Source organism: Enhygromyxa salina (assembly GCF_002994635.1).
In the GTDB taxonomy this organism is placed as follows: Bacteria; Myxococcota_A; Polyangia; order Nannocystales; family Nannocystaceae; genus Plesiocystis; species Plesiocystis salina_B.
Window position 1 is genome coordinate 57,325 of record NZ_PVNL01000120.1, and the last position, 91,668, is coordinate 148,992.

Here is a 91,668-nt window from a genome sequence, read left to right on the forward strand (position 1 = left end):
TGGTCCGGCCAGCGTGCCCGAAGCGGCTCGAGCTGACGCTCGGCGGCCGCGAATTGTCCGGTCTCGATCTGCGCGTGGACCAGCGCCAGCTGCAGGGCCGGGTCGTCCGCGTGATGCTCGAGCGCCTCGACGAGCACCCGCCCGGCCTCGATCAGCTTGCCTTGTTGTTCGAGACACTCGGCCCACAGCTCCCAGCTGGCGCGATCGCTGGGATCGAGCCGCAGCCCGGCTGCGAACGCATCACTCGCTGCCGCGTAGTCGCGCTGCGCGAGCCGAGTACGTGCGTCCCGGAGCCGATCATGAGCCTTTCGCCGCCGAAATTCGGACACTCGCGGCAATGGTAGGTCGTCTGTGCCCGCCTGTCCTGCACCCTGCACGCGCCCGGTTGCGCCGCCGCGCGAACCACACGAACATGCGGCCCGATCCGCCCAACTGGGTATATCCGCGCGCCGGCTCGGCGCACGCGAGGCACCCGGTCCAACGAACGCCAATCAGGAACTCCCCCCATGTACGCAATCAAGCGATCCCTCACCGCCGCGCTGGCCCTGCCGCTGCTTTTGTCGATCTCAGCCTGTGGAAAGTCCGAGAGTGACAAGCCGGCCGAAGAGGCCAAGCCCAAGATCGAGAAGCTCGATCCCGCCACGCTGTTCACCGGAGACAAGGTCACGATGCCGTCGACCTACGGCGCGCTGAAGCTCGGCATGACCCAGGCCGAGGCCAAGACCGCGATGGCCGATCTGCCCGAAGACGGCACGATCAAGTCCGAGTCCTACCCCGACATCTGGTTCAACACCGGGTTCGACGACGAGACCACCAAGCTCACCCGCGTGTACTTCAACCTGCCCAAGGCCGACGCGATCAAGTTCGCGACCGAGAAGTGGGGCGCGCCGCAAGAGGGCACCGATCTCGACGCCAAGGTCCTGTGGTGGTTCAACCCCGCCGACAACCTGCGCGTGTCGATCGGCGACTCGTACAGCGACGGCGAGGCCCACATCGAGTTCACCCACTACTGGCCGATCACCCAGCTGATCGGTGAGGGCAAGGAGCTCGCGTTCGAGAAGGACGCGCCGCTGCTGGGCCTGACGCCCGCCGACCTCGACGCCAAGTACGCGACGTGGGTCAAGAAGGAGTCCGAGGAGGACGCCAAGAAGAGCCAAGAGGACATCGCCAAGCTCGCGGGCGAGGAGGCGAAGGCGCTGATGGGCAAGCCGACCGCCAGCATCGATCTCGAGTACCCGCCGACCGAGTGGGGCAAGTACTGGACGCCAGTGCACTTGAGCTGGACCGACGAGGGCAAGATCGACCGGTTCTGGTTCGGCCTCGACTTCGAGCCGCACCCGGCCGCCAAGGACCAGATCTTCGCGCTGTTCAAGCAAAAGTGGGGCGAGCCCAAGGAGGTCGAAGAGTACGGCGACAAGATCTTCGTGTTCTCCGAGGACCCGCGCATCGAGGTCGAAGAAGACACGATCTCGAACAAGTGGGACGTGACCGTCGAGGTCCCGGAGACGGAGTAGCGAGCGACGAGTCCCCGGCCGACTCGCTGAACCACGCGTCCACGCGTCCACGCGTCCACGCGCGCGTGGGTCAGCGCTCGGGTCGGAGGCTGGCGAAGCCGACCCGGCCGTAGTCGGCGAGCGCCTGCATTCGCTGGATCAGCTCGGCCTGACCCTCTGCGTGGTACGAGCTGCGGACCAGCGGCCCGGCCTCGACGTGCGCGACGCCCCGCGCACGCGCGAACGTGGCGAGCTCGGCGAACTCGTCGGGGTGGACGTAGCGGCTGATCGGCAGGTGCTTCTTGCTGGGCTGCAGGTACTGCCCGAGCGTCAGGATCGTCAGGCCGAGCTCACCGAGCTCGGTGATGACCTCGCGGACCTCGTCCAGGGTCTCGCCGAGCCCGAGCATCAGGCCGGTCTTGGTCAGCGCTCCGCGCCCACGGGCGTGGCGGAGCACCGCGTAGCTGCGATCGTAGCGGGCCTGGACCCGGACCTCGCGGCTGAGGCGGGGCACGGTCTCGAGGTTGTGGGCGAACACGTCGGGCGCGGCGTCGAGCACGGTGTCGACGTCGCCCAGGGCGCCCTTGAAGTCGGGGACCAGCACCTCGATCGTCATGTCGGGCGCGCGGCGGTGGCAAGCCTCCAGCGTCGCCGCCCAGATTCGCGCGCCGCCGTCTCGCAGGTCATCGCGGTCGACCGAGGTGATCACCGTGTGGTTGAGATCGAGCTCCGCGAGGATCGTGGCCACCCGCTCGGGCTCGCCCTCGTCGACGGCCAGCGGGCGGCCGGTGGCGACATCACAAAACCGGCACGAGCGGGTGCAGATGTCGCCCAGGATCATGATCGTGAGCGCCTTGTTGTTCCAGCACTCGCCGATGTTGGGGCACCCGGCGCTCTGGCAGACCGTGTGGAGCTGAAGCTCGCCCACGCGCCGACGCAGCTGCGTGTAGGCCTCGCCCGCGGGCATCGGGACCTTGAGCCAGGGCGGGTGCCGACGCCGTCCCGAAGACGGGGCGGCCGGCTGCGCGGGGGCGTCACGGACGATCGGCAGGTGCGTGGCCACGGTCGTACTTAGCACGGCCGGTCACGCGAGCGCTTCTTCGCGGCGCAGCGTGGTCTCGCCCTGCAGGCGCTCGAGCACGGCGAGCAGCTCGTCGTCGCCGCCCTCGGGCATCTGAATGTCGATCGTCACCAGCAGGTCGCCGCGCGGCTCGCCGCGGATCCGCACGCCGCGGTCGCGCAGGCGCAAGGTCTGGCCGTTTTGGGTCCCGGGCGGCAGCCGCATGGTCACCGGTCCCCACGGGGTCGGGACGTCGATCGGTCCGCCGCGGTAGGCCTCGAGCGCGGTCACCGGCAGCTTCATGCGCAAGTTGGTGCCGTCGCGCTCGAGGTTGCGGCCCGGCAGCACCCGCACGGTCAGGATGATGTCGCCTGGCGGGCTCCCGGGTCCGCCCTGCTCGCGCAGGCGCAGCTTGCCGCCGTCAGTCACGCCCTCGGGCACGCGCACGTCGAGGGTCCGGAGGTTGCCGCCGCGCTCTTCGACCCGCAGCGGCACGGTCACGCCCAGCAGCGAGTCCATGATCGTGACGCTGATCTCACCTTGGATGTCGGCGCCGCGGCGCGCCTGCGGGCCCGGTCGACCGCCGCGCCCAAACATGTCGCCGCCGTCGATCCGCCCGCCGCCGAACAGGCGTGAGAGCAGATCGTCGAAGCTGGTCTCGCGGGCGTCGCCGAAGTCCGAGAACGGGTAGCTCTGGGAGCCGCCGAAGCCCCCGCCCGGGCGCCCACCAAACCCGCCCGACCGCGCCCGCTGGTACGCCCGCGCGCGCTCGGGGTCGAAGCCCTGGGTCAGCGACATCTCGCCAAACTCGTCGTAGAGCTTGCGTTTGTGCTCGTCGCCGAGCACTTCATAGGCCTGCGAGACGTCCTTGAAGCGCTCCTCGGCGGCCTTGTCACCGGGGTTCTTGTCGGGGTGAAACTGGCGGGTCAGCGAGCGGTAGGTCTTCTTGATCTCGTCTTGTGACGCGGACCGGTCGACGCCAAGCGATTGGTAGAGGTCCTTCATCGTGGCTGCTCTGCTCCGGCCGAGGCCGCGAGCGAGCTTAAGGGGCGCCCGCAAAGACGCAACCCCTCGTCGGTGGTCGCGCACGGCCACGCGTGCGCGGATGGTCGGCAGCCCCGCAATGCGTGGCCGTGGTCGGCGCCCGCGCCTGGCCGCGATCGCGCCTCGTACTGCGTGGGTTCGCCCACGGATGGTGGGTTTCGCCAACGAGCGTGGTAACAACCGCCGCAATGGCGACTTCAGTGAACCTTGAGGAACTCCGCGATGACGCGCTTGCTGCGCACCCGTACGCGGCCTTCCTCGCCCGCATGAAGAAGCCCGGCCGCTACCTCGGCGGCGAAGAGCAGGCGATCGTCAAGTCGCACGCTGACCTGAGCTGTCGGTTCGTGCTCGCGTTCCCCGATCTCTACGAGATCGGCATGAGCCACCTCGGCACCCGGATCATCTACGACCTCGTCAACGCCGCCGATGATCTGTGCTGCGAGCGGGCGTTCTCGCCGTGGCGCGACATGGAGGCCGAGCTGCGCGAGCGCGAGCTGCCGTTGGTCTCGCTCGAGACCTACACGCCGCTGCGTGACTTCGACGTGGTCGGCGTCTCGTTGCAGTACGAGCTGAGCTACTCCAACGTGCTGCTCAACCTCGAGCTCGGCCGGGTTCCGCTGCGCTCGCGCGATCGCTCCGACGCCGATCCGATCGTGATCGCCGGCGGGCCCACGGCCACGCACCCCGAGCCGCTCGCCGACTTCATCGATCTGTTCTTGGTCGGCGAGGCCGAAGAATTGCTGCCCGAGCTGCTGCGCCTGATCGGTCAGATGCGCCAGCAGGGCCGACCCCGGCTCGAGATCCTCGCCGCCGCGGCGCAGCTGCCGGGCATCTACGTCCCGCGCTTCTTCGAGGTCGCCGTCGAGCCGCGGACCGAGCTGCAGGTCGTGGTCGGGCGCTCGCCCGAGGGTGAGGCCGCCGACGCGCCGACCGACATCCAGCGGGTGTTCGTCCGCAACCTCGACGACTTCAAATTCCCCACCCGGTTCCCGATCCCCTACGCGGAGGCGATCTTCGATCGGGCCAGCGTCGAGATCACCCGCGGCTGCACCGAGGGCTGCCGGTTCTGCCAGGCCGGCATGATCTATCGCCCGGTCCGCGAGCGAAAGCCCGAGGACATCGTCGCGGCCGTGCTCGAGGGCACCGACGCCGCCGGGTTCAACGAGGCCAGCCTCACGGCCCTGAGCACCGCCGACGTGTCGTGCATCGATCCGCTGATCAAGGCCCTGGTCCCCGAGCTGGCCAAGCGTCGGGTCTCGCTGGGTATCGCCTCGCTCCGCGCCTACGGGCTCAACGAGTCGATGATGGACGAGATCAAGAAGGTCGGGATCGACGGCCTGACCTTCGCGCCCGAGGCTGGGACCCAGCGCATGCGCGACGTGATCAACAAGAACGTCAGCGACGAGGACATCCTGGCCTCGGCCAGGCGGATGTTCGAGCGCGGCTACGAGCGCATGAAGATGTACTTCATCATGGGCTTGCCGACCGAGACCGACGAGGACCTCGCGGGGATCATCGAGACCGGCCGCATGGTCCGCGACGTCGCCCGCGAGCTGCAGCTCGCCCGGCCCCCGGCGATCACCTTGAGCGTCTCGCAGCACGTCCCGAAGCCGCACACGCCGTTTCAGTGGGCCGCGATGGACAGCATGGAGGACCTCGAGACCAAGGTCCGGCTGCTGCGCGACATGGCGACCCGCAACAAGCTCGCGATCAAGACCCACAACGTGCGCGAGAGCTGGCTCGAGTGCCTGTTCGCCCGCGGCGATCGGCGGCTCGGCGACGTGCTCGAGACCGCCTACAAAAACGGCGCGCGGTTCGACGGCTGGAAAGAGTACTTCTCGTTCGAGACCTGGCTCGACGCGCTCGAGACCCACGCGATCCGGCCCGAGGTCTACACTCGCACGCTGCCGGTCGGCGTGCCGCTGCCGTGGTCGCACCTCGACATGCAGCTCGAGCCGGGCTTCCTGGAGGGCGAGTATCGCAAGGCCCTGGCCAGCCGGGTCTCGCCGCCGTGTGGCAAGCCCGCCGGAGCCAAGGTCCATCACACCACGCTCGACGCGGCCCAGGCCGAGCAAAAGCGGCTGGTCTGCTACGACTGCGGCGTCGCGTGTGATCTGGGCGAGATGCGAGAGGAGCGGATCGTCGCGCTGCGCGGGCTGTCGAGCATGGCCACCGAGCGCGAGGCTGCGATCGCCAAACGAGAGGCCGCGATCGAAGCGGCTGAGCTCGCTCAGCAGGGCGACCAACAGCTGATCCCGCTCGAGCGCTTGCGCCGGGGCATGGCCGCCAGCAACCTCGCTGACGACAGCGCCTTCAAGCACAACGCCGAGGCGCCCTACAGCAAGGTCCGGCTGTTCTTCGCCAAGCGCGGGACCATTCGGTTCCTCAGTCAGCTCGATCTGGTGCGGATTATCCCCCGCATGTTCCGGCGCGCCGGGCTCGAGATCGGCTTCTCGCGCGGGTTCTCGCCGCTGCCACGCATGAGCTTTGGCCCCGCGCTGGCGCTGGGCATGGGCGCCGATGAAGACGTGCTCGACTGCGATCTGCTGCTCGAGCGCTCGGCCGAGGACATGCTCGGCCTGCTGAACTCCGCGCAGCGGAGCGAGATCGCGGCCGATCTGCTCGCGCGCCTGCAGGCCGTCCAGCCGCCCGGGTTTCACCTGCTCGACGCGCGGATCGTCCCGCCGGGCGAGAAGACCCTCGGCGAGCTGGTCGCCGGGGCCGACTTCGCCGTTCACCTCGCGCCCGAGCAGCTCTCGGGCCTGCGCGAGCGCGTCGACGCCATGCTCGCGGCCGGCAACCTGTGCGTGACCCGCCAGCAAAAGGTCAAGAAGAAGCACCGCGGCAAGCGGCGCGAGGTCGGGTCCAAGAGCGTCACGATCGATCTGGATCAGCGCCTGCTGTCTGCCGCCGTCGACGAGGATCTCGGGCTCCTGCGGTTTCGCCTGCGGACCGACGTCGAGGGCGCCAACGCCCGCCCGCGCGAGCTCGCGGCCCTGCTGCTCGGCGCGCCTGTGGAAGATCATCGGATGCGACGCGAGCGGCTGCTCGCCCGGCCCGAGCCGGAGTCGGAGCTGATCGGTCTGCGCGAGCTCGGCGGCGCGTGGCGGCCCGAACACCGCCGCCACGTCCCCGCGCTGTGAGCACGAACCAACGCGGCGGGCGGAGCTCGTCGACGAACGAGAGTCAGCGTGGCTCGGCCGCACAGGCTCCTCGCTCGAACTCCCTGCGTTGGCGCTCGATATCGTCGGATTCAGGCTCGAGCTGATCCATCCGCAACAGCTCGCCCGCGCCGATCAGGTGGTCCCGACCCGAGCCGCTACTGCGGATCGACGCAGAAGGTCTTGGGCCCCACCCAGGAGATCATGTTCTGCCAGAACACCTCGACCTCCGGGATCTGCTGCCACTCCGAGTCGAAGCTGATCCACTCGTCCGAGAACACGATCGCCGCGCCGTCGGACAGCTCGACCGCCGTACCCAGCGAGGTGTTGTTCTCGCCTTCGGGTCGCACGAACACCATGCCGGGCCCCACAACCTGCCAGCCGCCGTGGATCTGCACCCCTTCGGCCCCATCGGCGACCGGGTGGTTTTGCCAGACCTCGGTCGGGTCGATGTAGATCGGCGCGGCGTAGCTGAGACCGGTCGAGATGGACACCAGCGAGTTCTGCTGGGTGACATCGGCCGCGCTGTTCCCGTAGCCGGCCATGCTGATCAGGCCGTGCCCAGCCGCAATCCAGGTTTGCAGGATCGCGGCCTCTTGTGCCGAGTACTGATGGGTCAGTCGGTCGACGATCAAGATATCAAACTCAGCGAGATCGTCGGCGGTCAGCTGATGATTGCCCAACATCCCGAATCGGGTCGCCGTGGTGCCCTTTTCCTCGAGCCAGACCTCGAAATCGGAGGCGGGGTTGGAGCCCTTGTTGCCGATGATTCCGATCCGGTAGCAGTCGCAAAAGCCGTCCATGCCCTCGTCGAGGTCGTCGATGATGCCGTTGCAGTCTTCATCGATGCCGTCGCAGGCGATCTCGGCGACCTCGCACTGGTCGCCGTCGCCGTCGCCGTCGCCGTCGCCGTCGCCGTCGCCGTCGCCGTCGCCGTCGCCGTCGCCGTCGCCGGGATCGCCATCGCCGTCGCCCGGATCGCCATCGCCGTCCCCGGGATCGCCATCACCATCACCATCACCATCACCATCACCATCACCCATCGTCCCCGTCGAGCTCATGGTCCCCGACGCCTCGGAGCCACCGGCTGTCTCGCTCGCCGTGCCGCCGTCGTTCGCGTCGTCCTTGCCGCCGTCGGCCGTGCTGTCGGCGCACGCGAGCGAGGTGGCGGTCAGAGTCAGCAGGCAGGTCAACAGCGTTCCGTGGCGTAGCATGGGACGAGTGTACGCCTTCGCCGCCCGTCGTATCGACATAATCGAGCTGCGTCTGTGCGGGAATCCCGCGATCCCCGCTGGTGCGGGAATCCCGCGATCTCCGCCCGCGCGCTAGGGCCCAACCGCTCAGGCCAGCGGATTCTCAAACGCCGGCGGCTTGCCGCGCTGCATCGCCTTGACCCCGATCGCCGTGCTGCTCATCGTCAAGCTCTGCGCGGCAGCGCGCTCTTCGATCGCAGATCCCTCGGCAAACGGCAGCGCGTTTGCGCGCTCGATCGTGTTGGCGATCAGCTCGCGCAGGTCAGCGTCGAGCGGCACCCCAGCCTCGTTGCAGGGATCCACGTCACGGCTGACGGAGACCTCGGCCGGCCCCTCACGAAACGCCGGACGCTCGATCTTGCCAGCCGCGATCCCAGCCGCGAACGCCATGCTCTCGCCCGGCAGATCGCGGATCGGCACGACCTTGGACACATAGCCCCAGTCCGCGGCCTCTTCGGCCTTGAACGCGTGGCCCGTCAACAGCAGCTCGCTGATCCGCGCCCAGCTCTGCGGCTTGGACGCGCGGTGAATGTGGTGACACCCGCCGAGCCCCGGGAGCACGCCGACGGTCGGCTCGGGCTGGCCGATCACGGTCCCGGCCCCGGCGACGCGGGCCTGACAGCACGACGCAAACTCGTTGCTGCCGCCCAGCACCCGCCCGACCAAGGCCGCGACCGTGGGCTTGGCGCTGGTCTTGAACTTCATGAGCGTGCGCTTCCAGCCCTGGATCAACTCGAGCGCGCGGTCGTGGTCGCCGAGCACCGGGACGAAGCAATTCAGATCAGCGCCGTGGCCAAACTCGCGGCTGAGCGCGCCATCTGGGGCCACGACGATCGCCGCGACCGCGTCGTCATTGGCGAGCCGCTCGTACGCGGCGTCGAGCTCGGCGATGAAGCGGTGGTTGATCGTGCGCCGCCCGAGCGAGATCAGCCCGACGTTGCCGTGCACGGCGGTGCCGACGTAGATCGACGCGAGCGCGTCGTCGTCGAGCTCGGCGATCGGGGCGACCTCGTCGGCCTTGGTGATCGACTGATCGGCCACGAACGCGGCGACCAGCTGCTTGCTGGCCTCGAGCCCGCGCTCGGCGATCAGCGCGGGCGTCCCCATCGAGAACGCCAGCGCGTTCTCGCACAAGAAGTTGAGCGCGTCGGCCCGCGCGACCTCGTGCTTCAGCATGTAGGCCGTCAGCGAGAACAACATCCCGAGCATGCGCTGCTCGACCATGGCCACGTGCTCCGGTGGGCACTGCTGGCCGCGCTCGTAGGGCCACTTCTGGTGGGGGTCCTTCATGTAGGGCTGCCACTGCTCGGGGATCTGGTACAGCGTCGAGTCGACCTCTTCGCTGAGCAGCTGCATGCAGTGGGCGGACAGGTAGTTGGCGCCGGGGATCAGGTTGTGCACGAAGAACGGCGAGGTCCCGAGCAGCTTGCGGCACACGTCGTCGATCTGCGCGGGCGCGAGCCCGGTGCTGACGTGAATGCGCACGGCCTCGAGCATCATCCCGCAGAAGATCCGATCGGCCGCGAACGCGGGCGCGTCGGCGGTCTCGATCAGGTTCATCCCGAGCTTGCCCAGGAACTTGCGGATCACCTTCAGGGTCTCGGCTGACGTCGTGCAGCCCCGGGTCGGGACCTCCCACAGCTTGTTGGTGAGGTGCGGGAAGAAGGGGTGCATGACGCCGGAGCGGTCGGCCCCGGGCAAGCCCTCGAACAGGTGCTTGGTGGTCAACCCGGAGGTCGCCGAGAACACGTAGGCCTGCGGGTCGCGGGCCCGGATCGCCCGATAGAAGGGTTGCTTGATGTCGAGCCGCTCGGGGATTGCCTCGAACACGAAGCCGAGCTGCAGCGCCGCGGGCACGTCGGCGAGGGTGCCCTTGACGATCGTGATGTTGTCGAGCACGGCGTCGACCTCGGCCGCCGAGAACCGGCCGCCGAACGCCTCGCGCAGCTTGTCCTTGACCCCGTCGACCGCGTCCGAGAGATCTAGGGCGATGACTGGCACGCCGTGCTTCGCCAGCAGCCGCGCAAATTGTCCGAGCTTGCCGAACCCGACGTTGCCGCAGGCACCCGCGACCAGCAGCGCCTTCACGGGTTCGCTGGCATCGGGCTGGAAGATCGCGCTGACGGAGGGATCGCTGATCGGCATGCCCGGGATGGTAGGGAAGGGGACGCGGCTTTTGACGGCTCCGCAGAGGTCGTCGATTGAGCTTTTTCACGGCCCGTGCTGATAGACTCCCCGCGATGTCGACCTCACGCGCCCTCACCCTGGCCCTGTTGATTGTCTCGCTGTCCGCTTGCAAGGGCGCAGAGTCCGAGCAGAAGGCTGAGACCTCGGTCGCCGCGCCCACGCCCGCGCCCGAGCCTGCGCAGCCCGAGGCCAGCGCAGGCGAGCCAGGGGAGCCCGCGGGTGGTGTCGAAGCGGGCGGAACCGAGGCGGAGGACGAGACCGAGACTGGCGAAGAGGAACCGCAGGTGCCGCTTCCCGAGTCCTTCGAGCAGGTTGGGGTCGAGCTGTGCGACACCTACGTGAAGGACTACGTGGCCTGCATCGACGCCAAGGTGCCCGAGGCCGAGCGTGACGCGCTCCGGCGCCAGGTGTTCGTCAACATCGAGGCCTGGAAGCAGACCGCGGCGGGTGGGGCGTCCGCCAAGCGAGGGCTCGAGACCGGCTGTCGGATCGCCCGCGAGCAAGCCAAGCGCGCGACGCAGGAGTGGGGCTGCGAGTGGTGATCTCTCCCCGCAACCCCCGCGCTTGAGTCTTCGCACCCGCGAATTTCACTTCGCGTGACATTTTTGTCGGAGCGATGTCGATAGCTCCACAAGCTAGCTTTGTGCGTTTGGGTGACACGCGCAGTCTGTGCGCGGCCAGGCGGGTCGACGCCACGCATATCTTTCTTGGTCGGCCTTGATTCTACTCGTATTTCTCGGCGCTCGAAGCTCCGATCTGGGATCGAATGGCGCGATCTTCAGGTGGGCTAGACAGCGATTAATTGGGTTCGCAATCTGCTCGATCTCGCCCATTGGGCCGTAGGAACCTGGGTCTAAACTGGCTTGACCCTAGTACTGCACCGAATGTCGGGGCTGCGGTCGCCTCGGACACGTGGTAATGATCGCATCCCGGCGCACGCGCCGCTCGCTCCGCGCAAGCTCAGTCACACTAGTGCCTGGGTGCGGGGCTTCCAAACCGACTCGAATCGACACACGGAGAGACGCGAGAATGAAGTTCAACACCACCATCCTCGTCGCTGCCCTTACTGCTCTGACCTTCGCCGCCCCCGCTTGCGACAAGAAGGAAGAGAAGAAGGACGACAAGGCCGACAAGGCCGACGAAAAGAAGGCCGATGACAAGGCCGACGCCAAGAAGGCCGATGAGCCTGCACCCGAGGCCGCACCGGCCGAGGTTGCCGCCCCCGAAGCCGCGCCCCCCGAGGGCGAGGCTGCACCCGAGGGCGAAGCTGCACCCGAGGGCGACGCCGAAGCCGCCCCCGAGTAATCCACCCTCTATCGAAGGAAGACCGGAGCCAACGTGGCTCCGGTTTTTCTTTTGGTTCTTTTGGTTCATCGGCGTGCTGTTTCGTGCCGGTCCCGCGATGTACAGCGTGCGCGGACGTGGGTACTTTGCAGGTCGAGAGCCGAAGTTGTCGCACGCACCAACCCACCGTATTGATGAACGCACGCCCGCACAGCTGCGGAGCCTGAGCCTGCAGCCGGGCTTCACCGCTGCAGCCCCGGGCTCGGTCTTGATCGCGACCGGAGCGACACGGGTGCTGTGCACCGCCTCGCTCGAGCCGCGCACACCCTCGTGGCTGACACGCGGCGGCTGGATCACCGCCGAGTACGCGATGCTGCCCGGCGCGACCAGGCCTCGCGGCCGCCGTGATCCGGGCGGGCGCGGCAAGGAGATCCAGCGTCTGATCGGCCGCTCGCTGCGTGCCGCCGTCGATCTCAGCCAGCTCGTGGGTCCGGACGGCGGGCTCTCGATCGTCTGCGACTGCGACGTGATCGAGGCCGACGGCGGGACCCGGACCGCAGCTGTCACCGGCGCCTGGGTCGCCCTCGAGATATGTCTGCGCAAGCTCGTGGCCAGCGGGCAGCTCGGCCAGCACCCGGGCCTGGGTCAGGTCGCGGCGGTGTCGGTTGGCGTCGTCGAGCCGGAGGGCGCCGATCCTGGTCGAGACCCTGTCGCAATGCTGGACCTCTGCTACCACGAAGACAGCCGCGCCGTCGTCGACCTCAACGTGGTCATGCGCGGGATCATGCGGGGGGGCAGCACCGAGCTCGGCTTGGTCGAGGTCCAGGGAACCGGCGAGCGCGGCGACTTCAGCCGCGCACAGCTCGATCGAATGCTCGATCTAGCCGAGTCTGGGGTCGCCGAGCTGATGGCCGCTCAGCGAGCGGCGCTGATCGAAGCGGGAGTGTGAGTCGATGCCTCGACGAATCGTGGTCGCCACTACCAACCCCCACAAGCTCCAGGAGCTGACCTCGACGCTCGCTCGGGCCCGGTTCCCCGAGGTTCGCCAGCTCGAGATCGTGAGCGTGGCCGCGCTGCCGGAGTACGGCATGCCGCCCGAGATCGAGGAGACGGAGATCACCTTCGTGGGCAACGCCGTGCTCAAGGCCGCCGGGATCGCGCAGTGGTTGCGCACAGTCGGCGCTCCCCGCGACGAGCTGGTGCTCGCCGACGACTCTGGCCTGTGCGTCGACGCCTTCGACGGCAAGCCCGGGGTCTACTCCGCTCGCTTCGCTGGCCCCGACGCCACCGACGAGACCAACAACGCGAAGCTCGTGGCGGAGCTGGGCGCCCGGGGGATCGACGCGTCACCGGCCGACTACGTGTGCGTGCTGGCGATCCGCCAGGTTGGCACCCGCCCGTTCGACTTCACCCTGCCCGACGCTGGGGCGATCTTCATGCGCGAGAACTGCCTGTGCATCGAGGGGCGCTGTCGTGGCACGGTCCGGGTGGCCGCGCGCGGTGACGGCGGATTTGGCTACGACCCGCACTTTTGGATTGATGGGGACACGCGCACCTTCGCGGAGCTGAGCCGCGGCGAGAAGTCCCAGCGATCGCATCGAGGGGCGGCGTCTCGGCGTTTGGTCCAAGAGCTGCCCCTCATCCTCCAGTGAGCCCGCGCTGGCCCAAACTGGGACGCTCACGCTGCACGCGTGACCCTCTGGATTTCGCCGCCGCACTCGGCTAGGCTCCGCGTCGTTTCGGGGCGTGGCGCAGTCTGGTAGCGCGCCTGCTTTGGGAGCAGGAAGCCGAAGGTTCGAATCCTTTCGCCCCGATTTTTCTGCCCGCGCAGATGCGCGGCATCGCACCCATAGCTCAGCTGGATAGAGCATCGGCCTTCTAAGCCGAATGGCCCAGGTTCGAGCCCTGGTGGGTGCAAGGCTGCCCCAGGCTCAGAGCGAGAACTCATGGATCCACAGGTCCGCGTCGAGGCCATCCGCCCGGTGCTCACCAACGGCGACGCCGTAGCCAGCTGGAAACACCGCGACGTCGTGGAGCTCGCTGATGTCGGTGGACAGCTCGCCGGCCAGAGCATGCAGCTGGGCAGGTCTTGCCCGGACTCGACCCGCCGTCGTCACGGCGGCGCGCCGACGCTACCCAGCAGCTCGCCCGTGCTCGCGTCGCGCAGCTCGAGCACGTGGGCACGAACCACGATCACGTGGGTCGCGGACGCGCGCACCCCAACCAAGCGGTCGCCGACGCCGAGCTCGAGCGGCACCGACCACTCGGGCGCGCCAGCTTCAACGCCGATCGCGTCGACGTGATAGCGGCCGTCGCCGTCGACCCAGCCGATCACCGCTCGACCCGCGGCGAGGGTGCTGGCGATCGGCCACGGGGCCGCCGCGGTCGGCAGGGGCATGCGCCACGCGCTCTCGCTGATCGTCACGCGAAGCGCGGTGCCCCGGTCGATCCGCTTGGCTCGTCCGGCCTCGGTCTCCGGATCGAACGCGAAGCCGACGACGATCGGCTGGGCCTCGTCCGACTCGCCCGCCGCGGTGGTCTTGCCCAGCGCGACGCCCCGACCGGTCGCGGTGTCGACGTGAACCCGGTCGAGCTGGATCCCGTCGAGCTTCCCGCGAACGCTGGTGGCCAGCGCGACGCTGGGATCCAGCTCGCTCGCGCGCGCCTGTTCGCAGCCGAGCGGGGGTTGGCGCTGACGGGTGAGCGCGCCGGTCTCGAGGTCCAGCAGCTGGTGGCGCCGCTTGGCCACGTGCACGTAGACCACGGGCGCGGCCCCAGGCTCGGCTGCGGGCACGCTGCACAGGTACTCGACGCGGTCGCCGACGTCGTGGGTTCGCACGCGGGTGCCGGTCGCTAGCTCGTGCACGAACACCGACGAATTCGTGTCACTGACGACGACCCAGTGGCCGGCGACCGTGAACCGCAGGTGCTGGAGCTCGCGGTCGGACGTGCTCAGCGGGCCGATCCGCCACAGCCGCTCGCCGCTGGGGATCGCGTAGGCGTCGACGAACATGCGATCGGCAGCGTGGTCGCGCACGCGGGCCACGACGGCGGGCTGGCCGGCGATCTCGGTCAGCATCGGCGGACCCGCCCAGGGATCGACGCCGCTGATCTCGAGCGTGGCGTCGAGCTTGGCTTCGAGCTGATCGTACACGCCCGCGAGCCTGCGCAGCCCGGGGATGTCGTCGAGCGCGAGCACCCCTGCGGCGACCATTGCGAACGCGATGACGCTTGCCACGAACGCGAAGACCAGCGTCTGGAACAGCAGCCGGCCCATCCGGCCAAGGACGTGCTTGCGTCGGCTGCGCTGCTTGGCCTTGGCGTGCTTGGCCTCCGCTTCGCGTCGCTCGGCCTCGAGCTCGGCCCGGGCTTGCTCGGCGACCTCCAGCTGCTGGGCCGTCTTCGCCAGCTCTTCACCTGCGCGGCGAATGTGCTCATACAGCGCCTTGGTATCGAGGGTGACGCCGGCCATCGTCTTGGCCGTGCGCGCGCGCTCGGGGGCGAAGCGCGAGCCACAGTACTGACAGTTGACCTCGGTGGTCGGCGGCTCTGGGGGGAGCTCGGCCCCGCACGCTGGGCACTGGAAGCGAACGTACTCCACGACGTGAGCGCCTCAGCCGAGCCCGAGCGACGAAGGTGAGGAGGACGCGGGCATGGCTCATGGTCGGTCGAAGCGGGTGGGTGGCGCAAGCGCTGGGTCTGACGGGCCGGCGGCGTACTGCCGGGCGGCCCGCTCGCGCCAGCGCTTCACCGCGTCGTCGTCACCAAGCTTGGCGCTGGCCCGCTCCGCCCCCAACGCGGCGGCGGTGCACACCTCCGCGACACCTTCACACGCCGCGAACGCGGCCTCGAAGGCCAGCCCAGCTCGGCGCGCGTCGTCGGGGGCAGCCCGCGCGAGCAGGGCCTCGCCAAGATCGATCCGCGCCCGCTGTAGCAAGCCCTGCTCACCGGCCTCGAGCAGCTCGACGCCGCGCTCGAGCTGCTCGATCGCCAGCCCCGGCTCGCCACTGGCGAGATACGCCAGCCCGAGCTTCGAGTGGGTGTCTGCCAGCGCGACGTGCCCGGTCGGCAGCGCAGCGCGTTGAATCGCCAGCCCTTCGCTGTACTGCTGGCTCGCCGCCGCGAACCGCCCCCGCGCGAACGCGACGTGGCCCAGCAGCAGGTGGGGCTCGGCGCGCTCGAGGCTGTCAGGCGCCAACTCCCGCGCGTAGATGTCGATCGTGTGGGTCGCATGGGTCCCGGCCGCGTCGAGCTGTCCGGCCTGCAGCTCCATGCGCGCGCGCAGCAGCTCCGCGCGACCGACCTGACGGTGCCCCGGACCAAGCGCCTCGATGTAGACGCGCGACGCTTGCTCGAGCAATTCCCCGGCGGCCTCCCGCCGGCCCTGATCGAACTCGAACCGCGCCAGCTCGTAGTGGGCATCCCCCACGCGCGGGTGGGCGGGGCCGAAGGTCGTCGCGCTGGCCGCGAGCGCCTGCGTGAGCGCGACTCGTGCGTCGTCGAGCGCTCCCGCGGCCGTGAGCGCGCGCCCGAGATCCATGAGCATCGCCGGCTTGTCCGGGTGCGTCGGCGCGAGGTCCTCGAGCAACGCGAGCGCCGAGCGCAGGTCGTCCTCGGCGGAGCGGGGATCGTGCTCGGCCAGCGCGACCCGGCCCGCGATCCACAGCGCGCGGGCGCGGTCGAGGTCGCGCTTGCTCAGGCGATCGAGCCCGGCGGTGGCGCGGCGGACCCACACACGTGCGCGCACGGGGGGGTCGCCGCGCGCGAGTGAGACCCGCACCAGCTCGAGGGCGATCTCGGGGACCAGCGCGTCGGCGTCACCTCGCTCGGCTTCATCGAGCGCATCTTGGAGGCGGGTGATCGCGCGCTCGAGGGCGCCGGTCTTGGCCAGGAGTCGGCCGTGCACGTACATCGCCTCGGCCATGACTGGGCCGTGTCCGGTCTCGTGGGCGCGCTCGAGCGCGAGCTCGGCCAGGGGCAGGCTCGCGTCGGCGTCGGCCGACTCGATCCGCATGTCGAGCTCGGCGAGGTCGGACCGCAGCAGCTCGAGGGCGTCAGCCGCTGACCCATCGGGCGTGCTCGTCGACAGCAGCGCGTCGATGTCCCCACATTGATCGGGATCCGGGAGCGCCGCGGCGGCCTCGATCGCCCGCTCGATCACCCGCGGCGTGCCTGCGACGAGCTGCCCGAGCAGCGCCTCGTAGCCGCGGGCGACGCGATTCAGGCACGCCTCGCGCAGCGCGAGCACCTCGGCAGAGAACTCGTGACGGACCACGGTGGCCTCACAGGCGTTGACTCGCTGGGCGCCCCAGGCCTGGGCCCAAGCTTGCAGGCGGGGCTCGACCCGGGACCAGGTCGGATCGGCGTAGGGCAGCCGCGAGCGCGCGAACGCGTCGCGTAGCTCGACGCTTCGGGTTGGCGTCCAGCGCAGCGCGGCGCTGTCGGCCAGGGTCGGGCAGGGCGAGGCGCGCTCGGGGGCGAGCATGCCCACGGCGACCGCCAGCGCGCCGATCCCCGCGACGGCGAGCCCGGGCCACCAGCGCCGCTTGGGCACCTCGCGGTCCCGCTCCAGCGCGGCGATCAGCTCGTGCATCGACGCGAAGCGGTGGTTCGGGTCGGGGCTGAGGCCGCGCAACATGACCTCGCGCAGCCACACCGGGACTCGGGTGTGGGGCGGGGCCTCGACGATCTCGCCTGCTCCGGTTGCGATCCCCAGCTCCAGCGCGGACTTACCGACGAACGGGCGATGGCCGTAGAGCGCCTCATGCAGCGCGACGCAGAAGCTGAACTGATCCGAGGCCGCGTCGACGCTCCGGCCGACGAACTGCTCGGGCGACATGTACGCGGGCGTGCCCATCAGCGCCCCGGTGCGGGTGATGACGTCGTCCTCGCCCTCGTCCTCGCCTGCTCGTTCGCTTGGGTGCGGGTGCTTGCTGAGCGTGTCGTCGAACTCGCCGTCACGCTGGGCCGGCAGCACGATGTTCGAGTGGGTGAGGATCGCGTCTTGCGAGAGCTCGACGTCATCGCCGGGCGCGGGCGGGGCATGACCGTCGTCAGTAGCGTCAGCGGCGTAGCGACGCCGGGCGCTCGAGATGCTGCGCAGCTCGCCGTCGCCGAGCTCACCGGTGCGCAGCAGCTGATCGAGCGACGTGCCAAATTGGGCGGCCTCACCGTCGGTGTCGAGGCGGGCGCGGTCGATCTCGGCGAACGCGATCGGCTCGATCGGGCACGCGAGGCCGAAGTCGAGCACCCGCGGGCGATCGTCACGACCGACGAGCACGTTGTCGGGCTTGAAGTCGCGGTGGATGACACCTGCCTCGTGCGCGGCGGCGAGCCCCCGCCCGGCCTCGGCGAACATCGCAACGATCTCGTCGATCCCGCGCTCGCCCCGGATCCAGTCGCCGAGCGTCTCACCGTCGACGAACTCCATGGCCACGAACACGCGCCCCTCGAACTCGCCGACGTCGTAGACCTGCACGACGTTGGGGTGCGAGAGCTTGGCCAGGGCCCGCGCTTCGCGACGCAGGCGGGCCTCGAGATCCGCGCGGCGTGCCCGCTGCGGATTCAACAGCTTGATCGCCAGCTTGCGGTCGAGGCCCTCGTGGTAGGCCGCATAGACCACGCCGATCGCGCCCCGTCCGAGCTCGCGCAGCAGCGCGTAGCGGCCGACGTGGGTCGGTCCGTCCTGGTGATCGAGCCGCCTGCCCAAGACGCTGTCCTGGGGGCGGCTGCGGTGAACTCCTGGACGCTCGCGGACGTTCAGCTCGAGCTCGTCGATCGCGGTGACCGTCGCGTCCATGTCGTCTCTCGGGGGCCCGGGGCCCGCTCGCGGATCAGCCCTTGGGCTTGATCGTGATGACCGGACCGTACTTGATCTTGGCGTTGTCGTTGGTCTCGGCGGCGAACACGATGTTGACGATGTCGGACTTGACCGAACTGAACAGCTGCTGGGTCAGCCCGCTGCTCGTGTTGCGGCTCCAGCAGCTGGTGGCTTCGCCGCGGATCGGGACTTCGGTCCCGTAGAGGTACTGCCCGGAGATATCGTTGATGATGACGGTCGCGTCCTCGTCTCGAGGGGTCTCGATGACGCCGCCCTGCAGGTCGGGGCTCGACAGCTGCAGCGAGCCGTCAGCGGCGATCGACGCCGTGAGCACGTAGACATTGCCGGTGGAGGTGGTCGCAGCAGAGTTCGGTATCGGTCGTGATCGGGCCACGCGCGAGCTTCGCACGAGTTCACATCGAGCGGCCAGCGGGGGCGCCGATCTTGGCTCGGGTGACTGTAAGAGCCGCGCGGCAGGGTCTCGTTGGGCCCCGGAGTCGCCGCAGCGGCGACCGACCGAGGTCCCATGTACAACGCCGCCACGTTTGGTCTCCTCCTGCTCCCCCTTCTCGCCCTGACCCCTGGCTGCGCCAAGCAGGGCGACATGGCGGGTCCCCACGGCGGTGACGCGCTCGGGACCAGCTTTGGCGAGCGCGCCGAGGCCTCGCCCGCCAAGCAGCGCCGCAGTGATCGCCCGGCCAGTCCGCTCCCATCCGGGGCCGGCGCGTTCGAGTCCGAGGCGGCCCCGAGCGAGGCTGATCGCTGGAACGACGACGCCGACTTCAGCTCCGGCGCGATCGCCATCGAGGAGAGCAAGCCCGGACTCGGCACCGCCTACGGTGAGCATCGCCACTCCAGCGTCGAGACCGTCGGCTTTCGCCGGGCCGACCCGTCGACCCCCGACGTGGTCTTCAGCATTCGCTACAACGACGTCGGCGGGGTCCGGGCCGCCGCCAGCCACAAGCGCACGCGGGCGTTCTCCGACGACGCGCTGCAGCAGCACGCCGGCCTGTCGTTCGCGCTGCTCGACGACCGCGGGGACGTGTTGCCAGCCGCGTCAGTGGGCTCCGAGCTGTGGGCCGTCGGCCAGCCGGAGGCGCGCTACAGCCTGGCGATCGCCAACGACACCAGCAGCGCGTTCGAGGTCGTGACCTCCGTCGACGGGCTCGACGTGATCGACGGGGCCCCGGCGAGCTTCTCCAAGCGCGGCTACATCGTCGACCCGTTCAGCTCGGTGGTGATCGACGGCTGGCGGACCAGCGAGAGCAGCGTCGCCGCGTTTCGGTTCTCGAGCATCGAGGACAGCTACTCGGAGCGCATGGGTGACGGCCGCAACGTGGGGGTGATCGGCGCCGCGTTCTTCCGCGAGGCGCCGCGCCAGTGGGAAGAGTGGCGCGCGCCCGAAGAGACCTGGCGCCGCGATCGCGCCAACCCGTTCCCATTATGACCCCCACAGCCGGTTTCGCACTTCGGGTCACTCGCTTCGCTCGCTCCCAATTGGCCGTTTGTGCGCGGGGGCATGATTGGCCCCCTAGAAGGGGGCTTGGCCGCTTCGACCATCGGTTCGGAGTTCGCCGTTCACTCTGTGCGCGATGGCGTGATCGGGCCCTTCCTTCGCCCCCAGCGTTGCGGGTCAGAGCAGGCTAGCGAGGAACTGGCCCGTGTAGGAGGTCTCGTGCTTGGCGACCTGCTCGGGGGTGCCCTCGACGACCAGGCGGCCACCGCCCGCGCCGCCTTCGGGGCCGAGATCGATGATCCAGTCGGCGCACTTGATGACGTCGAGGTTGTGCTCGATCACCACGACCGTGTTGCCGCCGTCGACCAGCCGCTGCAAGACCCCGAGCAGGCGGGCGATGTCCTCGAAGTGCAGGCCGGTCGTGGGCTCGTCGAGCACGTAGAGCGTGCGCCCGGTCTGGACCTTGCCGAGCTCGCGCGAGAGCTTGACCCGCTGGGCCTCGCCGCCGGACATGGTGGGCGCGGTCTGGCCGATCTTCATATAGCCGAGCCCGACGTCGGTGAGCGTGGTCAGGATCCGCGCGAGCTTGCGGTGGTTGCTGAATAGCTCGGCGCACTCGTCGATGCTGAGCGCGAGCACGTCGGTGATCGAGTGCCCGCGATAGCGAACCGCCAGGGTCTGCTGGTTGTAGCGCCGACCGTTGCACACCTCGCAGGGCACGTAGACGTCGGCCAGGAAGTGCATCTCGACCTTGACGACCCCGTCGCCGGAGCAGGCCTCGCAGCGGCCGCCCTTGACGTTGAACGAGAACCGGCCGGCCTTCCAGCCGCGGGTCCGCGACTCGGGCAGCTGCGCGAACACGGAGCGGATCTCGTCGAACGCCTTGGTGTAGGTGCCCGGGTTGGACCGCGGGGTCCGGCCGATCGGCCGCTGATCGATCGCAATGACCTTGTCGAGCGCCTCGAGCCCGGTGATCTCGCGGTGCTCGCCGACCTTGTCGCTGGAGCCGTGCAGCATCCGGCCCAGGGCCGGCAGCAGGATGCCGTTGACCAGCGAGCTCTTGCCGGCCCCGCTGACCCCCGTGATCGCGCACAGGACCCCGAGCGGGAACCGGATGTCGATGTCGGCGAGGTTGTGCTCGGCCGCGCCGCGGACCCAGATCTCACCGCTTGGCTCGCGGCGCCCGGCCGGCACCTCGATCCGCTTCTTGCCGGACAGGTAGCCGCCCGTGATGCTGGCTTTGCAGCGCTCGAGCCCCTTGGCGGTGCCCGAGTAGACGACCTCGCCGCCGAGGTGACCGGCGCCCGGCCCAAAGTCCACGACGTGGTTGGCGGCGCGGATCGTGTCTTCGTCGTGCTCGACGACCAGCACGGTGTTGCCCAGATCCCGCAGCCGCTGCAGCGTGGCGATCAGCCGCTGGTTGTCGCGCTGGTGCAGCCCGATGCTGGGCTCGTCGAGCACATACATGACGCCCGAGAGCTCCGAGCCGAGCTGGCTCGCCAGCCGGATCCGCTGGGCCTCGCCGCCCGACAGGGTCGGGCCCGAGCGATCGAGGGTCAGGTAGTCGAGCCCGACGTTGAGCAGGAACCCGAGCCGCCCGACGATCTCGCGCAGGGCGCCCTCGGCGATGATCTTCTGCGCGCCGGTCAGCTCCAGGCTGCCGACCCACGCCTGCGCGTCGGCGACGGTCATCGACGTGAGCTCGGCGATGTTGTTGGCACGGATCCGCACCGCCAGGCTCTCGGAGCGCAGCCGCTTCGACCCACAGGTCTCGCAGTCGGCCTCGCGGAAGTACTTGCGGTAGTGCTCGCGGGCCGACTCCGACGCGGTCTGGCTGAACCGGCGCTCGAGGCTGTTGACCACGCCCTCGAAGCGCATGCCCCACTCACCGTGGCTGCTGCCCTCGCCCTCGGTGCCCCACTTGACCCGGATCCGCTTGCCCTCGGACCCGTACAGCACCAGGCCACGCTTGCGCTTGCCGAGCTTGTTCCAGGGCTTGTCGAGATCGATCGAGTAGGTGTTGGCGACGGCCTCGATGATGCGCCAGGTCCAGCCCGCCTCGCGGTCCGTCGCGTTGGACCACGGGCCGATCGCGCCGTCGCGGATCGAGAGCGTCTCGTCGGCGATGACCAGCTCGGGATCGACCTCCATGCGGGTGCCCAGGCCGTTGCAGTCGGGGCACATGCCGAGCGGCGAGTTGAACGAGAAGCTCTGCGGGCTCAGCTCGGGGAACGCCAGGCCGCAGCAGGATCGCTCTTGCGAGAACGCCATGCTCACGGTCTTGCCCTCGGCCTCACCGCTCGCGCCCGCGAGCTCGGCGAGCAGCTGCAGCTCGCCCTTGCCCTCGCGCAGCGCGAGCTCGACGCTCTCGGTGATTCGCATGCGATCTTGCTTGCGGATCTTGATGCGGTCGACGACCAGCTCGATCGAGTGCTTGAATTTCTTGTCGAGCGTGGGCGCCTGCTCGAGCCGGTGCAGCTCACCGTCGACCCGCACGCGCACGAACCCACGCCCGCGCAGCTCCTCGAACAGCTCGCGGAACTCACCCTTGCGGTGGACCACGAGCGGAGCCAAGAGCGTGGCCTTGCTGCCCTCGGGCAGGGCCAGCAGCTCGCCCACGATCTGCTCGGCGCTCTGCGAGGCGACAGGCTTGCCGCACTCGTGGCAGTACTGGGTACCAACCCGAGCGTAGAGCACCCGCAGGTAGTCGTAGATCTCGGTGATGGTCCCAACCGTGGAGCGGGGGTTGGACGACGCGGCCTTCTGCTCGATCGCGATCGTGGGTGAGAGCCCGCTGATGTGCTCGACCTTGGGTCGCTCGAGCTGGCCCAAGAACTGCCGCGCATAAGAGGAGAGGCTCTCGATGTAGCGGCGCTGGCCCTCGGCGTAGAGCGTGTCGAAGGCCAGGCTCGACTTGCCGGACCCGCTGACACCCGTGAACACGACCAGCTCGCGCTTGGGCACGCGCAGCTGATCGATCTTCAGGTTGTGCTCGGACGCGCCGCGGACCTCGATCCAGTCGGGCTCGCTGACGGAGCCCGAGCGTGGAGCCGCCCGCACGGCCGGGGTCTTCTTCGACCGCGCTGGCTTTTTCTTGGAGCGCCGCGCCTTCTTGCTGGGGCTGGCGGGGACGCGAGTGGGCAAGTGGCTTCCGTCTGCCTGGTCCGACATGGGGCGGGGACTGTAACTGATTCTCCGTTCAGTCCAAACTGTGGGTGGGGAGCTCCGGTCCGCGTCCGCTCGCGTGCTCTCCGCGGGGAGATCGCCGACCGTCAGAGCTGCGACAAACGCGGCTACGATCGCCGGCGAGATGTTCACGGACCGATATGACTGGCTGCTGGTTCAGCTCGATGAGGTGGGGGAGGCGGTCGGCAAGATCGCCGCGGCGCTGCTCGACATCGAGGTCGACCAAGAACAGCTGCTACCGCTCGACCAGCAGACCGACGCGCTGCTCGAAACCGCGTTCGACCACGCCCGCATGGCGCTCGTCGACGCCCGGACCGCCGCCTCGATCCTGCGGCCGCCCGCCCGTGTTCGGGCCTACGCGCAGCTGCTCGCCCAAAAGTCGCGGCTGCTGCACCAGCTCGGGCGCGCGGAGGCCAGCCACGCGCTCGCGTGCCGGGCCCTCGCGCTCCACCTCGAGGCCGCGGATCAGGAGACCGACCCGGACAAGATCGATCACGCCGGGATCGAGGCCCTGCTCGACCGGGATCCGCCGCTGCAGCTCGGCGCTCGCCACCAGCAGCTTCTGGACAACCTCGACGGCAGCAGGTGACACGTCGGACGCGGCTGAAGTTTGTGTGGGACAGCCCGAGGGTTGGACAGCAAACCTGCATTGCGCCACAGCGCGCGCGTTGACGCATATAATGCTGAGCCGCAGGGCCATTCCACCCGGCGTCATCACCAGCGAGCTCGCGCCCGTGACCGACCACTCCCCCAACATGCAGTCTCCCCCTGTCACCCGCCGTCGTGGCGACCTGCATCCTGCGCTGCGGAGCATGCTGGGCATGACCGTCGGCGCCGGGCTGCTGCTCGCGCCGACGCTCGCCCACGCGGGCAAGGGCAAGACGGAAGGTCCCAAGGCCTCGCTCGAGGCGTCGGCGTCGACCGACGACGGCGGCTCGGCCAGCGCAGACGCGAGCGCGTCAAACGAGAACGCGCGGCCCAAGGGCGAGCGCTGGATCGATCGCTTTCCCCCGGATCCGATGATGCTCGAGCTCGGCGTGTGGGGCGGCGTGTTGTTCCCCTCGCCCCAGCTCGAGCTGTTCGAGGCGGACCGCTCGCTGCCGCAGCAGGGCCGCAAGCAGTACGGGATCCTGGCCCCGGATGTCGGCGTGCGCCTGGGTTTCTATCCGCTGCGCCACTTTGGGATCGAGGCCGAGGGCGGCGTGATGCCGGCCTCGCTGCGGGACAGCGGCGGCAAGCCGATCATCTGGGCCGGTCGCGGGCACCTGGTCGGACAGATCGGCCTGTGGCGTCTGACGCCGTTCATCGTCGCGGGCGCCGGGGCGATGGGCGTCGCGAGTCCGCGGGCCGACGTCGGCAGCGAGGCCGACATTGCGATCCACTTCGGCGCCGGGCTCAAGTTCTTCATCAACTACTGGCTGCTGCTGCGCCTCGACATCCGCGACAACCTCACCAACCGCGTCGGGGTGGGGGAGGGCGTGACCCACAGCCCCGAGATCCTGCTCGGGCTCTCGGTCACGCTCAACCGCAAGAGCGAGAAGCCCGTGCGCGACCGCGACCACGACGGGATCCCCGACAACGAGGATCAGTGCCCGACCGAGCCTGGCCCGGCCCCGACTGGCTGCCCGCCCGACGAGGACCAGGACGAGATCCCGGACGAACAGGACAAGTGCCCGACCGAGCCGGAGACCAAGAACGGCTTCGACGACGACGACGGCTGCCCGGACGTGGTGCCCAGCGAGTTCGCCGATCTCGCCGGCATCCTCAAGGGCATCAACTTCGACTCCGACAAGGACGTGATCAAGAAGGACTCCAAGCCGATCCTCGATCGCGCGGTCGAGGTCCTGCAGCTGTACCCGCAGGTCCGGGTCGAGATCAGCGGGCACACCGACTCGAACGGCGGCTACGAGCACAACGTGGACCTCTCGCAGCGGCGCGCCGAGGCGGTCAAGCGCTACCTGGTCGAGGCGGGGATCGACGAGTCGCGGATCGAGACCCGCGGCGCGGGTCCCAACGAGCCGATCGACACCAACGACACCTCCGCCGGCCGCGCCGAGAACCGCCGCATCGAGGTCAAGATCCTCACGCACTGATCTCCCCCGACATGCGCGGGCCGCTCTGGTGCCCGTGGTCGCCGAGTTCTCGGCTGTGCTACACGCATGGTCGGGGGCCCGTCCGCCGGGCCCGCCGGTTCAACATGTCCAAGATCGTCTGGCAGATTCGTCGCCCCAGCCGCGGCATCCCGAGGCCGGCCGCACCCAACTTGCGGGGGATGAGTCGGGCCGAGCTCGGTGACTGGCTCACGCGCGAGCTGGGGGCGCCGCGGTTTCGCGCCGATCAGGTGTTTGGCTGGCTGCACCTGCGCCGCGTCGACTCGTTCGACGCGATGACCAACCTGTCCAAGCACGAGCGCGCGGCCCTGAGCGAGCGCGCGAGCCTCGAGCGGCTGGGCGTCGACACGATCCTACGGGCCCGGGACGGGACCCGGAAGCTGCGGCTGCGGACCGTCGACGGCCACGCGATCGAGTCGGTGCTGATCCCCAACGACGAGCGCGGCCTGACCCAGTGCATCAGCTCGCAGGTTGGCTGCGCGCTCGACTGTCGGTTCTGCGCGACCGCGAGCCTGGGGTTCACGCGCAACCTCGACACCTGGGAGATCGTCGAGCAGGTCACCCGCGCCCGCGTGCTGCTCGCCGAAGAGGCCGCGCGCGACGGCGCCAAGTGGACCCCGCGGATCACGAACGTGGTCTACATGGGCATGGGCGAGCCGCTCCACAACTACAACCAGGTTCGGCGCTCAATCGAGATCCTCACGGACGATGCTGGCGACGCGATCGCGGGTCGTCGGATCACGGTCTCGACCTCCGGGCTGGTTCCGGCGATCGAGCGGTTCGCGAGTGAGGGGCTGGGGCTCGAGGTCGGGCTCGCGGTCAGCCTCAACGCGACCACGGATCCGGTCCGCGATCAGGTCATGCCGATCAACCAGCGCTGGGACATCGCGACGCTGCTGGCCGCGGTCAGGAACGTTCCCACCTCACGGCGGCGACGGGTGACCTTCGAGTACGTGCTGCTGCGCGACGTCAACGACACCGACGCCGACGCGCGGCGGCTGGTGAGCCTGGTTCGGGAGTTTCGCTGTCACGTCAACGTGATCCCGTTCAACCCCCACCCGCACGCGCCCTACCAGCGGCCGAGTGATCGGCGGACCCAGGCCTTTGTCGCGATCTTGCGTGACGCGGGCGTGCAGTGCTGGCTACGCACGCCACGTGGTGACGACATTCAGGCGGCGTGTGGCCAGCTGGCGGCCGAGGGGTAATCTGACCATGCGACGCGCTGTGCATATGTTCGGGCATATGTTCGGGCACGTGTTCGGCCTGCCAGGCAGATTTGGACCGATCGATATTACCGGCGTCACCACGAGGATCTGCTTGGTCGCCGCGCGAATCTGGACGAGAGGTGACCCCACCGCGCGGTCTGGCCCTTCGATCAGGAAAATTTGGACTGTCGCCCCGAAGGTCTGCGCTCTCGGACCTGCGGTTGTTCACGATTGGGTGCTAAGTTGCAGGTTGCGATGATGTCCGCCTTGCCCCTGTTCGCGCTGCTCTCATTCTCGCCGCCGACCGAGCCGGTGAGTGACCCACCTGCGCCCGCGGTCAGCCCCGAGCAGGGGCACCAAGACTACGAGGCCGCGCTCGAGGGGGTCCGCACCGCCCAGCGCATGGCCAACGAGAACCCTCAAGCTGGGTCCGCGAAGCTACGCGATGCGCTGGTGCGACTGCACGGCATGCCCGCGATGCTGGCCAATGATCCCGAGGGCCGGGATGTGCGAACCATGGCTCAGCTGACCCTGGCGCGCTCGCTGTTGGCGGCCGACGACGCTGACGGAGCCCGCGACGCCATGGACGAAGCGATCCGAACCGCGCGCGGAGATCCGCTGCCCACCAAGCAGTTCGGGCCTGGGCTCACGGCGCTCCACAAGGAGCGAGCCGGTGCGCTGGCCAAGCTCGGGACCGGCACGATCACTGTCCAGTGCAACATCCCTTGCCGTGTCCATATCGACGAGCGGCCGACCAAGCTGACGACCGACGCGCTGGTGCCCGGCAGCTATCGCCTGTGGATCGAGGCCAGCGACGGCAGCCAGCTCGCGTATGCGAAGACGGTCGAGGTCGAGGCCGATCAGACCGCGTCGATCGAGTACGGGGAGCGGATTATCGTTGTTCCCCCGCCCGAGACCGCCAAGCCGTTCAAGCGCATCATGCCGCGTTGGGCAGAGGTCGTGCTCATGAGCGCAGGCGCGGTCGCGGTTGGAACGGGCGCGGCGCTGTGGGCGATCGACGGCACCTGCCCCAACGGCATCGACCCGACCAATGAGGCCGCGTGCCCGCAGATCTACACCACCAAGGTCGCCGGCATCGTCACGGTCGCGGTGGGCGGCGCCTTGTTATTGGGCGGCACGGTCACGCTGGCGGTCGACGAGGTCCGCCTCAAACGTCAGCCGGATCGAGCCGCCGCGACCGGCACCGCCGTCACGCTGCTCTGGACCACCAGGTTCTGAACACCATTAGGGGTCACAGCCCCGGGTGGAACAGGCGGCCTTCGCTGCTGCGCAGGGCGGGGATCGCCGCGGCTCGAGCAGCTTCGCGGCGGCGATCGGCGAGGCGGAACCGGAGCGAGCGAGCCGCGCTGAGGGCCGGGCCCAGCAGCGATCGAGCTTCACGGACGAGGGCGACGGCACGGAAGTGGGCGCTCATGCAGGCCTAACTCTGCAAGCCCGGGACCACTTTCACATGCGCTTTGCATCGGCTTCACGCAGGATTTTCAGACCACGATGATCCCCGCGCCCCGGCCCCGACATTCGGGTCATGCCCGGGACTCAACCGGCGGTCTTCGCGGCCTCGGCTGCGAGCAGCGCGGCGATCGAGTCCTGCAGTCCGCGCGCGGCCCCTCGGTGCTTGCGCTCGAGCCCATTGAAGATGATCGAGAACGCGATCGGGTCCCGGCCGATCGCGCCCGCGTAGCCGGACAGCGCCGAGACGTCATCGAGCGTGCCGGTCTTGACCCGCACCCAGTCGCGCGCGTCGCTGTCCTGCAGGCGCGAGCGGGTGGTCCCGTCGGCGCCCATGATCGCGAGCGAGGCGAGGAAGTCGCTGCGGTAGCGAAAATCGTTGTAGACGTGGCCGAGCAGGTAGGTGAGCGCCCGCGGCGAGATCAGGTTGTTGGCGTACAGACCCGAGCCGTTGCCGAGCACCAGGCCGGCCTGCGGCATCCCGATCTCGCGGGTGTACGCGCGCAGCTGCTCGAGGGAGGCCTCGGCGGTCGCGTGGGCACCCGGCGCGAGCGTGCGCAGGATCTGCTCGGCCATGAAGTTGTTGGAGAACTTGTTGACCCCGCGGCACAGCTCGGACAGCGACTCCGAGCGGAAGCTGGCGACCAGCTCGGCGTCGCGCGGGACCTCGCCCGTCTCGATCTTGGTCTTGCTGAGCTTCACGCCCCGCTGTGACAGCGCGAGCGCGAGCAGCTCGCCAGCGTAGCGAGATGGATCGCTGATCGGGTAGCGGTACGAGCTGCGACCGTTGGCGACCCCGACCTCGCCGTGGAAGCTGACGATCGTCTTGCCATTCTTCTCCTCGGTCGCAACCCAGAGCTGATTGCGGGTGCCGGCCACGGTCGTGGCGTGGCTGGCGTCGAGCACGAGGCTGGGGATCGCAGGTTGGACGGAGAGCACCGGGGCCGCGCCGATCGTCTCGGATGGCCGAGCGAACACCTCGTAGGTGTTGTAGTTGACCGACATTGCGCCGCCGGGGGCCCGGTGCGAGGCGAACTCGTCCTTTTGATCGAAGCCAGGCGGAAGGCCGTCGTGATCGAAGCGGCTGGCGTCGACCACGATCGGTCCGCGGATCTTGGTGATCCCGGCCGCCTGCAGCTGACCGGCGAGCTCATAGATCTCCCCGGTGACCAGCGATGGATCCCCGCCGCCTTCAAAGTAGAGCTTGCCGGCGACGACGCCATTTTCGACGCTGGAGGCGTCCACCCACACGCGCGTCACGTAGCGGTGCTCGGGGCCCAGGCGCGCGAGCGCGGCGGCGGTGGTGACCAGCTTGGCGTTGCTGGCGGGGTTGAGCGCGGTGTCGGCCTCGCGCGCGTAGAGGCTGTCGCCGGACGCGAGATCGACGACCGAGATGCCGACGCGAAGCTCGGGGGGCAGGGCAGCCGCGGTGATCAGCTCGTCGATGCGGACATCGAGGGGGGCGTCGCTCGGCGTGTCCGACGAGATCGACGATGACTCGCTCGCCGTCGCCTCGGGCGGGCTGGCGTTCGCTGCTCGGATCGGCGTGAACCCGGCCGAGCCCGGCTGCGAGCCTGGCGACCCGACGCCGACGCCGACCCCGACGGCCCCGAGCATGCCGAGCGCCCCGAGCAAGCCGAGCGTGAGGGCGGCTGGCGGACGGCGAGCAGGGATCAAGCGACGGACCACGATGCCACCCTAGTCTCAGGCCCGATCAAATCCCAAGTTTTTGCTAGTCGTCGCACAGGTTGGCTTCCTCCTCGTAGATCCAGACGCCGTCGCGGCACCACGCCGCGGTGCTTGCGCCACATGGATCACCCCAGTCGATCACGCACCACGAACCCTCGGCCTGGCAGGTCGCCCCAGCCCGGGGCAGCGGCTCGCAGCCATCGGCTGGCGGATCCTCACCGCTACGCGGAGCGGCGCCCGGCTGTTCCGGCGCATGCACGGCTGGAGTGGGTTCCTCAGTTGGACTCGGGCCGTCGACGTGGCAGCCGACCACGAGCATGAGGAGTCCAGACAGCGGGCGCATGGTGATAGTCTCACGCCGTGGCGGCCCCACATGCAAACCCGGAGCTCAGGTGCGTGGCTGCTCGTCGCGCGGCTGGGTGGGCGCTGGTGCTCGCCGCGGGCCTGGTCGTGGCCCCGCGAGCCCACGCGGGTGAACCTCGACTCGACGAGCTCGCGGCCGCGCGAGGGATCGACGCGGGTGAGCTCGCCGTCGCGCGACGGGTGGTGGTCCCAGCTGGCTCCGGGCCCCGCCAGGCCAGCGCCGAGCGGCGCGAGCTCGAGCTCCACGGGATCCCGATACGCGGCGCCTACGAGACCGCGTGGACCAGCAGCGACGGATCGGCGCAGGTCGTGGCCTCGCGCTACCCCGGCGTCGACGCCCAGCTGCGGCCGGATCAGCGCCGGTTCGAGCTCGCCGAGGCCCGCCGGGCGGTGGTCCCCTTGCTGCGCCCCGATCAGCTGCAGCGGATCGGCAGCGTCGACCAGTTAACCGGCGAGCTGGTCTACGTGCTGCTGTTCGACGTCCCGGTCTTGGCCTGGGAGTTCACCACGCCGCTGAGCCAGCGCCCGACCCCCAGCCGATCGCAGGTGTGGGTCAGCGCCGGGACGGGCCGGGTGCTCGACGTGATCGAGCTGGTCGACCTCGACAACCAGGCGCAGGTCTACGCGATCAACCCCCAGCACACCCCGGATCCGTCAACGGTCACGCTCACCAACATCGATCTCGACCAGCAGTCGTGGGTCGAAGACACGCTGCTCGACGGCACCTACCTGACCGGGACGAGGGTTCGGGTGTTCAACTGCATCGACGAAGAGGACGGGCCCTACGCGCCGTGGCGCAGCGACGACGAGTGCTTTCCCACCCAGCAGATCAGCGCCGACGCGCAGGGCGACTTCTTCGTCTCGCTGCCCAACATCACGCTGCTCGCCGACAACCGCGACCCCACCGATCTCTACGCCGAGCTGTCGATGTACTGGCACGCGGAGAAGTTCTTCGGCTTCATGGACACGCTCGGGGTCGAGGGCTTCCCGTGCGAGCTGTCGAACATGGTCGCCAATTTTCACTGGCTCTCGCCCTCGCCCGGCTACCCGGAAGTCGACTATGGGCCGTTCAACAACGCCTATTACAGCGGAAGCTGCGAGCTCGAGAGCGGGCCGACCATGCTGTTTGGCCAGGGCTCGGAGATCGACTTCGCGTATGACGGCGACGTCGTCTACCACGAGCTCGGCCACGGGATCGTGCAGCACCTGACGCCGGCCGGGCTGCGCCAGCACCGGAGCCGCGCCGATGGCGTGCTGCGGGACGCCCGAGCGCTGAATGAGTCGATCGCCGACTACCACACCCTGATGCTCACCGATCGCCCGGAGCTGGGTGACTACGCTGGGTTTTACTGGTCGAGCCTCGGCCGCGCGTGGATCCGCGACGCCGACAACGACGCCCAGTGTCCCCGCGACATGGCCGGCCAGGAGCACAACGACAGCGCGCCGTTCACCGCGGCGCTGTGGGCCGCGCGGCGGCGGGTCGGGGCCAAGCTCGATCCCGTGGTCATCGCCAGCTTGCCGCTGCTGCCCGGCGACGCCTCGATCGAAGAGGCCGCGGCCGCGCTGCTGATGATCGCCGCCAGCGAGCGCGACGCCGGGGCCTGGACCAGCGGCGACTACGAGCAGCTCGAGCGCGCGCTCGCGGCCCGCAACTTGATCGACTGCGAGCGGGTGGTCGACGATCCGGCGAGCGTCGACGATCCCTTCTTCTTGTACCTGCGCAACAACGGCAAGTTCGTCTCGCCGTTCTGGCCCGGCCCCGTGCAGTACCGCCAGGTCGTGCCCGAGGGCTCGGACAACCTGCTGATCAGCTTCGAGGTGTCCGAAGAGGGCAACTCGGCCGGACAGCCGGTCAGGAACGACGTCGAGGTCCGGGTCCTGGTCAAGCGCAGCAGCGTGTCGGAGGACGGATCGATCCAGTTCGAGTACGAGCTCGCGGCGCTCGGCCACGCCGACGAAGAGAACGGCGACATCGACGAGACCTGGGAGGTCACGGGCGACTGGGACGAGAGCTACACCCCGACGACGCTGGGGGAGGCGCGCCGCCAGGTGCTGATCCGCGGGCTCGAGGCGGGCGAGGCGGTCCACGTGTCGTTCGTCAACTTGGATCTCTCGACGGTCGTGGTCCGCGAGCTGCAATTCGCCAATGTGCCGACCGAAGAGCTCGACGGCGGCTCGCCCGGGGCCGGCCGCGATCCGGAGATCCTCGAGGAAGAGGGCGGTTGCGCTTGCGCGAGCGCGGGGCCTGGCGGTAGTGACGACGGGCCTGGTCAGGGCCTCGTCGCGGGGATGCTGGTGCTGCTCGCGCTCGGTCGTCACAGGTCTCGTCGCCGGTGAGTGCGTCCAATCCACAGCCTCGCGTGTCGCCGGACCAGCCCGAGGGTTCGGGCGTAGGTGCGTCGACGCAGCGGGCGTTGCCGGCCTGGCTGGTGCATCTGCGGCGGGTCGTCAACGTCGTGGTTCCGCTCGCGCTGGCCTATCTGATGGTGCTGGGTGCGGTGCCCCGCGAGCACTTCGAGGGTCGGATGCGAGACCAGCACGACAAGCTCGTCGCGGCGATGAAGCAGATCTCGCTCAGCCAGACGTGGAGCATGTACGCGCCCGATCCCGGTCGTGGGCACTTCTACATGCGGATCAGGGCCTACGACGCCGACGGGACCGTGCGCGAGCTCGACGAGACCTTCATGGCCGAGCACGGCTGGGGCACGGCGCGGGCCTGGAATCGCTCGCGTCTCGATATCTGGCAGCACGCGGTCACGCGTCGGATCGATCAAGTCAACCGCAACCGTACGTGGTACCTGCGCGGGGTCTGCCTGCGAGAAGCCCGGCGCGGGTACGACGTCCAGCGGCTCGAGATGACGCGGGTCTATCGGAGGATCCGCTCGCCCGATCAGGTCCGCGAGGGCAAGGACATCCTCGGGCCGGCCAAGATCAAGAAGGCGCAAGATGGCAGCTGCCGGGTCAGGATCATCCAGGACATGATCGAGCTCGACCGCGCGCGCCGGGGCGAGCCGGAGGCCGACCGTGGCTGATCAGCCCGCGCCATCCAAGCAGGGCGAGCCATCCAAGCCGGGCGAGCCATCCAAACCGGGCGAGCCGGCGTCGAAGCGGCTGGGGGCGCGGTTGCTCGACGCGCTACTCTCGGGCCAGGAGGACGCGCTGGCGCTCGGCGTGGTCCGGGCCGCGCTCGCGGGGCTGCTGTTGATCTCGGCGCTGCTGCACGCGGGCGCGGTCGGGGAGTACTTCTCCGACGAATCCATGATTAACGACCGCTTCGCGAAGCTGGCGTTTCCCGCCCGCTGGTCGCTGTTCTTCACGATCACCGATCCCACGGCCGTGCGCGCGCTGTGGGGGATCGGCGTGATCGCGCTGGGCATGTGGACGGTCGGGCTGTTCACGCGGGTCAGCTCGATCGTGGGGATGCTGCTGTGGATCAGCATGTACGGCCGCAACCCGCTGCTCTATGCCTACCCCGATCAGCTCGCGCTGGTGTTCGGGGTGCTGCTGGTCATGATGCCGGCCGGGCGCGGGTTCTCGCTGGACGCCCGGTGGTTTGGCTGGGGCGGCACGGTGCCCGTGTGGTGTCGACGGATTCTGCAATTGCAGCTGGCGATCATGTACACGGCCACTGGGCTGGAGAAGACCGGCGACACCTGGCACGTCGACGGGACCGCGATCTACTACACGCTCAACAACCCGTATAACCGCCACTTCGACGCCGGGCCGTTCTTTGCTGCGATCCAGCCGTGGCTGCTGCGGCCGATGACCTACGCGGTGCTGGTCTGGGAGGTCTCGTTCGGGGGCTTCGCCGCCTACAACTGGCTGCGCGACGCGGCCGGGCGCCGGTTGCCCGCGTGGGGCCAGCGGCGCCGCGAGGGCCGACCGGGGCTGGCGATCCCGGACCTGCGCTGGCTGTTCCTGGGCTTTGGCGCGACCATGCACATCGGCATTCAGCTGGGGGTGTATGTGGTGTTCTTCTCGCCGCTGGTCGTCGGCTCGTACCTGGCGTTCTTCAGCAGCGACGATCTCCGCGCGCTGGTGGCCTGGCCGCGGCGGGCGCTGGCGTGGGTGCGCGGACTTCGACTGCGGGGCGCTAGGCCGGCAGCGGGATGAACTCGTCCTCGTCGCCGGGCACCTTGGGAAACCGTCCCTCGGCCCAGTCCTGCTTGGCCTGCTCGATCCGCTCGCGGTTGCTCGACACAAAGTTCCACCAGATGTGACGCTGGCCTTCGAGCGGCGCGCCGCCGAGCAGCATCACGCGCGCGTCGGTGATCGCCGTGAGCCGTGGAGACGTGCCCGCGGCGTAGATCAGCATGCGACCGGCCTCGGCGGGCTCGGCCCCACACGAGACGCTGCCCTCCGCAATGTAGGCGGCGCGATCGGGATGCCCGGTCGGGAGCTCGACCTCGCTTCCGGCTGGCATGATCGCCTCGACGTAGAACAGCGGCGAGAACACGTGGACCGGCGACGTGACCCCGAACGCCGAGCCGGCCAGGACCCGCAGCCGCGCCCCGCCTCGCTCGACCTCGGGCAGCGTGTCGGCGCCGTGGTGGTGGAACTCGGGCTCGACTTCTTCGAACTGGGCGGGCAGGGCGACCCACAGCTGAATTCCGTGCAGCTGCGGCCCCTGGGCCCGGGCCTCGGCGCTGGTTCGCTCGGAGTGGACGATGCCGCGGCCTGCCGTCATCCAATTGATGGCACCTGGGCGGATCGGCTGGTGGGTGCCCAAGCTGTCGCGGTGCACGATCTCACCGTCGAACAGGTACGTCACCGTCGCCAGGTTGATGTGGGGATGCGGACGCACGTCGAGCCCGCGCCCCGGCTCCAACTTGGCCGGGCCCATGTGGTCGAAGAACACGAACGGGCCGACCGCGCGGCGGGCCGCCGACGGCAAGATCCGCCGGACGCTGAAGCCATCGATGTCGCGCGGCTTGCCGTCGATGATCGTCTCGATCTCGTGGGTCGGGGTGGTCTTACACTCGGGGGAGTTTGCTGGTTGGGTGCTCATCGCAAAACCTCGTCACGCGGGGGCAGAGCTGGCACTACGAGAGCGGCGTGTCCCAGGTTCCAGCGAACACGAATTCCGCCTGGGGGTGGCGAATTCGTGCTCCGCGGTCGCGCGCGCGCAGATCCTCGGGGAGCTGGTCAGGGGCGCCGGGATAGCCCAGGGCGATCGCCGCGACAGGCTCGAACGAGTCGGGGATCGCATACAGCTCACGGGCTCGATCTGGCGAGAAGCCGGCCATCTGATGGACCCCGAGGCCCAGGGCGGCGGCCTGCAGGCTGAGCTGGGCGGTGGCGAGGCCGACGTCGTGCAGCGCGTGGCGATTGGGCCGGTCGTTGGCCGCGAAGGCCAGGCGGGCGACCGACAGCATCAGGACCGGGGCGGCCTGGGCCCAGCGCTGGTTCTTCTCGACCAGGCACGACAGCATCCGCGCGAACTCGGCCTCCTGCTCGCGGCGGGCGACGATGTACCGCCACGGCTGCTCGTTGAAGCACGACGGACCCCAGCGCGCTGCCTCGAGCACGGAGCGAAGATCGCGGTCGGCGACCGGCTGACTCGAGAACGCGAGCGGGCTCCACCGGCGACGGATCAGCTCGTGCACGTCGTGATCCGTCGAGGCATCCCGGGAGCTGGGCTGGGGCTCATGGCGGTCGTCCATTCAGGCAACGTCGATCAGCCGGGTTCAAAGCGCAAGCTTGCGGAGCTCACGCCGCTCGACGATGCGCTACCCTGGCCTCCGAATGAGCCGCGGCGTCGAGCATGGGCTGTTCTGGGCCGCGGTGGTGGCCCTGCTCATCGCCCACATGTTTGGGTTTGGCCAGGGCCAGCGACCGCTGCTGGGCGGCTGGGTGCCGCTGGACCTGGCCTACCGCGTCGCGTGGATCACCGCCGCGGCTGTGCTGGTGTTCTGGATGACGGGCCGGCTGTGGCCCGACAACGAGTGAGGCCGAGCCCATGAGCGCCGCTTCGATTCGCTTGGCTGTGATCCTCTCGTACTTCGCGATCGTGCTGGTGATCGGCGCGCTCGCGTTCCGCCGGACCCCGTCCACGGCCGAGGACTACTTCCTGGGCGGCCGGACCGCGAAGACCGTGGTGCTGTTCATGGCGCTGTTCGGCACCAACATCACGCCCTTCGTGCTGATGGGGATCCCCGGCTTGGCCTACCACCACGGGGTCGCGGTGTTCGGGCTCAACGCCGCGATCGTGGTGCTGGGGATCCCGCTGAGCTTCTGGATCATCGGCTACCCGGCGTGGATCGCCTCGAAGCGACTGGGCGTGGTCACGCCGGCCGAGCTGTTCGCCCGCCGGTTTGACGCGCGGTGGTTCGGGTGGCTGATGTTCGCGGTGTTCTTCATCTACACGGTCCCGTACATGGTCACCGCGGTGGCCGGCGTCGGGATCGCCGTAGACGTGCTCAGCGAGGGCGCGATCGGGTTCGAGCTGGCCGCGGCCGGGATCTTGGTGATCACGCTGGCCTACACCAGCCTCGGCGGCATGAAGGCCACGATGTGGACCAACGTGTTTCAGGGCGCGGTGTTTCTGGGCTTCTCGCTGCTGGCGTTCTTCTTGATCGCCGACGACTTTGGCGGCCTGTCGAAGGTGATGCAGCAGGTCCACGCCGCGTCGCCGAAGCTGTTCGAGCGACCCTCGGATGGCCCGTTCGCTCCGGGCGCGTGGGCCTCGTGGGCGCTGGCGATCGCGCTGACGGTGATCGCCTTTCCGCATATGTTGGTGCGGATCTTCGCGGCCAAGGACGTCCGCGCGCTCAAGAATGCGTGTCGGTACTACCCGCTGGCCATGATCGTACTTTGGATCCCGGCGGTGCTGTTTGGAATGTGGGCGACTCTCGAACACCCGGGGCTGGAGGGCCGGGCATCAGACGCCGTGTTTCCGATGTTGGTGCTCGACCACCTGGGTCCGGCGCTGCAGGGCGTCGCGCTCGCGGGGATCCTCGCGGCGGTGATGTCGACCCTCGACGCGCAGATGCTGACGCTCTCGTCCATGCTGACCCGCGACGTGCTGCCGCAGGCGCTGGGGGAGCGCCACCCGGTCGGTCTGGGGCGGCTGTTCTTGGTGGTGCTGGCGCTGCTGACCTGGTGGTTCGTCGTCAACAAGCCGGCCTCGATCTTCAAGCTCGCGGGCGTGAGCTTCTCCGGCTACGTGACCTTGGTGCCCACGCTGCTGCTGGGGCTGCGGTGGCGCCGGTTCACGGTGTGGGGGGCGACGGCGTCGCTGGTGCTCGGCAACCTGGTGCTGGCCGCGAGCTTTGCTGGGTGGATCCCGAGCCTGGGGTTGCTGCCGGTCGCGTGGGGGTTGGCGGCCGCGATCGTGGGCGCTGTGGTCGGGTCGTGGATCAGCCCCGCGACCGCGCCGGGCGTGGTCGAGGCGGTGCTCGGTCCGGTCGAGCGGGCGCTGGGCCGGCGCGCCTGAGCGTCGGCGCACTCGAGGCTGGTACGGCCTTTGTTGCATCCAACAAGACGATATTCGTGGATCGCTGAGCCGGTTCGTCCCGCCTCCAGCCGTCACCATTGCGTTTCCCATCCACGCAGCCTGGCGCTGGATTTGGACTACGGGTGGTTGCAGGTGGGGCAATTGTTCGCATCACGAAAGTATAGCAATTGCGGGTGCGGCGCCTCACGTTCGGCGGACTCGCAAGGATGCCGCAGATGAGGGAACTGTGATAATAGTGACCAAGAGCAAGCTGGTTCTCGACACTGACTGGTGCGAATGTGGGTGGCCGCCCATGCCACGAGTGGGCAATGTTCGGCCAGCAGACGCGTCGTGGGCCGTACGATGGATAAAACAGCCATGAACACGAAATACATCATACTTCCAGTGTTGTCGCTAATGTTGGTGTCTGCCTGCAGCGACGAGTCTGACGGTGGCCCCGAAGCCACTCGATCGGGTGAGATCGGTGAGCTGGTCCTGGCCAACGGAAACATCCTCGTCTTCGTCGATCAAGACCCTTCAGACGGCGTCGACATCATGTTGATCGAGATTGCCGCGACCCCGGAGCCCGGCGGCGCGATCGAGGAGATGAAGGCGGCCGGCGCGACCCCGGCCGAGCTGTGGTTGAGCGCGTCGGGTCAGGTGGTCCCGCGCGCCCTCGAGGAGGCGCACGTCAACGAGCGCGCCGAGGCACCGCACGTCTTCACGCTGCCCGAGCACCTGCGCGAGACCGACGATGATGAGTTCCGAGCATTTGCCTATGGCGGTGCATGGGGGGACTACGATGGCTACTGCAATGGCTCCTTCGCCAGTGACTGGGATGCATGGGCAGGCACCGCGGACGCCAGCTCGTCCGGCACGGTGGGATACGGCGCGACGGTCGATCTGTACATGGACGACGCGACCGACGCGTGGGTCGGCGTCTGCAACAACACGCCCTGGGACACCGACGTGACGTTCTCGAAGATGTCGCTGTTCCGCGATATCAGCGGCAATCCGACCTGGAGCAACCTTCTGTGCTCGGCTGCCCCCTCAGCGAGCTGGTGTCTGTCGATCGGGGTCCAGGTTGGCAAGGGGATGCACTTCTGGAGCGGGACGACCTACGACTTCAAGGCCCAAGCGGCCTGGAGTGCAGGCGTTGCCCACGACACGAAGCTGCGAGTCCGCTCGGAGTGACATGATGATCGGGCGGCAGCCGTGCTCGGCACGGCTGCGCCCGACGTCGCCCCCGAGGCCGACTCAGGCGGGGCACTTCCAGTTCAGGGTCAAGCCCGTGGCCTGGACGCCGGACTTGGTCAACTGGCCAGCCGGACCCTGGGCCCGACGGAGGTTCTCCTGCGCCAGCAGCGGCATGAGCATGTGCGGATTCAGAGACGAGGCGATGTACTTGCCGAAGTAATTGTGGATACCTGATCCGTACAGCAGGAAGTTGTACTCGTCACGGTCGATGCGAAATCATCGGGATCATCAAACAGGGCGTCGTCGAACATCGCCGACTGCGTCGCGATCATGACCGTGGTGCCCTTCGGCACGGTCGTCGCGTACCAGCGGTCGCGGCCCACGACGAAGTCCCGGGTCGTCGTGCGCAGGACACCCGGCCCGATCGGCGCGAAGCGCATGGCCTCGTTGACGTAGCGCCCGACGAGCAGCGCGTCGCCGGCTCGCGCGGCGTCCTGCGCGGGCGCGAGCTGCTCGCGGCGTGAGAGCAGTTGATCCATGGCCTGGGAGCTCCCACGTTTCGTCGAGGTCCGGGGCGGGACCTACCTGTTCGTGTCCAACCTCTCGACGCTTCGAGATCTAGCGAGCTGACGCCAGGGCGCTCCGCTCGGCGTCTACCGAGCGCGCTACCGGTCCAGCGCGGTGCGGAGCCAGCCCATGAACCGCCCCTTGGTCTCGGGCTTGTGCGGGGGTCCCAGCCGGACAACCGAAAGCTCGGCCTCCTGACCGGCCAGGATCGGCGCAATCCGGCGAATGCAACCACCGCACCCGGTCCCGCACCCGGTCGCTTCTTGCAGCGACGCCATGCTGTCGGCCCCGGCCTCGATCGCGTCGGTCACGGTCTGGCGATCGACGTTGAGGCAGCGACACATCACCTTGTCCGGCGCCCGCATGGCCGCTGCCTTGGCCGCCTTCTTCAGCTGCCTGCGCTGCTGCAGCGACAGCGGACTGCCGTCCAGCGCCAGCGTCTGCAGGCCCGCGACGTCCTCGTAGTCGCCGCTGTCCTCGAACCCGACGATCCGCCCGTCGGTATCCAGTGACACGCTCGTGGTCGCCTCGATCTTGACGGTCTCCGCGACCGTGCTGCCGGACTGGCTGAGGCTGTAGTGCCCGCTCGGCGTGCGCAGAGCGACGAGCACACGGCCGTCGTTGAGCGAGAAGGTGGTCTGCGTGCAGACCTGCCCGTTCTCGATCACGGCGTGCTGGCTGGCGACTCCCAGGTGCGGCAGGGTGCGGCTGCGGATCAGGCTGTCGAGGTAGGCCTCGGTCGAGTTGTCGGCGGCGTTGAGCTCCCGGACCTTGGCCGCCGGGACGAACGCCGCGCGCAGCCGGTTGTGGGCGACGATCGCCGCGTTGCGAGGGGTCCCCTGCAGCACGCCGATCTCACCGAAGCACTGGCCGGTGTAGAGGGTTGCGATGTGAACCGGCTCGCCGTTCTGGGCCAGCACGACCCGGGCCTGCCCGGACAGCACCAGGTACAGCCCGTCGGACGCCGCCCCCTCGCGAAACACGAACTCGCCGTCGTCCCAGCTGCGTTGCTCGCTCTCGGCCAGCAGCGCCTCGAGCGGTTTCGCGGTGCGACCGAGCCGGTTGCGGGTCCGCGCGGCGGACACTTCCTCGAGCGCGGTCCGGCCCTGGTCGAGCAGCGTGGCGAAGGTCCCGCGATCGATCTCCAGCAGGCGGCAGTCGGTCTTGGCGAGGATCGTCGCGTTGCGCTGGCCGCTCGCACCCGCCATCAGGGCCTGCTCCCCGACCAGCGCGCCGGGTTGCTCGGTGTCGAGCAGCGTCCCGTCCGCCGCGCGGATCTCCAGGGTGCCGAGGGTCAACAAGTAGGCCGCGTCGGCTTCGTCTCCGGCACGAAACAGGCGCGCGCCGGCCTCCAGAGCGACCACTCGCAGCTGACGAACGAGGGCGACGAGCTTGTCAGGGTGCGGGAGGGCAGCGAGCTGGCTGCGCTGGAGAACGGTCAGCAGCGATGGTTCCATGTCGTTGGTTTACTCCCAGGAACCGAGATGATCGTACGTTTCGTGTGTCTGTTGGTGGCCAAAATCGTCCACTCGGACGACCCGGTTGTACTGAATCCATCCACTGAGGTCGGCCGCACCTGATGGTAAATTGCCTTGCAGCGGCGATGGACGACAGCAACATCCTCAATGAGCTCCTGACCAACGGTGGCCTGTTCGTTGGGCGTTCGTGGGCGCGCTATCTGGTGGTCTGTGGCGGCGCGTTCTTGCTGTTCTGGGTCGTCTTCGCCAAGCGCTTCGCGCACCGACGCTGCCAGTCGACGATCCCCGAGCGCAAGGTCCTCGTCGCCGAGCTGAAGAACTCGCTGCTGGGCATCATCTTCTTCATGGTGCCGTCGGTCGCCGCGATCCCGCTGTACTTCACGGGGCACCTCGAGCTGATCGTGGATCCGGCGGCGACCAGCCCGGCGATCATGGTGCTCAGCTTCGTGCTGTTCGTGATCGGCGCAGACGCATGGTTCTACTGGACCCACCGCGCGATGCACGACAGCCGCATCTACCGATTCACCCACCAACTCCACCACCTCTCGGAGCAGCCCTCGCCGCTGGCCGGCTACAGCTTTGCGATCCTCGAGGCCCTCGTGCTCGGCCTGTACCTGCCGCTGGTGTTGCTCGTGGTGCCGATCAACCGCGCGGTGCTGGGGGCCTTCGTCTTGTTCTTCTCGCTCGTCGAGGCCTACGTGCACCTCGGCTTCGAGATCCTGCCCCGCTGGGTCGCGCGCAGCCGGATCGGGAAGTACCTGGGGACGTCGGTCTTTCACAACATGCACCACGAGAACGGGGCCTACAATTTCGCTGTCTACTTCACCTGGTGGGATCGCATGTTTGGCACAATTCACCCGGATTACACCGAGCGCTACGAACAGGTGACCGCGGAGCGGCTGTTTCGCCGGCTGCCTCCCGAGCCGGACCCAGCAAAACCCTAGACTCGAGCGTTTGTACTTGACCGGTCGAAGGCCAGCCGAGATCGTTGCGCGCATGCGATCTTCGATCTCGACCTCGATCTTGGCGGGCATGTCGATGCTGGCCGGGTGTGGAAGCGCGGGCAGCAGCGAGGCTGACGCCAGCGCGCAGACGGGCATCACCACCTTCGACACCAGCGGGCCCGACTCGGGCGACGGCGACGGCAACTCGGGGGATGGCGACGGCGATCCAGGCGACGGCGACGGCGACGGCGACACCGGGAACGACGGCGAGGTCAAGTTCGACATGGCCGTGATCCCCGACGCGGGGGACGACGGCGGCGGCATGATCCCGCCGACCTGCGAGAACATCGACGACTTCCCGGCGACCAGCGTCGGCTGCGAATTCTTCACGGTCCAGGTGCCGAGCTACGCCAACAATTTGCCCTACGGGATCGCGGTCGGGAACCCGAGCATGGCCGCCGCGACCGTCACGATCGAGGACATGCGCGGTCCGGGCGGCAGCCTGCGCGAGATCACGACCTTCCAGGTTCAGCCGACCGAGAGCGTGCTGACGCCGATCAACGGCACTGGCGGGCTGCTCGGTGGCAGCCACATGGCCTCGGCGGTCGGCCTCAACGCGCTCGCGGCGTTTCGGGTCAGCTCCGACGTGCCGATCACGGCGATGCAGCTGTTTCCGGTCGGCGGCGGGCCCTCGCACGTGTCCGAGGCCAGCATGCTGCTGCCGGTCAACGCCCTGGATCAGTCTTACATCGCGGCCAGCTGGGAGGCCTTCTCGGGCTCGCAGAACGGCTTCGTGCTCGTGGTCGCGGTCGAGGACGCGACCACGGTGTTCACCGACAGCGGTGACTACATGCTCGATGCCTTCGACGCGTGGAATTTTCAAGCGGGCCCCGACGGCACCGGGTTCTTCGTTGGCGCCGACAAGCCGGTCGCGGTGTTCTCGGGGATCGACTGCACGATGATCCCCGAGCTCCCGTGGTACGCCTGCGATCACCTCGAAGAGCAGATGCTGCCGCTCTCGGCCTGGGGCACGCACTACGTGGGCGCCCGTCACCCGCACCGCGTGCCCAACATCAACCCGCAGCCCGAAGAGGTGTTCTGGAAGGTGATCGCGGGGGTCGACAACACGACGATCACCTTGAACCCGCCGGTCGCCGGCAACCAGATCCAGCTGGCGCAGAGCGGGGACTCGCTCGCGTTTGGGACCGCGCAGAGCTTCGAGGCGACCGCCAACAACCCGTTCTTGCTCGTGCAGTACATGTCGGGCTGCTACAACGTGATCAAGTCGTCAGGCTCGCCGAGCTCGTGCGATCAGGGGCCGACCGGGGATCCGTACATGTTGCAGTCGGTCCCGGTCGAGCAGTGGCTGACCCAGCTGCCGTTCCTGACCGATACCTCGTATCCGCGCGACTTCGTGACGATCATCCGCGAGCAGGGGACCGAGGTCACGCTCGACTGCCTGGGGGTCGTGAGCGCCGATCACTTCACGCCGATCCCAGGCACGATCTACGAGGTCGGGCAGGTGGATCTGGATATTGCGGGCAATGGTGGCGAAGGCAATTGCGTGGATGGGGCGCAGTTCTTGACGGCGGACCACCCGGTCGGGGTGCTCGTGGGCGGCATGGACTGGGCCACGTCCTACGGGTATCCGGGCGGCCTGAGCTTGAACGCGCTGTGGGATCCGCCGATTGATCCGCAGGGATAGGCCACAGGGATAGGCCACAGTGATAGGCCCTGACGTGGGTCGAGGCTGCGCCCGAGCCACCACGGCTTGATCCGTTGCGCTACGGTTTCGGTAGTCGCTCGCTTCGCGCGCCCGCGGGTGTGCGCGCGCCCGAAGCCTGTGATAGTCCGCGCGACGGTGCCCGACGAACTCGAGACCCTCGCGGCGCGATCGCGCCGCGCCCCGACGGACCCCGGACAGCTCGCCTCGGATCAGACCCAGCTAGCGAGCGCCGTGGGGGTCTCGACGACGCTCGACGCGATCGGCCCAGGTACGGTGCTCGGCCGCTACGTCGTGCTCGACGAGGTCGGGCGCGGGGCCATGGGCGTGGTCTACTCGGCCTACGATCCCAAGCTCGATCGCAAGCTCGCTATCAAGCTGCTGATCGCCGACGAGCGCGGGCGTCGAAGCCTCGGCGAGGCGCAGGCGCTGGCCAAGCTCAACCACCCCAACGTCGTGCAGGTCTACGACGCGGGCGAGCACGGTGAGCGGGTGTTCATCGCCATGGAGTTTGTCGTCGGTCGGCCGCTCGGCGTGTGGCGTGAGCAGAACCGGCCCTCGCGCGAGGCGATCCTCGCCGTGTTTCGCCGGGCGGCGCTGGGCCTCGCGGCCGCCCACGCGGCCGGCTTGGTCCACCGCGACTTCAAGCCCGACAACGTGATGATCGGCGACGACGGGCGTGTGTTGGTCATGGACTTTGGGCTTGCGATCGTCGGGCGTGACCCCGAGTCGAGCACCAGCGTCGGCAAGTTTTGGGCATCGGGCACCCCTGCGTACATGTCCCCCGAGCAGTTCGCCAACGACCCGGTCGGACCCCAGAGCGATCAGTTCAGCTTCTGCGTCGCGCTGTACGAGGCGCTGGCCGGCGAGCGGCCCTACGCGAGCGACACTCTGGTGAGTCTGGCGACGGCGGTCACGACGGGCGAGCGCCAGCACGCGGCGCCGCTGCGTGGGCACCCGGCGTGGCTGCGGCGCCTGGTCCTGCGCGGGCTCGCGCTCGCTCCCGAGGCCCGCCACGAGACGATGCAGGTCGTGGCCAGGCAGATCGAGGCCGGGCTCGGTCGTCGCGGCCGCACCCTCAGCCTCGGCTTCGCCGGGTTCGTGGTTGTCGCCGCGTTGCTCAGCTGGGCCACCGGCGGTGACCATGAGGATCCCGCCGCGGCGCGGTGCCGAACCGACGCGCTCGCGCTCGCTGACGAGTGGAGCCCACAGTGGCGCGCGCTGGCCCGTTCGAGCTTCGAGTCGGGCATCGAGCGCGACGGCGCGCGGCTGTGGCAGCGGGTCGAATCCGACGTCGACAATTTCGCCACCGCGTGGGCGGCGACCTACGACCAGGCGTGCTCGGGCCACTTTGTCGGGCGCACGCTCGAGGCCGTGGCCTACCGCCAGCGCCTGCGCTGCCTCGACGACCAGCGCGCCTACGCGACCAGCCTGCTCGGCGGGCTCGATCGCGCCACCGACGACGCCCTGCGCGAGATCGCGGCGGTCAGCTCCGAGCTGCCGCGCCCGTCGAGCTGCGAGGACGATGATCGTGCCGCTGGTGATTTTGATGAGGACACGCAGGAGCTGGTCGCCGAGGCGCGCCGCGGGCTGATGCGCGCCCAGGGCCGCGCCGACGCGGCCGACAACCTCGACGCGCGGGGCATCGCCGGGTTTGCGCTCAGCTCCCTCGTCGACGCTGACGCACCGGTGACCCGCGCCGAGCTGCTCACTCTGATCGCACGCCTCCACTACGAGGCCGGCGAGCTCGAGGCTGGCGGACAGGCGCAGCACGACGCGCTCGAGGCCGCCGCGCGCAGCCACGACGCGCGGCTGCTCGCCACGACTTGGCTCGTACGGGTCGAGTACGTGTCGATGCGAGACAAAGACCTCGAGGCCGCGCAGACCCTGATCGAGGCCGCACAGGTCGCGGTTGCGGCGGTGCCCGACGACCCTGCGCTGCGCTGCGCGCTCGAGTCCCAGCGTGGACTCATCGCGCTGCAACTCGGCCGCACGAACGACGCACGCGACGCGTTCCAGGCCGCGCTCGATATCGCCGAGCAGGCCAACCTCGGCGCCCGCGAGCTCACTGTGCACACCCGACGCCTCGGCGCCGCGCAGGCGCAGCTCGGCGATATCGTCGGCGCCCGCGAGCAGTTCGAGCGCTCGGCCGAGATCTCCGCCGAGCTGCTCGGCGAGCGGCACACCATGGTCGTGAGCGCGTACGGCAACCTTGGCCTGCTGTGTCGACAGGAGGGGGACAACACCTGCGCGCGCGCGTACCTCGAGAAGGCCATCTCGCTGGCTGATAGCCCCCCTCAGCGCGCGCATGAGCTCGTGATGCTCGGTCAGCTCGAGTACGACGAGGGCCAGCTCGACGAAGCCAAGCGCCTGGCCGAGCAGGCGATCGAGCTCTACGCCACGATCTACACCGATCCGCACGCCGACCTCACCGCGCCGCACCTGCTCTTGTCCAACGTGTTGAAGCGCCACGGCGACGTCGAGGGTGCCTATGCGCAGGCGCTGCGGCTGGTCGAGATCGCCGAGCAGACCACCCCGGCCGAACATCCAAAACGCGCGCTCGCCCTCGCTGAGCTCGGCGAGGCGATGCGTGGCAAGGGCGAGCTCGCGCAGGCCCTCGAGGCGCACGAGGCCGCGCTCGGCATGCGTCGGCGCCAGCTCGAGCAGGGCGACCCGCGGATCGGCTACAGCCTCACACACACCGCGGAGGTCCTGCATCTGCTCGAGCGCGACGAGCAGGCCGCCGCGCTCGCGCGTGAGGCCATCGCGTTGTTCGACGCCGCGCCCGGCACCGAGTCGTGGCGGGCCGACGCCCGCTTCACGCTCGCGTGCGCGCTCGGGCACGATGCGGACCAGGCACACGCGCTCGCCCGCGAGGCGCTCGCGCTGTACGAGTCGCTCGGGGCCGGCCAGGACCACCAGATCGAAGCCGTGGGTGAGTGGCTCGAAGGCCCCTGAACGCTCTCGATACAGCTGCGATTGGCGCTCGTTGGTCCGCTATCCACTCGATGTCACCGCAAGCGGGCTCGTCGAATGAGTGACCGTGACGCGCGAGCACAGGACCTCGCCAGCTCGCTTGGTATGACGATGGTGTCGTAGAGCTTTCGAAAATGACGCGGACGTGGCGAACGCCGACGGTCGTGAGATCTCGCTCGAAATCGGGAGTTGCGCTTGCCAAGGCCCGAAGATCAGCGGCGGCCCTCAGTTTTTGCAACACTCTCGCGTCGCCCATGCCCAAGTCTGACGTAGACCCGGAGTCGCGGGATGCTCCGGAGGAGCTCACCCAGCGAGAGAAGTTGATCCGCGACTTCATGGCCTCGACGGTCGTGTTCCTGGTCGCGCTGCCGCTGTGCATCGGCATCGCCGTCGCGTGCGGCGTGCCGGTCGAGCGCGGCTTGATCGCCGGCATCATCGGCGGTTCGATCGGCGTCATCTCGGGCGCGCCGCTGCTCGTCAGCGGACCCGCGGCCAGCCTGATCGTCCCGTGCTTCGCCCTGGTCTCCGAGTATGGCCTGGTCGCCCTCGGCCCCGTCGTCATGCTGACCGGCGTGTGGCAGATCCTCGCGGGCTACTTTCGCCTCGGGCAGTGGTTTCGCGCGGTCGCGCCCGCGGTCATCACGGGCATGCTCACCGGCATCGGCGTGCTGATCATCGGCTCGCAGTCCCTCGTCGCCATCGACGAGGATCCCAAGGCCACCTTCATCCAGAACGTCGCCGCGGTCCCGCTCGCGCTCTACGAGATGGCGACCGGATCGGCGGGACACTCGTCGGCGCCGTTTTGGATCGCGGTCGCGACGGTCGCGCTGATCGTCGGCTGGAACCAGTTCAAGCCCAAGGTCCTGGCGATCGTCCCCGGTCACCTCGTGGCCCTGCTCTCGGTCACGGCCGCGTCGGTCATCTTGTCCCTCGACGTCCGCGCCCTCGACATCTCGTCCAACTTCTTCGCCGGGCTCGGGATCCCCTCGCTCGCTGACCTCGAGCTCTTGAGCGACCCCGTGCTCATCGGACGCTCGGCGATGTTCGCGTTCGTCGCCAGCGCGGCGACCTTGCTGACGGCCAACGCCATCGACGAGCGCCAGACCATCGTCAAGACCGACTACGACAAGGAGATGCGGGCCCAGGGCGTCGGCAACTTGTTCTCGGGCATGCTCGGCGGGCTGCCGATGACAGGCGTCATCGTGCGCAGCTCGGTCAACGTCGAGGCGGGCGCTCAGACCAAGCGCGCGACGATCTTCCACGCGATCTGGCTGCTGCTGTTTTGCGCGCTGGCGCCGGAGCTGCTCGGGCTGATCCCCAAGGCCTGCCTCGGGGCCATCCTCGTGTACACGGGCGTGAAGCTCGTCGACGTCGGCGCCATGGGCCGCCTGTGGGAGCAGGGCCGCGCCGAGTTCGTGATCTTCGGGGTGACCTTCATCGGGGTCGTGTTCATCGACCTGTTCATCGGCATTCTCGCCGGCCTCGCGGCCGCCGTGCTCAAGATCGTCTGGACCTTCTCGCACCTGGAGATCCACCAGGAGGACGGCCCGGCCCCCGGCGTGGTCCAGATGCACCTCGTGGGCTCGGCGACCTTCGTGCAGCTGCCTCGCCTCGCTCGCGCGCTCGAGTCGATCCCGACCGACAAGGAGCTGCACGTGCACATCGAGCGCCTCGACCACATCGACCACGCGTGCCTGCAGCTATTGTCGAGCATGCAGCGCCAGCGCGAGAGCGCCGGGCAGCCGGGCGTCCACGTCGCGTGGCAGGAGCTCAGCGATCGCTACCGCAAGGCGCTCGTCGGCACCGGGGCCGTCGATGCCCAGCGCTCCATGCCCAGCATCGTCCGCATGGTCTGGTCCGAGTGGAAGCGCGTGCACGCCGAGGTCGAGGCCCACACCCCCAGCGACGCCGCGCGCTGGAACGACTGGATCCCCGCGCAGAGCATCCACGTGCACAGCTCGGCCCGGACCCTCGAGGACGTCCTCGGGCTCGCCGCCCCCCGCCTCGCCAAGCTCACGGGCCTCGAGCCTGGCCGCGTGCTCGACGCGCTGACCGCGACGAGCGACGGCCACGTCCCCCTCGGCGACGGCGTCAGCCTGCCCCACGCGGCGGTCGAGGGCATCGAGCGCAGCCAGGTCGTCGTCGTGACCACGAAGGCCCCGATCGCGATCGGGGACCACAAGACGGACATCTTCTTCGTGCTGCTGTCCCCGGCCGGCGACACCGCCGAGCACCTGCGGAACCTCGCGCACATCGGTCGCATGTGTCACCGCGCGCCGCGGCTCGACGAGCTGCGCCACGCCCCCGCGGCCGAGACCGCCGCGACCGTGCTCGACGCGCTCAGCCGCGCCGCCGCACGCGGCGAGACGCTCAGCGGTGTGAGCCGCAGCCTCGTGATCATCGCCGGCCAGGACGCCGCCCACGCCCACGAGCTGCGCGCCGAGCTGTCCGAGGCCTTCGCCCACTGGACCCTGATCTCGGAGAAGGATCATGAGATCCTCGATCTGCTGCGCCGCTGCGCCGCCAGCCCCGACGCGGGCGCGGTGCTCGTCGCGTCGATCAAGCTGCACGAGGAGCCTCTGCTGCGGGCCCTGCTCGAGGAGGCGAACAAGCTCAACAAGGCCCCCGCCAAGGTCGTGTTCATGCGTGAGCAGGGCTCGCCGCAAGTCTACGCCCAGGCTTCGTAGCCGGGTCCGTCGGCGGGCTTCGGCCGTTCATACTTCTTCGTCGAAGAAGAACTGCGCCTTGAAGGTGTCCTCCGCCTCCAGGTTGCCGCCCAGTGCCCCGGCGAGCGTGCCGAGCGTCGACACAAAGGCGGCGAAGCTCAGCCGCGCCGCCGGGTCGAGCGTCGCGCCGGTCCAGCCCTCGACCACGTCGCGGGGCAGCAGGGTGGCCAACGTGAAGGCCGCCGCGCCAAGCAGCAGCCACAGCGTCACCATCCCGGTGAACAAGCAAATCCACAGCACCAGCTCGGTGCGCGCGATCTGTTCGCTGGGTCCGGCGTCGCGTGCCAGCTCCGACAGGTGCTGGCCGCTGAAGAGAAACCAGGTCGCGGCGATCACCGTGCCGAAGGTGCCCGCCGCCAGCGTGACGGGATCGATGCCCACCCCGAGCTCCCAGACTTCCGCACCCAGAAACATCAGCAGCGAGCTGAGCAGCGCGGCCGCCGTCAGCTTGTCCAAGTGGAACGGTTGCTTCCAAGGGGTGTAGCCGATCACGTCGCGCAGGATCCCGCGCGGATCGGCTGCCAGCGTCTTCAACTTGAAAAACCGGCCGCCCCTGCCGTCGTGCCGCTCTTCCAGCCGCTCGTCGCCCACGTCGGCGAGCCGTTCGCGCATCGCCGTCACCTGCGCCTGCGAGAACGGCACCAATTCCGTGTTCTGGCCGATCTCCGGCGGACGCATCGCGCCGTCCTGACCCGCCGGCAGGCCAAGCAGGCTGGCGAAGAGGAAGCGCGCCAGTTGCAGCACCCGCGTCGTCCCCGTTTCCCCGTCCTCGCAGCGGGCCGACGAAAGCACCGCCGTCTCCAAGGCTGACGATGGCACGCCGTAGGTGAACGGCCGCTCGCGGGCGAGCAGGTCCGACGCGGTCACCACCAGCGCGAAATCCCAGTGGTGGCCGATCTTCTCCTGCACGCCGAGCTCGAGCAGGTCGAGCGGGTCGATCTGCGCCCCCTGCCGCGCCAGCCGTCGTTCCACCACCGCCGACTGCCAGGCGAACTCCGGCAGCTGTTCCTCCATCCCGGCGCGCAGCAGCCCGGCGACCTCCTCGACCCGCTCGCGGGTCCTGGAGCCATCCCCCTCCAGCACCACCCAGCCGATCTGGATGGGTGGCCTGCCACTCGTCTGCGATTGCATCCACGAGACATCCCGCGATTGGGGCGGATTCGCAATGGCATCGTTCGATTCACCGGACGGCACGGTCCGCAGCACCCGGCCCGAGTGATGGTCCCGTCGGCCTTTCCCTGGCTGGGGACCGGAGGCGCGGCGCGGTCACGGAAGCAGTGACACCCGGTGGAATGCTGATGCTGCGCCCGGACCCCGCTTGTCGTGCAGACCTGGACCTCGTCGGGACAGCTCGAAGTGGTACTGTCCCGGTCGCCCTTCTCGGTGCTCGCCAGCCATGCTCCACAGCCAGCGCACGACACGTTCCGATCTTGCGTCACAGAGGGCTCGACAGGGCGCTTCGCCTCTCGTGGCGGTTTGCCTGATGTTGGCGCTGACCGGGTGCAAGCGCGAGTGCGAGTGCGATAGCGACGACTCTCTCGTGCAGTTCGGCGCGTCCGAGGCGTTTGGGGTAGGGGCGTACTCCGCCGTGCTGGCTATCGACGAAGAAGTCCGTACGACCTGTACGTTCGAATTGACCGGGGAGCCGACGGTGGTGACGGCGGTCTGTGACGATGCCACAGTCGAGCTCATGGTGACGCCAGGGGGGGCCACATTCACGATACCGGAGTTTCTCGAAGGCGCAGCCGTCAGTCTGACCGTTACAGGGGCTGACGGAGTTTGGGCGGGGTCTTCGACGATAGACGCCGCGTTCGAGTCGCGGCTAGACAATTGTCTTTGCCTCTACGGCATTGCGACCGGTGAGTTGGTGCCCACCTGACTTCCGTGAGCTTGGGCATGAGCCCGGTCAACTCGGTCTTCGTTGGGCTCGTCTGCGTGGGTTCAAAATGAAACGCATGCCTGCCAGTCTTGGTCCTCGTTCTTGCATCCCGATTTGACGCTCTTGCAGCCGCTCTCGAGCTGGTCGACGATGCACTCTTTGTAGGCAATGGACTCTGCGAAGCACCCCTGCGCAGCGTCGATGTCCAAATTAGACCAACATTCCCCGTAGCAATCGCCCCAGGCCGGATAGCTTCCGAAATTGCAGGCCTCTGAGTACTCACACTCGGCCTCACATGCGGCCCACCCGGCATGGTAGTAGCGCCCATCCGGACAAGCGGTTTGCATTTGAGTCAGTTCGTGTGCGCAGTCAGCGAATTCATTGGATGGGGTTGTTTCGGCCGCGCACCTGAGCGCTGAGCGAATGGCTTCTTCGCATTCCGCTCCGTGCTTCTCTTCCCCTGCACGAAGGCGATCTTTGCAGTCGACTTGGCAGTCGCAAAATCCGAATTCGTTCTGCGACTGAAACGCACAGAACGCGACACAGTCGGCATCGCTGTCGGCAGTCGCCGTGGGTGCGACGTTGGGGTCGCAGTCCAGAACGGGGGCGCCGTGACAGCCACAGAGCACAGCCAGTGCCCCGTAGATAGCCAACATCACTCGCATCCAGTTTCTCCTGGCCATGCGTAGTCGTCACAGTGGGTACTTGGCATTGCGTTCAACCCATTGGTGATAAGATCGAAAACTAGTCCTCGGATGCGCAAATGCCGGTTTTCCACGGAAGTGTACGAACCCTTGACGATTCCTACGATTTTGCGTTTTCCAGCGTCAAACTCGTACACTGGGCCGCCGCTGTGGCCCTGTTGGAGGTCATGGGCAGTGAAGATCCAGGAAGTCTCGGTTCGGCGCACGACCTTTTGATGGCCATACATCGAGGAGCGGCAGTTGTCGCCAGCGATAGGAGAGTCGCTACAGGTGTTTCCGCCCTTGGGGATTCCGAAGTTCCATGTGTTGTCTTGCGCAAGAGCGTAGTCCTCTTTGTAGCCGAACGCGGGAAACTGCACACTCGAGGCGTTGTCGTAGAGGAACAGGACAGCGAAGTCTTGCGTGTTCTTTTCGCTTTCGTACCATTTTGGGCCGATGTAGTACCACTTGATGTTCTTGACACCGTTCGGAGCGGCGCTGGACCAACTCCCTAGTTCGAAGCCTACGCCATCTTCACCGGCCCACCAGTCTTTGGGAAAGAAGTGCCCGCCTGCCCACACGTTGTGGCCCACGGTCAAGAGGTGCCGGGGGCCAATCTTGGTTGCCGTGCCCTCGGTGTTGTCACCCCCAAGGTCGGGCTTCCACGAGTCCGCAGGCAATCCGCCGATCCTGATCCATGACGAGTTGATGCTTGTCATCGAGTGACCGCTCTCGGCGCTCCTCATGCCTCGATTATCCGAGCCAATAATCGCATCCCGGAATTCTGCGCCTGCGTCGTCCTCCCCGCCAGGAGTCTCGTCAGCGCCCCGCACAGTCGGGACAGCGTCGGGGGTCTCTCGGTCAATGAATGTCCGAGACTCCTGTCGGCGAATGTCGCGGAATGTAGCCGCGGGGTTTCGGGGTCGCCAACGCCATGTTTCACCGGCCGAGTTGATGAAGTAGCCCCACACCGGAGTCTCGGCAGGTGACAGTAGGCTCTCAACGTCGTCTCCGCAGTTCGTGTCATCCGGTGCGCCTGGAGGACTCTGGGGGGAGCCGGTTCCAAACTTGGCGAACTCGACAAACTCCAGGTTCTCTTCCCCCATCCCAGCCGCCAGATCCGTAGGAACATCAGGAACTTGGCCGTTCGACAAGTACGCCTCTCGCCGCACAAAGGCATGGCGGAGGTCTTCCTCCACAAGGTCTCTTTCGTCGGCACGGACTGCTTCGGCGTCCATCCACTCCGGGGCCCCCGGAGCGTGTGGTTCTGGGTCGCATGCGACAGCAGTCAAAAGGATCAAGCAGAGGGCTCGTGGAGGAGTTGGCATTCATCGAGATACATAGCGCAGCCCCCCGCGCAGTTCAACCTCATCGGTTGGGCCGACGAGCACCCCGAGCGTGCGGTGGCGCGATGCCCGCGATTCCCGCGCGGGCGCTCGTCGGAGTACGGGCGGTTGGCACGGGCGTGAAGACGAGCTCGAGCTCAAGTCGCGGGCTTGGTGAACGCCTCATACAGACGCTTGCGCATCTGTGCATTGAAGAAGCCCCGCATCTCCTCATTGTCGAACAGGTCGTCGAGGAACTCACCATATTTGTCGTAGCGATCCATCATCGTGCCTTCCACTCGTGGGTCGCAGACCAGGCCAAAGTTGGCCTCGTCATTGGCCTGGGCGGCCTGGCGCAGCTGTGGATCTTCGAGCATGCGGGTGAACACGCTGTCGACCAGATCCTGCACGTCGAACTGGGTGGTGAAGCGATCGTTCATGCGGGCGATCAGGTTGGAGAGGTCGTCCTGCTCGGCCTTGACCCGTCCGGTCCCGGTCTCGCTGGGCCCTCGCAGGCCGGGGCCGCCCTCTCCGGCGATCAAGCCCAGGTCACCCTCGGCGATCTTCTCGAGCCGATAGTAGTGAAGCGCCACGTCCTCACCCAGATCCACGGGCGGCTGGCCACCACCGGGCGGCGGCAGCTTGCGGATCAGCATCTTGGTATAGACGTAGAGCTTCTCGAGCTCGTAGTCTGAGAACGGGACGACCTGGCCCAAGAACGAGTACAGCCGGCAAAACGCCGTGGCGTGGTCGCGGAACAGCTCGGCCGGCTCCGGCTCGAGGAGCTTGAAACGAACAACCGCGGGGTCGAGCAGGCTGTTGAGCGGACCGTGGTTCTTTGCGATCTGGCGGACCTGAGGAATGAAGAAGATCTCGGCGAATGCATCGACCTCGGGCTCGTGGATGACGTCGACCTGCTCGAGCTTGGTCTGCAGCTCATACAGGCGCTGCGGGTCGACGTCATCGGCGGTGGTGGTCTGCTCGTAGTAGTCCTTGAAGCAGGCGAGGACGTGCTCGCGGTCGTTGACAAAGTCGAGCACGAAGGTCTCGTCCTTGCCGCGGTAGGTCCGGTTGAGCCGCGACAGGGTCTGCACGGCCTGGACACCCGCGAGCCGCTTGTCGACGTACATGGCACACAGCAGTGGTTGATCAAAGCCGGTCTGGTACTTGTTGGCGGCGATCAACAGCTGATAGCCGCCTTTTGCAAATTCCTTGGACAAGCTGCTCTCGGCGATCGGCTTGCCGGTCTCATGGTGGGGGTTCATGCCCGGCTCGGTGTAGGGCCGCTGGCCGGTCGCTGGGTCGTCTGGATCGGTGACCTCGCCCGAGAACGCCACCAACGCGCGCAGATCCAGGCTCTTGTCGGCCACGTAGGTGTCGAACGCCAGCTTGAAGCGGACCGCCTGCAGCCGCGTGGCGGTCACGATCATGGCCTTGGCGCGGCCGCCCAGCTTGGCGCGGACCTGGCGTTGAAAGTGATCGACGATCACCTCGAGCTTGGCGCTGACGTCCTTGGGGTGGGCGCTGACAAACCGCGCGAGCGCCCTGGTCGCCTGCTTCTTGTCGAGGCGCGGGTCGGCGGCCACCGTCTTGATCAGCTTGAAGTAGCGGCTGTAGGTGGTGTAGCCGCGCAGCACGTCGAGGATGAAGCCCTCGTCGATCGCCTGGCGCATCGAGTAGACGTGGAAGGGCACGTACTTGCCCTCGTCGTTCATGCGCCCAAACACGCGCAGGGTCTTGTACTTGGGCGTGGCCGTGAACGCGTAGAAGGACAGGTTGCGCAGCGGCCCGCGGGCCAGGGCGGCGCGCAGCAGATCCTGACCGGCGTCGACGTCCTCTTCGTCGCCCAGCGCCGCGACCCGCTCGCCGAGCTCGGTGGAGTCGGCCAGCAACGCCTTGAGGTTGTTGCGCATGTCGCCGGTCTGCGAGCTGTGGGCCTCGTCGACGATGATCGCATAGCGGCGATCCGGCAGCCGCCCGACCTGCTCGGAGATGAACCCAAACTTGTGCAGCGTGGTGATGATGATCGGCACGCCGCTGGTCAGGGCCTGGGCGAGCTGGGCCGAGTTCTCGTCGATCTTCTGGACCACGCCGCGGGTGTGATCCAGCTGGAAGATCGTGTCTTGCAGCTGCTGGTCGAGCACCTTGCGATCGGTGATCACGACCACGGCGTCGTAGACCTTGCGCTGGTCCTCGTCGTGCAGCGCGGCGAGGCGGTGGGCCAGCCACGCGATCGAGTTGGACTTGCCCGAGCCGGCCGAGTGCTGGATCAGGTAGTTGGTGCCGGGCCCATGGTCGCGGGCCTCGGTCTCGAGCTGGCGCACGCAGTCGAGCTGGTGATAGCGCGGGAAGATCATCCGCTCGCGCTCGTCGGTGGTCTCGAGGTGAACGAAGCGGGCCAGGATGTCGAGCAGGCTGTCGCGCTGCCAGATCCGCTCCCACAGGTACGCGGTTCGGTGCTTGCCCTCCACCGCAGGGTTGCCGGCCGCCGTGCCGATACCCTGGTTGAAGGGCAGAAAATGTGTCCGGTCGCGCTCTAATTGCGCCGTCATGAACACCTCGTCTGGGTCGACGGCAAAATTGATGATCGCGCGGCGCTTGAACCGGAAGATCTGCGTGTCGGGATCACGGTCTTTTCGGTATTGCTGCTGCGCGTGGCTGACCCGCTGGCCCGTCATGTGGTTCTTGAGCTCCGCCGTGACCACCGGGATGCCGTTGACAAACAGGACCAGGTCCAGCGAGTCCTTGGGCTTCTTGGGGTCATGGTGGACCTGGCGGACCACGAGCAGGCGGTTGGCGGCGTAGCGGGCCTGGACGTCCGGGTTGAGGGTGTTCGGCGGACGGAAGGTGACGACCTTGATCGACTTGCCGTGGAACTTGAAGCCGCGGCGCAGCACGTGGATCAGGCTGCTGTCGATCGTGGCCTTGTCGAACGCCTCGAGCAGCTTGGCGGGCAGGCGATCGCCGTGGATCTGTGCGAGCGCGGCGTAGGTCTTGGGCTGGGTGGTCTGGACATAGTTGATGAGCTCGTCGGGGATCAGGGCGAGGAGGGGATCGTAGGTGCTTGGGTCGCCGCGGTGGTAGCCGCCGGATGCGGTGAGTAGGTGGTCTTCGATGGTTTGCTCGAGGGCGGCCTCGGTGGTTGCTTTGGTCATGCGGGGATCTCGAGTTGGCCGGTCACGGCGGCGGTGATGAGGGATTGGCGGTATTCTTTGAGCTTGGCGACACTCATGACTAGTTTCTCACTCATGGATCGCAGTTGGCTTGTTTTCGAGTCCAGCTGCTCGGCGATGCTTCGTTGTTCGTCGCGACTGGGCAATGGGATTTTATACGAGAGTATCTGGGTGGGGCTAATATGGGGGACGCTTACCCCGGTCGTTTCCGGTTCGATGTGAGCGCGAAACGGTGACCAGAGTAACGTGTATGTTAAATATCGTTTGCACAGTGCGCTCAGCGGTCGGATCCGTGCCACGCGCTGTACAAGTAGGGCCGGGCAATCAGTCTCGTCGATCTCGGCCAAGCGCAGCCCACTGCCGATCCAAGGTCGATCGAGACCAAGGACGAGGTCTCCGGGGCGCAGGCTGTAGATGTCTGACGAGAAGTCGAGATTTGGCAGGAAAACGACGTCTTTCCAGCGGGTTGCCCCTGGCGATATGTTTATGCCGCGTAGCAGTCGGGTGCTATCAGGCTCGGCTTCCGAATAAATGTAGCTGTCACTCGAATATGCGAATCCATGCAGCAAATCTACCAGATACGACAACTTGGTGGGGCTGTGTTTGATGTTCGACAGTCGATCGTGAATGAGCGCGGCGCGCTTCTCGGCGAGCAGCGCGATGAGTCGCTCCTTCTTCTCGATGAGCACATCGATGGCAGCAGTCTTGCGGTCGAGGAAGTCCGCAATCGCCCGCTGCACCGCGAGCGGCGGAACAAAACACTCCAAATCAAGAAAGTCACTCGGGTACAAGCGAAGGCGCGACGTCCACACGCCACGGGAGTTCCTGGTGATCTCGGTGATGTATCCCGCTGTGCGAAAAAAGTAGTTGAAAAACCGCGAGTGGATGTTTGCGCTCTTTGGTCGATAGACATGATACGACGGACTTACAATGCCGCTCACGTGTGTGACAGCTAGCGCTCCCATCCAAGCCCACATCGTGTTGATGACCAGATCCCCAGAACGGCATCGTTTGTAGCCGTCCAGAGACTCAGCCATGAACATCGTGACGTCTTTCTCGGAGCGCGGTGTGACCCCCGTAATGTGCGACACCGTGAGGAGCTCTTCGCTGCCGTCAATCGAACGCTCGTCGATGACGTGAAAAAGATTCCTGTTTCGTGTGATTTGCCAGTTGGACGGCGGCGTGCCGAGACAGGGGATTGGGTGCCTCATGACAGCACTCCGTCGAGCATCCCGCGGATCTCATCCTCCAGCGCCAGGATCTCCGCCTCGATCACCCCAAGCGCCCGGGGCGGCACATACTCATAGAAGTGCCGTGTAAACGGGATCTCATACCCCACCTTCGTCTTGCCGTGATCCACCCAGGCATCCGGCACATGCGGCAGCACCTCACGGGCCATGTACGCCTCGATATCCTCGGTCAGCGGCACATTCTCATAGTCTCGCAAGTTCGTGTCCGCCTCGATCTCCCCCTTCTTATCCCGGCACACCTGCGCCGCGTCGTTGTGCTCCGACAGCGCGCTCAGGATCGCCTTCATGACCGCAGGCGCGATCACCAGGCCGTTCGCCTTCGCCTGCGCCTTCACAGCCGCGACAAACGAGCGCCGATCCATGAACACCTGCGCGGCATCCAGCCCGCCCAAGACCGCCCGGATCTGCGCCTGCAATGCCTTGCCGCTGGCGATCTCCGCCCGGGCGGCGGCCTTGTCCTTCTTCTTCGAGCTGGCCAGGCCCTGCCACGCGCGCTCGTCCTCGAGTCGGGCGAGCCGCTCGGGGCTGGCCTGAAAGTCCAGCTGCAGCGGCCGCTCCACGGTGATCCGGCGAAAGCCAAAGTCCTCGTTGGCGAAGATCTTGACGTCCGGCCCGTCCTCGAACGCGCGAAACAAGCCGGTCAGCTGCTCGATGTGCTGGGGCCCGAGCTCTTTGCGCTTGTCGCCCAGCGACTTGCGCATCTTCTGAAAGTAGTTGACCCCGTTGATCAGCTGAACCTTGCCCCGCCGCGCGGCCGGCTTGCGGTTCGTGACCACCCAAATATATGTGTTGATGCCGGTATTGAAGAACATCTGATCCGGCAGCGCGACGATCGCCTCGAGCAGGTCGTGCTCGAGCAGGTGCCGGCGGATCTCGCTCTCGCCCGACTCGGCCGCGCCGGTGAACAACGGCGAGCCATTGAACACGATCGCCAGGCGCGAGCCGCCCTGCTCGGGTGGCTTCATCTTGCTGAGCATGTGCAGCAAGAACAGCAGCGAGCCGTCGTTCTTGCGCGGCAGGCCGGGGCCAAACCGGCCGCGCTCGCCCAGGCTCTCGTGCTCGGCCCGGACCGCGTCGGCGGCCTTGGTCCAGTCGACCCCAAACGGGGGGTTGGACAGCAGGTAGTCGACTTGCAGCTTGGCGTGGCCGTCCTCCGAGAAGCTGTTGCCCAGCTTGATGTGCTCGGCGTCGTCGCCCTTGATCAGCATGTCGGCCCGACAGATCGCGTACGACTCGGGGTTGAGCTCCTGGCCGTAGACACGCAGCTGCGCGTCGGGGTTGCGCTCGAGCAGGTGCTCCTCGGCCACGCTCAGCATCCCGCCGGTCCCACACGCGGGGTCGTACAGGGTGCGGATCACCTGCGGGGTGCCCAGCTGCTGCTCGTCCTCGACGTAGAGCAGCTCGACCATGAAGCGGATGACCTCGCGCGGGGTGAAGTGCTCGCCAGCGGTCTCGTTGGACTGCTCGGCGAACTTGCGGATCAGCTCCTCGAAGATCGAGCCCATGCCCGCGTTCGAGACCTGGTCGGGGTGCAGGTCCACACCCGCGAACTTCTGGGCGACCAGCAGCAACAGGTCGTTCTTGTCGAGGCGCTCGATCTGGTCGGTGAAGCGAAAGTGCTCCAGGATGTCGCGCACGTTGTTGGAGAAGCCGTTGATATAGGCGATGAAGTTGTCGGCGTGTGGGCCTGGAGCCGTGAGCCGCTCGAAGTCGAATTGCGAGACGTTGTAAAAGCCAACGCCACCCGAGGCCCGCAGCAACATGCGATGGCGGGTGGTCTCGGGCTTGTCGGCGTACTGCTTGTCGGCCTTCCACACCGCTTCGCGGGTCGGCGCCAGGATCATGTCCAGGCGGCGCAGCACGGTGAAGGGCAAGATCACCTGGCCATACTCGTGGGCCTTGAAGTCGCCGCGCAGCAGATCCGCGACGCTCCAGATGAAGCCGGCGATCTCGGAGAAGCTCTTGAACTGGCGCGGCTGGGGGTCGGCGACCGGCGCGGGGGTAGGGCTCACGGTGGGCATCAGGGGCGGCTTGGCGATCACGGGCTTGGCAGGCGCGAGCGGCTTGGGTTGCTTCGCTGCGCTCGCGGGGGTGGGCTCGGCTGCGGCCAGGATCCGGGCGAGGATCGGCGCTTTGGCTTGGCCGCTGTCGTCGAGCAGGTGAGCGCGGCAGATCTGTTTGAGCTCGTCGCGGCTGAGCTGGTCGAGCAGCTCGGCGAGCGAGAGCTTGCGGGCGCGGGCCAGCGCGTCGATCAGCTTGGCGCCGGCGCTGCGTGGCGAGATCTCGATCGCGAACTGCTCGACCAGCTTCGCGAGGCGGGGTTTGGCGAGGGTGCGCAGCGCAGAGCGCTTGGTCGGGCGCGGCATGAATCCGCAGGGTATCCGGCGCGGCCGCGCAGGTTGCAGTACATTTGCGCAGGCCAGCCTCGGCGCGGGTCGAGCTGAGCTTCCTGATCGGGTTCGCGCGCGGTGGGATCCGCCGGTCGATCCTCAGGCATAGGCCTCGACGTAGTTCCCGCTGGGCCCGGGTCGGCGGGAAGTCCGCGAGGGTAGCTGCCGGCTACCCCTTGGGCTCCCCCAACATGGGCCGAGGTAGTTCTCGGAGGCCCCCGAGTCGGCGGGAAGTCCGCGAGGGTAGCTGCCGGCTACCCCTTGGGCTCCCCCAACATGGGCCGAGGTAGTTCTCGGAGGCCCCCGAGTCGGCGGGAAGTCCGCGAAGGTAGCCGTCGGCTGCCCCTTGGGCTCCGCAAACATGGACCGACGTAGCTCTCGGAGGTCCCGTGGTCGGCGGAAAGTCCGCGGACGTCGACGCTGTCCGTGCCAGAGGCGGCGCGATAACCGCGGGAGTAGCCCGCGGCAGTGGGGACCCCATCCGAGATCGACGTCGGAAGGCCCCGCGGCAGAAGGCACCCCATCCGGGATCAACCTCGGAAGACTCCACGGCAGTGGGGACCCCATCCGAGATCGACCTCGGAAGACCCCGCGGCAGGGGCCACCCCGTCCGAGATCGACCTCGGAAGACCCCGCGGCAGCGGGGACCCCATCCGAGATCAACGTCGGAAGACCCCACGGCAGCGGGGACCCCATCCGAGATCAACGTCGGAAGACCCCGCGGCAGTGGGCACCCCATCCGAGATCAACCTAGCCAGACGCCCCGTTCGCTGCGGTCAGCTGCGAGCGAGGCCAAGCAAGACCGCCGGCTCACTCGCCTTCGGCCGGAGGCTCGGGATCCACCAGATCCCCCACGACCGGCGGCTCAGCACCCTCGAGGTCGCCACCTGCGTCCAGCTCCGCCTCGGCGTCGGTCTTGGTCCGCGTGGTGTCGGTGGCCAGCATCGGCTGCAGGGCTGCGAGCACGGTCTCGCTCCACTCCTGGTCACGCTTGGGCAGCGTGGAGAGCAGCAGGCTCGCGTAGTTCTCTGCGGCCCAGCGGATCTTGGACCGCAGCGGGCGAAGGTCGACGGACACCGCGTTGTCGCGAGCCGTGCGCGCGGCGACCATGGCCTCATAGCGACCCTGGCATACCTGGGCGAGGGAGGCAGGCGCGGCGCCGACGAGCTCGACGAACTCTGCCTGGAGGCCACGAGTCTCGATGTAGCGCAGGCGGGCGGCCATCTGGGAGGCCTGCTGTGGGTAGGAGACGCGCAAGAAGTCGACGCCGTCGCCAAACAGCCGCGCGAGCAGCTCTTCCGCGACGCGGGTCAGCTTGCGATGCGCTTCGACCTCCGCGGTGGCGAGCTCCTCGTCGCTGAGCAGATCCAGGCCCTCGTGGCGGTACACGTGCCAAAACTCGAGCCGGGCACGCAGCGCGACCCAGATTCGATCCACGAGCACATCGAAGGAGCGCTCGAGCCCAGCGTCGGCCTTGCCGTCGAGCCGATCAGTCAGCGCATTCTCGGCTTCGTCGACCCAGTCCCCAAGCAGCTGCGCCGCTTCGTTGACGTGCTCGGGGACGCCCACGGGCATTGCGTCGACCAGGCTCTTGCCGACGGAGATGCTGCCGCTCAACGTGAGCACCGACAATGTGCGATAGCCGGACAGATCGATTGATGAAGGATCTACTGCCATGGAGGGCACACCATACGGACTCATGGTGAAGATGCCGCGACTTTTCTCATGTGGTGCCAACTAATTGTTTCAGCTCGGGCGAGGCTCCTCGCCCGCGTGCAGGCGCCAATCGTAGAGTGGTTCATCGTGCGCAGCGAACTCATCGATGAGCACATCCACATTCGAGGTGCGATCGCCTGGTTCAAACGCGAGCGCAGGCATGTCACCCTCGCGCCCCTGCCGCAGGCTGCTCTCTGGCCGGTCGGTGCCTCGTGCCGAAGGTCTTGCCGTCGCGCTCGAGCAAGCTCCGCTCGGCGAGCTCGGCGAGCCGCTTGTGTGCGGTCCAGGGGCGCAGCTTCAGATGCGGGCGACGAAGCCAGAGCTCAACCGATGCCGGGGTAGGGCTTCAGGTCGGCGAGCATGCGCGCGATGTAAGTCCTATTCCTGCGTGCAACAACACTGGACCGCCTGGTTCACCTGCCAGTCAATTGCGTCGTCACACTCGTGTTCGAACGCGAGGCCGATCCGATCTGGGTCCTCGCACCACTCCAGGACTGAGTAGAGTCGGTAGGTAGATCCAGCACAGCCGTTGGCTACGCATGAACTCCCTTGTGCCTCGCAGGCCTCGGCGCAGGTCGAAATATTGCTTTGGGTCGCACATTCTCCGTAGGTAGGGGTGCAGAGGCCTTGCTTGCACTCGCCAACCCCCGGGAATTTCGGTCCGGCGGGTTGGCACATGCCATCGCAGTCGGGGTCCGCGGGTGGGGGGCCACACGCCACCAGTAGGCTCAACACAAATAAGGTTTCACCTCGCATCAGTATCCTCCTTCAAAGCCAACGGGATATGACCCAGCCGGTTGGGCTCGAGTTCGTGCGGGAGACGTGTTCATGCCTCACTCCTGCTCGCAGCAGCACTTGACTGCCTCGTTGACCTGCCAGTCGATCGGCTCGTCACATTCTCGCTCGATCTCCGGGCCGATCAGATCGGGATCTTCACACCATTCGAAGACCGTATAGATCTGATAGGTATACCCGCCGCAGCCGTTGGCCACGCACGAGCTCCCTTGCGCCTCGCAGGCCTCCGCACAGGTAGCGATGTCACCCTTCTCTGAGCAGTCCGCGTAGGTGGGGGTACAGACGCCCTCCTTACATTCCCCAACGCCGGGATAGTTGGGCCCGGCAGGTTGGCACATGCCGTCGCAATCGGAGTCTGCGCGAGGGCCGCACGCGGCCAGGAAGGCCAACATGAACAGGGTTTGCTTCCGCATCAGTGTGCTCCTCCGACGCCTACGGGATAGGACCCAGGCTGGTGTGATGAGCGGTGACTCGCAGGTAAAACCGGCCTACTCCTGCTCGCAGCAGCACTTGACCGCGCCGTTGAATTGCCACTCGATTGCCTCGTCGCATTGGTGCTCAAATTTATGACCGGTCTGCCCAGAGTCCTCACAAAGCCCGATGTCGTAGTAGAGCTGATACGTGTACCCTCCACACCCGTTGGCGACACAGCTGGTCCCTTGCGCCTCGCACGCCTCGGCGCAGGTCGAGATGTCGGTCTGAATGGAGCAGTCCGCAAAGGTAGGGGAACAGATGCCCTCTTTGCATTCGCCAACCCCCGGGAACTCCGGTCCGGCGGGTTGACACATGCCTTCGCAGTCGGAGTCCGCGGGAGGGGGGGCACACGCGACCAGTAGGCTCAACACGAACAAGAACTTACCTCGCATCAGTATCCTCCTCCGAAGCCGACGGGATACCCAGCCGGTGTGGTGACCGGCGGCTCGCAGGCAAAATCGGCTTCGTTTGGTAGGCAGCGCCACAGTGGGCTCTCCTGGCTCGGGTCGTCGGGTTTGTACCACAAAATATCAGAGCAGCCGTCGTCATCGAAGTCGGCCACGTAGGGGCTGTAGTCCCTGCGTGTCGACAGAACACGGGACGTGTAGGTCCGGCCCTCGGTGAAGTGCCAGATCTTGGACGTCACCCCGACCACCTCACCATAGGGAGCAAACCAGAGAATGTCGTCAACACCGTTGCCATCAAAATCCCCTACAAATGGGCGATAGTCGTGAGTGACTTGTGTGCGGGCCGCAGCGAAGAAAAGGTCGATACTGCTACTCTCCGACCACCACATGAGATCCGTGCCATTCCCGGCCGAGTACCAGAATATGTCGGTCATGGCGTCGCCGTTAAAGTCGCCAAGCACCGGTGTATACTCCATGCCATCGTCGAGGCCCAATGTGCCGGCATCGAACGGGCTCGCTACCTCGAATTCCGGGAGGCTCGTCCACCGCCACGACGACATCTCATTATTCTGAGGGTCATACCAAATGATGTCGTTCCGCCCGCCCGCAAACCCGCGGAACCGCCCCGCGAGCGGGTACGCATACCCGCCAAAGTTCATCGGGTACGTGACCACGTCGCCGTCCTCGAGCACGAGCAACGCGTCCTGCTCGGCCCCGGGCCGGTACAGCAGGATCTGATCTGCGTTCCCTGGCCCAAAGCTGCCGACGACCGGCACCGAGAACCAATCCAGATCCAGGTTCACCGCGTCGAGCCCCGCGCCGTCGTTGAGCAGCAACGAGTCCGCCAGCGCTGGTCCCGGCCCATGAAACAGCACGTCGAGATCGAACGCGCTGCCGCTCAGCAGCGCCGGGGTCGGCCGCACCCGACCCTCGCTGTCGAAGCCATCTGTACACGGGGGCGCGCTCCCATTCGCGCACAGTTCCTCCACCGCGAACTGGATCGGCTGCCCCGGCGCGCCGGTCGACGACCAGCGCTGCATCCGGGCGCTGCGGCTGGTCTGCCACAGGATCCCCGTCTGCCCGAGCCCATCGTACGCAAAATCGTCGACCTGGCTCACCAGGCCCATCATCGATGCGCGCCGCCGACCCCACGTGTATTGATAGTACGCGCCCAGGCGATCCCAAGCCGAGAGCCACGGCACGTTGGTGTTGACGCCCGGACAGAAGTCGCTCGCCATCACAGAGCTCCCGTCGTGTGGGGTCAGGCCCCGCCAGGGAATATGGCCAAGGGCCTTGCAGCCGTCGTTGTCGGGGTCTTGTTCCTCGATCCAGCGCAGGTGCTCGTGGGTGAACCCCAGCACGTGCCCCAGCTCGTGCAGCGCGTTGATGCGCGCCTCATTCTCGTTTTGGAAGAAGCGCTGCAGTCCGAACACGATCTCGGCGTCCTCCTCGTTATTGGCTGGGTCTTCAAACTCGTACTGAGGGAGCGCCTCGATGAAGGCCCGGCCCCCGCAAGCCCCCGTACACTCTGGTCCGGTGCGCACACGGAAGTGTATGCCATTATCGCCCGGCTGACACTGGCCCGACGCCTGTGCCTCCGGGCTGTCGTACTGTGCCAGGTGAACGAAGTTGACGTCGCCGGCCCGCTCCCAGGCCCGCGTGGCCCACTCCATCGTCTCGATCAGCAGCGCGACGTGTTCTTCGTGTAGCTCTTCGTTGGCGGACAGTGACGGCAGAATCCAGCCGACACACCACGTGAGCGTGAGCTTGCGGCCCGAGCTCCACGCGGCGTCGAAGCCCCCTTCTGCGTAGGCGGCCGCGGTTGGGACGGGCGGGTTGGCGCCTTTGCTCGCCTGCTCGTGCAGTCTGTCGTAGAGCGCGTGCAGGTCGGCGTCTGTCATGGCCTGGTCGCCTTCGACAAACCAGTAGTTGCCGAAACGCTCGGCGTACCTCCCCGCGAACTGCTCGAAGCTCATCTGGCCGAACGCCGGGTCGATCGGCGTTGGCACGACCGGGTCGGGCTGCCTGGCTGGGCCTGTGAACTCGATCCGGCTTTGATGGTTGGCCAGCGAGCCGCCGAACGCCTCGGGTCCGTTCAGCTCCTGTGGGATGGGCGGGCCGTCAATCGCGTACCAGTTCTCGTCACAGTCGTCGCCGCCCGGCAGTGGCGGGCCCGAGTCCCCACCCCCGGTGCCGCCAGACTCCCCCAACGGCGGAATGACCTCGTCGGGGGCACAGGCCATTAGCGCTAGCGTGGCCAATAGAACGCTCAATCCAGAGTGTGGTGGGGATCTCATGTGTGCCTCGTCTAGCGAACGTGACTACGAGCCTGCGCAGATCTGCACAGTGACAGCTCAACTCAGTATGTTCTGCACCCGTGTGAGGAGCATCGTATGACGCCCGGCGTCGTGAACTCGAGGTGTTTTTCGGATTCAGCCCGCAATTAGTGCGCGAGTTGGTCTCGGCCGTGGGAGCGGACGGGCAGCGAGGCCCAGGTCGGCGAGCACGCGCGCGATGTCGTTGAGCTGGCCGCGACACGGCCAAGCGCCTGGCCGCGAGCGACACCGCTATCCCAAGCCACCTGCCACCGCCGCTCATCGGGCAAGCCGTGGCGACGGGCGAGGTCGCCGGGCGCCGCACTTTTCCGGCGCCCACCCAGTCATTCCGGTGGCGCCCCCCGCGTTCGTTGCAGGGCTAGGCTGCTGCAAGGCTGCGTCTGTCGAACCATATGCCCAGCGGGCCTCGCTACTGGACCGCGAGACCGCGACGGAGGCCGCAGGGGCTTCGTCGGTGCGACGCTTCTGCTGCCCGCCATCCGCGGGCGGAAAGAAGCATCATGTTCACCAAAATACAGGTACTCACGTTCTTCGCGACGCTCACTCCTACCAGTGGGGCGGCGCCCGATCTCTGCGACGTCGTCTACACCGATACGGGGCGGCCGATCCTCTGTGAACCTCACCGCGATGGTGCACCGATCTACGACGACACGGTGTGCTGTGAGGGGCGCAGCTGCGTCGGCGCTCGGGATGGTCGGTGCTCTGCGGGCGAGCCCTTCTACTGCGAACTCGGGGAGCAGTGGGCCACCGGCGCGGTGACTTGCTACTTCGAGGTTCCCGACTTCTGCGAGGCGTTCCCGTGCAAGCCGGGGTTCCAGTCCCAGCCAGTCGCAAGCTTCATGTGTTGCAATCAAGGGATCTGTTGGAACTCGTACATCGGATCCAACGACTGCGAAGTCCAGGATATCTTTTGGTGCGACAGCGGAGTGACGAACGCGGACGGGACTGTCACCTGCTTCGACGAATGAGGAACCCGCTGACGGGGCAAAATCAACTTTGCCCCGTCAGCTCCACTTCATTCAATATCCTCCAGCTTGGCATCGAAGCGGGCGACATCGTCTGCCAGCCCGACCTCAGCTGCCCTCGTTCGGCCCGCGCGAAGCAACCAAACGGCGTGGTTCGGGAGGTCCGCCTCCGTAAAGATGTCCGCCATCCAAGCCGCATCATCTAGGTATCGCTTCCAGTTCTCCGCCGCTGCATCGGACTGCAAGATCGCCCGGACGACGGGATCAACTTGGTTAGGGGTTCCTGCATCGACCAGCGCCCTGAACTTCTGCATCAAGATCCCGCGCGTCCGCCAGCTCCCGTGCCCAAACTCCTCCTGATGCACCCGCAGCGCCAGATCGAGGTACTCCAACGCCTCACCAGCCCGGTTCACCGCCAGCAACCCGCGCGCGTAGCTCTCGTGCGCCGCGCTCAGCAGCTCCCGCGTTCCGCCATGCTCCTGCAGCTCCGCTTCGCGCAGCTCCACCGCGTGGAGCAACAGCCCGACGCCACGCGCACGCACTCGCTCGGGCCCGGCCACCAACGCCAGCCCGTGCACCTGCAGCAGCTCCGCCATGCGATCCGGCCGATACTCGGCGAACACCGCCCGGGCCCCGAGCGCATGCGCATCTACACCCGCGATCTCACCGCGCGCCCCCGCGACCGCGGCCAGCTTCATCTGCACCTCCGCCCCAAACACCCCCAACCCGAGCGCCCACGCTTGTCGGTACGCCCGCTCGAGGTCCTCGACCGCGCCGTCGAGCTCGCCTTCGAGTCGGCGGATCTCCCCCCGCCAAAAGGTCGCCCGCGCGATGCCGTATTCGGATCGCAGCTCGAGCGAGAGATCCATGTAGTCCTGCTGACGAGCGCGCGCGACCTCGAGATCCCCCATCCCGACCAGCGCTTGGACCTCGACGTCGATGTTGCGCAGCTCGAGCAGCCCGCCGTAACCCCACTCGGCATCCTCTGGGTGATCGATGCAATGATCCGGAGCGGGCAGCGCTGCGATCACCGTCGCGTAGCTCAACCCCTCGCGCAGGTGCGGCGTTCGAAACGCCTGCACCGTCGCCTGAAACCGGTCGCGCACGCTCGCGCTGCATGGTGTGGCCTTCGGGCTCGCGCCGCTGCGCTTGGCCGCGTTGCACTCTGCGGCGCGAACGTTCAGCCACCGACCGGCCCAGCGCTCGAGCCCGTCGCCGGCCTGACGGCTGCCGAACGCACCACGGAGCTCGGCTTGGATCTCGTCGTCCCAGATCTGCTCGAGCTCGCCGCGGATGTCGTCGCACGCGTCCGCGTGAGCTGGCCGCGACACGGCCAAGAGCCCGAACACCAGCGACGCCGCCATCCCCAGGCCAGCTGCCGCCGCCGCCCATCGCCAGCGTCGCTGCGCCGGCTGCTGCACATTCTCCAGCGCGTCTAGCAACGCCGGCATGTCCGGCCAGCGCTGCTCGGCGTTGGGCGCCAGCCCCCGCTCGAGGATCTTGACGAGCGCGCGCGGCAGCCGGTCCGCGCGGGCCGACTTCGTCACCCGCCCAGCCCCGCGCGCAGCCCCGCTGGCAAATGGCGAGTGGCCGTAGAACATCTCGTAGACGATCATGCAGTAGGCGTAGAGGTCGTCGCGGACGTCCTGAAACCCGCGAGCGATCACCTTGGGCGGCATGTAGTCCCTGGTGCCGACGCGATCAGCCATGGAGGTGGCGTCGCTGAGCAGGCACGAGAGGCCGAGATCGATGATGAAGGGCCACCGCTTGCCGTCAAACACAATGTTGTTGGGCTTGAGGTCACGATGCAGGATCCCGGCGTCATGGATCGCCGCGAGCCCTCGACCGATCTGGACAGCGATCGCCAGCACATCCTGCCATGGCTCCGTGAACCGCCGGTTCTCCAGCGTGCCGCCCTCGAGGTAGGGCATCACCAGCGCGACGACGCCGTCTTGGAACAAGCCAACGTCGATCAGCGGGATCACGTTGGGGTGCACGACCAGCGCGAGCAACCGGGCCTCGCGCAGCGCCGTGTACCTCAGTATCGGCGCCTCAGCGGCTTTGAGCTGCTCCCGCACGGGCTCGGTGAGCCCGGCCTCGTCGAGCAGCTCGGGGTCGACCGTGTCGACCGCCGACACGTCAAACGTGATCTTGCATGCGACGCGACGGTTGAGCTGCCGGTCCCACGCCTGCATGATGCTCGCGTGGGTCCCCGAGCCAACGTCTTCGAGCATGAGAAACCGCTGAGGCGGGAAAGTCAGCAGCTCATCCAGCGGTTCGGTGGAGAGGTCGTCACTCATGCGCGGGCGATGGTATCAGACCTGCAAAACTGTCGACTCGAATGATGTCGGCCATGCCGAGCTCTCCGTGTGCAGCCGCGGATCGAGATCGGCCTGGTCCCCGCCCACGCTAACGGACGCGGATCGAGACCGCGTTCGTGGTGGCCGAGCAAGCACCCTCGTGAGGTCATCTCAGGTGAGGGTGCTGACGACGAGCCGCCGACTGACATCGCCGAGGAGACGCTTGACCTGCCGTGTGGTGGCGCGGTTCTTCAAGCCGACGGGCTTGTTCGTGAGCCGTGATCGCCCCACGGTCACCACTCGAGCGCTTCGTCATCACACCGAGTGAGCTGGCCCGCGGCAAACAACGCGGCACGGCGTTGGTCCGAGGTGAGCCCCGCGGGCCGCTCCTGCACCTCGTTTTGTGTGCACTGGGCCTGCCGACACAAACCCTCGATTAGCGCCGGGAACGAGATGTCGAGCCCGTCGCATAGATCGTACAGCACGCGCATTCCCGGGCTGAAGTTGCCCTGCTCGATTCGCTTTATTGCATGGAGCGGCGACCGAGTTCGCCACATGAGTTGCTTGCTAGTATAACCCCGAGCGATGCGCAGACTCCGAAGGTAGGGACCGAGCACGGAGACTGGACGAATCAACTTGCTACCCACATGGCATTGTCGCAATTGCCCGCCGCGCTGTCAATGCATTATTGGACGGCCGTGGCCGGCTTGGCGTTCGCTTCACAACATCAGCTATCCGCGACGATGCCCTGCGCGAGGCGCATGAAAAGCTGGAGCGCTCGGGGCCCCACGGCCGCGACTCGTGCCGTGAGACTCGAGCGCTCGAGGCCATACCCGAGGGGGACCGATCCGCTGTTGTTGCTGACCGGTCGATCCCCCGGCACGACCTTCGTCGCGCCCTCGTCGCGATAGTCGGCCGTGCCGATCTCGACGAGCAAGTCGCGTTTTGTGAGGGGCGCATCGGTGGTCACGTCCGCGTCGAATCGCAGTCTGTACACGAGCGCCGCGGGGTCGAGCTCCTCCGCATCGTCATCACAGCTCAGGCACGTCACCTCGAGCTCGCGCACCGCCACGCCCTCTCCCAGTGACACGATCACTCCGGGGTTTGGCACGAAGATGCCCTCAATCGTCGCGGTGAGATCCTGGTGGGTGTCGCCGGCTCGCAGCGTTGGCAAGTCCGCGCGCACGAGGCCGGTTGGGCCGTCTTGCACCGCGAACGAAGCGTGAGCGACGAGCGTCGCGGCGTCGCTCAGGATCTGGGGCCCCGGCCCCGCGCCGAAGATCGCGTCGCCGGGGATCGTGTGGCTGACGCCAGCTACGATCTCGTAGTCGACCTTCACGGCGTAGGGCCCCTCGATCATCGGGGTATAGACCGCCGCGTACACCCCGTCATCAGCGAGCCCGTCTCCGTGATCGCCGTCATCGAACATGGGAATCCACCAGCTGTGCCCCGCCGCCGACAGCCGGGACGCGACCTGCATGCCGCCGACTGCGACGCCGGCCTTGATGACGTTGGTGGAGATTGTGACGTCGTCGCCAATCTCCCACACGGGTCGATCAACCCAGGCGAAAGGCGAATAGCCCGACTCGACGACCGAGGCCACCCAGCCGACGTCCAGCTTCGCCCGGGTAGTCGGGGACAGCTGGCTCGTGTCGAGTCGCATCGTCCACAGGCCCGGCTCCGGTGAGTCGACCTCCATTCGACGATAGAGCGCCTCGAGCTCGCTCGAATCTCCAATTGGATGACTATATAAAATGCTGGTGGGTGACTCGATCTCAAAACCCAGGCTGTTGAAGGCGTGATCGGTGCCTTCGCCGGTGACCACGAGCGGGCTACCTAGCCACGCCACGTCGAGCGCCCGAGCCCCCGCGGGCACCACGAAGGTTCGAGCTTCGGTGGTCGTGGTGGCCACGAGCGGGGCGCGCTCGTGCAGCGCGATGACGTCGCCGGCCACCACGGCCTTCGCTACGGCCTCGTAGACCTTGGCCGCGTGGGGCAGGGAACCGCCTGCGGCCTGCTCGTCGCCTGCGTAGTAGTGCCAGCCGCTGCAGCTCTCGGCTAGCCAGCTCGCCAGACCGATCCGAGGTGAGGCGCCCGTCGTGATGACGTTGACGCGCATGCCCGCCTCCGCGCAGATCTGCGCCGCGATCTCGGGCTTGTTCACGATCCAGGTCTCGACGCCGCGGCAGCCGGCTGGGCCGTTTGGATCGTGCTTGGGATCGACCCGGGTGAACTTGGCGTCGGTGAGCAGCACCACCTCGCGGTCGCCGGCCGGGGCCTTGGCGTGCGTGAACGCAGCTTTGGCGCCCTCGAGCACGGCGCACAGGTTCGTGTGGTGCTTGGCGTTGACATAGGTGTCGATCTCGGGGCGATAGACCGCGACATCGTCGGGAGCGAGATCAACCGGGGTGCCCAGGGCGAGGTCTTGGTTTGGCACCCATGCGCCATTGATCTCGGTCGCCGACTTCACTACCCACAGATCGTCACCCCACGCATAGAGGCCCGCGCTGGTCTGCTTGCCGACCGCGACCTGGTTGAAGTACTCGGCCCCGTCGACACCGTAGGTCCAGCCGGGGTTTCCGTTGGCGTCCTGACCCATGGAGCCCGAGGCGTCGATCATGACTATCGACCAGTCCGCGAGGTTCTCGGTGTCGGTGTAGTCGGGGACGTTCCAGGTGCAGAAATCGGGATTGTCCTCGTTGGGCGGGAGGCCGATGTCGTCGTCGTATTGGCCGTTGAACTGGAGGCTGCCCCACTCGAGCTTGGCTTGGTCCCAACAGTTGAAGTCTTCGGCGCTCGACCAGGGGGTTGGGTAGTGGTTGAGGACCGTGCCGAGCACGCCCCAGTGCTGGGAGAGGCTGGCGCCGGTCTTGGGGTCGAGGTGGATGTGGGTGTTGGCGTCGCACCAACGTCGCTTGGCGCCGTCGGCCATGATGCAGGTGGACTCGCCGACGCAGACGGGGCGCTCCCAGACGGCGTTCAACTTTGCGGTACAAATCCCATCGCCAAGAGCAGGTTCGGTGTCGCAATGCACATGCTCCAGACAGGCAGCCCCCCAGTTCGGCCAGAACTCTGGCCCGCCAAATGGATTGCTGTGCACTCCTGTGGGGTCATACAAGATGCAGACGGAGTGCGCCATGTTGTCCCCTCCCGCCGCCGCGCACTGATCGGCAGACACGACCCCAAGATTCGAGATCACATCTTGGGACGGGCTGCCCGTTCCGATGATCCAGCCATCGTACGTGCCGGCTTGTGTGATGTCAGCGCCTTTGTTTACGCAGGCCTTATGACGGATACACCTCGCGCCACTCGAGCAGCTCGAACTTGGAAACCCCGTGCATGTCTCGCTCGAGGTCGCGTAGCGTGAGTCCGCGCAAAGACCGAGGTCACTGGATGTGGCATACTCATCGGGGAGACCGTAGAAGTAGTGTCCCCACTCGTGGGCGAGGGTTTTGCCGATCGTTTCGGTCCCCGCTGGTTTAGGCAAGTGGAAGTTCATCCTGATCGCGTGGGGGCTCGCGTGCGACTTTCCCTGACCATGGCTCAAGAAGACGTCGCTCTCGCTGGCGCCATAGCCGAACGTGACAGAATCGAAGTAGTGCTGTCCGTTTGTGACTTGCCAGAGAATCCGAGACCCCTCACGGAAGAAATCGCAGTAATTGTCAGCGTCGTCGCTCGTCACCTCCAACGCGCCAAGATCCTCCGGCGGGAAGTTGGCACGCACAGCGATCGACCATGTCCCATCCCCGTGATCAATCAGCTTCTTTTTCCCTGCGAAAGCTATGCCGGGCAGTGAGCCCATGGCGATGGATGCAACGAATGCCACGAGGCGAGAGTTCGACCAACGCGAGGAGACACGAAGTTGGCGAGGCATGCTCGTGAAGTAGCACCGGAGAGCAAGCGTGGCTCCAGAATAGCCTCGCTCGAGTTCCGTTGTATTTGCGTCACAGCGAGACAGTACTCGGCCACGCCTGCAGGCCATGACATCGTGGGCAGTCGAGCACGACCGCAACCGCTTCGCGGTACAATCGACTATTCGGAGACCACGCAGCGAAACCCAATGCCACATCCCAGCTGACTTCCGGGAACGGGTCCACCGCTCTGGGCTCGCCAAGCCAGGTGCAAGTACCCACCAGAAGCGTCGTCGAGTTGTGAGGCTACATAGGATCCCCCCTTTCCTACCTTGAATGTTCCACTGTCGGGACCGGTGGGATCTGCACCAAGGTTGGGCTGCCCAGGCCCGAGCCAGTCGGCGACGACCTCGCCGACGTTTCCGACCATGTCCTGAACGCCATACGGACTGTCACCCTGGGGCGAGTGGCTCCCCGGACGCTCCGGCATCCCGGTATCGCACCCCCAGCCTTCGTGCGGGTCCTGGTCCCCAAACGTCTCGTTCGCCATACTCGCGTAGAAGCAGGTGGGCGCTTCATTCCCCCAAGCGTAGTCGCGGCCGTCGGTGCCGCGCCCGGCCTTCTCCCACTGTGCCTCGGTGGGCAGTTCGGCGCCCCGCGCGTTGCAGTACTCCAGCGCTTGTAGCCAGTCCACGCAGGCGACCGGATAGGCGTCGATGCCCTCGTTCCCCCAGCGACAGCCAAAGGTCCGAAGGTCGTTCGGATCCTCCGCCACAGGCGGCGAGCAGTTCCCCGCCTCCACGCACAGCCTGTACTCGCCAAAGGTCACCTCGTGTCGGTCGATGTGAAACTGCGACAGATACACAACTTGCTCGGGGATCTCACGCTCTTCGAGGAACCCCAATCCATTCGACCCCATGATGAAAGGCCCCGCCGGAATGCAGATCATCCCCTCATGCATGGACTCGCAGGGAGGCTCGTGACCGTCTCCATCTCCATCACCGTCACCGTCACCGAGGTCGCCGTCTCCAGGCTCGCCGTCGCCAAGGTCGCCGTCAGCGTCCCCCGGATCCCCATCGCCTTCACCCTGCACGCTAGTATCCTGCGACCCGTCTGGCCGGTTGGGACCACAGGATGTCAGCGCGAGCGCGGCGAGCCACGCACCCCCAGTGGCCGTTACTCCGGTGCTCGTGTGTCGCATGATGTCATTGTCCCCTGAGTGTCGCCGACGCTTTGAGGGATTGATGAGTCACGCTAGTAAAGTAGCACTCGACCACAAGGGCGGCTCCAGAATGGTCTGGCTCGAGTCCCGTTGTATTTGCGTCACAGTGTGGCAATGCTCGGCCACGTCTACACACTATTGCATAGTTTAGCACGACCAGTTGACGGCGATCGATGAGCGGGGCGCGGGGCCGCGGCGAGCGACCATCCCGGATGATCTGCGGGCGGTGCTGTGGCGCGGGCTCACAGTGGAGCGGAGCCAGCGCTACCCGGACATGCACGCGCTGGTGCGCGCGCTCGATGGAGTGATCCGTCCGCCGCCAACGAGCCGGCCGAACGTGCCGCCCGTGTCGCTGGAGGGGTCGTCGTCTGGCGCAGCGCGTCGGGGGACGGATGGCGAGGGGCGTTCTTCGTCGTCTCGATCTTGCTGATCGGGGCGGTGGGTTTCGGGGCGCTGAGTCGGAGGCACCAGGTTTGGAAGCGCGACGGGGGAGCCAAGGCACCACTACGTCCGCTCGCGCTGGCTCCGTTGCCGGCGTCGCCTTGTGCGTTGGAGGGGCCGTCGAGCTTCAACGTTGAGCAACCGCTGAAGACGCGGCGCTTCGTGCACACCTCTCTGGCCTCTCACACCACGCCGAAGCCCTGTCCAGCGACGAGACGATGTGCAAGCACATCGCCGCGCTGCGCACGGCCGAGAACCAACCCGAGGGTCAGTTCGAGAGCTGCGTCGTTCACTTCGAGCACGAGATCGTGAGCCTCGGTTGCGAGGTGTTCGCGCAGATGGCCCAGTGCGTCATGGATGCGAAGAGCGTCGCCGACATCGAGGTCTGCGAGGCGGCGGAGAAAGAAGCCGAGCTGCTGTTGCACGAGCAACACCACGCCGACGGGCTCAGCGAAGAGACCTGCGAGGCGGCGTTCGCAAAGTTCTCTTTGCTCGCGCTCGAGGAAGCCGCCGAGCACGCGGAGCTGGTCAAGGAGGTCCTCGAAGAGGTCAAAGCGGACGTGATGACCTCATGTGTGGATCAGGGCACGAACGCCGAGGTCGAATGCACGATGAAGGCCAAGGACATGGACGAACTCAACAGCTGCCAGGGCTTGTTCTAGGCTAGAGCCCCAATCAGCTTGAATTCAGGTCACTCCCAGCCCATGAGCTCCGGGAGCCGATGAACCGGGGGCGCGCCGTGGCTGAGCGCGGCGGCGTGGAACTCGAGCATGTCGAACGCCTCGCCCGCCGCTGCCGCCCGCTGCTCGGCCTGCTCGCGCAGGCGAAACCACGCCGTGGCCCCCACGAAGTAGGTGGACAGCTGCGTCGAGCTGACCTGCGCGCGCACCCACTTGCCCTCGGCCTCGCCTCGCTCTTGAAACGAGCGCTCGACCATCAACTCCAGCGCCTGCTCGCGGGTCATCGTGCCCGCGTGAATCTCGTGATCCAGGATCGCGTTGGTGACCGTCCGCAGATAGAACTTCAAACCGTGAAGGCGGATCGCCTTGGCGCGTAGATCATCGCTGCGCTGAACCGTCCACAGCGCCGCGCTGACGCCCTTGGGCTGCGACGCGCTGGTCGGCCGGGCGCCCGCGTAGCCGGCCTCGACCATGACCCGCTCGGTGTACACGGCCCAGCCCTCGACGAAGGCGCCGTTGTCGAACACGCGCCGGACCTTGGAGGGCTGGCGCTTGCCCCAATACAGCTGCACGAAGTGACCCGGGATGGCCTCGTGGATCGAGAGGATCTCGAGCATGAAGCTGTTGTACTCGCGCAAGAACGACTCGCGCAGATCGTCGCTCCACCCCGGCGGCAGCGGTTGAACCAGGTAGAAGCTGGGCAGCCCCGGGGTCTCGGCGTCGAGCGGGGCCGGGGCGGCGAGCCCTGCAATCGCTACGCCGCGGGCGTGCGGCGGGGTCCAGATCACCTGAAGGACCTCCTGCTCGTCGATCGGGACCAACTGCTGCTCGCGCACGAACGCGTCGAGCCGCTGCAGGTTGGCCTCGGCTGCGTCGCGCAGGCCGTCGGGGGTGGGGTGATCATCGGCGAGCGCCGCCAACACCTCGCGGACCAGCTCGTCGGGATCGCTCTCGCGGCCGCGCTTGTCGTGGCGGGCCAGCGCCTTGGCCCCGTACATCGCCGAGTACAGCTCGCGGGCCAGCGCCTGCATGTCGGCGCGGACCCGCTGGTGCTCGGCGCGGGCGAGGCTGAGCAGCTCTTTGGCGGACAGATCAGTCTGCAGGGTCAGCGCGAGCTTGGTCGCGAACGCCTCGGGGCCGATCCGCCAGCGACCCTCTGCCTGGGGCACGAGCGCCTCGACGTGGGCGCGCAGGCGCTCGACCGCTGCGATCGCGGGCAGCCCGGCGGCGCTGATGCGCTCGCGCAGCGCGGGCGCGGCGTCGGCCATTCGGTCCGGGACCTCGCCCTCGATCAGGGAGCGCAAGCCGGCGAGCTGGCCGACCGCGACCTCGGCCTGCGGGCGGCGGATCAGCGCTGGATCCGAGAGGTTGGCGATCGCCTGATCGACGAGAGCCGGGAGCGCCTCGAGCCGCGCGGCCACGCTCGCGGCGCGCTCGTCGAGCGGGGCGAACTCGCGGCTGACGAGATCGTCGAGCCCCGCCGAGATCAGGTAGCTGTAGGCCAGCGGATCGCTGCGCCAGACCTGCTCGACCTCGTCGGCGAACCGCCACAGCTCGAGCTTGTTGCGGATCGTGTCGAGCTCGATCCGCTGGTCGGGGCCCAGCGCGGTGCGGGGGATCGCGGCCGCGTCGTCGAGCATCTTGGTGACCGCCAGGGTCTGCTCGGTGCGGCCGTCGAGCGAGAGATCGGGCCAGCGGTGATCGTGGGTGTGCTCGCCGAGGCTGGTCGCGCTGACCGGCGAGGCGGCGAAGTACTCGGTCATGAACCGGACCGACAGGGTCTCGAGCATCTGCTGGGGGTCGAGCGCGCGGCCGATTGCGATGTCGGCGGTCGGCGGCGGATCGGCTGGTCGCGCGGGCTCGACGGAGGCGCAGCCCAATGGCCAGACCAGTGAACAGGCCAGCGCACATCCAACAGAGATAGCGAAGCGTCGGTCGATCGTCATGCGGTGATCATCTCCGGCGGCAGATGGCCGGTCTCGTTGTAGGCGATCAGCGCAGTGCCGTTTCCGGGAAACACCCGCAGCTCGGTGATCGACGCGTGGTAGATGGCGATCCGCATCCAGGTCTCGTAGGGCAGCCCCAGGCTCTCGGTCAGCAGGTAGCGGATCACGTTGCCGTGGGTGAACAGCAAGTAGGTGCAGGGCTTGTTGCCGCCCTTGAAGAACCGGCCGACGATACGACTGATCTGCGCCGTCACCTCGTGCCGATCCGCGGCGTTGGTGATCGGCAAGCCAGGGTGCGTCGAGCCGCCGTTGGGCGCGGCGGGGACCAGCGGGATGGTCTCGTGCAGGTATTTTTTGACGCGCACGCGGTCGACACCCATCTGGTGGGCGCTGATCTCGGCGGTCTGCATCGCGCGGGGCCAGGGGCTGGCGTAGATGCCCTCGAGCTTGCCCGGGAAGTGGTTGACGAGCCGCGCGAGCCGCTGACCGGTGCGCGCGGCCTGGCGACGACCCAGGGCGGACAGGCCCCAGACCTCGTCGCCCAGGTTGTCGACGCGATCGTAGTGACCGTGGCGGATCAGCAGCAGCCGCCGCGCGGGCAGCTCGTCCTCTGGCTCCCAGCGCAGAAGGTCGGGTCGCAGACTCGGTCCAGCCACTGTGGCGCTCATATCATGGCGCGCTCGGCTCAGAAACCGGGCGGGTGCCTGCACCGGTTGATCTACCGGTTGATCTACTGGTTGATCTGGGACCGGGCGATCGGCGATCGTCTAGCGATGGCCCTGGTCCAGCCACCGGCTCGCGCGTTGGCGTTGGTGATCGGCGCGCTGGCGCTGGGCTGCGAGTCGAGCGGCGCGCCGGGGGGCTTCGAGGATGATCTGGGCGCCGAGTCCGATCCGCTCCCGCCCGATCTACCCCACGCCGAATGCGATCCGCGCCGCTTCGATGACTGCGGCCCGGGGCAAAAGTGTAGCCACGTGGCTGACACCGCGTTCGGGCCGACCAACCGCTGCGTCGAGCTGCTCGGCGATGCGGCCGCGGGGGCCAGCTGCGAGCGGATCGGCGACAGTGACACGTGCGCCAACCACCTCATCTGTTGGGCGGCGGACACCGACGGACTCAACGGGGTGTGCACGCCGTTTTGCTCGCCCGGGTTGGTGTGCGGCGGAGCGGGGGAGGTCTGCTCGGTCGCCACGGGCGGGCTGCTGTCGCTGTGCCTGGCCAAGTGCGATCCGTTCTTTCAAGACTGCCCGGTGGGGTGGGGCTGCTACGCGGACGACTATGGGGTCTGGACCTGCGACAAGGACCAGTCAGGCGACGCCGGGGCCCGGGGGGACGCGTGCGAGTGCCTCAACTGCTGTGACCCCGGGCTGACCTGCGTGGCGGGGGCCCAGGTCGACGCGGAGGGCTGCGGCGTCGGTGGGGCGGTTGGGTGCTGCACCGAGATCTGTGATCTCGACGACGAATCGCCGCCCGAGCTGGTGTGCCCGACGGAGGCTGAGCGCTGCCGGGCGTTCTACGACTCCGACGCGGTGCTGATGGGCTACGAGCGGGTCGGTCTGTGCGAGCTGTGACGCACGGCGTCCCGCTCACGCACCCACGGAGTCATCCTGGCTCGGGCGCTCGGGCGCTCGGGCATCGGCAGATGGTACCGCGCTTGCCTTGCTGACCAAGGCCGGTCAAGGTCCGCCCGTGAGCGCCTCGGATAGCCCGTCATCGACATCGACATCGAAGGGACGCACGCCGGTCCGCTTGGCTGCCGCGGTGCTGCTTTTGGTTGCCGCGCTGGCCTATTGGCTGTGGCCGCGCGCAGACGCCGGGCAAGCCGAGCCGGGCAGCGTCGCCGCCGGGTCGAAGCAGCTCTCCGGCGCAGGCCACCACACGCCCGGCCAAGCCGACGCGGGCCCGCAGCTCCACACACCCGCGCGGATCATCGGGACCGTGACCACCCTCGACGGCAAACCGCTGGGCCCCAACGCGCAGGCCCAGGTGTGCCTGCGCCCAGATCGGGTCCGCTCCGGTGAGCTCGACAGCCCAACTTGTGTGGGCACCGACGACGGCGGTCACTATCGGCTCGAGGCCGTGATCCCTGGCGCGCTCGAGCTCTACGCTGGGGCTGCCGAGCACCAGCCGCGCAACACCAAGCTCACGCTGGTCGGCGGCAGCGAGCAAACCGTCGACTTCATGTTGCTGCCTGGCGGCGTGCTGATCCGCGGCGTGGTGCATGACCTCGCTGGCGGACACGTCGAAGGCGCGCTCGTGACGATCGCTGGCGACGGTGTGCAGGGTGATCCAAGCGATCGCGCGATCAGCTTCAGCGATGACCAGGGCCGGTTCAGCGCCTGGGTTCGGCGTGGTCGGATTCACGTCGGCGCCCGCGCCCAGGGCTACGCCACGCGCAAGCTCTACAGCTCCGCGCCGGGGCCGAGCGTGGATGTGTATCTGGTGCCCGAAGCCGTGCTCGTTGGCCGGGTCGTCGACGCGCAGACCCACGCGCCGCTCCCCAACGTCGAGGTCTACCCAGGTATCGGCGGCGGCGGCGAATTCATGAGCTACACGATCACCAGCCAGGGTTGGGCGCGCAGCGACGCCGACGGCTACTTCCGCATTGCCGGTCTCACGCCTGGGGCGTTTCGTCCGTACGTCGCCAACGCCAGCTGGCGGGGCCGAGCCGCGCAGACCGTCAAGCTCGGGCTCGGCGAGACCTCGGCGGTGATCGAGCTGCCGGTCACGGCTGCGGCGTCCGTTCGTGCGCAGGTCGTCCAGCGCGAGAGTGGCGAGCCAGCCTGCATCGGCGGCAGCGCCAGCATCTCGCCCGGGTCCTTTGAAATTTACTCCGAGACAGTTGACGCAAATGGCTGGGTCGAGTTTGGCGGCCTGCGCCCCGGCGATTACACGGTCAACCTCAGCTGCCAGGGCCGGTTCATGTCCAAGCTTGCCAGCTTCACGCTCGAGCCCGAGGGCGGCGACCTCGACGAGCTGCGCTGGGTCGTCCCCGATGGCGTCGAGATCCGCGGCGTGATCGTGGACGGCCGCGGCCAGGCGCTGCCAGGGTTGGTCGTGCTCGCGGAGCTGATCCCCACGGACGACGACGAGCGCGGGGCCACGGCTCGACGCTCGCGCTCCGAGCCCAGCGACGAGACCGGCGCGTTCACGCTGCTGGGGCTCGAGTCCGGCAGCTACGAGCTGACCCTAGGCGGGTCTTCAGGTCCGAGCTTGCCCGCGCCCGTCGAGGTCGTGCTCGGTGAACAGGACATCGATGGCCTGCGCATCGAAGCCCCCACCCCGACAGAGCTCGCCGGCCGCGTGATCGACGACGCCGGCGCAGCGGTGCCCGACATCACCGTCACCGTGTACTCGAGCAACGCATCGGTGGACACACGCAGCGACGATGACGGCCGATTCGTGTTCCCCAACCTCGGCGCCGGTCACCTGCGGGTCGTCGCCAACGACGGCCGCTGGCAGCTCGATCTCGCCGAGACCGAGGTCGATCTCGAGGCGAGCGTGCGCGCCGAGATCGAGCTCGTCGTGCCACGTGGCGACGGCGTGATTCGTGGGCGGGTCGTCGACGAAGGCGGGACGCCGCTCGACGACGCGTTCATCAGCATCGAGCGCCAGCTCGAGGTCCTCGACCACGCCCCCGAGCGCGGCAAGCTGAGCTATAGCGCCGCCAAAGGGCGCCCGGTGTTGAGTGAAGCCGACGGCAGCTTCGAGCTCACCGGGCTACCCAAGGGGCTGTTCACGGTCTGGGCCAAGCAAAAACAAGGCGGTGAGGCGGTCCGCGCCGACCTGCGACCGGGGGCCCAGATCGAGCTCGTCATCGACACCGTCGGCAGCCTGGCCGGGGTTGTCGTGGCGGACGCGAGCGCGGGGGAATTCACCTTCACGATCACCGCCAAGCTCGCCGACGGGACGCTCGAGGAGCGCGACCAGTGGACCAACAAAGACGGTCGCTGGCGGCTCGATCAGCTCCCGCCTGGACGCTATGAGGTGACCGTGGTGTCGGACGCGGGCGACGGCGCGCTCGCGGTCGAGCTCGCCGCAGGTCAAGCGCTCGAGGATCTGCGGATCGAGCTCCAGGGTCGCGTGACCGTGCGTGGCCGGCTCGTCGATCAAACCGACCAAAGCCCGATCGTCGACGCCAAGGTCCGCGTCGCGCCGCCTGACGCCGACTTCAGCGTACTCATCAAATTTCCGCGGGTCCGCAGCGACGCGGACGGGCGCTTCACGGTGGAGGTGCCCGCAGGTGAGATGGAGCTCGAGGTCGTGCCGGGTGGGAGCGCCGCGGGGCGGCAGCATCAGACGTTGCACGAGCGGATCCAGATCAGCACCGAGTCGAAGGTGCAGGATCTAGGGGACATCCCGCTCACACCAAACTGAGCTCAACGCAGGGGTGGCTCGCACGAGCGGGTGAAATGACGCCGGGTCGACGCAAGAACGTGACGCTCGAAGGGGGGCGGTTCTCTATACTCCGCGTCCGTCTTCAAAGGCGATTTCACCATGAAACTTCTCTCTCGTACCAACGCGGCGCTGTGTGCCGCAATCTCTCTCTCATCTCTCATTGGCTGCTCGGTTGGATCTGACGACGAGCTCGGGCCGGACTCGCAGTTGCGCGCGCTCGGCCAGCACGAGGGCACCGTCGCCGACGGGATCATCGTCAACGGTGGCGGCTACGATGGCTCGTGTCTGCTCTACGTCGTCCGCGCGGACTACAGCTACCTCGCCCTCGCGGTCGAGCGTCACTTCGACGACGGTCCGCCCTACTGCGGCGCCGTCGAGTCCTACCTCGATCGCCGCGACGTGATCGTGTCGTGGGATCCGGCCGACCTCAGCCCGATCGCCGATCAGAGCTTCGTGCAGACGGTCTCCGAGACCTACGATCGACCGCGCCATCGCCAGGTCGAGTACGTCTGGCTCGACGGGCCGCTGAGCGCTCAATTCTGGGGCACCGTCTATGGCGCGATCGACCAACGCTCGGTCGCCGGGCTCGGGGATACCTGCGCATATTACCTGGAGACCGATGAGGGCACCGCCTACGCCCTGCTCGAGCCCGAGGACATGTTTGGCGCGTGCCCAAAGCTCGACCAGGTTGCGGCGAACAGCACGATCCGGATCGCCCTGGATGATCTGACCGAGGTCGAGGATCCGGCGCTCGTCGACGCGCTGGCTGACACGTTCTTCTCTGGCGGCGCGGAGCACTACGTGTTCGTGAACGCCGTGCCGGCGCCGTTCTAGGCCCAGACTCGGCCTGAGTCGAGTGCTGCGCGCTCGACTCAGGCCTGGCAAGTAAATGACCCCCACATGGACCTTGGACTTCGCCGACTGCAGCCGCTGGCGCGTCTGGTCGCTTCTGGTCGCTTCGCTCCTCGGGGCTGTTTGTTCGCAGGCGCATGTGTGGCCCCCTGGGAGGGGGCTTTGAACACATTTCCTGTGTCCATGGGTCGCACGACGTGCGGAAAAATCTAGCTTCTGCTTACAAGGGACTTTCACTGCGGCGACCGATGCCGACACCAACACGAGCGGTGGCCCCAGACCTCGACCGTCACCAGCCGTGAGGCGGCTCGCCGTGGCTTGCCCTGACGTCAGTGAGCGGTTATCAGTCCCCGCTCCATGAGCGAGCGCGCCGCATCCATTGCCGGGATCGACTTCGGCACCTCGAACAGCGTGGTCGCGCTGGCTGGGCCGGATGGCCGGCCGCGATTCGCGGATTTTACCCTGCTCGAGCGGCTGACCCAGAGCTTTCGCAGCCTGTTGTTCTTCGATCTCGAGGACCAGGAATTTCGCGGGATCATCAACTATTCGGCGGGCCCCGAGGGCATCGAGGCTTACCTCGACGCATTTGGTGACGGCCGGCTCATTCAGTCGTTCAAGACCCACCTGAGCTCGCGGACGCTGGGTCGCACGATGGTCGGGCCGCACTCGCTCGATCTGGACGGGCTGATCACGCTGTTCTTGAGGCGCCTGCGCGAGCGTGCGCAGCAGAGCCTTGGGGCGCCGATCGAGCGCGCGGTGTTTGGTCGGCCCGTACAGTTCGCGGGCGCAAAGGACGAAGCGGGCAACGCTCACGCCGAGCAGCGGCTGCGCGCGGCGGCCAACAATGCCGGGATTCCGGAGGTCCACGTCGAGCTCGAGCCGATCGCGGCCGCGTATCACTACGAGTCCGGGCTCGAGCGTGACGAGCTGGCGATGATCGCCGACTTCGGCGCAGGCACCACCGACTTTTGTGTAATGCGTATTGGCCCGAGCCGCCGTGAGGACGCCGATCGCAGCGCGGACGTGCTCGCAACCGGCGGGGTTGGGGTCGCCGGGGACAACCTGGACGCGGCGCTGATTCAACACGTGGTCGCTCCCGAATTGGGCAAAGGCACGTATTACGAAGAGTTCAACAAGCGCCTGCTGATCCCGCCCTCCTATTATTACAAGCTGTCACATTGGCATCAGTTGTCGTTCCTGCGGACCGAGCGGACCCGCAGCGATCTGCTGCGCCTGTACCAGCGGGCCGAGCAACCCGAGGCGATCGCCGCGTTGGTGGCGATCATCGAGGACAACCAGGGCTTTCACCTGCACAAATCGGTCGAAGCGACAAAGATCGCGCTGTCGTCGGCGCAGGACGCCGAGTTTCGCTACCAATACGAGGACTTCGAGGTCGTCGCGCCGATCACCCGGGCCCAATTCGAGGGCTGGATCGCGCAGGATGTGGAGGCGATCACGGCGTGTCTCGATGAGACCCTGGCCAAGATCGGGCTGGCGCCGAGCGACGTCGATCGGGTGTTCATGACCGGGGGCACGGCGTTTGTCCCGAGCGTGCGGCGTGAATTCTCGACCCGGTTTGGGGCCGAGAAGCTGAGCAGCGGCGACGAGCTGTCATCGATCGCCGCGGGGCTGGCGGCCTGCGGGCGGCGGCTGGGCCGCTCGTCCTGAATCAAGCGCTGCGCGCTCAGTTGCGCTCACCCGGCTCGACGCGGCCCTGCACGCGACGAGCGCCAAGATCCCCGCGGGCTTGCGCGCACGGCCTTCAACTAATGAAAGTCGCGGCTGCGGATGCCCTCGGGCTGCGCGTCGAGCTTGGGCTCCCACAGCTCGTCGGCGATCAGGTGCGTCACCCCCTCGGCTCGCTGCACGCGTCCGGTCACACCCAAGATGACCGCGGTCCTGGCCAGGATCGAGTGCTGCTCGAACACCTGACTCCAGATCACCAGATTCACAAATCCGGTCTCGTCCTCGAGGGTACAAAAGGTCACGCCGCTGGCGGTCCCGGGCCGCTGCCTGCAGATCACCAACCCGACATAGCGGACCTTGCGGCCGTTCGGCAGCCCGTCGAGGGTCTCGGCGTCGGGCAGGCCGTGATGGCGCAGCTCGTCGCGCAGCATCTCGAGCGGGTGACCGCGGGTGCTGTGCAGGCTGCTGCGGTAGTCCCAGCTGATCGCCTCGTTGTGATCGAGGCGCGCGAACGCGGGCTGGCGGGCGCTGGCGTTGGCGTTGATCGGCAGCCGATCCCCCGCGCGGGCGAGCGAGCCGCGGACCGCCCAGCTGGCGTCGCGGCGGGTGCTGGAGGTGTCGCCCAGCGGCCGCGGGCTGCGGTCGAAGCCCTCGAGCGCGCCGGCCTCGGCGAGCAGCCCGAGTGATTTTTGGTGGAGGCCAGCGTCACGCACGAAGCTGTCGAGGTCCCGCCAGGGGCTGGTGTTCGCGCGCAGCTCACCGCGGTTGGTCCACGGGCGCGGGGGATGGAGCTGACCGGGATCCGGCGGGGTCTGAGCGACAGCCTGGCGGGCGGCCCGAGCTTTGAGCAGGCGCTCGGCGTCGGCCCGATGAAAGCCCTTGATCCAGCGCAGACCCATGCGGATCGCAAACCGATCGCGCGGCCTCGGCCCGCCGCCGCCGCCTTCGATCGTGCGCGGCTCGAGCGTGCAGTCCCACTCGCTCACGCGCACGTCGACCGGCCGGACCTCGACGCCGTGGCGCCGGGCGTCCTCGACCAGGGTCGCAACCGAGTAGAAGCCCATGGGCTGGGCGTTGAGCAGCGCGCACGCGCAGGCTGGCAGGTGATGGGTGCGCAGCCAGGCGGTGACATAGGCGATCAGCGCGAACGAGGCCGCGTGGCTCTCGGGGAACCCATACTCACCAAAGCCGCGGATCTGTTGAAACACTCGATCGGCGAAGCCCTCGTCGATGCCGTTGGCGACCATGCGCGTGACGATGCGCTCGCGGTGCTGCTCGATCCGGCCGCTCGATCGCCACGCGCCCATGTCCCGGCGCAGCTGATCGGCCTCGCCCGGGGTGTAGTCGGCCACGGCGATCGCGAGCTTCATGACCTGCTCTTGAAAGATCGGCACGCCGCAGGTCTTGGCCAGCACGCGCTCGAGCTTGGGGTGGGGGTACTCGACCCGCTCCTTGCCCTGCCGCCGCCGCAGGTAGGGGTGGACCATGTCGCCCTGGATCGGACCGGGCCGGACCAGCGCGACCTCGATGACCAAGTCGTAGAATTTTTGCGGGCGCAGGCGCGGGAGCATGGCCATCTGCGCGCGGCTCTCGACCTGGAACACGCCGACGGTGTCCCCGCGCGAGAGCAGCTCGTAGGTGGGTGGATCGTCGGCCGGGATCGTGGCCATCTCGAGATCGATGCCGTCGTGCTCGCGCAGCAGCTGCAGGCACCCGCGAATGTGGCTCAGGGCCCCGAGCCCGAGCAGGTCGACCTTGAACAGGCCGAGATCCTCGACATCGTACTTGTCCCACTGAATGACGGTGCGCTGCTCCATGCTGGCCGGCTCGATCGGGACCATCGCGTCGACGGGATCGCTGCCGAGCAAGAACCCGCCAGGGTGGATCGAGAGGTGGCGGGGGAAGTCGAGCAGCTCGGCGCTGAGCCGCAGCAGGTGGGTGTGGATCGGCTGCGCGGGATCCAGCCCGACGTTGGTCAGCAGCTGCGCGTCGATGTTGGCGCCCCAGTGACCGAGCAGCTTGGCCACGCGATCGAGGGTGGTCTGCGGCAGCCCCAGGACCTTGCCGACCTCGCGCACGGACGAGCGCGCGCGGTAGCGGATCACGTTGGCGACCATCGCCGCGTGCCGCCGGCCCCAGCGCTTGTAGACCCACTGGATCACCTGTTCGCGGCGCTCGTGCTCGATGTCCAGGTCGATGTCGGGCGGCTCGGCGCGCTCGCGGCTCAAGAACCGCTCGAACAGCAGGTCCATGCGAACCGGATCGATCGCGGTGATCCCCAGGCAGTAGCAGACCGCGCTGTTGGCCGCGCTGCCGCGGCCCTGACACAAGATCCCCTCACGTCGACAGAACTCGACGATCTCTTTCATGGTCAGGAAGTAGCCGCCGTAGTCGAGCTCGGCGATCAGCTCGAGCTCGCGCTCGAGCTGGGCCGAGACGTCGCTGGGGATCACGCCGCCGTAGCGGTGGGCGGCGCCGGCGAGGGTCAGCGCGCGCAGGTGGTCGCCCTCGCTGAGGCCCTCGGGCAGGTGCTCGCCGGGATACACGTAGCGGATCTGGTCGAGCGAGAACTCGCAGCGCTCGGCGATCTCGAGGGTGCGATCGAGCAACCCCGGGCAGTCGGCGAAGCGCTCGCGCATGGCGTGGATCGACTCGAGGGCATGCTCGGCGTTGCCCTGGATCGTCAGGCCAGCCTCGCCGAGGGTCGTGCCCGCGCGCACGCAGGCGAGCACGTCTTGCAGCGGGCGCCGGGCAGGGGAGTGGTAGAGCACGTCGGTCGCGGCCACGAGCGGCACGGCGCAGCGCAGCGCGGCCCGGCGGATCGCGTCTTCGCGGGCGAGCTCCTCGGCCTGGTGGTGGCGGCTGACCAGCGCGTAGACACGATCCCGGCCCCACGCCTCGGCCAGCACCGGCAAATGTTCGGGATCGCGGATCAGCGCGATCAGGCCGTCGCCGATCGCCCCGGTCGCGGGGGTGTTGGCGGCCTCGTCGTAGATCCCGGTCGCGCGGCTGCCCGCGAGCTCGTCGAGGCTGAGCAACGCCTGACCCTTGGGGCCGCGGCTGTGGGCGATCGACAGCAGACGACACAGCCGCGCCCAGCCAGCGCGGGTCTGGGCCAACACGACGACCGAGGCGCGGGCCTCGAGGTTGGTGGGCTTGCGCTTCGAACGAGCGCCCCGGCCCGGCTTGGACTGGCTCGGGGTCGACGCGAACAGCTGCTCGGGCAGCTCACCAATGCTCAGCTCCGAGCCGAGCAGCAGCTTCATGGGGCCGTGCTTCTTGGCCGCGACGTGAGCCCGGACCACGCCGTAGACCCCGTTGCGGTCGCACAGGCCCATCGCCGGGAGCCCGAGCGCCACCGCTTGCTCGACGAGCTCGTCGGGGTGGCTCGCGCCCTCGAGGAACGAGAAGTTGCTCTTGACGGTGAGGGGGACGTAGGGGCGCACGTTGCGGATCGCTGGACTGGCTGGGTGTTCAGTCCATTGATCATGCATATGTGCATGGTTGTAAAGTGCATATGTTCCTGTGCAGGCGTCACGGAGGGCTGTAGTGGCTGATATAATCGGTTTGAACACGCAGAAACGCCTGCGTGCGAACATGGCGCATGCAGGCGTGCAGGTCGGTGTCCGGTGCGCTTAGCTTCTCGGATAGGGTGCGCAAGTGGCGCCTGTCCGCCGCGACACTCTCTCCTACTCGAACTCGCGGAAGGTCAGGTTCACGCGCGGCCCCTTGACCCGCTTCCGGCGCGGGACCGCGTGCTGCCATGTCGCTTGCGTCTGGCCCGACATCACCAACAGGCTCCCATTCGAGAGGCTCACCGAGAGCTGACGCTTGGGGTCCCCGATCCGACGGAGCACGAAGTCTCGCTCGACGCCTACACTGACGCTGGCGATGAAGGGATCCAGGCCAAGTCCTGGCTCGTCATCGGAGTGCCAACCCACGGTGTCGTTTCCATCCCGGTAGTAGTTCAGGAGTACCGAGTTGAACTTGCGCTTTGTGGCCCGCTGGACAGCGTCGCGAACCTTGGCGATCTCCGGTGCCCAGGGCAACGGTTGCATCTCGATGCCGGACCAGACGTAAACTTGGCCGGGATCGCCGTACCACTGCTGCAGCCGAGGGAGGTCGTGTTCCTTGCCGAACACGCGGATTTTGTCATGACGCCACGGCACCACGTCGATCAGCCGCCCCAGAAGCTTGGTCGCCGCCTGAGGAGGCAAAAAGTCCCTTCGCAGCCAGATGCTGGCGCCCGTCGCCGCGATCGCCTCCCAGCGGTGTACCGGGGGGGCTGAAGCCGGAACGTGAGCGAACAGAGCAGCTTGAGTCATGACAGCACAGGGCGGCTAGCCAGGACATCTTACGAGGATGAGGATCCGTCTGCCAGGGTGATCTCTCAGATGATTTGGCCGGCTCTTGCGGTCAGCCGGCGTCAGCCGCGGTGATCCGCAAGCATGCACGCTGTGACCCAGCACAACTGCGGGGGAGTTGACGGGTTCCTGCTCGCGGACTCCGCGTCTACCCAAGACCAGGTGGCTGATCGCGGTCGCCAGGGCGCAGGCTCAAGTCGCCCATGAAGTCGAGCAGATGCGGGCTTCGCTCGCCGCGGAGCCGCTCTTTTCGGTGGACCGTGGTCGCAGCTACGTGGTATCCCAAAGTAGTGAATGTATTTGAGCTGATTAAAAGGGTTCTCGACGAAGCTTTTGATGACATTCAAGGGACGCGGGATGAGAAGTTCAACAAAATCAGAGCCGCGCAGGATGCGATGAGTCAGCGCTACCAGTCACTTGGAGTTGGAGGTCCGGGACCCAGCTATGGCGACCCTGCGACCCGGTTTGCCTATGTCTTCCGGTACGTGACCTCTCACGCAAATTTGGTCGCGGAGGCCATCGCAAACAGCGCGAAGCTGCGGGACGTTTTCGCTGCACCGACAGGGGGAGCGGATACAATCAGCGTCGCATGCCTGGGAGGTGGCCCAGGTAGCGACTTTATTGGGGTTTTGAAGTATATGATTAAGAATGGGGCGTCAGCGTCCCTCCTGTGCCATTTGCTCGACAAGGAAGGTGCATGGGGGGACAGTTGGTCGGGTATAGGTAGCATGCTCGAGGAGATCCCCTTTCGTGTATCGACCCATTTTCAAGCGCTCGATGTCACGCTGGCGAACACGTGGGATCAGCAGCGCAGGTACCTCAAAGCGGACATCTTCACGCTCATCTACTTCGCGTCGGAACTCTGGGGGGTCAAGGATGCATCGGAGGTGTTCTTCAAACACGTCTTTGGAAGCGCGAAACCGGGCGCTCATATCCTCTATATCGACAATGATTCAGATATCTTTACCCATTGGTTCGACACGCTTGCGGCAGAAGTCGGGCTCGAGGAGGTCCAGTCCTGGTCCGAGGATGCGCGAATGCCGTCGGACGAGCAAAAGGATGTGCTTGCATCGTACCTCACGCACTTGGGGTGGCCCAAGATGAAGGCGCGCGTCGCCGTCCGTGTGCTTCAGAAAAGGCAGATCGACACGTGATGCCATGATTGCGAGCCTGCGACAGTCGTGGCGCTGTCCAGGCTCGAGGCGCGGCGTTGCTCGAGATCAGCCCGTGACTTCAAGGCTCGTGGGCCGGCGGCTGATCGCCATGGCGGTCCACTGATCCAAGAAGCGCTTGGCGTCGGAGGGCGCGATCCCAATGCAGCCCAGGGTGCCGGGGTCGTTGCCGTCGGGGTGGATGCCGAGGCCGCTGCGGCTGGCGTCGGTGCCGTGCTCGATCGGGATGAAGAACGCGGCGCCGCCGGCCTTGAAACCGGATGAGAGGTGGGATCCCGCGACCGCGCCGCGGACGTTGACGCGATACAGCCCATCGGGCAGCTCGCCCTTGCCGTAGCCGCCGGACACGGCGCTGTAGCCCTTCCCGTTGAGGTAGAGCCGGCCCGTGGTCTTCTCTCCGTCTTTGCCAGTCTTTGTGTATGTGAACATTTGCTCGATCGCTCCTGTGGTCGATGGTTAGTCGCTCAGCTTGAGTAGATGAACCATTTCGCCGATGAACGCCTGCTCTTCGGGCGAGATGTGCCCGTCGGCGCCAGCGATCCGCCACAGATCCGCGAGGATCCGGCGGCGGGTCGCCCGGTCGGTGGTGACCGAGAGCTGCTCGGCGGCCTCGCGCGCGCACTGCAGCTTGTCGGGGAACTCTGGCCGGCGCTTGAACTCGGCGACCGCCCAGCGGATCACCACGGCTCGCTCGGCGATCGAGATGTCGGGCGCCCACTGCTGGGCCTGCTGGCGCAGGACCATCTTCTCGGCCTCGTCGACGTGGCCGTCGGCGACGCTGAGGGTCAGGTACAAGAACGCGATCGCGAGCAGGCGCGGATCGGGGCTCAGCCCCAGCTGCTGGGTGCTGTTGACGATGAAGCGCAGCTCTTGGTCGCGGATCTCACCGTCGTCGCTGGCGATCTCGTAGAGCGCAGACAGGACCTCGGCGAGGCGCTTGCGCGGGAGCAGCTTGGCGAGCTCGGTGTTGTACTCGCGGGTTCGCGCGCCGCGTGTCGCCACGTCTGGCAGCGCCCGGTAGTCGGCGACCGTGTGGCGGACCAGGGCGCTGAGCTGCTCGAGCCCGAGCGCGGGTACCCACCGGTGGAGGCGCTTGGCGACGGCGTGAAGATCGTCGTTTGTGAGGTGGCCGTCCGCGCTCTCGACCAGCCCGACGAACACCCACGCGAGCCCGGGCAGCTCGGGCGGGAACGCCACCACGTCGCCGGGGATCACCGGCGGCGGCGAGGTCATGGCCTGGGTCGCCGAGATCGGAGCCCGCCGCGGCTGGGGTCGAGGTGGGCGCTTGTTGGCGTGGTTGCTCGGCTTGCTGTGCACGGGCGGCTGCACGCGCGGGGCCTGGCGGGGGCTGCCCTTGGGCAGCACGACCTGGCGCGGCTCGGTGCGCTCGCTGGCTTGCTCGGACTGCGCGCGCGCCTGGGCCTGCTCGCGCGCCTGCATGGCCTTCATGGTGTTGACGTCGATGTTGACCGTGGCCTCGAGGGCGACGAGCGGCGGCGGGAGCTGGGCGCCCGCCGGATCGCCCGCCGGGATCGCCTCGAGCGCGCTCGCAAACGCGTACATGTCTGGGTAGCGATCGTTGGGGAGCTTCGACAGCGCTCGCAAGATCACGGCGTCGACGGCCTCGGGGATCCCGGCCTCGGGCACCAGCGAGCGCATGCTGGGCGCCGGCTCGCGGATGTGGCAGTTGAGCATTTTGAGCGGGTGCTTGGCGTCGAAGGGCAGGCGCCCGGTGAGCATCTCGAACGCCATGCACGACAGCGCGTACATGTCGGCGCGGCCGTCGAGCTGGCCCGCGGTGGCTTGCTCGGGGGCCATATAGGCCGCGGTGCCAAACACCATGCCCGCGCGGGTCAGCGCGGCCTCGTCTTCGACCTTGGCGATCCCGAAGTCGAGGATCTTGACGAAGTCCGCCCGACCGCTGCGCTTGATCAAGAACACGTTGCCCGGCTTCATGTCGCGATGAATGATGCCGTTGTCGTGCGCGGCCCCGAGCCCGTAGGCGGTCTGGATCAAGATCGACTTGGCGCGCTGCCACGGCACGCGGCCGACCTGCTCGATCAGGTGGGTGAGTTCCTGGCCCCGCAGGAACTCCATCACGAAGAACGCCGAGCCGGTCGGCGTGTGGCCGAAGTCCAGGATGTCGACGACGTTCTCGTGCTCGATGCTCGAGGTCGCCTTGGCCTCGCGCAAGAATCGCTCGACGATCGTCTTGTCGTAGCAGAGCTCGGACTTGAGGACCTTGAGCGCGACCTTCTTGCCGAGCGTCACGTGCTGCCCGACGTAGACCGAGCCCATGCCGCCCTCACCGATCCGCTCGAGGACCTCGTAGCGGTCGGCGAGCACGGCCCCGAGCAGCGTGTCTGGGCCGGCGGCAGGCTGGGCGGTGGCCGGCGGCGGCGGTTGTTGTTGCGGCGGGGGCAGATCAGACACGGAGCACCGAGGCGGTTGGTGGCGGTGGTTCGAGCGTAACAGGGCGCGGGGCTGGGCCCAAAGGTGGGGGTCTGGTGGGCCCAGCCCCGCGCCCTGTTACGC

Annotated in this window: 66 protein-coding genes and 2 tRNA genes (1 of these 68 only partly in view); 31 read left to right on the top strand and 37 right to left on the bottom strand. The window is 67.5% G+C overall.

Translation table 11 applies throughout. The features are described 5' to 3' along the window. Positions 1 to 329, bottom strand: partial view of a tetratricopeptide repeat protein gene (locus ENSA7_RS31510; RefSeq protein ID WP_106093104.1) — the 5' portion only. Its footprint begins 2,671 nt before the window's first position; the window shows 329 of its 3,000 coding nt (coding positions 1-329); its start codon is at positions 327 to 329; its stop codon lies off the left edge, out of view. Between the two features lie 177 nt (positions 330 to 506). Here ENSA7_RS31510 and ENSA7_RS31515 point away from each other — a divergent pair, with 177 nt between their 5' ends. Next, positions 507 to 1,514 (top strand): hypothetical protein, encoded by a 1,008-nt coding sequence (locus ENSA7_RS31515; RefSeq protein ID WP_106093105.1) that lies wholly within the window; start codon positions 507 to 509, stop codon positions 1,512 to 1,514. Positions 1,515 to 1,584: 70 nt separating this feature from the next. Here the strand turns inward: ENSA7_RS31515 and lipA are convergent, their stop codons facing one another. Both lipA and ENSA7_RS31525 read right to left on the bottom strand, forming a co-directional pair. Then, the gene (gene lipA / locus ENSA7_RS31520) at positions 1,585 to 2,556 is read right to left on the bottom strand and encodes a lipoyl synthase (RefSeq protein ID WP_106093106.1); all 972 of its coding nucleotides are present in this window, start codon (positions 2,554 to 2,556) and stop codon (positions 1,585 to 1,587) included. 21 nt (positions 2,557 to 2,577) lie between these two features. Then, entirely contained in the window at positions 2,578 to 3,558 is a 981-nt protein-coding gene (locus tag ENSA7_RS31525; RefSeq protein ID WP_106093107.1) for a DnaJ C-terminal domain-containing protein, read from the bottom strand. 227 nt (positions 3,559 to 3,785) lie between these two features. Here ENSA7_RS31525 and ENSA7_RS31530 point away from each other — a divergent pair, with 227 nt between their 5' ends. Continuing rightward, positions 3,786 to 6,740, top strand: coding sequence for a TIGR03960 family B12-binding radical SAM protein (locus ENSA7_RS31530; protein WP_106093108.1), 2,955 nt, complete (start codon positions 3,786 to 3,788; stop codon positions 6,738 to 6,740). A 176-nt stretch (positions 6,741 to 6,916) separates the two neighbouring features. Here ENSA7_RS31530 and ENSA7_RS31535 read toward each other — a convergent pair whose 3' ends face one another. Both ENSA7_RS31535 and ENSA7_RS31540 read right to left on the bottom strand, forming a co-directional pair. Further along, the gene (locus tag ENSA7_RS31535) at positions 6,917 to 7,972 is read right to left on the bottom strand and encodes a DUF4350 domain-containing protein (RefSeq protein ID WP_106093109.1); all 1,056 of its coding nucleotides are present in this window, start codon (positions 7,970 to 7,972) and stop codon (positions 6,917 to 6,919) included. A 126-nt stretch (positions 7,973 to 8,098) separates the two neighbouring features. Continuing rightward, the gene (locus ENSA7_RS31540) at positions 8,099 to 10,156 is read right to left on the bottom strand and encodes a 3-hydroxyacyl-CoA dehydrogenase/enoyl-CoA hydratase family protein (RefSeq protein ID WP_106093110.1); all 2,058 of its coding nucleotides are present in this window, start codon (positions 10,154 to 10,156) and stop codon (positions 8,099 to 8,101) included. A 95-nt stretch (positions 10,157 to 10,251) separates the two neighbouring features. Here ENSA7_RS31540 and ENSA7_RS31545 point away from each other — a divergent pair, with 95 nt between their 5' ends. From ENSA7_RS31545 to ENSA7_RS31570, 6 genes are all read left to right on the top strand, one after another. Next, positions 10,252 to 10,740 carry a hypothetical protein gene (locus ENSA7_RS31545; protein WP_106093111.1) on the top strand — a complete coding sequence of 163 codons (489 nt, stop codon included), beginning with the start codon at positions 10,252 to 10,254 and terminating at the stop codon, positions 10,738 to 10,740. Positions 10,741 to 11,227: 487 nt separating this feature from the next. Continuing rightward, the gene (locus ENSA7_RS31550) at positions 11,228 to 11,503 is read left to right on the top strand and encodes a hypothetical protein (protein WP_106093112.1); all 276 of its coding nucleotides are present in this window, start codon (positions 11,228 to 11,230) and stop codon (positions 11,501 to 11,503) included. A 145-nt stretch (positions 11,504 to 11,648) separates the two neighbouring features. Then, positions 11,649 to 12,431 (top strand): ribonuclease PH, encoded by a 783-nt coding sequence (gene rph, locus ENSA7_RS31555; RefSeq protein ID WP_244923973.1) that lies wholly within the window; start codon positions 11,649 to 11,651, stop codon positions 12,429 to 12,431. Positions 12,432 to 12,435: 4 nt separating this feature from the next. Beyond that, a complete protein-coding gene (locus tag ENSA7_RS31560; protein ID WP_106093113.1) occupies positions 12,436 to 13,134 on the top strand; it encodes a non-canonical purine NTP pyrophosphatase in 699 nt (232 codons plus the stop codon). A gap of 88 nt (positions 13,135 to 13,222) precedes the next feature. Beyond that, positions 13,223 to 13,296 (top strand) — tRNA-Pro (locus tag ENSA7_RS31565). 29 nt (positions 13,297 to 13,325) lie between these two features. Then, positions 13,326 to 13,399 (top strand) — tRNA-Arg (locus ENSA7_RS31570). A 14-nt stretch (positions 13,400 to 13,413) separates the two neighbouring features. Here the strand turns inward: ENSA7_RS31570 and ENSA7_RS31575 are convergent. From ENSA7_RS31575 to ENSA7_RS31590, 4 genes are read right to left on the bottom strand one after another with little or no spacing between them, the layout of a single operon-like run. Further along, positions 13,414 to 13,599 (bottom strand): hypothetical protein, encoded by a 186-nt coding sequence (locus tag ENSA7_RS31575; RefSeq protein WP_106093114.1) that lies wholly within the window; start codon positions 13,597 to 13,599, stop codon positions 13,414 to 13,416. Further along, complete coding sequence (locus ENSA7_RS31580; protein ID WP_106093115.1) at positions 13,596 to 15,083, bottom strand: hypothetical protein; 1,488 nt, start codon at positions 15,081 to 15,083, stop codon at positions 13,596 to 13,598. The genes ENSA7_RS31575 and ENSA7_RS31580 overlap by 4 nt, the downstream gene beginning before the upstream one ends. 57 nt (positions 15,084 to 15,140) lie before the next feature. After that, positions 15,141 to 18,281 carry a serine/threonine-protein kinase gene (locus ENSA7_RS31585; RefSeq protein WP_106093116.1) on the bottom strand — a complete coding sequence of 1,047 codons (3,141 nt, stop codon included), beginning with the start codon at positions 18,279 to 18,281 and terminating at the stop codon, positions 15,141 to 15,143. Between the two features lie 34 nt (positions 18,282 to 18,315). Then, entirely contained in the window at positions 18,316 to 18,696 is a 381-nt protein-coding gene (locus ENSA7_RS31590; protein WP_146158356.1) for a hypothetical protein, read from the bottom strand. Positions 18,697 to 18,828: 132 nt separating this feature from the next. Here ENSA7_RS31590 and ENSA7_RS31595 point away from each other — a divergent pair, with 132 nt between their 5' ends. Continuing rightward, positions 18,829 to 19,749 carry a hypothetical protein gene (locus ENSA7_RS31595; RefSeq protein ID WP_106093118.1) on the top strand — a complete coding sequence of 307 codons (921 nt, stop codon included), beginning with the start codon at positions 18,829 to 18,831 and terminating at the stop codon, positions 19,747 to 19,749. A gap of 186 nt (positions 19,750 to 19,935) precedes the next feature. Here the strand turns inward: ENSA7_RS31595 and uvrA are convergent, their stop codons facing one another. Then, on the bottom strand, positions 19,936 to 22,929 hold the full coding sequence (gene uvrA, locus ENSA7_RS31600; RefSeq protein ID WP_106093119.1) for an excinuclease ABC subunit UvrA: 2,994 nt from the start codon (positions 22,927 to 22,929) through the stop codon (positions 19,936 to 19,938). Positions 22,930 to 23,068: 139 nt separating this feature from the next. Here uvrA and ENSA7_RS31605 point away from each other — a divergent pair, with 139 nt between their 5' ends. From ENSA7_RS31605 to ENSA7_RS31620, 4 genes are all read left to right on the top strand, one after another. Further along, on the top strand, positions 23,069 to 23,533 hold the full coding sequence (locus ENSA7_RS31605; RefSeq protein WP_106093120.1) for a hypothetical protein: 465 nt from the start codon (positions 23,069 to 23,071) through the stop codon (positions 23,531 to 23,533). Between the two features lie 166 nt (positions 23,534 to 23,699). Further along, a complete protein-coding gene (locus ENSA7_RS31610; protein WP_181234295.1) occupies positions 23,700 to 25,037 on the top strand; it encodes an OmpA family protein in 1,338 nt (445 codons plus the stop codon). 104 nt (positions 25,038 to 25,141) lie between these two features. After that, positions 25,142 to 26,260 (top strand): dual-specificity RNA methyltransferase RlmN, encoded by a 1,119-nt coding sequence (gene rlmN, locus ENSA7_RS31615; protein WP_106093122.1) that lies wholly within the window; start codon positions 25,142 to 25,144, stop codon positions 26,258 to 26,260. Positions 26,261 to 26,518: 258 nt separating this feature from the next. Next, complete coding sequence (locus ENSA7_RS31620) at positions 26,519 to 27,499, top strand: hypothetical protein (protein ID WP_146158357.1); 981 nt, start codon at positions 26,519 to 26,521, stop codon at positions 27,497 to 27,499. 13 nt (positions 27,500 to 27,512) lie between these two features. On the opposite strand, the gene ENSA7_RS31625 is transcribed toward ENSA7_RS31620, so the two are convergent. The 3 genes from ENSA7_RS31625 to ENSA7_RS42700 all read right to left on the bottom strand — a co-directional run bounded on the left by ENSA7_RS31625 (position 27,513) and on the right by ENSA7_RS42700 (position 29,762). Next, positions 27,513 to 27,695 (bottom strand): hypothetical protein, encoded by a 183-nt coding sequence (locus ENSA7_RS31625; protein ID WP_106093124.1) that lies wholly within the window; start codon positions 27,693 to 27,695, stop codon positions 27,513 to 27,515. A gap of 122 nt (positions 27,696 to 27,817) precedes the next feature. Then, positions 27,818 to 29,419: a D-alanyl-D-alanine carboxypeptidase/D-alanyl-D-alanine endopeptidase gene (gene dacB, locus ENSA7_RS31630; protein ID WP_146158358.1), complete on the bottom strand. Its 1,602-nt coding sequence runs from the start codon at positions 29,417 to 29,419 to the stop codon at positions 27,818 to 27,820. A 43-nt stretch (positions 29,420 to 29,462) separates the two neighbouring features. Then, positions 29,463 to 29,762, bottom strand: coding sequence for a hypothetical protein (locus ENSA7_RS42700; protein ID WP_146158359.1), 300 nt, complete (start codon positions 29,760 to 29,762; stop codon positions 29,463 to 29,465). Between the two features lie 53 nt (positions 29,763 to 29,815). Between ENSA7_RS42700 and ENSA7_RS31635 the strand changes: the two genes are divergently transcribed. The 3 genes from ENSA7_RS31635 to ENSA7_RS31645 are packed head-to-tail and all read left to right on the top strand — an operon-like array spanning position 29,816 to position 33,895. Then, the gene (locus ENSA7_RS31635) at positions 29,816 to 32,119 is read left to right on the top strand and encodes an MYXO-CTERM sorting domain-containing protein (protein WP_146158360.1); all 2,304 of its coding nucleotides are present in this window, start codon (positions 29,816 to 29,818) and stop codon (positions 32,117 to 32,119) included. A 23-nt stretch (positions 32,120 to 32,142) separates the two neighbouring features. Continuing rightward, complete coding sequence (locus ENSA7_RS31640) at positions 32,143 to 32,814, top strand: hypothetical protein (protein WP_146158361.1); 672 nt, start codon at positions 32,143 to 32,145, stop codon at positions 32,812 to 32,814. Next, on the top strand, positions 32,807 to 33,895 hold the full coding sequence (locus ENSA7_RS31645) for an HTTM domain-containing protein (protein WP_106093128.1): 1,089 nt from the start codon (positions 32,807 to 32,809) through the stop codon (positions 33,893 to 33,895). Before ENSA7_RS31640 ends, ENSA7_RS31645 begins: the two co-directional genes overlap by 8 nt. Here the strand turns inward: ENSA7_RS31645 and ENSA7_RS31650 are convergent. Both ENSA7_RS31650 and ENSA7_RS31655 read right to left on the bottom strand, forming a co-directional pair. Then, the gene (locus ENSA7_RS31650; RefSeq protein ID WP_106093129.1) at positions 33,876 to 34,790 is read right to left on the bottom strand and encodes a pirin family protein; all 915 of its coding nucleotides are present in this window, start codon (positions 34,788 to 34,790) and stop codon (positions 33,876 to 33,878) included. The two genes, ENSA7_RS31645 and ENSA7_RS31650, sit on opposite strands and share 20 nt — an antisense overlap. A 34-nt stretch (positions 34,791 to 34,824) precedes the next feature. Next, on the bottom strand, positions 34,825 to 35,445 hold the full coding sequence (locus ENSA7_RS31655; protein ID WP_106093130.1) for a nitroreductase family protein: 621 nt from the start codon (positions 35,443 to 35,445) through the stop codon (positions 34,825 to 34,827). Between the two features lie 82 nt (positions 35,446 to 35,527). On the opposite strand from ENSA7_RS31655, the gene ENSA7_RS31660 reads away from it, so the two are divergent. The 3 genes from ENSA7_RS31660 (at position 35,528) to ENSA7_RS31670 (ending at position 38,411) form a co-directional block, all read left to right on the top strand. Next, a complete protein-coding gene (locus ENSA7_RS31660; protein WP_106093131.1) occupies positions 35,528 to 35,731 on the top strand; it encodes a hypothetical protein in 204 nt (67 codons plus the stop codon). 10 nt (positions 35,732 to 35,741) lie between these two features. Further along, on the top strand, positions 35,742 to 37,217 hold the full coding sequence (locus ENSA7_RS31665; protein ID WP_106093132.1) for a sodium:solute symporter family protein: 1,476 nt from the start codon (positions 35,742 to 35,744) through the stop codon (positions 37,215 to 37,217). A 378-nt stretch (positions 37,218 to 37,595) separates the two neighbouring features. Further along, complete coding sequence (locus ENSA7_RS31670) at positions 37,596 to 38,411, top strand: hypothetical protein (protein WP_146158362.1); 816 nt, start codon at positions 37,596 to 37,598, stop codon at positions 38,409 to 38,411. Between the two features lie 63 nt (positions 38,412 to 38,474). Here ENSA7_RS31670 and ENSA7_RS45125 read toward each other — a convergent pair whose 3' ends face one another. The 3 genes from ENSA7_RS45125 to ENSA7_RS31680 all read right to left on the bottom strand — a co-directional run bounded on the left by ENSA7_RS45125 (position 38,475) and on the right by ENSA7_RS31680 (position 40,438). After that, complete coding sequence (locus ENSA7_RS45125; protein ID WP_219908093.1) at positions 38,475 to 38,594, bottom strand: cytochrome P450; 120 nt, start codon at positions 38,592 to 38,594, stop codon at positions 38,475 to 38,477. Between the two features lie 8 nt (positions 38,595 to 38,602). Then, positions 38,603 to 38,953, bottom strand: coding sequence for a cytochrome P450 (locus tag ENSA7_RS31675; RefSeq protein ID WP_106093134.1), 351 nt, complete (start codon positions 38,951 to 38,953; stop codon positions 38,603 to 38,605). A gap of 126 nt (positions 38,954 to 39,079) precedes the next feature. Then, positions 39,080 to 40,438, bottom strand: coding sequence for a cyclic nucleotide-binding domain-containing protein (locus ENSA7_RS31680; RefSeq protein ID WP_106093135.1), 1,359 nt, complete (start codon positions 40,436 to 40,438; stop codon positions 39,080 to 39,082). Between the two features lie 146 nt (positions 40,439 to 40,584). Between ENSA7_RS31680 and ENSA7_RS31685 the strand changes: the two genes are divergently transcribed. The 4 genes from ENSA7_RS31685 to ENSA7_RS31700 all read left to right on the top strand — a co-directional run bounded on the left by ENSA7_RS31685 (position 40,585) and on the right by ENSA7_RS31700 (position 48,789). Beyond that, positions 40,585 to 41,403, top strand: a complete 819-nt coding sequence (locus ENSA7_RS31685; RefSeq protein WP_181234296.1) for a sterol desaturase family protein — start codon at positions 40,585 to 40,587, stop codon at positions 41,401 to 41,403. A 52-nt stretch (positions 41,404 to 41,455) separates the two neighbouring features. Continuing rightward, positions 41,456 to 43,108 carry an IgGFc-binding protein gene (locus tag ENSA7_RS31690; RefSeq protein WP_106093137.1) on the top strand — a complete coding sequence of 551 codons (1,653 nt, stop codon included), beginning with the start codon at positions 41,456 to 41,458 and terminating at the stop codon, positions 43,106 to 43,108. Between the two features lie 156 nt (positions 43,109 to 43,264). Continuing rightward, positions 43,265 to 46,084, top strand: a complete 2,820-nt coding sequence (locus ENSA7_RS31695; protein WP_106093138.1) for a serine/threonine-protein kinase — start codon at positions 43,265 to 43,267, stop codon at positions 46,082 to 46,084. Between the two features lie 272 nt (positions 46,085 to 46,356). Next, positions 46,357 to 48,789, top strand: a complete 2,433-nt coding sequence (locus tag ENSA7_RS31700) for a SulP family inorganic anion transporter (protein ID WP_181234297.1) — start codon at positions 46,357 to 46,359, stop codon at positions 48,787 to 48,789. A gap of 27 nt (positions 48,790 to 48,816) precedes the next feature. Here the strand turns inward: ENSA7_RS31700 and ENSA7_RS31705 are convergent, their stop codons facing one another. Next, the gene (locus ENSA7_RS31705) at positions 48,817 to 50,034 is read right to left on the bottom strand and encodes a hypothetical protein (RefSeq protein WP_146158363.1); all 1,218 of its coding nucleotides are present in this window, start codon (positions 50,032 to 50,034) and stop codon (positions 48,817 to 48,819) included. Positions 50,035 to 50,311: 277 nt separating this feature from the next. On the opposite strand from ENSA7_RS31705, the gene ENSA7_RS31710 reads away from it, so the two are divergent. Further along, positions 50,312 to 50,707: a hypothetical protein gene (locus ENSA7_RS31710; protein ID WP_106093141.1), complete on the top strand. Its 396-nt coding sequence runs from the start codon at positions 50,312 to 50,314 to the stop codon at positions 50,705 to 50,707. Positions 50,708 to 51,362: 655 nt separating this feature from the next. On the opposite strand, the gene ENSA7_RS31715 is transcribed toward ENSA7_RS31710, so the two are convergent. The 8 genes from ENSA7_RS31715 to ENSA7_RS31750 all read right to left on the bottom strand — a co-directional run bounded on the left by ENSA7_RS31715 (position 51,363) and on the right by ENSA7_RS31750 (position 65,163). Then, positions 51,363 to 52,136: a trypsin-like serine peptidase gene (locus ENSA7_RS31715; RefSeq protein ID WP_106093142.1), complete on the bottom strand. Its 774-nt coding sequence runs from the start codon at positions 52,134 to 52,136 to the stop codon at positions 51,363 to 51,365. Between the two features lie 737 nt (positions 52,137 to 52,873). Then, positions 52,874 to 55,870: a type I restriction endonuclease subunit R gene (locus tag ENSA7_RS31725; protein ID WP_106093144.1), complete on the bottom strand. Its 2,997-nt coding sequence runs from the start codon at positions 55,868 to 55,870 to the stop codon at positions 52,874 to 52,876. Next, a complete protein-coding gene (locus tag ENSA7_RS31730; protein WP_106093145.1) occupies positions 55,867 to 57,099 on the bottom strand; it encodes a restriction endonuclease subunit S in 1,233 nt (410 codons plus the stop codon). Before ENSA7_RS31730 ends, ENSA7_RS31725 begins: the two co-directional genes overlap by 4 nt. After that, positions 57,096 to 59,504 carry a type I restriction-modification system subunit M gene (locus tag ENSA7_RS31735; protein ID WP_219908094.1) on the bottom strand — a complete coding sequence of 803 codons (2,409 nt, stop codon included), beginning with the start codon at positions 59,502 to 59,504 and terminating at the stop codon, positions 57,096 to 57,098. The genes ENSA7_RS31730 and ENSA7_RS31735 overlap by 4 nt, the downstream gene beginning before the upstream one ends. Before the next feature lie 834 nt (positions 59,505 to 60,338). Next, positions 60,339 to 61,205 (bottom strand): hypothetical protein, encoded by an 867-nt coding sequence (locus ENSA7_RS31740; RefSeq protein WP_146158364.1) that lies wholly within the window; start codon positions 61,203 to 61,205, stop codon positions 60,339 to 60,341. Positions 61,206 to 62,077: 872 nt separating this feature from the next. Continuing rightward, entirely contained in the window at positions 62,078 to 62,452 is a 375-nt protein-coding gene (locus ENSA7_RS42705) for a hypothetical protein (protein WP_146158365.1), read from the bottom strand. A 75-nt stretch (positions 62,453 to 62,527) separates the two neighbouring features. Further along, positions 62,528 to 62,905 carry a hypothetical protein gene (locus ENSA7_RS31745; RefSeq protein ID WP_106093147.1) on the bottom strand — a complete coding sequence of 126 codons (378 nt, stop codon included), beginning with the start codon at positions 62,903 to 62,905 and terminating at the stop codon, positions 62,528 to 62,530. Continuing rightward, positions 62,905 to 65,163 carry a hypothetical protein gene (locus tag ENSA7_RS31750; RefSeq protein WP_106093148.1) on the bottom strand — a complete coding sequence of 753 codons (2,259 nt, stop codon included), beginning with the start codon at positions 65,161 to 65,163 and terminating at the stop codon, positions 62,905 to 62,907. The genes ENSA7_RS31745 and ENSA7_RS31750 overlap by 1 nt, the downstream gene beginning before the upstream one ends. Before the next feature lie 593 nt (positions 65,164 to 65,756). On the opposite strand from ENSA7_RS31750, the gene ENSA7_RS31755 reads away from it, so the two are divergent. Continuing rightward, the gene (locus ENSA7_RS31755) at positions 65,757 to 66,224 is read left to right on the top strand and encodes a hypothetical protein (protein WP_106093149.1); all 468 of its coding nucleotides are present in this window, start codon (positions 65,757 to 65,759) and stop codon (positions 66,222 to 66,224) included. Between the two features lie 47 nt (positions 66,225 to 66,271). Here ENSA7_RS31755 and ENSA7_RS31760 read toward each other — a convergent pair whose 3' ends face one another. From ENSA7_RS31760 to ENSA7_RS31775, 4 genes are all read right to left on the bottom strand, one after another. Then, the gene (locus ENSA7_RS31760; RefSeq protein WP_106093150.1) at positions 66,272 to 68,521 is read right to left on the bottom strand and encodes a serine/threonine-protein kinase; all 2,250 of its coding nucleotides are present in this window, start codon (positions 68,519 to 68,521) and stop codon (positions 66,272 to 66,274) included. Positions 68,522 to 68,814: 293 nt separating this feature from the next. Next, on the bottom strand, positions 68,815 to 69,006 hold the full coding sequence (locus ENSA7_RS46395; RefSeq protein WP_244923974.1) for a hypothetical protein: 192 nt from the start codon (positions 69,004 to 69,006) through the stop codon (positions 68,815 to 68,817). Positions 69,007 to 69,248: 242 nt separating this feature from the next. Then, positions 69,249 to 71,504, bottom strand: a complete 2,256-nt coding sequence (locus ENSA7_RS31770) for a choice-of-anchor X domain-containing protein (protein WP_106093152.1) — start codon at positions 71,502 to 71,504, stop codon at positions 69,249 to 69,251. A 1,049-nt stretch (positions 71,505 to 72,553) separates the two neighbouring features. Next, positions 72,554 to 73,465: a formylglycine-generating enzyme family protein gene (locus ENSA7_RS31775; protein WP_181234299.1), complete on the bottom strand. Its 912-nt coding sequence runs from the start codon at positions 73,463 to 73,465 to the stop codon at positions 72,554 to 72,556. Positions 73,466 to 74,253: 788 nt separating this feature from the next. Here ENSA7_RS31775 and ENSA7_RS31780 point away from each other — a divergent pair. Then, entirely contained in the window at positions 74,254 to 74,697 is a 444-nt protein-coding gene (locus tag ENSA7_RS31780) for a hypothetical protein (RefSeq protein WP_106093154.1), read from the top strand. 29 nt (positions 74,698 to 74,726) lie between these two features. Here the strand turns inward: ENSA7_RS31780 and ENSA7_RS31785 are convergent, their stop codons facing one another. After that, positions 74,727 to 76,661 carry a DUF885 domain-containing protein gene (locus ENSA7_RS31785; protein ID WP_106093155.1) on the bottom strand — a complete coding sequence of 645 codons (1,935 nt, stop codon included), beginning with the start codon at positions 76,659 to 76,661 and terminating at the stop codon, positions 74,727 to 74,729. Continuing rightward, complete coding sequence (locus tag ENSA7_RS31790; protein ID WP_181234300.1) at positions 76,658 to 77,317, bottom strand: histidine phosphatase family protein; 660 nt, start codon at positions 77,315 to 77,317, stop codon at positions 76,658 to 76,660. Before ENSA7_RS31790 ends, ENSA7_RS31785 begins: the two co-directional genes overlap by 4 nt. 15 nt (positions 77,318 to 77,332) lie before the next feature. Between ENSA7_RS31790 and ENSA7_RS31795 the strand changes: the two genes are divergently transcribed. From ENSA7_RS31795 to ENSA7_RS31810, 4 genes are all read left to right on the top strand, one after another. Further along, positions 77,333 to 78,232 carry a hypothetical protein gene (locus tag ENSA7_RS31795; RefSeq protein ID WP_146158367.1) on the top strand — a complete coding sequence of 300 codons (900 nt, stop codon included), beginning with the start codon at positions 77,333 to 77,335 and terminating at the stop codon, positions 78,230 to 78,232. Positions 78,233 to 78,422: 190 nt separating this feature from the next. Beyond that, positions 78,423 to 81,038 (top strand): carboxypeptidase-like regulatory domain-containing protein, encoded by a 2,616-nt coding sequence (locus ENSA7_RS31800; RefSeq protein ID WP_146158368.1) that lies wholly within the window; start codon positions 78,423 to 78,425, stop codon positions 81,036 to 81,038. 120 nt (positions 81,039 to 81,158) lie between these two features. Beyond that, a complete protein-coding gene (locus tag ENSA7_RS31805; protein WP_146158369.1) occupies positions 81,159 to 81,893 on the top strand; it encodes a hypothetical protein in 735 nt (244 codons plus the stop codon). Positions 81,894 to 82,268: 375 nt separating this feature from the next. Continuing rightward, positions 82,269 to 83,579 carry an Hsp70 family protein gene (locus tag ENSA7_RS31810; RefSeq protein WP_106093160.1) on the top strand — a complete coding sequence of 437 codons (1,311 nt, stop codon included), beginning with the start codon at positions 82,269 to 82,271 and terminating at the stop codon, positions 83,577 to 83,579. Positions 83,580 to 83,677: 98 nt separating this feature from the next. Here ENSA7_RS31810 and ENSA7_RS31815 read toward each other — a convergent pair whose 3' ends face one another. Beyond that, entirely contained in the window at positions 83,678 to 87,043 is a 3,366-nt protein-coding gene (locus ENSA7_RS31815) for an error-prone DNA polymerase (RefSeq protein ID WP_106093161.1), read from the bottom strand. A gap of 243 nt (positions 87,044 to 87,286) precedes the next feature. Beyond that, positions 87,287 to 87,922: an alpha-ketoglutarate-dependent dioxygenase AlkB family protein gene (locus ENSA7_RS31820; RefSeq protein ID WP_106093162.1), complete on the bottom strand. Its 636-nt coding sequence runs from the start codon at positions 87,920 to 87,922 to the stop codon at positions 87,287 to 87,289. 329 nt (positions 87,923 to 88,251) lie between these two features. Between ENSA7_RS31820 and ENSA7_RS31825 the strand changes: the two genes are divergently transcribed. Further along, complete coding sequence (locus tag ENSA7_RS31825; RefSeq protein WP_106093163.1) at positions 88,252 to 89,115, top strand: hypothetical protein; 864 nt, start codon at positions 88,252 to 88,254, stop codon at positions 89,113 to 89,115. A gap of 66 nt (positions 89,116 to 89,181) precedes the next feature. Here the strand turns inward: ENSA7_RS31825 and ENSA7_RS31830 are convergent, their stop codons facing one another. Further along, entirely contained in the window at positions 89,182 to 89,562 is a 381-nt protein-coding gene (locus ENSA7_RS31830) for a L,D-transpeptidase (protein ID WP_106093164.1), read from the bottom strand. A gap of 27 nt (positions 89,563 to 89,589) precedes the next feature. After that, positions 89,590 to 91,566 carry a protein kinase domain-containing protein gene (locus ENSA7_RS31835; protein ID WP_106093165.1) on the bottom strand — a complete coding sequence of 659 codons (1,977 nt, stop codon included), beginning with the start codon at positions 91,564 to 91,566 and terminating at the stop codon, positions 89,590 to 89,592. Between the last annotated feature and the right edge of the window lie 102 nt (positions 91,567 to 91,668).

What these genes read in the sequence shown, in the direction of transcription:
- ENSA7_RS31515 (WP_106093105.1), top strand. Translation starts at nt 507, where the DNA reads ATGTACGCAATCAAGCGATCCCTCACCGCCGCGCTGGCCCTGCCGCTG.
- ENSA7_RS31525 (WP_106093107.1), bottom strand. Translation starts at nt 3,558, where the DNA reads ATGAAGGACCTCTACCAATCGCTTGGCGTCGACCGGTCCGCGTCACAA.
- ENSA7_RS31530 (WP_106093108.1), top strand. Translation starts at nt 3,786, where the DNA reads ATGGCGACTTCAGTGAACCTTGAGGAACTCCGCGATGACGCGCTTGCT.
- ENSA7_RS31535 (WP_106093109.1), bottom strand. Translation starts at nt 7,972, where the DNA reads ATGCTACGCCACGGAACGCTGTTGACCTGCCTGCTGACTCTGACCGCC.
- ENSA7_RS31540 (WP_106093110.1), bottom strand. Translation starts at nt 10,156, where the DNA reads ATGCCGATCAGCGATCCCTCCGTCAGCGCGATCTTCCAGCCCGATGCC.
- ENSA7_RS31545 (WP_106093111.1), top strand. Translation starts at nt 10,252, where the DNA reads ATGTCGACCTCACGCGCCCTCACCCTGGCCCTGTTGATTGTCTCGCTG.
- ENSA7_RS31550 (WP_106093112.1), top strand. Translation starts at nt 11,228, where the DNA reads ATGAAGTTCAACACCACCATCCTCGTCGCTGCCCTTACTGCTCTGACC.
- ENSA7_RS31560 (WP_106093113.1), top strand. Translation starts at nt 12,436, where the DNA reads ATGCCTCGACGAATCGTGGTCGCCACTACCAACCCCCACAAGCTCCAG.
- ENSA7_RS31585 (WP_106093116.1), bottom strand. Translation starts at nt 18,281, where the DNA reads ATGGACGCGACGGTCACCGCGATCGACGAGCTCGAGCTGAACGTCCGC.
- ENSA7_RS31595 (WP_106093118.1), top strand. Translation starts at nt 18,829, where the DNA reads ATGTACAACGCCGCCACGTTTGGTCTCCTCCTGCTCCCCCTTCTCGCC.
- uvrA (WP_106093119.1), bottom strand. Translation starts at nt 22,929, where the DNA reads ATGTCGGACCAGGCAGACGGAAGCCACTTGCCCACTCGCGTCCCCGCC.
- ENSA7_RS31605 (WP_106093120.1), top strand. Translation starts at nt 23,069, where the DNA reads ATGTTCACGGACCGATATGACTGGCTGCTGGTTCAGCTCGATGAGGTG.
- ENSA7_RS31610 (WP_181234295.1), top strand. Translation starts at nt 23,700, where the DNA reads ATGCAGTCTCCCCCTGTCACCCGCCGTCGTGGCGACCTGCATCCTGCG.
- rlmN (WP_106093122.1), top strand. Translation starts at nt 25,142, where the DNA reads ATGTCCAAGATCGTCTGGCAGATTCGTCGCCCCAGCCGCGGCATCCCG.
- ENSA7_RS31620 (WP_146158357.1), top strand. Translation starts at nt 26,519, where the DNA reads ATGTCCGCCTTGCCCCTGTTCGCGCTGCTCTCATTCTCGCCGCCGACC.
- ENSA7_RS31625 (WP_106093124.1), bottom strand. Translation starts at nt 27,695, where the DNA reads ATGAGCGCCCACTTCCGTGCCGTCGCCCTCGTCCGTGAAGCTCGATCG.
- ENSA7_RS42700 (WP_146158359.1), bottom strand. Translation starts at nt 29,762, where the DNA reads ATGCGCCCGCTGTCTGGACTCCTCATGCTCGTGGTCGGCTGCCACGTC.
- ENSA7_RS31650 (WP_106093129.1), bottom strand. Translation starts at nt 34,790, where the DNA reads ATGAGCACCCAACCAGCAAACTCCCCCGAGTGTAAGACCACCCCGACC.
- ENSA7_RS31655 (WP_106093130.1), bottom strand. Translation starts at nt 35,445, where the DNA reads ATGGACGACCGCCATGAGCCCCAGCCCAGCTCCCGGGATGCCTCGACG.
- ENSA7_RS31660 (WP_106093131.1), top strand. Translation starts at nt 35,528, where the DNA reads ATGAGCCGCGGCGTCGAGCATGGGCTGTTCTGGGCCGCGGTGGTGGCC.
- ENSA7_RS31665 (WP_106093132.1), top strand. Translation starts at nt 35,742, where the DNA reads ATGAGCGCCGCTTCGATTCGCTTGGCTGTGATCCTCTCGTACTTCGCG.
- ENSA7_RS31670 (WP_146158362.1), top strand. Translation starts at nt 37,596, where the DNA reads ATGAACACGAAATACATCATACTTCCAGTGTTGTCGCTAATGTTGGTG.
- ENSA7_RS45125 (WP_219908093.1), bottom strand. Translation starts at nt 38,594, where the DNA reads ATGCTCATGCCGCTGCTGGCGCAGGAGAACCTCCGTCGGGCCCAGGGT.
- ENSA7_RS31675 (WP_106093134.1), bottom strand. Translation starts at nt 38,953, where the DNA reads ATGGATCAACTGCTCTCACGCCGCGAGCAGCTCGCGCCCGCGCAGGAC.
- ENSA7_RS31680 (WP_106093135.1), bottom strand. Translation starts at nt 40,438, where the DNA reads ATGGAACCATCGCTGCTGACCGTTCTCCAGCGCAGCCAGCTCGCTGCC.
- ENSA7_RS31685 (WP_181234296.1), top strand. Translation starts at nt 40,585, where the DNA reads ATGGACGACAGCAACATCCTCAATGAGCTCCTGACCAACGGTGGCCTG.
- ENSA7_RS31690 (WP_106093137.1), top strand. Translation starts at nt 41,456, where the DNA reads ATGCGATCTTCGATCTCGACCTCGATCTTGGCGGGCATGTCGATGCTG.
- ENSA7_RS31700 (WP_181234297.1), top strand. Translation starts at nt 46,357, where the DNA reads ATGCCCAAGTCTGACGTAGACCCGGAGTCGCGGGATGCTCCGGAGGAG.
- ENSA7_RS31710 (WP_106093141.1), top strand. Translation starts at nt 50,312, where the DNA reads ATGTTGGCGCTGACCGGGTGCAAGCGCGAGTGCGAGTGCGATAGCGAC.
- ENSA7_RS31715 (WP_106093142.1), bottom strand. Translation starts at nt 52,136, where the DNA reads ATGAGGAGCGCCGAGAGCGGTCACTCGATGACAAGCATCAACTCGTCA.
- ENSA7_RS31725 (WP_106093144.1), bottom strand. Translation starts at nt 55,870, where the DNA reads ATGACCAAAGCAACCACCGAGGCCGCCCTCGAGCAAACCATCGAAGAC.
- ENSA7_RS31730 (WP_106093145.1), bottom strand. Translation starts at nt 57,099, where the DNA reads ATGAGGCACCCAATCCCCTGTCTCGGCACGCCGCCGTCCAACTGGCAA.
- ENSA7_RS31735 (WP_219908094.1), bottom strand. Translation starts at nt 59,504, where the DNA reads ATGCCGCGCCCGACCAAGCGCTCTGCGCTGCGCACCCTCGCCAAACCC.
- ENSA7_RS31740 (WP_146158364.1), bottom strand. Translation starts at nt 61,205, where the DNA reads ATGGCAGTAGATCCTTCATCAATCGATCTGTCCGGCTATCGCACATTG.
- ENSA7_RS42705 (WP_146158365.1), bottom strand. Translation starts at nt 62,452, where the DNA reads ATGCGGAAGCAAACCCTGTTCATGTTGGCCTTCCTGGCCGCGTGCGGC.
- ENSA7_RS31745 (WP_106093147.1), bottom strand. Translation starts at nt 62,905, where the DNA reads ATGCGAGGTAAGTTCTTGTTCGTGTTGAGCCTACTGGTCGCGTGTGCC.
- ENSA7_RS31750 (WP_106093148.1), bottom strand. Translation starts at nt 65,163, where the DNA reads ATGGCCTGTGCCCCCGACGAGGTCATTCCGCCGTTGGGGGAGTCTGGC.
- ENSA7_RS31755 (WP_106093149.1), top strand. Translation starts at nt 65,757, where the DNA reads ATGTTCACCAAAATACAGGTACTCACGTTCTTCGCGACGCTCACTCCT.
- ENSA7_RS31760 (WP_106093150.1), bottom strand. Translation starts at nt 68,521, where the DNA reads ATGAGTGACGACCTCTCCACCGAACCGCTGGATGAGCTGCTGACTTTC.
- ENSA7_RS31780 (WP_106093154.1), top strand. Translation starts at nt 74,254, where the DNA reads ATGTGCAAGCACATCGCCGCGCTGCGCACGGCCGAGAACCAACCCGAG.
- ENSA7_RS31785 (WP_106093155.1), bottom strand. Translation starts at nt 76,661, where the DNA reads ATGACGATCGACCGACGCTTCGCTATCTCTGTTGGATGTGCGCTGGCC.
- ENSA7_RS31795 (WP_146158367.1), top strand. Translation starts at nt 77,333, where the DNA reads ATGGCGCGCTCGGCTCAGAAACCGGGCGGGTGCCTGCACCGGTTGATC.
- ENSA7_RS31805 (WP_146158369.1), top strand. Translation starts at nt 81,159, where the DNA reads ATGAAACTTCTCTCTCGTACCAACGCGGCGCTGTGTGCCGCAATCTCT.
- ENSA7_RS31810 (WP_106093160.1), top strand. Translation starts at nt 82,269, where the DNA reads ATGAGCGAGCGCGCCGCATCCATTGCCGGGATCGACTTCGGCACCTCG.
- ENSA7_RS31820 (WP_106093162.1), bottom strand. Translation starts at nt 87,922, where the DNA reads ATGACTCAAGCTGCTCTGTTCGCTCACGTTCCGGCTTCAGCCCCCCCG.
- ENSA7_RS31830 (WP_106093164.1), bottom strand. Translation starts at nt 89,562, where the DNA reads ATGTTCACATACACAAAGACTGGCAAAGACGGAGAGAAGACCACGGGC.